This is a genomic window from Neorhizobium sp. NPDC001467, assembly GCF_050275975.1.
Lineage (GTDB): Bacteria > Pseudomonadota > Alphaproteobacteria > Rhizobiales > Rhizobiaceae > Neorhizobium.
Map to the genome: position 1 here is coordinate 170,608 of NZ_JBNNPS010000006.1, position 101,387 is coordinate 271,994.

General features: G+C 60.9%; 93 protein-coding genes, 2 tRNA genes, 1 other RNA gene and 3 pseudogenes (1 of these 99 running past the window's edge). 49 read left to right on the forward strand and 50 right to left on the reverse strand.

What is annotated here, in order from left to right:
- From pncB to ACQKKX_RS14300, 6 genes are all read right to left on the reverse strand, one after another.
- Positions 1-722 carry the 5' portion of a nicotinate phosphoribosyltransferase gene (gene pncB / locus ACQKKX_RS14275; RefSeq protein WP_427571446.1) on the reverse strand. The gene continues 583 nt to the left of window position 1, outside the view, so 722 of the gene's 1,305 nt are visible here — the first part of the coding sequence; its start codon is at positions 720-722; the stop codon falls past the left edge of the window.
- A gap of 162 nt (positions 723-884) precedes the next feature.
- Positions 885-1,187, reverse strand: a complete 303-nt coding sequence (locus tag ACQKKX_RS14280; protein WP_427571448.1) for a hypothetical protein — start codon at positions 1,185-1,187, stop codon at positions 885-887.
- Positions 1,188-1,248: 61 nt separating this feature from the next.
- Positions 1,249-2,907 (reverse strand): ABC transporter ATP-binding protein, encoded by a 1,659-nt coding sequence (locus ACQKKX_RS14285; RefSeq protein ID WP_427571450.1) that lies wholly within the window; start codon positions 2,905-2,907, stop codon positions 1,249-1,251.
- Complete coding sequence (locus tag ACQKKX_RS14290) at positions 2,907-4,052, reverse strand: ABC transporter permease (protein ID WP_427571452.1); 1,146 nt, start codon at positions 4,050-4,052, stop codon at positions 2,907-2,909. The genes ACQKKX_RS14285 and ACQKKX_RS14290 overlap by 1 nt, the downstream gene beginning before the upstream one ends.
- Complete coding sequence (locus ACQKKX_RS14295) at positions 4,052-5,131, reverse strand: microcin C ABC transporter permease YejB (RefSeq protein WP_427571454.1); 1,080 nt, start codon at positions 5,129-5,131, stop codon at positions 4,052-4,054. Before ACQKKX_RS14295 ends, ACQKKX_RS14290 begins: the two co-directional genes overlap by 1 nt.
- Before the next feature lie 131 nt (positions 5,132-5,262).
- Complete coding sequence (locus tag ACQKKX_RS14300; RefSeq protein ID WP_427571455.1) at positions 5,263-7,092, reverse strand: extracellular solute-binding protein; 1,830 nt, start codon at positions 7,090-7,092, stop codon at positions 5,263-5,265.
- A gap of 201 nt (positions 7,093-7,293) precedes the next feature.
- On the opposite strand from ACQKKX_RS14300, the gene mepA reads away from it, so the two are divergent.
- The 9 genes from mepA (at position 7,294) to ACQKKX_RS14345 (ending at position 15,931) form a co-directional block, all read left to right on the forward strand.
- Positions 7,294-8,334, forward strand: coding sequence for a penicillin-insensitive murein endopeptidase (gene mepA, locus ACQKKX_RS14305; RefSeq protein WP_427571610.1), 1,041 nt, complete (start codon positions 7,294-7,296; stop codon positions 8,332-8,334).
- Between the two features lie 128 nt (positions 8,335-8,462).
- Complete coding sequence (locus tag ACQKKX_RS14310) at positions 8,463-8,843, forward strand: methylglyoxal synthase (protein WP_427571456.1); 381 nt, start codon at positions 8,463-8,465, stop codon at positions 8,841-8,843.
- Positions 8,844-8,851: 8 nt separating this feature from the next.
- Positions 8,852-9,871: a glucokinase gene (locus ACQKKX_RS14315; protein ID WP_427571458.1), complete on the forward strand. Its 1,020-nt coding sequence runs from the start codon at positions 8,852-8,854 to the stop codon at positions 9,869-9,871.
- A 161-nt stretch (positions 9,872-10,032) separates the two neighbouring features.
- Positions 10,033-11,832: an ABC transporter ATP-binding protein gene (locus ACQKKX_RS14320; protein ID WP_427571460.1), complete on the forward strand. Its 1,800-nt coding sequence runs from the start codon at positions 10,033-10,035 to the stop codon at positions 11,830-11,832.
- A 27-nt stretch (positions 11,833-11,859) separates the two neighbouring features.
- Complete coding sequence (gene dapB, locus ACQKKX_RS14325) at positions 11,860-12,696, forward strand: 4-hydroxy-tetrahydrodipicolinate reductase (protein ID WP_427571462.1); 837 nt, start codon at positions 11,860-11,862, stop codon at positions 12,694-12,696.
- A 24-nt stretch (positions 12,697-12,720) separates the two neighbouring features.
- Positions 12,721-13,356 carry a 2,3-bisphosphoglycerate-dependent phosphoglycerate mutase gene (locus ACQKKX_RS14330; RefSeq protein WP_427571463.1) on the forward strand — a complete coding sequence of 212 codons (636 nt, stop codon included), beginning with the start codon at positions 12,721-12,723 and terminating at the stop codon, positions 13,354-13,356.
- Between the two features lie 335 nt (positions 13,357-13,691).
- On the forward strand, positions 13,692-14,402 hold the full coding sequence (locus ACQKKX_RS14335) for a DUF1045 domain-containing protein (protein ID WP_427571465.1): 711 nt from the start codon (positions 13,692-13,694) through the stop codon (positions 14,400-14,402).
- Entirely contained in the window at positions 14,402-15,535 is a 1,134-nt protein-coding gene (locus ACQKKX_RS14340; RefSeq protein ID WP_427571467.1) for an alpha-D-ribose 1-methylphosphonate 5-triphosphate diphosphatase, read from the forward strand. Before ACQKKX_RS14335 ends, ACQKKX_RS14340 begins: the two co-directional genes overlap by 1 nt.
- A gap of 105 nt (positions 15,536-15,640) precedes the next feature.
- Positions 15,641-15,931, forward strand: coding sequence for a hypothetical protein (locus ACQKKX_RS14345; RefSeq protein WP_427571469.1), 291 nt, complete (start codon positions 15,641-15,643; stop codon positions 15,929-15,931).
- A 28-nt stretch (positions 15,932-15,959) separates the two neighbouring features.
- On the opposite strand, the gene polA is transcribed toward ACQKKX_RS14345, so the two are convergent.
- Complete coding sequence (polA, locus tag ACQKKX_RS14350; protein ID WP_427571611.1) at positions 15,960-18,950, reverse strand: DNA polymerase I; 2,991 nt, start codon at positions 18,948-18,950, stop codon at positions 15,960-15,962.
- Positions 18,951-19,406: 456 nt separating this feature from the next.
- Here polA and ACQKKX_RS14355 point away from each other — a divergent pair, with 456 nt between their 5' ends.
- Positions 19,407-20,798 (forward strand): dipeptidase, encoded by a 1,392-nt coding sequence (locus tag ACQKKX_RS14355; RefSeq protein ID WP_427571471.1) that lies wholly within the window; start codon positions 19,407-19,409, stop codon positions 20,796-20,798.
- Between the two features lie 330 nt (positions 20,799-21,128).
- Here ACQKKX_RS14355 and ACQKKX_RS14360 read toward each other — a convergent pair whose 3' ends face one another.
- The 5 genes from ACQKKX_RS14360 to ACQKKX_RS14380 form a co-directional block, all read right to left on the reverse strand.
- Positions 21,129-21,338, reverse strand: coding sequence for a cold-shock protein (locus tag ACQKKX_RS14360; RefSeq protein ID WP_427571473.1), 210 nt, complete (start codon positions 21,336-21,338; stop codon positions 21,129-21,131).
- A 561-nt stretch (positions 21,339-21,899) separates the two neighbouring features.
- Entirely contained in the window at positions 21,900-22,247 is a 348-nt protein-coding gene (locus tag ACQKKX_RS14365) for a hypothetical protein (RefSeq protein ID WP_427571475.1), read from the reverse strand.
- Positions 22,248-22,464: 217 nt separating this feature from the next.
- Entirely contained in the window at positions 22,465-22,674 is a 210-nt protein-coding gene (locus tag ACQKKX_RS14370; protein WP_427571476.1) for a hypothetical protein, read from the reverse strand.
- 298 nt (positions 22,675-22,972) lie between these two features.
- Positions 22,973-23,224, reverse strand: a complete 252-nt coding sequence (locus ACQKKX_RS14375; RefSeq protein ID WP_427571478.1) for a DUF982 domain-containing protein — start codon at positions 23,222-23,224, stop codon at positions 22,973-22,975.
- A gap of 107 nt (positions 23,225-23,331) precedes the next feature.
- A complete protein-coding gene (locus ACQKKX_RS14380; protein ID WP_427571480.1) occupies positions 23,332-23,574 on the reverse strand; it encodes a hypothetical protein in 243 nt (80 codons plus the stop codon).
- A gap of 168 nt (positions 23,575-23,742) precedes the next feature.
- On the opposite strand from ACQKKX_RS14380, the gene ACQKKX_RS14385 reads away from it, so the two are divergent.
- From ACQKKX_RS14385 to ACQKKX_RS14405, 5 genes and pseudogenes are all read left to right on the forward strand, one after another.
- On the forward strand, positions 23,743-24,150 hold the full coding sequence (locus ACQKKX_RS14385) for a DoxX family protein (RefSeq protein ID WP_427571612.1): 408 nt from the start codon (positions 23,743-23,745) through the stop codon (positions 24,148-24,150).
- A 194-nt stretch (positions 24,151-24,344) separates the two neighbouring features.
- A pseudogene (locus tag ACQKKX_RS14390) lies at positions 24,345-26,561 on the forward strand (transglycosylase domain-containing protein); the annotation flags it as partial.
- 648 nt (positions 26,562-27,209) lie between these two features.
- Complete coding sequence (gene dnaK / locus ACQKKX_RS14395; RefSeq protein ID WP_427571481.1) at positions 27,210-29,111, forward strand: molecular chaperone DnaK; 1,902 nt, start codon at positions 27,210-27,212, stop codon at positions 29,109-29,111.
- Between the two features lie 98 nt (positions 29,112-29,209).
- Positions 29,210-30,337 (forward strand): molecular chaperone DnaJ, encoded by a 1,128-nt coding sequence (gene dnaJ, locus ACQKKX_RS14400; protein WP_427571483.1) that lies wholly within the window; start codon positions 29,210-29,212, stop codon positions 30,335-30,337.
- 280 nt (positions 30,338-30,617) lie between these two features.
- Complete coding sequence (locus tag ACQKKX_RS14405) at positions 30,618-31,796, forward strand: low temperature requirement protein A (protein ID WP_427571485.1); 1,179 nt, start codon at positions 30,618-30,620, stop codon at positions 31,794-31,796.
- Positions 31,797-31,805: 9 nt separating this feature from the next.
- Here the strand turns inward: ACQKKX_RS14405 and ACQKKX_RS14410 are convergent, their stop codons facing one another.
- The 3 genes from ACQKKX_RS14410 to ACQKKX_RS14420 all read right to left on the reverse strand — a co-directional run bounded on the left by ACQKKX_RS14410 (position 31,806) and on the right by ACQKKX_RS14420 (position 33,759).
- Positions 31,806-32,012, reverse strand: a complete 207-nt coding sequence (locus ACQKKX_RS14410) for a SlyX family protein (protein WP_427571487.1) — start codon at positions 32,010-32,012, stop codon at positions 31,806-31,808.
- Between the two features lie 113 nt (positions 32,013-32,125).
- Positions 32,126-32,989: a prephenate dehydratase gene (locus ACQKKX_RS14415; RefSeq protein ID WP_427571489.1), complete on the reverse strand. Its 864-nt coding sequence runs from the start codon at positions 32,987-32,989 to the stop codon at positions 32,126-32,128.
- Positions 32,990-33,003: 14 nt separating this feature from the next.
- Positions 33,004-33,759 carry a 3-deoxy-manno-octulosonate cytidylyltransferase gene (locus ACQKKX_RS14420; RefSeq protein WP_427571491.1) on the reverse strand — a complete coding sequence of 252 codons (756 nt, stop codon included), beginning with the start codon at positions 33,757-33,759 and terminating at the stop codon, positions 33,004-33,006.
- 149 nt (positions 33,760-33,908) lie between these two features.
- Here ACQKKX_RS14420 and ACQKKX_RS14425 point away from each other — a divergent pair, with 149 nt between their 5' ends.
- On the forward strand, positions 33,909-34,484 hold the full coding sequence (locus ACQKKX_RS14425) for a c-type cytochrome (RefSeq protein WP_427571493.1): 576 nt from the start codon (positions 33,909-33,911) through the stop codon (positions 34,482-34,484).
- Positions 34,485-34,547: 63 nt separating this feature from the next.
- On the opposite strand, the gene ACQKKX_RS14430 is transcribed toward ACQKKX_RS14425, so the two are convergent.
- Positions 34,548-35,492, reverse strand: coding sequence for an AEC family transporter (locus ACQKKX_RS14430; RefSeq protein ID WP_427571495.1), 945 nt, complete (start codon positions 35,490-35,492; stop codon positions 34,548-34,550).
- Between the two features lie 330 nt (positions 35,493-35,822).
- On the opposite strand from ACQKKX_RS14430, the gene ACQKKX_RS14435 reads away from it, so the two are divergent.
- A complete protein-coding gene (locus ACQKKX_RS14435) occupies positions 35,823-36,815 on the forward strand; it encodes an adenosine kinase (protein WP_427571497.1) in 993 nt (330 codons plus the stop codon).
- A 3-nt stretch (positions 36,816-36,818) separates the two neighbouring features.
- Here the strand turns inward: ACQKKX_RS14435 and ACQKKX_RS14440 are convergent, their stop codons facing one another.
- Positions 36,819-37,364, reverse strand: coding sequence for an SH3 domain-containing protein (locus ACQKKX_RS14440; protein ID WP_427571499.1), 546 nt, complete (start codon positions 37,362-37,364; stop codon positions 36,819-36,821).
- Between the two features lie 157 nt (positions 37,365-37,521).
- Here ACQKKX_RS14440 and ACQKKX_RS14445 point away from each other — a divergent pair, with 157 nt between their 5' ends.
- Positions 37,522-38,526, forward strand: a complete 1,005-nt coding sequence (locus ACQKKX_RS14445; RefSeq protein ID WP_427571500.1) for a 2-hydroxyacid dehydrogenase — start codon at positions 37,522-37,524, stop codon at positions 38,524-38,526.
- On the opposite strand, the gene ACQKKX_RS14450 is transcribed toward ACQKKX_RS14445, so the two are convergent.
- The 5 genes from ACQKKX_RS14450 to ACQKKX_RS14470 all read right to left on the reverse strand — a co-directional run bounded on the left by ACQKKX_RS14450 (position 38,523) and on the right by ACQKKX_RS14470 (position 42,554).
- On the reverse strand, positions 38,523-38,996 hold the full coding sequence (locus ACQKKX_RS14450; RefSeq protein WP_427571502.1) for a GNAT family N-acetyltransferase: 474 nt from the start codon (positions 38,994-38,996) through the stop codon (positions 38,523-38,525). The two genes, ACQKKX_RS14445 and ACQKKX_RS14450, sit on opposite strands and share 4 nt — an antisense overlap.
- Positions 38,993-39,760 carry a molybdopterin-synthase adenylyltransferase MoeB gene (locus ACQKKX_RS14455; RefSeq protein WP_427571504.1) on the reverse strand — a complete coding sequence of 256 codons (768 nt, stop codon included), beginning with the start codon at positions 39,758-39,760 and terminating at the stop codon, positions 38,993-38,995. Before ACQKKX_RS14455 ends, ACQKKX_RS14450 begins: the two co-directional genes overlap by 4 nt.
- Positions 39,761-39,799: 39 nt before the next feature.
- Positions 39,800-40,921 carry a DNA replication/repair protein RecF gene (gene recF, locus ACQKKX_RS14460; RefSeq protein WP_427571506.1) on the reverse strand — a complete coding sequence of 374 codons (1,122 nt, stop codon included), beginning with the start codon at positions 40,919-40,921 and terminating at the stop codon, positions 39,800-39,802.
- A 222-nt stretch (positions 40,922-41,143) separates the two neighbouring features.
- The gene (gene nudC, locus ACQKKX_RS14465) at positions 41,144-42,121 is read right to left on the reverse strand and encodes an NAD(+) diphosphatase (RefSeq protein WP_427571508.1); all 978 of its coding nucleotides are present in this window, start codon (positions 42,119-42,121) and stop codon (positions 41,144-41,146) included.
- Between the two features lie 28 nt (positions 42,122-42,149).
- On the reverse strand, positions 42,150-42,554 hold the full coding sequence (locus ACQKKX_RS14470) for an HIT family protein (protein WP_427571510.1): 405 nt from the start codon (positions 42,552-42,554) through the stop codon (positions 42,150-42,152).
- Between the two features lie 108 nt (positions 42,555-42,662).
- On the opposite strand from ACQKKX_RS14470, the gene ffs reads away from it, so the two are divergent.
- From ffs to ACQKKX_RS14490, 4 genes are all read left to right on the forward strand, one after another.
- Positions 42,663-42,759: signal recognition particle sRNA small type (gene ffs, locus ACQKKX_RS14475), an RNA gene on the forward strand.
- Between the two features lie 70 nt (positions 42,760-42,829).
- Positions 42,830-44,731 (forward strand): DNA polymerase III subunit gamma/tau, encoded by a 1,902-nt coding sequence (locus tag ACQKKX_RS14480; protein ID WP_427571512.1) that lies wholly within the window; start codon positions 42,830-42,832, stop codon positions 44,729-44,731.
- A 12-nt stretch (positions 44,732-44,743) separates the two neighbouring features.
- Entirely contained in the window at positions 44,744-45,067 is a 324-nt protein-coding gene (locus ACQKKX_RS14485; RefSeq protein ID WP_112729496.1) for a YbaB/EbfC family nucleoid-associated protein, read from the forward strand.
- Positions 45,068-45,196: 129 nt separating this feature from the next.
- A complete protein-coding gene (locus tag ACQKKX_RS14490) occupies positions 45,197-45,808 on the forward strand; it encodes a LysE family translocator (protein WP_427571514.1) in 612 nt (203 codons plus the stop codon).
- Between the two features lie 10 nt (positions 45,809-45,818).
- Here the strand turns inward: ACQKKX_RS14490 and ACQKKX_RS14495 are convergent, their stop codons facing one another.
- A complete protein-coding gene (locus ACQKKX_RS14495; RefSeq protein WP_427571516.1) occupies positions 45,819-46,451 on the reverse strand; it encodes an MOSC domain-containing protein in 633 nt (210 codons plus the stop codon).
- 56 nt (positions 46,452-46,507) lie between these two features.
- Here ACQKKX_RS14495 and recR point away from each other — a divergent pair, with 56 nt between their 5' ends.
- Both recR and ACQKKX_RS14505 read left to right on the forward strand, forming a co-directional pair.
- Positions 46,508-47,113: a recombination mediator RecR gene (gene recR, locus ACQKKX_RS14500; RefSeq protein WP_427571518.1), complete on the forward strand. Its 606-nt coding sequence runs from the start codon at positions 46,508-46,510 to the stop codon at positions 47,111-47,113.
- Positions 47,114-47,123: 10 nt separating this feature from the next.
- Positions 47,124-48,365: a lytic murein transglycosylase gene (locus ACQKKX_RS14505; protein WP_427571519.1), complete on the forward strand. Its 1,242-nt coding sequence runs from the start codon at positions 47,124-47,126 to the stop codon at positions 48,363-48,365.
- Here ACQKKX_RS14505 and ACQKKX_RS14510 read toward each other — a convergent pair.
- Complete coding sequence (locus ACQKKX_RS14510) at positions 48,357-48,827, reverse strand: GNAT family N-acetyltransferase (protein WP_427571521.1); 471 nt, start codon at positions 48,825-48,827, stop codon at positions 48,357-48,359. The two genes, ACQKKX_RS14505 and ACQKKX_RS14510, sit on opposite strands and share 9 nt — an antisense overlap.
- A gap of 9 nt (positions 48,828-48,836) precedes the next feature.
- On the reverse strand, positions 48,837-50,468 hold the full coding sequence (locus ACQKKX_RS14515; RefSeq protein ID WP_427571523.1) for an MFS transporter: 1,632 nt from the start codon (positions 50,466-50,468) through the stop codon (positions 48,837-48,839).
- 265 nt (positions 50,469-50,733) lie between these two features.
- On the opposite strand from ACQKKX_RS14515, the gene rimP reads away from it, so the two are divergent.
- From rimP to ACQKKX_RS14560, 9 genes and pseudogenes are all read left to right on the forward strand, one after another.
- Positions 50,734-51,330: a ribosome maturation factor RimP gene (rimP, locus tag ACQKKX_RS14520; RefSeq protein ID WP_427571525.1), complete on the forward strand. Its 597-nt coding sequence runs from the start codon at positions 50,734-50,736 to the stop codon at positions 51,328-51,330.
- Between the two features lie 58 nt (positions 51,331-51,388).
- Complete coding sequence (nusA, locus tag ACQKKX_RS14525) at positions 51,389-52,999, forward strand: transcription termination factor NusA (RefSeq protein ID WP_427571526.1); 1,611 nt, start codon at positions 51,389-51,391, stop codon at positions 52,997-52,999.
- A complete protein-coding gene (locus ACQKKX_RS14530; protein ID WP_427571528.1) occupies positions 52,996-53,685 on the forward strand; it encodes an RNA-binding protein in 690 nt (229 codons plus the stop codon). The genes nusA and ACQKKX_RS14530 overlap by 4 nt, the downstream gene beginning before the upstream one ends.
- Before the next feature lie 101 nt (positions 53,686-53,786).
- A pseudogene (locus ACQKKX_RS14535) lies at positions 53,787-53,967 on the forward strand (translation initiation factor IF-2 associated domain-containing protein); the annotation flags it as partial.
- A 155-nt stretch (positions 53,968-54,122) separates the two neighbouring features.
- Positions 54,123-56,483 (forward strand): annotated as a pseudogene (infB, locus tag ACQKKX_RS14540) (translation initiation factor IF-2); the annotation flags it as partial.
- A 337-nt stretch (positions 56,484-56,820) separates the two neighbouring features.
- A complete protein-coding gene (exbB, locus tag ACQKKX_RS14545; protein WP_427571530.1) occupies positions 56,821-58,092 on the forward strand; it encodes a tonB-system energizer ExbB in 1,272 nt (423 codons plus the stop codon).
- 4 nt (positions 58,093-58,096) lie between these two features.
- Positions 58,097-58,603 (forward strand): TonB system transport protein ExbD, encoded by a 507-nt coding sequence (gene exbD, locus ACQKKX_RS14550; protein WP_427571532.1) that lies wholly within the window; start codon positions 58,097-58,099, stop codon positions 58,601-58,603.
- Entirely contained in the window at positions 58,600-59,568 is a 969-nt protein-coding gene (locus ACQKKX_RS14555; RefSeq protein ID WP_427571534.1) for an energy transducer TonB, read from the forward strand. Before exbD ends, ACQKKX_RS14555 begins: the two co-directional genes overlap by 4 nt.
- 94 nt (positions 59,569-59,662) lie before the next feature.
- A complete protein-coding gene (locus ACQKKX_RS14560) occupies positions 59,663-60,655 on the forward strand; it encodes an Ldh family oxidoreductase (RefSeq protein WP_427571536.1) in 993 nt (330 codons plus the stop codon).
- A gap of 21 nt (positions 60,656-60,676) precedes the next feature.
- On the opposite strand, the gene ACQKKX_RS14565 is transcribed toward ACQKKX_RS14560, so the two are convergent.
- From ACQKKX_RS14565 to ACQKKX_RS14580, 4 genes are all read right to left on the reverse strand, one after another.
- Entirely contained in the window at positions 60,677-62,026 is a 1,350-nt protein-coding gene (locus tag ACQKKX_RS14565; RefSeq protein WP_427571538.1) for an FtsX-like permease family protein, read from the reverse strand.
- Positions 62,023-62,712, reverse strand: a complete 690-nt coding sequence (locus tag ACQKKX_RS14570; protein ID WP_427571540.1) for an ABC transporter ATP-binding protein — start codon at positions 62,710-62,712, stop codon at positions 62,023-62,025. Before ACQKKX_RS14570 ends, ACQKKX_RS14565 begins: the two co-directional genes overlap by 4 nt.
- A gap of 3 nt (positions 62,713-62,715) precedes the next feature.
- On the reverse strand, positions 62,716-63,147 hold the full coding sequence (locus ACQKKX_RS14575) for a hypothetical protein (protein WP_427571613.1): 432 nt from the start codon (positions 63,145-63,147) through the stop codon (positions 62,716-62,718).
- A 165-nt stretch (positions 63,148-63,312) separates the two neighbouring features.
- Positions 63,313-65,067 carry an alkaline phosphatase gene (locus ACQKKX_RS14580; protein WP_427571541.1) on the reverse strand — a complete coding sequence of 585 codons (1,755 nt, stop codon included), beginning with the start codon at positions 65,065-65,067 and terminating at the stop codon, positions 63,313-63,315.
- Between the two features lie 436 nt (positions 65,068-65,503).
- On the opposite strand from ACQKKX_RS14580, the gene ACQKKX_RS14585 reads away from it, so the two are divergent.
- Positions 65,504-66,127 (forward strand): ribonuclease D, encoded by a 624-nt coding sequence (locus ACQKKX_RS14585; RefSeq protein ID WP_427571543.1) that lies wholly within the window; start codon positions 65,504-65,506, stop codon positions 66,125-66,127.
- A 208-nt stretch (positions 66,128-66,335) separates the two neighbouring features.
- Positions 66,336-68,144 (forward strand): hypothetical protein, encoded by a 1,809-nt coding sequence (locus ACQKKX_RS14590; protein WP_427571545.1) that lies wholly within the window; start codon positions 66,336-66,338, stop codon positions 68,142-68,144.
- A gap of 87 nt (positions 68,145-68,231) precedes the next feature.
- Here ACQKKX_RS14590 and rpsA read toward each other — a convergent pair whose 3' ends face one another.
- Both rpsA and cmk read right to left on the reverse strand, forming a co-directional pair.
- Positions 68,232-69,935, reverse strand: a complete 1,704-nt coding sequence (gene rpsA, locus ACQKKX_RS14595; protein ID WP_427571547.1) for a 30S ribosomal protein S1 — start codon at positions 69,933-69,935, stop codon at positions 68,232-68,234.
- A gap of 158 nt (positions 69,936-70,093) precedes the next feature.
- Entirely contained in the window at positions 70,094-70,726 is a 633-nt protein-coding gene (gene cmk / locus ACQKKX_RS14600) for a (d)CMP kinase (protein ID WP_427571549.1), read from the reverse strand.
- Between the two features lie 234 nt (positions 70,727-70,960).
- On the opposite strand from cmk, the gene ACQKKX_RS14605 reads away from it, so the two are divergent.
- On the forward strand, positions 70,961-71,347 hold the full coding sequence (locus tag ACQKKX_RS14605; protein ID WP_427571615.1) for a TIGR02300 family protein: 387 nt from the start codon (positions 70,961-70,963) through the stop codon (positions 71,345-71,347).
- A gap of 151 nt (positions 71,348-71,498) precedes the next feature.
- A tRNA-Ala gene (locus ACQKKX_RS14610) sits at positions 71,499-71,574 on the forward strand.
- Between the two features lie 51 nt (positions 71,575-71,625).
- Here ACQKKX_RS14610 and ACQKKX_RS14615 read toward each other — a convergent pair.
- Genes ACQKKX_RS14615 through ACQKKX_RS14635 form a run of 5 tightly spaced genes read right to left on the reverse strand, consistent with a single transcriptional unit; the run spans position 71,626 to position 75,913 of the window.
- Positions 71,626-72,030 (reverse strand): hypothetical protein, encoded by a 405-nt coding sequence (locus tag ACQKKX_RS14615; RefSeq protein ID WP_427571550.1) that lies wholly within the window; start codon positions 72,028-72,030, stop codon positions 71,626-71,628.
- A gap of 40 nt (positions 72,031-72,070) precedes the next feature.
- Positions 72,071-73,225 carry an N-acetylglucosamine-6-phosphate deacetylase gene (gene nagA / locus ACQKKX_RS14620; protein WP_427571552.1) on the reverse strand — a complete coding sequence of 385 codons (1,155 nt, stop codon included), beginning with the start codon at positions 73,223-73,225 and terminating at the stop codon, positions 72,071-72,073.
- Complete coding sequence (locus tag ACQKKX_RS14625) at positions 73,222-74,250, reverse strand: SIS domain-containing protein (protein WP_427571553.1); 1,029 nt, start codon at positions 74,248-74,250, stop codon at positions 73,222-73,224. Before ACQKKX_RS14625 ends, nagA begins: the two co-directional genes overlap by 4 nt.
- Positions 74,251-74,264: 14 nt before the next feature.
- Positions 74,265-75,029: a GntR family transcriptional regulator gene (locus ACQKKX_RS14630; RefSeq protein WP_427571555.1), complete on the reverse strand. Its 765-nt coding sequence runs from the start codon at positions 75,027-75,029 to the stop codon at positions 74,265-74,267.
- Positions 75,026-75,913 carry a BadF/BadG/BcrA/BcrD ATPase family protein gene (locus ACQKKX_RS14635; protein ID WP_427571557.1) on the reverse strand — a complete coding sequence of 296 codons (888 nt, stop codon included), beginning with the start codon at positions 75,911-75,913 and terminating at the stop codon, positions 75,026-75,028. The genes ACQKKX_RS14630 and ACQKKX_RS14635 overlap by 4 nt, the downstream gene beginning before the upstream one ends.
- Before the next feature lie 207 nt (positions 75,914-76,120).
- On the opposite strand from ACQKKX_RS14635, the gene ACQKKX_RS14640 reads away from it, so the two are divergent.
- The 8 genes from ACQKKX_RS14640 to ACQKKX_RS14675 all read left to right on the forward strand — a co-directional run bounded on the left by ACQKKX_RS14640 (position 76,121) and on the right by ACQKKX_RS14675 (position 83,773).
- On the forward strand, positions 76,121-77,011 hold the full coding sequence (locus ACQKKX_RS14640; protein WP_427571559.1) for an N-acetylmuramic acid 6-phosphate etherase: 891 nt from the start codon (positions 76,121-76,123) through the stop codon (positions 77,009-77,011).
- 51 nt (positions 77,012-77,062) lie between these two features.
- The gene (locus ACQKKX_RS14645; protein WP_427571561.1) at positions 77,063-78,328 is read left to right on the forward strand and encodes an ABC transporter substrate-binding protein; all 1,266 of its coding nucleotides are present in this window, start codon (positions 77,063-77,065) and stop codon (positions 78,326-78,328) included.
- A 203-nt stretch (positions 78,329-78,531) separates the two neighbouring features.
- Positions 78,532-79,482 carry a carbohydrate ABC transporter permease gene (locus tag ACQKKX_RS14650; RefSeq protein ID WP_427571562.1) on the forward strand — a complete coding sequence of 317 codons (951 nt, stop codon included), beginning with the start codon at positions 78,532-78,534 and terminating at the stop codon, positions 79,480-79,482.
- Between the two features lie 12 nt (positions 79,483-79,494).
- Positions 79,495-80,334 carry a carbohydrate ABC transporter permease gene (locus ACQKKX_RS14655; RefSeq protein ID WP_427571563.1) on the forward strand — a complete coding sequence of 280 codons (840 nt, stop codon included), beginning with the start codon at positions 79,495-79,497 and terminating at the stop codon, positions 80,332-80,334.
- Entirely contained in the window at positions 80,331-81,392 is a 1,062-nt protein-coding gene (locus tag ACQKKX_RS14660) for a Gfo/Idh/MocA family protein (protein WP_427571564.1), read from the forward strand. The genes ACQKKX_RS14655 and ACQKKX_RS14660 overlap by 4 nt, the downstream gene beginning before the upstream one ends.
- Before the next feature lie 22 nt (positions 81,393-81,414).
- Entirely contained in the window at positions 81,415-82,422 is a 1,008-nt protein-coding gene (locus ACQKKX_RS14665) for an ABC transporter ATP-binding protein (RefSeq protein ID WP_427571566.1), read from the forward strand.
- Positions 82,423-82,487: 65 nt separating this feature from the next.
- Positions 82,488-83,036 (forward strand): DNA-3-methyladenine glycosylase, encoded by a 549-nt coding sequence (locus ACQKKX_RS14670; RefSeq protein ID WP_427571567.1) that lies wholly within the window; start codon positions 82,488-82,490, stop codon positions 83,034-83,036.
- Between the two features lie 182 nt (positions 83,037-83,218).
- On the forward strand, positions 83,219-83,773 hold the full coding sequence (locus tag ACQKKX_RS14675) for a winged helix DNA-binding protein (RefSeq protein ID WP_427571568.1): 555 nt from the start codon (positions 83,219-83,221) through the stop codon (positions 83,771-83,773).
- Between the two features lie 125 nt (positions 83,774-83,898).
- On the opposite strand, the gene ACQKKX_RS14680 is transcribed toward ACQKKX_RS14675, so the two are convergent.
- The gene (locus ACQKKX_RS14680) at positions 83,899-84,366 is read right to left on the reverse strand and encodes a hypothetical protein (protein ID WP_427571570.1); all 468 of its coding nucleotides are present in this window, start codon (positions 84,364-84,366) and stop codon (positions 83,899-83,901) included.
- Positions 84,367-84,487: 121 nt separating this feature from the next.
- Positions 84,488-84,904, reverse strand: a complete 417-nt coding sequence (irrA, locus tag ACQKKX_RS14685; RefSeq protein WP_427571616.1) for an iron response transcriptional regulator IrrA — start codon at positions 84,902-84,904, stop codon at positions 84,488-84,490.
- Between the two features lie 311 nt (positions 84,905-85,215).
- Between irrA and fabA the strand changes: the two genes are divergently transcribed.
- From fabA to fabI, 3 genes are read left to right on the forward strand one after another with little or no spacing between them, the layout of a single operon-like run.
- Entirely contained in the window at positions 85,216-85,731 is a 516-nt protein-coding gene (gene fabA, locus ACQKKX_RS14690; protein ID WP_427571571.1) for a 3-hydroxyacyl-[acyl-carrier-protein] dehydratase FabA, read from the forward strand.
- A gap of 45 nt (positions 85,732-85,776) precedes the next feature.
- Positions 85,777-87,000, forward strand: coding sequence for a beta-ketoacyl-ACP synthase I (fabB, locus tag ACQKKX_RS14695; protein WP_427571572.1), 1,224 nt, complete (start codon positions 85,777-85,779; stop codon positions 86,998-87,000).
- 4 nt (positions 87,001-87,004) lie between these two features.
- Positions 87,005-87,811: an enoyl-ACP reductase FabI gene (gene fabI / locus ACQKKX_RS14700; RefSeq protein WP_427571574.1), complete on the forward strand. Its 807-nt coding sequence runs from the start codon at positions 87,005-87,007 to the stop codon at positions 87,809-87,811.
- Between the two features lie 180 nt (positions 87,812-87,991).
- Here the strand turns inward: fabI and ACQKKX_RS14705 are convergent, their stop codons facing one another.
- The 6 genes from ACQKKX_RS14705 to rbfA form a co-directional block, all read right to left on the reverse strand.
- Entirely contained in the window at positions 87,992-88,633 is a 642-nt protein-coding gene (locus ACQKKX_RS14705) for a tetratricopeptide repeat protein (protein WP_427571576.1), read from the reverse strand.
- A gap of 73 nt (positions 88,634-88,706) precedes the next feature.
- A complete protein-coding gene (locus ACQKKX_RS14710) occupies positions 88,707-89,714 on the reverse strand; it encodes a class I SAM-dependent methyltransferase (protein WP_427571577.1) in 1,008 nt (335 codons plus the stop codon).
- Between the two features lie 105 nt (positions 89,715-89,819).
- Positions 89,820-91,952 (reverse strand): polyribonucleotide nucleotidyltransferase, encoded by a 2,133-nt coding sequence (gene pnp, locus ACQKKX_RS14715; protein WP_427571578.1) that lies wholly within the window; start codon positions 91,950-91,952, stop codon positions 89,820-89,822.
- Between the two features lie 319 nt (positions 91,953-92,271).
- Positions 92,272-92,541, reverse strand: a complete 270-nt coding sequence (gene rpsO / locus ACQKKX_RS14720; RefSeq protein ID WP_427571579.1) for a 30S ribosomal protein S15 — start codon at positions 92,539-92,541, stop codon at positions 92,272-92,274.
- A 170-nt stretch (positions 92,542-92,711) separates the two neighbouring features.
- Positions 92,712-93,641: a tRNA pseudouridine(55) synthase TruB gene (gene truB / locus ACQKKX_RS14725; RefSeq protein WP_427571580.1), complete on the reverse strand. Its 930-nt coding sequence runs from the start codon at positions 93,639-93,641 to the stop codon at positions 92,712-92,714.
- A gap of 6 nt (positions 93,642-93,647) precedes the next feature.
- Complete coding sequence (rbfA, locus tag ACQKKX_RS14730) at positions 93,648-94,070, reverse strand: 30S ribosome-binding factor RbfA (protein WP_427571581.1); 423 nt, start codon at positions 94,068-94,070, stop codon at positions 93,648-93,650.
- Positions 94,071-94,516: 446 nt separating this feature from the next.
- Here rbfA and ACQKKX_RS14735 point away from each other — a divergent pair, with 446 nt between their 5' ends.
- On the forward strand, positions 94,517-95,626 hold the full coding sequence (locus ACQKKX_RS14735; RefSeq protein WP_427571582.1) for a DUF475 domain-containing protein: 1,110 nt from the start codon (positions 94,517-94,519) through the stop codon (positions 95,624-95,626).
- 78 nt (positions 95,627-95,704) lie between these two features.
- Here ACQKKX_RS14735 and ACQKKX_RS14740 read toward each other — a convergent pair whose 3' ends face one another.
- The 6 genes from ACQKKX_RS14740 to ACQKKX_RS14765 all read right to left on the reverse strand — a co-directional run bounded on the left by ACQKKX_RS14740 (position 95,705) and on the right by ACQKKX_RS14765 (position 101,374).
- Positions 95,705-96,457 (reverse strand): ABC transporter permease, encoded by a 753-nt coding sequence (locus ACQKKX_RS14740; RefSeq protein WP_427571584.1) that lies wholly within the window; start codon positions 96,455-96,457, stop codon positions 95,705-95,707.
- Positions 96,454-97,392, reverse strand: a complete 939-nt coding sequence (locus tag ACQKKX_RS14745; RefSeq protein WP_427571586.1) for an ABC transporter ATP-binding protein — start codon at positions 97,390-97,392, stop codon at positions 96,454-96,456. The genes ACQKKX_RS14740 and ACQKKX_RS14745 overlap by 4 nt, the downstream gene beginning before the upstream one ends.
- The gene (locus ACQKKX_RS14750) at positions 97,389-98,600 is read right to left on the reverse strand and encodes an ABC transporter permease (RefSeq protein WP_427571588.1); all 1,212 of its coding nucleotides are present in this window, start codon (positions 98,598-98,600) and stop codon (positions 97,389-97,391) included. The genes ACQKKX_RS14745 and ACQKKX_RS14750 overlap by 4 nt, the downstream gene beginning before the upstream one ends.
- A gap of 37 nt (positions 98,601-98,637) precedes the next feature.
- The gene (gene osmF / locus ACQKKX_RS14755; protein ID WP_427571590.1) at positions 98,638-99,549 is read right to left on the reverse strand and encodes a glycine betaine ABC transporter substrate-binding protein OsmF; all 912 of its coding nucleotides are present in this window, start codon (positions 99,547-99,549) and stop codon (positions 98,638-98,640) included.
- Positions 99,550-100,170: 621 nt separating this feature from the next.
- A complete protein-coding gene (locus tag ACQKKX_RS14760) occupies positions 100,171-100,833 on the reverse strand; it encodes an HAD-IA family hydrolase (protein ID WP_427571591.1) in 663 nt (220 codons plus the stop codon).
- Between the two features lie 464 nt (positions 100,834-101,297).
- Positions 101,298-101,374: transfer RNA gene (locus tag ACQKKX_RS14765), tRNA-Met, on the reverse strand.
- Positions 101,375-101,387 lie beyond the last annotated feature (13 nt).

Sequence of the window (101,387 nt, forward strand, 5' to 3'; positions counted from 1 at the left end):
GCATTGGTGCCGACCGCTTCCAGATCTGAATCCATGGCGAGAAGGACGTTGCTTGTGCCCGTAAAACCTGGACCAATGCCTTCCTTCAGAGCTTCGACGCACCACCGTTGCCACAGGAAACTGTGCCGGCGACGGGTACCGAAATCGGAGATGCGCAGGCCCGGAAGTTCCCGCAGCCGCTGCACCTTTTCCCACATCTTGGCCTTCGCACGTGCATAGATGACGTCGAGCGTGAAATAGCCGAGGGACCTGAGGGCTGCGCGCGAGCGCAACTCGTTGATGATGGCAAGCGCCGGAATTTCCCACATCGTGGTATCGACCCAGCGCCCGTGAAAGGTCAGTTCATACTGGCCGTCGCGCTTGTGCAGTTCGTATTCTGGCAATTGGTAGGCGGCAAGCCAGGTCAGGAATTCCGGTTCGAAAATCTGCTTGCGACCGTAGAACGTGTTGCCCGCAAGCCAGATCATCTCCTTCTTGGACAGACGAAGGGACCGCGCGTAATCCAGTTGATCGCGCAGTTCGGCCTCGTCTATCTCGTCGGCGAGACGAACTCGGGTTGTGCGGTTGATGAGGGAAAAGGTCGCATCGGTCTGCGGGTAGAGCTTCCAGATCATCTGGAGCATCAGCAATTTATAGAAATCGGTGTCGATGAGGCTGCGGATGATCGGATCGAGCTTGAAGGCGTGGTTATAGACCCGGGTTGCGATATCGGTCTTTGTCATGCCTGCCCCTGCAGCGCCCACCCGCGCGGGTGATCGCTCTTGCCTGCCTCAAAATACGGCGCGTTTTGCGCCCGCGAGGAATTTATCGGCAAAAGCTTCGGCAAAGTCCAGATGCGGGACCATCAAATCGCTTGATGCATCCCGCATCCACCGCCCCAAGGGTCAGGGTGCGCTGGAAGGCTGCTGGTTCGGATTGGTGGGTTCAGTCGGGCCGGCTGGCGGCGTTGCGGTCTGCTCGGCCGGCGGCGCGGTTTCGGCACCCCACCATTCGGCCCCACCCCAGGCCACGAGCGCCAGCAAGAGGCCCGCGACCAAAACCATCAGAACCGGCGTGCCCTTTGCACCCTGGCGCGCCTTGGTGGGCGGCAGGGGCTCTTCGATCTCGCGCACGCTGTCGCGGGTGCCGAAACGGGGCGGCAGTGTATCGATCGGTCTTGCATCCTTGGGATCGAAACGGCTGTTCATCGTCTCCTCCTTCTCGATCTGCCGTCATGAGCGACGGCATTCCTGAGGAAAAAACCGCCATTCATCCAGAATGTTCCGACCCGGCCGTGGGCGTGCTTTCGGTATCCGCCGCCTCTATCCTGAACGCGGCCGCCATCAGCGCCCGGGTATAGTCATTTTGCGGAGCGCGAAAGATCTGCTCGGCCGGTCCTGCTTCAACCACCTGGCCCATCCGCATCACGATCATTTCGTTGGCAAGCGCCTTTACCACCTTCAGGTCATGGCTGATGAACAGATAGGCCAGTTCATGCTTCTGCTGCAGGTCCCGCAGGAGATCGACCACCTGGGCCTGTACGGTCATGTCGAGTGCCGAGGTCGGCTCGTCGAGCATGACGAAACGCGGTTTCAGCACCATCGCCCGGGCAATCGCGATGCGCTGGCGCTGCCCACCGGAAAACTCGTGCGGATATCGCCAGCGCGTGGCGGGGTCGAGCCCGACTTCATCAAGGGCTGCCGCGACCCTCCGATCGCGTTCCGCTGACGACAGCGCCCTTTCGTGAACCTTCAATCCTTCCGCAATGATGTCGCCGACCGACATGCGTGGGCTCAGCGATCCGTAGGGATCCTGGAAAACCACCTGCAGACGATCGCGGTAGGGAAGCATGTGTCTGAAGGACAGGCCGTCGATATCGTTGCCGATGAAACTGATACGGCCCGTTGACGAGATCAACCGCGCCAGCGCCAGGCCCAGCGTCGTCTTTCCCGATCCCGATTCGCCGACCACGCCGAGCGTCTCGCCGGCCCGCAGGGTCAGGTCGATGCCATCCACTGCCTTCACGTGATCGACCACCTTGCGAAAGAAGCCGGCCTTGACCGGAAACCACACCTTGATGCCTTTGGCGTCCATCACCACCGGCCGCGACGGATCCGTTACCGGCGGCTCGCCGCGCGGTTCCGATGCCAGGAGATGGCGGGTATAGTCATGCTGCGGATTTTCGAAAACGTCCTCGACCGTCCCCGTCTCGACGATCCTGCCCTTCGTCATCACGCAGACCCGGTCGGCGAATTTGCGCACGATGCCGAGATCATGGGTGATGAACAGGATTGACATCCCGTAATCGATCTTCAGCCGGCTCAACAGTTCCAGGATCTGCGCCTGTACGGTGACATCGAGTGCAGTGGTCGGTTCGTCGGCGATCAGGAGCTTGGGCCGGTTGGCGAGCGCCATGGCGATCATCACCCGCTGGCGCTGGCCACCGGACAGTTCGTGCGGATAGGCCTTGAGCCGCTTTTCCGGCTCGCGAATGCCGACTTCGTACAGAAGTTCCAGTGTGCGGGCCCGCGCGCTCGTGGCATTCATGCCCTGATGCAGTACCAGGATTTCGCCGATCTGCCGCTCTATCGTGTGAAGCGGGTTGAGGGAGGTCATCGGCTCCTGGAAGATCATGGTGATGTCGCCACCGCGCACATGGCGCAGTTCGGCATCGCTGACCTTGAGCAAATCCTTGCCGCCAAAGCGGATTTCCCCGGATGGGTGGCTCGCCGCCGGATAGGGAAGAAGACGCAGGACCGAATTTGCCGAGACCGATTTTCCGGACCCGGATTCACCAACCAGCGCCATCACCTCACCGGGGGCAATATCGAAGGATATGCGATCGACGGCGAGCGCGGTCTTCCCCCCCTGATGGAAGGCAACCGAAAGATCCTTGACGGAGAGAAGCGGTTCGATCCGGTTTTGCATCAAAACGCCTTTCTGGGATCAAATGCATCGCGCACCGCCTCGCCGATGAAAATCAGCAGCGACATCATGACCGACATGGCCATGAAGGCGGTGATACCGAGCCACGGCGCCTGCAAATTGTTCTTGCCCTGCGCGATCATTTCACCCAGCGACGGCGAGCCCGGCGGCATGCCGACACCGAGGAAATCGAGCGAGGTCAGGGTCGCGATCGAACCCGACAGGATGAACGGCAGGAAGGTCAAGGTCGCCACCATGGCATTGGGCAGGAGATGGCGCATCATGATCGTCCAGTTGCCGACACCAAGTGCACGCGCAGCTCTTACATATTCGAAATTGCGCGCGCGCAGGAATTCGGCGCGCACGACGCCGACAAAACCGACCCAGGAAAACAGCAGCATGATGCCGAGCAGGATGAAGAAGCCGGGCGGCAGAATGGCTGCGATGATCAGCAGGATGTAGAACACCGGCATGGCCGACCAGATCTCGATGAAACGCTGCATCAGGAGATCGGTCCAGCCACCGAAATAACCCTGTACCGCGCCGGCGAGGACGCCAATCACCGCGGAGGCGGCGGTCAGCGCCAGCCCGAACAGAACGGAAATACGAAACCCGTAGATCAGACGGGCTGCGACATCGCGGGCCTGATCGTCGGTACCCAGCCAGTTGAGATTGCCGAAACGACAATTGGGGTCGGCATCCTTTTGCGCATAGGCGCTGCATCGATCTGCCTTGTCCATCAGCCAGAAAGGCTCTGTCGGCGCCGAATGCGGGATCTGGGAATTGACCGTCTGGTAGGAATAGCGAATGGGCGGCCAGATCATCCAGCCATGGGCTTCGATCTCCTGGCTGATGAATTCGGAGCGATAATCGGTGGTTGCCAGAAAGCCCCCGAATTTTTCCTCGGGGTACTCCACCAGGACCGGATAGAGGATCTCTCCCTTGTAGGACGCGATGATCGGCCGGTCATTGGCGATGAACTCGGCCATCAGGCTGAGGAAGAACAGCAGGAGAAAGATCCAGAAGGACCAGAAGCCGCGGCCATTGGCACGAAATTTCTGCCAGCGGCGCAGGCTGGTCGGCGACCAGAAACCTCTCGGCGGGGCTGAAACCTGTGCGGCGGCAGTCGTTGCGGAAGCCTCGGCCATCAGACATCCCTCCGCTCGAAATCGATGCGAGGATCGATCCATGTATAGATCATGTCCGAGATAAGGCTGATGACGAGACCCATCAGCGAGAAGATGTAGAGCGTGCCGAACACGATCGGATAATCGCGGTTGATGATGGCGATATAGCCGAGACGCCCCAGCCCATCGAGCGAGAATATGTTTTCGATCAGAAGCGAACCGGTAAAGAAGGCGGAGATGAACGCACCGGGGAACCCGGCAATGACGATCAGCATGGCATTGCGGAATACGTGACGATAGAGAACCTGCCGCTCGTCCAGACCCTTGGCGCGGGCCGTCGTGACATACTGCTTCTTGATCTCGTCTATGAACGAGTTCTTGGTCAGAAGCGTCGTCGTGGCGAAGGCAGAAAGCGATAGCGCAATCAGCGGCAGCGTCAGGTGCCAGAAATAATCGACGATCTTCTCCCACCAGGACAGTTCGGCGAAATTGTCCGAAACGATGCCGCGCAGTGGAAACCAGTCGAAAAACGACCCGCCGGCAAACAGCACGATCAGCAAAATGCCGAACAGAAAGCTCGGCACGGCATAGCCGACGATGATGATGCCGGATGTCCAGATATCAAAAGCCGACCCGTCCGTCACGGCCTTGCGGATGCCGAGCGGGATGGAAATGAGATAGGAAAACAGCAGTATCCAGACGCCAAGCGACAGCGAGACCGGCAGCTTGTCGAGGATCAGATCGATGACCGGCGTGTTGCGGAAAAAGCTCTCTCCGAAATCGAAGCGGGCGTAATTCCACATCATGTCGAAAAACCGGGTCAGTGGCGGCTTGTCGAAGCCGAATTGCTGCTCAAGTTTCTTGATGAATGCGGGATCGAGGCCCTGAGCACCACGATAGCGGCTCTCGTCGCCGCCCGCGGCGGAAAACTCGCCGCCTCCGCCGGATAGCCGGTCGCCGGCATCGGAGCCCTGCAACTGCGCGATCACCTGCTCGACCGGTCCGCCGGGTGCAAACTGGATGACGATGAAGGAGACTGCCATGATGCCGATCAGTGTCGGGATCATCAGCAGCAGGCGACGAAGAATATAGGCGCCCATCAGCGCTCCCTGATCATCATTGGCTGGGTTTCGTCATGTGCGGACGGAAACGGTATTGCCGGGTGCAGTCGAATCATCGCGTCACTTGGACCAGTTGGGCCCTCCCGGCGCAAGCCCCGTGCCGTGGCCATTCATCTGGCAGCCTTTTCATACCAGATTTCGGGAAAGCCGATTTCATAGCCTGGAAGCGTCGCCGGATGAGCAATGCGGTTCCAATAGGCGATTTTCTCCTCGCTCGAATAGAACATCGGCACGACATAGTGATTGGCAAGCAGAACCCGATCCATCGCCTTGATGGCGGCAACCTGCTCGTCTCGGGTGGGTGCGAACACGATCTTGCGGATAAGCGCGTCAACCGCCGGATCGGCGATACCAGCGTAGTTCTGTGAGCCCTGGCGGTTGACCGACTCCGATCCCCAGTATTCCGACTGTTCGTTGCCGGGATTCATGCTCTGCGGCCATACGCTGTAGAGCATGTCATAGTCGAAGCTGCGCACACGGTTGATATATTGCGATGCGTCGACGGTGCGGATGCGGGCGTCAATCCCGATCCGTTTCAGGCTGTTCACGTAGGGGATGACCGTCCGCTCCTGCGCGGCATTGCCGAGCAGGATTTCCAGGCTGAACGGCTTGCCCGTATCCCTATTGACCATGCGGTTGTTCTGTAGTTCCCAGCCCGCCTCCTTCAACAGGCCGACCGCCTTGCGCAGGTTGTCGCGAACCTTGGCGGGATCGCCGCCGACGGGGTTCTTGTAGGGCTCCGAAAAGACACGGGGCGGCACCTGGTCCTTCAATTCTTCCAGGAGTTCGCGTTCACGCCCCTGCGGCAGGCCGGACGATGCCAGTTCCGTGCCCCAGAAGAAACTGTCGACCCGCTTCAGGCCGCCGAAGGCAAGGGTTCTGTTGAGGTCCTCGAAATCATAGGCGTAGTTAAGCGCTTCGCGCACCCGCGCATCCTTGAAGACGTCACGTCGCAGGTTGGGTACGAAAGCCTGCATGATGCCGCGGGCCTTGAACGGGTTGCTCAGCGCCTCGCGGGTGACACGACCATCCTTCACCGCATCGAAATCGTAACGGGTTGCCCAGCGGCTGGAACTGTTTTCGCGGCGGTAATCGATCGTTCCGGCGCGAAACGCTTCGAAGGCCACATCGCTATCGGCAAAATAGGTGTAGCTGATGCTGCGGAAATTGTACTGGCCCAGATTGATCGGCAGGTCCTTGCCCCAATAGTCGTCGCGCAGTTCATAGCGGATGGACGAGCCGGGCTGTACCGCAGCGACCTTGTATGGACCGGATCCCATGACAGCATCGAGCGTCGTCTTGGAAATATCGCGCGGCTGTCCCTTGTCGTCCTTCGCCTCCCACCAGTGTTTCGGCAGGATCGCGAAGTCGCCGACGATCGATGGCAGTTCCTTGTTGTTCTTCTCGTCGAAACGGAACGTCACGTCCCGCTCGCCGGTTTTCTCCGCGGCGGTCACATGGCGATAGTAGCCGGAATACATTGCACTCAGTTCCTTCAGCTTTTCGAGGCTGAAGATCACGTCTTCCGGGGTTACGGGCCGGCCGTCCGCCCATTTCGCATTGGCGCGGATCCGGAATGTCGCCGACGCCATGTCGTCCGGATAGGATACGGATTCGGCAAGAAGGCCATAGGCGCCAAAAACCTCGTCCTGCGAACGCTTCATCAACGTGTCATAGACCATGTCGAGACCAAGGGCGGGCGCGCCGCGGTCGATCACCAGATTGAGGTTGTCGAACGTGCCCTCGGCAGCGAGCCTCAACTGCCCTGCCTTCGGCGCATTCACGTCGACATAGGGCAACTGCTTGAAATCCGGTGGCAATGCGGGTTCGCCGACGACCGCCATTCCGTGGCGCCATTTCGGTTGCTGCGCGGCATCCTGCGCCTGCGCCGCCGCCATGCCTGCGGTCGCTATCGACGCCACGATCACCAAGCCTGCCATAAGCCGGGTCCAAGCCATGCAAAACCTCTTCCTGCCTTCATCCGATGCGGCAAGCATAGGGCAAAACAGGGCGAAAAACAGGAGCGGCCGCCTCACAAGCGTATTATCCCACCGCGGACGCCGGTTTCGACGATCTCCATTTCACCAAAATCGGGTTTCACGATAAAACCTTGTGGACGAAGTGATTTGCGGCGGATGAAGATGATTGCCATTTCCCGGATAGTTTCAGGCCTGACGGTTGCGGCCGTGCTGTGTGGTGCCCTGGCGACGCCAGGTCTTGCGCAGGATGGCGCCCCGGCCAAACAGCTGTTCGGCTCCGTTGCCCTGCCGGCCGAGGGTATGTCGACGTCGATCGGCTCCTACGCCAAGGGTTGCCAGGCGGGCGCTATTGCCATGCCGGAGGATGGACCGACCTGGCAAGCCATGCGCCTGTCGCGCAACCGGCGGTGGGGCCAGCCGCAACTGATCGCGCTTTTGCAGCGCTTCTCGATGGATGCGGCAAGGCTCGGCTGGGGTTCGGGCATCCTGATTGGCGACATTTCGCAGCCCCGTGGCGGCCCGATGCTGTCCGGCCACGCCTCGCATCAGGTCGGCCTTGACGCCGACATCTGGTTCACGCCCATGCCGGAGCGTCACATGACGGCGGCAGAGCGCGAGAAGCTTCCCTTCACCTCCATGCTCGACAAGAGCAAATTCCTGACCGTCGATCAGCGCCGCTGGACCTTCACGCATGCCAAGCTCGTCATGCAGGCAGCCAGCTACCCGGACGTTGAGCGGATCTTCGTCAATCCGGCGATCAAGAAGAAACTCTGCGACACGTGGACGGGCAATCGTTCGCTGCTGGGCAAGGTGAGACCGATTTACGGTCACGACGAACATTTCCATATCCGCATGCGCTGCCCGGCAGGCGATGCCAATTGCCGACCGCAGACTGCAGTGCCGGCAGGCGACGGCTGCGACAAGTCGCTGGCGTGGTGGTTCACGCCGGAACCCTGGGCCAAACCGAAGCGGGATCCGAGCGAAAAGCCCGTCAAGCCGCGTCAGGTCATGCTCTCCGATCTGCCGAAGGCCTGTGCTGCCGTTCTTAACGCACCGGAGGACAGGACGATTTCCGAGGTGGTTTCCGGCAATGCCCGCATGGCACCTCGGAAATCGGCGGTTCTGCCAGAAGGCGGCGCCGCCGCGATCACCAACGCGCCGCCGGCCGATGTGCCGCTGCCGCGCGCCCGTCCCGCAAACTGACGCTGAACGGACACCGGACAGCATCCTGATCTCCGCCTTGGAAATTCACAGCGCCTTTCGCCACCCGGCAGAGACGCTATGGAAATCCCGGGCGAAAGCCCTATAAGTTGCACGGGCGAGGAGAGATCATGTCGGACAAATGTTGTATTGCGCTGATCGCGCATGACCAGAAGAAGGACGACATGGCGGATTTCGCCCGCGCCAGAAAGACGGCGCTCGCGCGGTTCAGGATCGTCGCCACGGGAACGACCGGCGGGCGTGTGCTGGAGGCAGCCCCCGAACTGAATGTGATGCGGCTGAAAAGCGGCCCATTGGGCGGCGACCAGCAGATCGGTGCGATGATCGCCACCGGCGAGGTCGACATGCTGATATTCTTCATCGACCCATTGTCCGCCCTGCCCCATGATGTCGATGTCAAGGCATTGACCCGGCTTGCGACCGTCTACGACATACCGATGGCGCTCAACCGCGCGACTGCAGAAAAATTCATCGATTTCCAGAAGGACTGACGTTTCTAATGGCCGACAGCATAACCGATGCGCTTCCCTTTCCCATTCTTCTGGGTGATATCGGCGGCACCAATGCCCGCTTCTCCATTCTTGCGGAAGCAACCGGGGAGGCCACCCCCTTCGTTAGCGTCAAGACCGCCGATTACGCCACGATCGACGACGCAATCCGCCATGTCGTACTCGACGGTGCTGCCGTGCGGCCGAGATCAGCCATTCTGGCGGTCGCCGGTCCGATCGACGGCGACGAGATCGACCTGACCAATTGCGACTGGGTTGTTCGACCGACGAAGATGATCGCCGAACTCGGCTTCGACGACGTGCTTGTCGTCAACGATTTCGAGGCGCAGGCGCTGGCGGCTTCAGAACTCGGTGCCGAGCATCGCCACGCGCTCGGACCGGAGGCCGAACCGCAAATCGCGTCGCGTGTGGTCCTGGGCCCCGGCACCGGCCTGGGCGTTGCCGGTCTCGTGCATGCCCGCGACATGTGGTTTCCGGTACCCGGAGAAGGCGGCCATGTGGATGTCGGTCCGCGCTCGGAGCGGGATTTTCAGATCTTTCCGCATCTCAGGCGTATCGAGGGCCGGGTATCGGCCGAGGAGGTCCTCAGCGGCCGCGGTATCGTCAACATCTACCAGGCGATCTGCATGGCCAACGGTATTGCCCCGACATTGGAGGAACCGGCGGATGTGACGGCAGCGGGCCTCGATGGTTCCAACGCGCAGGCGGCCGAAACCCTGTCGCTGTTTTCCACCTATCTCGGACGCGTGGCCGGTGACATGGCGCTGATTTTCATGGCGCGCGGCGGCGTTTATCTCGCCGGCGGCATCTCCCAGAAGATTCTGGCGGCATTGCAGAAACCGCAGTTCCGGGCTGCCTTCGAAGACAAGGCGCCGCATAGTGAACTCCTGGCCACCATTCCCACTTTCGTGGTGACGCATCCACAGGCCGCGCTTGCCGGGCTCGCAAGCTTCGCGCGCAAGCCGGAGGCCTACGGCGTATCGATGAACGAACGGCGATGGCGGCGTTAAAGCGGGTCGGTTGGTGCGCTTTTCCGGCCCGCCGTTTCCCCGCACAAATGCAACAAACCGTCCGAATCGCATGGCTTCACTAGCCAAAACGCTACCAACTGGTTAAGACGCGCGTCCAATGAGGCGCTTTTGCGCTGCGGTTTCGGTGATTGGAAGGCTTGTTGAAAGCGCACAAAAACAGAAAGTCCGAGGTCAGTTCGAGCACGGTGGCCGGCACGTTGAAGCGCGTCATCGCGGAAAACGGTCGCGACCATATCGGCGGCTATGCCTTTGCCATTACCTGTCTGATCCTGGTCGCCGCCAGCACCGCGTTCACGGCATGGATCATGGAGGCGGTGGTCAACGAGGCATTTGCCAACAAGCGCGCCGATCTGGTCGTGCTGATCTGCGGCGCCATCTTCGCGGTCTTCGTTCTGCGCGGTTTCGCCAGCTATTTCGAGGCCGTGACACTGGCCAAGATCGGCAACAATATCGTTGCCCGCTATCAGCGCCGTCTTTTCAGCCACTTGATGAGCCTTTCGGTCGGGTATTTCAGCGAAGCGCGCTCGGCGCACCTTGCCGCCCAGATCAGCCAGAACGTCACGGGCATTCGCGATGTCCTCAATTTGACCGTAACGTCCACGGCTCGCGATTTCCTGACCCTGATCGCCTTGATCGGCGTGATGGTCAGCAAGGACTGGGTCCTGTCGCTGATCGTCTTTGCGGTTGCGCCGCCGCTCCTTTATGCTCTGCGTTATGTGTCGCGCCGGCTGCGCACCGCCACAAAGGAATCCATCGAGGTGAACAGCCATGTGCTGGGCGCCATGCAGGAAACCATCCAGGGCATTGCCATCGTCAAGGCCTTCACGATGGAACAGCAGCTCGACAACAAGGTGCAGACGATTATCGAGACGGCGGAAAAGCGCGCCAACCGCATTGCCCGCCTGTCGGAACGCACCTCGCCGCTGACAGAATCCTTCGCCGGGCTGGCGATCGCCAGCGTTCTCGCCTATGCCGCCTTCCGCTCGATCTACGACAACGTGCCGCCTGGAGCCTTCTTCTCCTTCGTCACCGCGCTGCTGATGGCCTATGACCCGGCCCGCCGGCTTGCCAAACTGCAGGTGCAGATCGAACGCGCCGTCGTCAATGCGCGCATGATCTACGCGCTTCTCGATCTTCAGCCGCAGCAGCGAGAAGTGCACGAGGCGCGCGATCTGACGGTCAGCGAAGCACGAATCGAACTGAAGGGTGTCGGCTTTGCCTATGGCGAGGGCGCGGAAATCCTCAAACGTGTCGATATCGTCGCCGAGGGCGGCAAGACGACCGCGCTGGTGGGACCGTCCGGTGCCGGCAAATCAACGATCATTGCGCTTATTCCTCGCTTCTACGATCCGAGCGAAGGCGCGATCCTGATCGACGGGCAGGATATTGCCAAGGTCACCAAATCCTCCCTGCGTCGCCAGATCGCCTATGTTTCGCAGCAGCCCTATCTGTTCGAGGGCTCTATCCGCGACAATATCCGCTATGGACGTCCCGAGGCGACGGACGCCGAGATCGAAGAGGCCGCCCGGCTGGCCCATGCGCATGATTTCATCACCCTTCAGCCCAAGGGTTACGACACGCCAGTCGGTGAAAATGGCATAACGCTTTCCGGCGGCCAGCGGCAGCGCCTGTCGATTGCCCGCGCGCTGGTGCGCAATGCACCGATCCTGCTTCTCGACGAAGCCACCTCCGCGCTCGACAACGAATCGGAAGCGGCCGTGCAGAAGGCGCTCGACTTCGCCATGAAGGGCCGCACGGTCGTCGTCGTCGCCCATCGCCTTTCCACCGTCGTCAAGGCGGACAGGATCATCGTCATGAACGATGGCAATGTCGTGGAACAGGGGACGCATGAGGAGCTTGCTAAGCTGCCGGACGGGCTCTACGCTCGTCTCAACAATCTGCAGGCATCTCCTCTCGAGACCCCTGTCGTCGACATCTGAAAGACCGCCTGAACGGAGCCTGCCTGCATGCTTTCTGCGCCCAAGACCGAAACCGACATGAAGCTCGTGGTGGTGGGAGCGGCAGGACGGATGGGCCAGACCCTGATCCGCGTCATCGGGGAAACGGACGGCGTGCGGCTGCATGCCGCCGTGGAGCGTGAAGGCTCGCCCTTCCTCGGAAAGGATGCCGGCGAGCTTGCGGGTGCAGGTTTTCTTGGTGTGCCCGTGACCTGTGATCCGTTGCAAGCGTTCCTGCATGCAGACGGCGTGGTCGATTTCACCTCCCCTGCCGGGTCCGTGGAATTTGCCGGTCTGGCGGCACAGGCAAGGATCGTGCACGTGGTCGGCACGACCGGCTGCGCGCAGGCCGACGACGAGAAGATCGCCGCAGCCGGGCGTCATGCGCGTGTGGTAAAGTCCGGCAATATGAGCCTCGGCGTCAACCTTCTGGGCGTTCTCGTCGAACAGGCCGCCCGCGCGCTTCCGCCGACGGGGTGGGATATCGAAATCGTCGAAATGCACCACAAGCACAAGGTCGATGCGCCCTCGGGCACCGCTCTGCTGCTGGGCGAATTCGCTGCGAAGGGCCGCGACGTGGCATTGTCCGCGCAATCGGTACGGGTGCGCGATGGCCATACCGGTGCACGCGAAGCCGGCACGATCGGTTTCGCTACGCTGCGCGGCGGCTCGGTGGTGGGCGACCATTCGGTCGTCCTTGCCGGGGAAGGCGAAATGATCACGCTGTCGCACAGCGCCCGTGACCGCACCATCTTTGCGCGCGGCGGCGTTGCGGCAGCACTTTGGGCCCGCGACAGGAAACCGGGTTTTTATTCAATGCTCGACGTGCTCGGGCTTTCGAACTGAAGACACACTGGAGGTATTGATAGCATGACCGGCACACTCGTCCTCGTTCGCCATGGGCAGAGCGAATGGAACCTGAAGAACCTTTTCACCGGTTGGCGCGATCCCGACCTCACCCCGCTCGGTGTCGAGGAGGCAGAGACCGGGGGCAAGGCGCTTGCTGAAACCGGCATCAAGTTCGACATCGCCTTCACGTCAGACTTGAAGCGCGCCCAGAATACGCTGAAGATCGTGCTCGACAAGCTCGGCCAGCCCGATCTCGAAACCATCCGCGACCAGGCTCTCAACGAGCGCGACTACGGCGACCTCTCAGGCCTTAACAAGGACGATGCCCGTGCCAAATGGGGCGAGGAGCAGGTTCACATCTGGCGCCGCTCCTACGATGTGCCGCCACCGGGCGGCGAAAGCCTGCGCGACACCGGGGCCCGCGTCTGGCCGTATTACCTGACCGAAATCCTTCCGCGCGTCCTGCGGGGCGAAAAGGTGCTCGTGGCCGCTCACGGCAACTCGCTGCGGTCGCTCATCATGGTTCTAGACCGCATGACGAAGGAACAGATCCTTGCTCTCAATCTCGCGACCGGAGTGCCGATCGTCTACGCGATCAATGCGGACTCGACCGTTGCAAGCAAAAAAGTTCTGGGCGACATGTCTGGCGCCCATTGAGCCGGTCGACGCATGAATTGAAATAGGCCGCGCTCAGCACGCGGCCTATTTTCTTGAAGGCGGCGCTAAGGGCGTGCCATCAATCCTCGTGACGGGAATACCAGTAGGCGGACAAGACGCCGCTGGCTGCAAAGACTGCCATGACGGTGCCGATCATGATGCTCGCTTCTTCCATTGACCTGTCTCCTTATTGTGCCGGGGAAACGTGCCAAACGCCCAATAGGTTTCATTGCTTTCGAAACGGGGACGTCACGAGCCCGTGAAATGGCGCAGAGACAACGGGTGCCGGACCGGCTATAGGCTTGACGCGATATCGGTATCGAGGACATCTCATCATGCGTTACGCGGTCTATTTCACGCCCGGCAGAAACGATGCGCTGACCGATGCGGCAGCGACGTGGTTGGGACGGGATGCCTACGACAACTGCGACGTTCCATGGCCGGCCGATAGCGGTCTTGACGAAGACGAATGGCGGTCACTCACAGCTGAACCCCGCCGTTATGCGTTCCATGCGACACTGAAGGCACCTTTCGCTCTTGCGGATGGCAGAACTGAGACCGAGCTTGTTGAGGCTGTGAATGCCTTTGCCGCCAAGACCGCTGCCTTCGACATACCCGCCTTGACGGTTGCTGGCCTCGGGCCGTTTTTCGCGCTGGTGCCGGTTGACGAAGACGCCGGTTTGGAGGCGTTTGCCTCGACCGTTGTCGAGGCTTTCGAACCGTTTCGTGCACCGCTCTCTGCGGCCGATATCGCCCGACGTAACCCGGACAACCTGACCGAACGGCAGCGCATCTACCTGGACCGTTATGGCTATCCCTATGTCATGGAGGAATTCAGATTCCACATGACGCTGACGGGTCCCGTCGCGCCGGAACGGCGCGAGGCCGTTCACACCCTGCTGTCGCATCGCTTTGCCGCCTTCCTCGGCAAACCCCGCAGGATCGATGCTCTCACCATATTCGTCGAAACGGCCCGCGGAGAACCTTTTCGCGTGCACCAGCGCATTCCGCTCGCAACCGATCTGGAAAACAGGGTTGTCAACTGATGGAAAACGTTCTGACCAATGCCCGTCTCGTACTCGAAAACGAGGTTCTTCAAGGCTCCGTACAGATCCGTGATGGCGCGATTGCTGACATTGCCGAAGGGCCGTCGCGCAGCGGCGAGGACATGGCGGGCGACTATCTTCTACCCGGCCTGGTGGAGCTGCATACGGATCATCTGGAAACCCATTTTTCACCGCGGGCCGGATTGAAGTGGAACGCCATTGCCGCGATCCAGGCGCATGATACACAGGTGGCCGGTTCGGGCATAACCACCGTGCTTGATTGTCTTCGCATGGGTTCGGGTGAAGAAGGTGGTTTTGCGCGCGGCGAAATGCGCGAGCTGGCGGATGCGATCGAGACGGCCGGCCGTGCGGGTCGCCTGCGCGCCGAACACCTGTTGCACCTTCGCTGCGAGGTTTCGACGGCCGATGTCGTCGATCAGTTTTCCGACTTCGAGCATGACCCGGCCGTGCGGCTGGTCTCGTTGATGGATCACGCCCCCGGGCAGCGCCAGTTCCAGACGATGGATCAATACATCTTCTACTACAAGACAAAGCGCGGGCTGAGCGACGACGCCTTCAAGGCTTTCGTGGCGCGGCGGCTGGAATCGTCCGAACGCTATGCAGCGCCGCACCGAACCATGCTAGCCGCCCAATGCGCTGCAAGGGGCATCACCCTTGCCAGCCATGACGACGCCACCCCCGAACATGTCGAGGAGTCGGTGGGGCATGGGGTGCGGCTGGCGGAATTTCCCACCAGCATCGCGGCTGCCGAAGCGTCCCACAAGGCGGGGCTTAGCGTCTTGATGGGCGCGCCGAACGTGGTGCGGGGCCGGTCGCATTCCGGCAATATTGCGGCCAGCGATCTCGCGCGGCTCGGCGTGCTCGATGTCCTGTCGTCCGACTACGTTCCTTTCAGCCTTCTGCATGCCCCCTTCATTCTCGCGGAAGAGATCGACGGCATGAGCCTGCCTGCTGCCATTGCCATGGTCAGTGCCACGCCGGCGCGCGCGATCGGGCTTCATGACCGGGGACGCATCGCGTGCGGCCTTCGCGCCGATCTGGTGCGGGTTCAGCATGATAGTGGCGTGCCGGTCTGTCGTTCGGTCTGGCGGCAGGGTGACCGCGTCGCCTGATGGCCACGGCGATTAACGGGTGGGCGGGACGAAATTTCTTTTAGGTTTTCGCTTTAAAGTTTCGGAGCTTACGCTACCTTGCCCCTTATATTAGGGAAATACGATATGAAGCAAACCGCAAGACATATGCGCAGCGCGGAAGAGGCCGCCGTCGATCTCGAAGCCCGCATGGTGGTTCTCGAGATCGTGTCGATGACCAGCCTGGCGCTGGTGCTTGATACATCTGAGAACGGCAATAGCGAGCAGGCGCGCGGCATCATGAACCTGATCGTCGAGACCGTGCAGCAGCGTTGTTCCGAGATGGGGCTGCCACGGGATGCCGCGCAATCCGCCGAGCGCTATGCCCAGCAACTTCTGTCGACGGCCCTGCTTTCGCTCTATCCTGACCGTCACTGAACCATGCGCGATGCCTGGGCCGCATGCATCAATGCGCTTCGTCCCAATTGGCGGCAGCCCTAGCGTCAACCTTTAAGGGAACACGCATGGCGAGCGCCGGCATTGTCGCGTTTTCCATGACCGAGGTAATGACCGGGATCGCCCGATCGACGTCGGCATCCTCGACCTCGAAAATCAGTTCGTCATGCACCTGCAAAAGCATGCGAACACGCTCACCGAGACCCGCCCTGGCCAGAGCCGGCTCCATTTGCACCATGGCACGGCGAATGACGTCGGCAGCGGATCCCTGGATTGGCGCGTTAATGGCCGCGCGCTCGTTGAACGCCCGCACCGAAGGGTTCGACGATTTGATATCCGGATAGTTGATGCGACGGCCGAAAATGGTTTCGACATAGCCTTTGTCGCGGGCCTTCGCCTTGGTGGCGTCCATATAGTCCCGGATGCCCGGGAAGCGTTCGAAATATTTCTTGATATAGTCGCCAGCTTCCGCGCGCTCGATGGACAACTGGTTGGCTAGGCCGAAAGCGGAAATCCCGTAGATGATGCCGAAATTGATCGCCTTGGCGCGACGGCGCACCTCCGCGGGCATGCCTTCGACCGGTACGCCGAACATCTCCGAAGCCGTCATTGCATGAATATCGACGCCGTCTTCGAACGCCCTGGTCAGTTGCGGAATGTCGGCGACATGGGCGAGCACGCGCAGCTCGATCTGGCTGTAATCGGCCGAGACCAGCTTGTGTCCCTGCGTCGAGATGAAGGCAGTGCGGATCTTGCGCCCTTCGACATTGCGCACCGGAATGTTCTGCAGGTTGGGTTCGGACGAAGACAGCCGGCCGGTGGTGGTGGATGCCAGCGAATAGGACGTGTGCACCCGCCGGGTTTCGGGATGAACATAACCGGGCAATGCATCTGTATAGGTGGATTTGAGCTTGGTCAGCTGTCGCCAGTCCACGATCTTGCGGGGAAGAGCAGCTCCTTCGGCGGCAAGATCTTCCAGCACGCTTGCCGAGGTCGACCATTGTCCCGTCTTGGTCTTCGAACCGCCGGGAAGACCCATCTTCCCGAACAGGATGTCGCCGAGCTGCTTAGGCGAGCCGATATTGAAGCGCTCGCCGGCAAGCTCGTATATCTCGTCCTCGAATGCCGCGGCCTTCTGGGCAAGCTCTCCCGACAGCCGCGACAGGATCTGGCGGTCAATGGTAATGCCGCGGGCCTCCATATCGGCCAATACCGCGACCAGCGGCCGCTCAAGCCGTTCATAGACGCGGGTCAGACCGGCGGCAGCCAGCTGCGGTTTCAAAACCATCCACAAACGCAGCGTCACGTCCGCATCTTCCGCAGCGTAAACCGTTGCCTTTTCGATATCGACGAAATCGAACGTCACGCCGCTCTTGCCCGAACCGGCAACATCCTTGAAGGCGATCGGCTTATGGTTCAGCCAGCGTTCGGACAGGCCGTCCATGCCATGGTTCGCCTTGCCGGCTTCCAGAACGTAGGACATCAGCATCGTGTCGTCATAGTTCCTGACGGTGATTCCATGCCGCTTCATGACAAGGTAATCGAATTTCAGGTTCTGTGCGACCTTCAGCACCGACGCGTCTTCGAGCAGGGCTTTCAGCCGATCCAGCGCCTGGCGCTGGTCGATCTGGTTTTCGGCAAGACCACCACCCAGAAGATCGCCAACTCCGGTCTTGTGCGTGAGCGGAACATAAGCGGCGCGGATAGGAAGACCCGAGGGGTTTTCCGTATTGTCGGCAATCGCCAGCGAAAAGCCCACCAGCTCGGCGCGCATCGGATCAAGCGTGTTTGTTTCCGTATCGAAACCGACGAGGCCGGTTTCGCATGCCGCCCTGATCCAGTCGTCCAGCACTTCTATATCGGTGATCGTCACGTAGTTGCCGGTATCGATCGCGGCATTGGAAAACGCCGCGATTCGGGCCTCGGCAAGCGCGGCGGGTGTCGCGCCGCCGGCGCCTCTGCCAACGGCCGTCGCGGCCGGATGGGCCGGCGCGTCTGCCGCGGCTTCCCCTGTATCGGCTTTGGACGCGCCCGCCTGATCGAGATCCGGCCCACGAGCCGCATCGCCCCATTCGACCGTTACCTCGACCGGCTCGATCTCGTCGGCATTGCAATCGCAGGCGGCCGCGACGCGACGGGTGAGCGTGCCGAACTGCATGGCCTTCAGGAAACCGATCAGCTTCGGACCGTTCTGTGGTTCCAGAACCAGCGCCCCGAGATCCAGATCCAGTGGCACATCCGTGCGCAGTTCGACCAGTTGCCGGGAAAGACGCGCTTGTTCGGCAAAGGTGATGATGCTTTCGCGGCGCTTGACCTGCTTGATTTCGCCGGCGCGCGCCAGCAGGGAATCGAGATCGCCGAATTCCTCCAGAAGCTGCGCCGCCGTCTTTGGTCCGATCCCCGGGATACCCGGCACGTTATCAACGGAATCACCGACCAGCGCCTGCAGGTCGACCATCTTTTCCGGCGGCACGCCCCATTTCTCGATGACGTCCGGAATGCTGATCTGTTTGTCCTTCATGCTGTCATACATGTGGACATTGGCCGTGACCAACTGCATCAGATCCTTGTCAGAGGAGACGATGGTCACATCGGCGCCGGTGGCTTCCGCCTGCCTTGCATAGGTGGCGATGATATCGTCAGCTTCGAAACCCTCGGTCTCGATGCAGGGCAGATTGAAAGCCCGTGTCGCCTGTCGGATCAGCCCGAATTGCGGAACGAGCTCTTCCGGCGGCGCCGACCGATTGGCCTTGTAGGCGTCGTAGATTTCCTTGCGGAACGTCTTTGACGAATAATCGAAGATGACCGCGAAATGCGTAGGCGTCACCCCCACCGAAGTGTCGCGCGCATCCGTCAGAAGCTTCCACAGCATATTGCAGAAACCCGACACCGCGCCGACGGGCAGGCCGTCCGATTTGCGGGTCAGGGGGGGAAGCGCATGGAAGGCCCGGAAAATGAAGCCCGAGCCGTCGATGAGAAATAGATGATCGCCTTTTTTCATAGGCATGAGATACCGCGCAGCTCGGCTTGCGTCCAATGAAACTTGGCAGACTTGGGCAACCGACGCAGCCGAGGGTTCGGCGAATGAATGTTACCGAATTGTAATTTATGTATCCTTGAAAAGACGCATTTGCCCTCTCATCTCAATAGCAACGGCGCCTGATCACGCCGTCGTCTGAAAGCCGGCCTGTCCCCCGCCGCGTCAGACCAGGCAAGGGCCTTTCCCCCTCTCCGGGCCTTTGCCACCGATACGAGCCGCCATGACCGCTTCCCCCTCCCGGTCATGGCGGTCTCAATGCCGGGAGCCTTCCTTTGGAAAGATCCCGCAGCCGGTCCGTTGAACAAGCCTTTGCGGCAAGAGTAACGCCTATCGTATCCACGCGAGCGCAAGAGTGTTTCCAATTGACCTGCAAGGGATTAGGGTCCGGCCGACATTGAGAACGCAGGACCCTTCATCATGACCGACCTATCCGCCGTCCTTTCCCGTGCCGACGAGAATTTGCCCGCCAGCCTTGATCGGCTTTTCGAGCTTGTGCGAATCAAATCCATTTCCACGGATCCGGCCTATAAGGCCGATTGCGCCAAGGCCGCCGATTGGTTGGCAAGCGAACTCAGCGCGCTCGGATTTGACGCTACGGTGCGCCAAACGCCCGGTCATCCGATGGTGGTCGGCCACCACGCGGCCGCGACACCCGATGCGCCGCATGTTCTGTTTTATGGTCATTACGATGTACAGCCGGTCGATCCGATCGAGCTGTGGGAAAACGATCCTTTCGAGCCCGCCATCAAGGATCTCGGCAATGGCCGCAAGGTTCTGACGGGTCGCGGCACGGCCGACGACAAGGGCCAGTTGATGACCTTCGTCGAGGCCTGCCGTGCCTACAAGGACGTACACGGCGCCCTGCCCATTCGCGTTACGATTCTGTTCGAGGGCGAAGAGGAGTCAGGATCGCCTTCGCTCAAGCCATTCCTGGAAGCCAATGCCGAGGAACTGAAGGCTGAATACGCCCTCGTTTGCGACACCGGCATGTGGGATACTGACACGCCGGCGATTGCTGCGGCGTTGCGCGGCCTGGTCGGAGAAGAAATCACCATCACCGGCGCCGACCGCGACCTGCATTCCGGTCTTTACGGAGGGGCTGCGGCAAACCCCATTCATGTTCTGACGACAATTCTCGCCGGCCTGCGCGACGACCAGGGGCGCGTTACCCTTCCCGGCTTCTACGATGGCGTCGAGGAAACGCCGCAAAACATCAAGTCAAGCTGGGAGACGCTGGGCCGCTCGGCCGCTCACTTCCTTGGCGAAATCGGATTGTCCGAACCCGCCGGTGAGAAGGGGCGTTCGGTTTTGGAACTGGTTTGGGCGCGGCCGACCTGCGAGGTGAACGGCATCTGGGGCGGGTACACCGGCGACGGCTTCAAGACCGTCATCGCCGCTAAGGCATCGGCGAAGATCTCCTTCCGTCTTGTCGGCACGCAGGATCCGCAGAGCATCCGCGAAAGCTTCCGTGCCTATGTGGGCTCACAACTCCCTGCCGACTGCACTGTCGAGTTCAAGGAGCACGGTGCATCTCCGGCCATCCAGCTGTCTTACGAATCGCCGGCACTGACCAAAGCGAAGAACGCTCTGTCCGACGAATGGGCAAAGCCCGCAGTTGTCATCGGCATGGGCGGCTCGATCCCGATCGTCGGCGATTTTCAGAAAATGCTGGGCATGGACTCGCTGCTGATCGGCTTCGGTCTCAATGACGACCGGATCCACTCGCCGAACGAGAAATACGAAATGAAATCCTTCCACAAGGGGATCCGTTCGTGGGCACGGATCATCGAAGCGCTCGCCAAGCGCTGACCGCTGGGGCTCGGCACGCGCGCCGGACCTCTTTCTCCAAGGCCCAAAGCAAAAAAGGTCGGGCAAGCCCGACCTTTCGTATCCTGTTTCTGCTTGCCATTACATCCGTGGTCAAGCGAACAGGATCAGCACTTTCATCCGGCAAACAAGTGGCTTGCCGCTATGGATCGACTTTAGGAAAGAATGGTTAACATTTCGTTAACGACTAAAAAAGCAGATCCGTTTTGAACGGGTTGGCTCCGGAGCTTGACCCTAAAACGCAAAACGCGCCTGGTCAGGCGCGTTTTCAAGATATTTGCATCCGCGCCGCGGCGCGGACATGGGCGCCGATCAGGCTGCCTGAAGGTTGTCCGCCGAAACGCGGCCCGAACGCTTGTCGGTGACCAGTTCGTAGGCGATCTTCTGACCGTCCTTGAGGCCATTCATGCCGGCGCGTTCGACAGCCGAGATATGCACGAAAACGTCCTGTGCGCCGTCGTCAGGCTGGATGAAGCCGAAACCCTTGGTCGCGTTGAACCACTTTACAGTACCGCTTGCCATTACGATGTCCTTTCACTCGCAAATATAAGCATGCCGACCGGCATGCAGCCGATCGATCTTGAGTCTCGTATTTGAAGAAAAGGTCTTGTAGCGCCGGGACGCCTTAGTGCCGCTTGCAAACAAATATCGATGCGAAGGCAGGTATCTTTGAGGCTCCGGGATGTCAAGATACCGGAAGCGTTCGCCGCAATCCCCAATTGCGCGAAGCGACCCATACATCCGGCCAAAAGGGCTCGCTCCAAATAAGAAACCCGGCGCGGGAGGAGGTGCGCCGGGTTCTTAAAACTGACCAGCAACCGGGAGGAGGAGGTGTTGCCAGTCCAATCGAACGACGCTGGGAGGAGGAGTGCGTCGTTTCGATATTCGTAAGATACGCGAATTCAGCTCAAAAAACAGACAAAGTTTCGCAGCGCAGCCATGCGCTCGACGCATATCTTTACGGACAGCGTTGGTTGCGAGATCAGGACAGGAGCTCTGGAGCTGGCTCAAAACCAGAGCACAGTCATTTGCGTCGATGGCGGCATGCAGCCGCCATCCAAGCCACGAATGGCGATCGATCCGTCAGTAATACCGGCGATACCAGGCCTGCTTCTGCTCCGCCGCAGAGGTCGCGACGAGGTAGCCAAGGCCAAAGCCGATCGCACCGATCAGCGTGAACAGCGTGGTTGCGGCGGCGGGATGTTCACGAATTGCACCGGCAGCGGAAACGGCCTCGTCCTGAACATAGCTCGCGGCATCGCTCGCGCGGCGAGACACGTTCTCGTAGGCCTCGCCGCCTTTTTCGGCCAGCTTTTCACGAATGGATGCGATCTCGGCGCGCAAGGTTGCGACTTCGCTCTTGAACGCATCATTGACATCCTGCGACGTCGATAGTTCGGTCGATGCGTCGGTCGTCCGGACAGATTTCATTCCGATAGCCTCGGGCATAGGTGCCTCCACTGATGTTGGGATGTCATACGGGAGCACATTCAACTGGCGAACGACCGATAGGTTCCAAGATCGTGATCCCCAGGCACACAGCTGACCACACGGAAGTGCCGAAAATCGGCACAGCTTCACGAGCTTTAACCTGACCGGCAGCATTCAGCGTTAGGGTACAACGACCTATCCGCCGCCCGAGTCGTGTCTATCGACTCAGTGCCATCGTTTCAGCAAGATGCGAGAGCGCTTCCTTCTCGCTCATGCCTTTTTGGAGCGAGTTGACGAGGATGAGCGCCAGCGCTTCGCCGTCCGGACTATCTTTATTGATGCGGTATTCGGTGCAGGCATCATCAAATACCTGCTGCAGGAGACTAAGCTGATCCGGATTGACCGGCTGGCGAACGTGCGTGCGCATGAAAACCTCCATCGCTCCCGGCTTCCCCGGCCGGGCGTTGGTTACCGGGCATACGTGTCTACGTCTGCGAGGCGTTGGCACCTTCCCTCGAAATATGGGCGCCAATTGGACCAAGCTCCGTTCCACTTACCGGAGATGGTCATTGCAAAAAATACAGCCTCCACGAGAAACACCTAGACGCTAAAACCGATTGCCGCGCAACTACAACTAATCATGGGTGATTTAGTATATTATTTAACTCTCAATTGAATAGAGCGCTCAATCGGACATGCCCTAGTCCTATCGTCAGACGCGTTTCTCAGTTGGGTTGCGGCGCTTCTCTGGTGGCTTGTTCAAACTGTATGCGCGCCTCCTCGACGCTGCGGCGCCCATCGAGCGCCGCCCGGCAATAGCTTCGGGCCCGCACGAATTCCATCCCCCTCGGAAATGGCCAGTGCTCCATCATGAGCGCCAAGGCGTCATGCGGCCCTCTGACAATCTGCTCGTCGGAATTCCCGACAGCGATACAAACAGGCTTATTCCACTGCGATTTCGTCTGAACGTTAAGCATCGGATCCTCCCCTGAAACAGCCAGTCAAAACGCTCCTGAACGGTAATCGGTTCCATACAAAAGCACCAGCGGGGCAATGCACCTTTCGCAGCGGCGGACCAGAGCAATCAGAACCCCCATCCGGACTGTCTCGGACGCGACGTGGCACCCAGCATATAACCGACAGCCAGGCCAAGGAGCCCGACGGTGAGAAGGGCTGAACCGGTGGCGGCAGGATGGTCTGCCGCATGGGCAGCGACCATGCCGGCTTCGTCCCTGACGTAGTCATACGCGTCACGTGCCTTGGCGAACGCTTTAGGGTCCTGCGCGACGTCACCGGTGAAACCGGCATTCAAAACGTTGTGTGTCACGGCGTGCTCCTTCTAACATTTTAAGCCGAACGCCACGGGCGCCGGTCTGTTCCTTCTCCCCTTAGTTGCCGCAACTTCACGAAGACGTGCTGGCGCCTGATCTTGCTTTTGGCAGATCCAGCAAACACAGGGGACAGCGATCTTTTCACACGGAGTTTTCAGAGTTTTATGCAAAATACTTTCAACAGCGCTCAGCCCACCCTGCTCAGCGCGCTGCGCATCGTCCTCGGACTGATCATCTTCTCCTTCGGCACCGCCAAGATTTTCCATTTCTATCCCGGAAACTTCACGCCGCCGACAGGCTCCCTGCCATGGATCGCAGGTCTTATCGAGCTGACGCTCGGCTTTTTGTTTCTGGTTGGCTTCCAGACTCGCATCGCAGCCTTCATTCTCTCGGGCCTGATGGCCGCGGCCTATTTCGTTGCCCATTTTCCAAAGAGCATCTTTCCAACAGAGAATGGCGGTGGCGCGGCCGCGGTCTATTGCTTCGTCTTTCTCTATTTTGTCGCCGCAGGCGCAGGGCCCTGGAGCCTTGATGCGATGCTGTCGCGCGGCCGTACGCTCAAGACTGTTTGAGCGAACATGTCGGGGGAACGCGTTTAGCGGCGCGTTACTCCGTTCCTGAGGCAGACCCACCGGTGCAACCTTAATGCCTCGTTAAATCGCCGCATTTACACTTCATTGAAGCATCGGGGCGAGGCAGGGCGTGCGCCGCCGCAGGACATGATCCGCGGCTGGCCTCTGCGATAATTGGGGTACAACCGGTCCGCATGGCATCCAGATCAAAGTCAAATGAACGCGTCGAGCCTTCCTTCGAGGACGAGGCAGAGCAGGATTCCGACTTTCGTCTGGACGCCGACGACCGCATTTCCGGCAAAGGCAAGGCCGCCAAGGGCAAAGCCAGGGCCGCAACACCTGCCAGGAAATCACCCGGCAAGACGAAGGAACCACGCCAGTCCGGCGGCTTCTTCGGCTTCATCCGCTCTCTCGTCTACTGGTGCGTCGTCCTCGGCATCTGGGCCGGCATCGGCGTCGGCGGCCTTGTCATCTATTACGGCTCGAAAATGCCGAGTGCCAGTTCCTGGACGATCCCCGATCGTCCGCCGAACATCAAGATCACCGCGCTCGATGGACAGGTGATTGCCAATCGCGGCACCACAGGCGGCGAGGCCCTGGCGCTGGAAGAGATGTCGCCCTACCTGCCGCAGGCGGTCATTTCCATCGAAGACCGGCGCTTCTATTCGCATTTCGGCATCGATCCCGCGGGCCTTGCCCGCGCATTCGTCAACAACCTGACAGGCCAACCGATCCAGGGCGGCTCGACCATTACCCAGCAGCTGGCCAAGAATCTGTTTCTGTCGCCGGACCGCACATTCGAGCGAAAAATTCAGGAAGTACTGCTTGCCTTTTGGCTTGAGCAGAAATTCACCAAGGACCAGATCCTTGCCATGTATCTGAACCGGGTATTCTTCGGTTCGGGTGCCTATGGCGTGGAAGCGGCTTCGCGACGCTATTTCAACAAGTCGGCGCGCGACGTGAATCTCGGTGAAGCGGCGACCATTGCCGGCTTGTTGAAAGCGCCGTCCCGTCTGTCGCCGGCGCGCGATCCGCAGGCCGCCGAAGCCCGGGCTCAGGTCGTGCTCGGCACCATGCAGCAGGAGGGCTATATCAGCGAAAGCGACGTCAAGACGGCGATGTCGCAACCGCCGGCCAAGGCGAAACGCTACTGGTCGGGCGCCCAGCACTACGCGGCCGACATGGTGGTTGACGAGGTGAAGCGCCTGATTGGCGACATCAAGACCGACGTCAATGTCGAGACCACAATCGATATGGCGCTCGAAGAAAAGGCCGAAAAGGCTCTGACGGATGTGCTGACGAAGGAGGGCCGCAAGGTCAATGCCGCTCAGGCTGCCCTCGTTTCCGTCGACGCCACCGGTGCCATCCGCGCTCTGGTCGGTGGCAGGGATTATACCGAAAGCCAGTTCAATCGCGCGGTGACCGCCAAGCGTCAGCCCGGTTCCGCGTTCAAGCCTTTCGTTTATGCCGCAGCCCTCGAAGCCGGCGCCCGGCCGGACACCGTCTACAACGACGGGCCGGTTAAGATCGGCAACTGGACGCCGGAAAACTTTGACCAGAAATATCGTGGTCCGGTGACGCTTTCGACGGCGCTGACACATTCGCTCAACACGATCGCCGCCCAACTCGTCAACCAGGTCGGCCCTGCCAGCGTCATTCAGCTTGCCCACCGTGTCGGCATCGATTCCGAACTGCAGTCGAATGCGTCGATCGCGCTTGGCACGTCCGAAGTTTCGTTGCTGGAACTGACCTCGTCCTATGCGCCGTTCATGAACGGCGGTTTCAAGGCGGCGCCGCATATCCTCACCCGCATTACCGATCCGGATGGCAAGGTCCTGTATCAGTCGGATTTCCAGAACCCGCCACGGGTCCTGAGCGAAACCATTGCTGCCACCATGAACAATATGATGAGCCGTGTTGTCCTTGAAGGCACGGGCAAGAACGCGCGGTTGAAGAACTGGCAGGTCGCCGGCAAGTCCGGCACCACGCAGTCGTTCCGCGACGCGCTTTTCGTTGGCTATACGAGCATCCTGACGACCGGCATCTGGTTCGGCAATGACGACGGCGGGCCGATGAAGAAAGTGACCGGCGGCGGACTGCCCGCGAAGGCCTGGCAGGAATACATGACCGCGGCAATGAGCGGTTATACGCCGACCCCGCTCTATGGCAGCGGTGCCGGCTTTGTCTTGCCGCCTGCCGCCGAGCAGCCTCCACAGCAGACGACGCTGGGCGATCTGATTTCCGGCGTTCTGCCAGGCGTTGGCAGCAATCCGGCCCCGGTCGAGGACACCGGCGAGTTTCCGCCCGCGCCGCTGCCTGCTCAGGCCGATCAAGGCCAGCAAGCCCAAAATCCCTACCCACAGGTCCAGCCGGGCGCCGACCCTTCGATGCCGGCGCCGCCGCTACAGACCGATCGCGCCCAACCGCCCGTCCAGCAGGCCCAGCCGCGCCCGCAGCAGCAGCCCAGGCAGCAGCAAACCCGCCAGCAGCAGACCGGACAACAGCAAGGTGCGCCCTTGCCTGCCAACGTGCGGCCAGCCCCGCGGGATGATGGCCCGCCCGGCAGTATGCCAGCCGACCGCTACGACCGCCGCGAATACCGTCCCGAATACAAGCCGGAATACCGCTCGCGGGACCGAGAGGTGCGTGATTACCGCGACTATCGCGGAGGCTATGGCGATCACGGCGGGGCGCCAGTGCCTCCGGGGGATATCGGCGGCGATTACGGCGACTACATTCCGCCTGGCGATATCGACGGCGGCTATATCCCCCCCGACAATCGGGGCTATGAGCAGCCCCATCCGATGCCGCGGCGGACCACGCTTTTCGACCTTCTGACAGGGCAGTAGGAACCGCGTCCCGCTCCGTCAAAGACCGGTTCCGCAAACTCCTCTTTTTGCTGACATTCGCGTGAATTCGCGCCTTGCAGTCGGAAAAACCCGTCCTTATATACGCCGCATGTCCGCAGCGCAGACTGCGGAAAACCATCCCAGTCGAGGAACTGTCAGTGGAATGCCTGATCGGGGTTCCGATGGTTCGCTTAAAGGAGAGAAGAAGACATGGCTAAAGTTATTGGCATCGACCTTGGTACCACAAACTCCTGCGTCGCCATCATGGACGGCAAGGACGCGAAGGTGATCGAGAACGCCGAAGGCGCGCGCACAACCCCTTCCATGGTCGCATTTTCGGACGACGGCGAACGCCTCGTCGGCCAGCCGGCCAAGCGCCAGGCGGTCACCAATCCGACCAACACGCTGTTTGCCGTCAAGCGCCTGATCGGCCGCCGCAACGACGACCCGACCGTCGAAAAGGACAAGGCACTCGTGCCGTTCGAAATCGTCAAGGGCGATAACGGCGACGCATGGGTGAAGGCTCAGGACAAGAATTATTCCCCGGCCCAGATTTCCGCGATGATCCTTCAGAAGATGAAGGAAACGGCCGAATCCTATCTCGGCGAGAAGGTCGAGAAGGCCGTCATCACCGTTCCGGCCTACTTCAACGACGCGCAGCGCCAGGCAACCAAGGATGCCGGCCGCATTGCCGGTCTTGAAGTTCTGCGCATCATCAACGAGCCGACTGCTGCTGCTCTGGCCTACGGCCTCGACAAGAAGGACGGCAAGACCATCGCCGTTTACGACTTGGGCGGCGGTACGTTCGATATCTCGGTTCTGGAAATCGGTGACGGTGTCTTCGAAGTGAAGTCGACCAATGGCGATACCTTCCTCGGCGGTGAAGATTTCGACATGCGTCTGGTCGAATATCTTGCAGGCGAGTTCAAGAAGGATCAGGGCATCGACCTGAAGAACGACAAGCTTGCTCTGCAGCGCCTCAAGGAAGCTGCCGAAAAGGCCAAGATCGAACTGTCGTCCTCGCAGCAGACCGAAATCAACCTGCCGTTCATCACGGCTGACGCTTCGGGTCCGAAGCACCTGACGCTGAAGCTGACGCGCGCAAAATTCGAAACACTGGTCGACGATCTCGTCCAGCGCACGATCGCACCGTGCAAGGCAGCCCTCAAGGATGCCGGCGTGACCGCAGCCGAAATCGACGAAGTCGTTCTGGTCGGTGGCATGAGCCGCATGCCGAAGGTGCAGGAAGTCGTCAAGCAGCTGTTCGGCAAGGAGCCGCACAAGGGCGTCAACCCGGATGAGGTCGTCGCTCTCGGCGCCGCCATCCAGGCCGGCGTTCTGCAGGGCGATGTCAAGGACGTTCTGCTTCTCGACGTGACCCCGCTGTCGCTCGGCATCGAAACGCTCGGTGGCGTCTTCACCCGTCTGATCGATCGCAACACGACGATCCCGACCAAGAAGAGCCAGACCTTCTCGACCGCCGACGACAACCAGTCCGCCGTTACCATCCGCGTCTCGCAGGGCGAGCGCGAAATGGCCGCCGACAACAAGCTGCTCGGTCAGTTCGACCTCGTCGGCCTGCCGCCGGCACCGCGCGGCGTACCGCAGATCGAAGTCACCTTCGACATCGACGCCAACGGTATCGTGCAGGTTTCGGCCAAGGACAAGGGCACCGGCAAGGAACAGCAGATCCGCATCCAGGCATCTGGTGGTCTCTCCGACGCCGACATCGAGAAGATGGTCAAGGACGCCGAAGCCAATGCCGAAGCCGACAAGAAGCGTCGCGAAGGCGTGGAAGCCAAGAACCAGGCCGAAAGCCTGATCCACTCCAGCGAGAAGTCGCTTGCCGAATACGGCGACAAGGTTGGCGAAAGCGATCGCGCTGCCATTCAGGATGCCATCACGGCGCTGAAGGGTGCGGTCGAAGCTTCCGAGCCGAACGCCGAAGACATCCAGGCCAAGACCCAGACCCTCATGGAAGTCTCCATGAAGCTCGGTCAGGCCATCTATGAGGCCCAGCAGGCCGAAGGTGGCGCTTCCGAAGGCGGCAAGGACGACGATATCGTCGATGCCGACTACGAAGAGGTCAAGGACGACAAGAAGTCGGCTTGATCGTGTGTTTGCCCTTTGGCAGACAGACAAGCATAGTTGACAGGAAATCCGGCTGCCATCGTGCAGCCGGAATACTTTCGGGAGCCGGTTAAATCTCCATGGCAAAAACAGACTTTTACGAAACGCTGGGTGTGGCGAGAACCGCCGACGAGAAGGAGCTGAAAAGCGCCTTCCGCAAGCTCGCGATGAAATATCATCCCGACAAGAACCCGGGTGACGCGGAAGCCGAAAAGAAGTTCAAGGAGATCGGCGAAGCCTACGAGACCTTGAAGGATCCTCAGAAGCGGGCAGCTTACGACCGTTTCGGCCACGCAGCCTTCGAACAGGGCGGCATGGGCGGCGGTGGCTTCTCCGGCGGCGGCGCCGGTGGCTTTTCCGACATCTTCGAAGACATTTTTGGCGAGATGATGGGCGGCGGCCGCGCCCGCCGTTCGTCGGGTGGCCGCGAACGCGGCGCCGACCTGCGCTACAATATGGAAATCCCCCTTGAGGAAGCCTATGCGGGCAAGACCGCGCAGATCCGGGTTCCGACCTCGATCACCTGCGATGTCTGTTCCGGCTCGGGTGCAAAGCCCGGCACGCAGCCAAAGACCTGCGGCACCTGTCAGGGGTCCGGTCGCGTGCGCGCGAGCCAGGGTTTCTTCTCGGTCGAACGCACCTGCCCGACCTGTCACGGTCGCGGCCAGACGATCTCCGATCCTTGCGGCAAGTGCCACGGCCAAGGCCGCGTGACGGAAGAGCGTTCGCTGTCGGTCAATATTCCGGCCGGTATCGAAGACGGCACGCGCATTCGCCTGCAGGGCGAAGGCGAAGCCGGTGCGCGCGGTGGCCCCGCGGGTGATCTCTACATCTTCCTGTCGGTGACCCCGCACCAGTTCTTCCAGCGCGACGGCGCTGATCTCTATTGCGCCGTGCCGATCTCGATGACGACGGCGGCACTCGGCGGTACGTTCGACGTCACCACGCTCGACGGAACCAAGTCGCGCGTGACCGTGCCGGAAGGAACGCAGGCCGGCAAACAGTTCCGCCTCAAGGGCAAGGGCATGCCGGTGTTGCGGTCTTCGCAGACAGGTGACCTTTACATCCAGATCGGCATCGAAACCCCGCAGAAGCTGACCAAGCGCCAGCGCGAACTGCTGCAGGAATTCGAGGAACTGTCGTCGAAGGAAAACAATCCGGAATCGACGGGCTTCTTTGCCCGAATGAAGGAATTTTTCGACAACTGAATGATCGAAACGGATCGACCAAAGCCGCCTGTCACGGGGCGGCTTTTTTTGTGCCGGCGATCGAAAAATGAGCCCGAGCTGTTGATAGGCGATCATCACCAAATTGACCCGTTAGCGCATCTCCAACCCCATGCAGAATGGAAGAGGAATTCAGGTCCCCGGCCGGGTCTGTGCGCCGTCTACAGGTGAGCGAGACACGATATCGCCTTCATGCCCCTACTCATTTTGCATACCGCGCTAGATTGGCTCTACCGCCCCGCACAAAAGCCGGAACACATCGATGGCCGACAACACGCATCACTGGCTCCGCAAGGACGACGAGGATTCGACAAAGGCCAGCTTTCCGGAGCTCTTCTTCGATCTCGTTTTCGTGTTCGCGCTGATCCAGCTTTCAGAGACGCTGGCTGCAGACTTCTCGTTCGGACTTGCCGCCGAGACCCTGCTCTTCATCCTCGCGCTCTGGTGGGTCTGGATCCACACGACGTGGGTGACGAACCTTCTGGACGCCGAAATCGAACCGGTGCGAATTCTGCTGTTCGTGATGATGTTCTTCGGCATCGTGCTGGCGATTGCGCTGCCGAAAGCCTTCTCCGATCTCGGACTGGTGTTTGCGTTTGCCTATGCAGGCATGCAGCTTTCTCGAACGCTGTTTGCGCTTTACGCCTTTCGAGGCACGGACGATCAATCCTACCGCACGTTTCTGCGTATCACGGTGTGGCTCGTCACGTCCTGTACGTTCTGGATTGCCGGAGGTCTGATGGAACGGGAGGCGCGGGTGATCATGTGGATCATCGCGCTTGCGATCGAGTATATCGCACCGATCCTGCGCTATTCGCTGCCGGGGCTCGGATCGGCACCGCCCGAAACGCTCGACATCAACGGCGAACACCTCGCGGAACGCTGCGCCTTGTTCGTCATCATAGCGCTTGGCGAAACCATTCTGACCACAGGCAAGACGGCCTCCAGCCATTTCGACGGCAGCATGACACCGCTCGTGCTTTTTTGCGCCTTCCTGTCGACGGTGTTGATGTGGTGGATCTATTTCCATGACGGCCAGGAGCGTGCTGCCGACAAGGCCGAGGGCGATGCCGAGCCGCAGGCGACCGGCCACCAATTGTTCACATACGGTCACCTGCCGATCGTCGCCGGCATCATACTGACCGCCGTGGGCGAGGATTTCTCGCTGTCGCATCCGCTGGACAAGGCCGGTTACAATCAGGCGGTCGCCCTGCTCGGAGGACCGGTTCTCTATCTCGGGGGGACGCTGTGGATGAAAAAGATGTCATCCCACATGATGCCGTGGTCGCATTGCACCGGCATCGTCATTCTTCTGGCCGGCTTCATCGCCGTGCCCCACATGTCCAACTTCCAGCTTCAGATTATAGCAGTCCTGACATTGCTGCTGGTGGCGGTATGGGAATATGTAGCGCTCAAACGTTTTCGCCGGGATGCGGCCTGAATGGAAACATCAATAATGCGGTGGCCGGGTGATGGCGGGCGCTTCCAGCGAGGTTTCTTCCAGCGATAGAAAACGCTCGGTCAGCCGGTCGAGCTTGGCGCGCGTCTGTTCAACGACCTTCCACTGCTCGGCCAACTGGTCCGACAGCTCCTCGATCACCTTGGCCTGATGGGCCGCCAATTCCTCCAGCCTGACCAGGCGTTCCTCGTTGCTCACTGGGATGTCCTCGATTTCGTGTTGCGGCGAACCCGGCACAACCGGGCCACTTCTGGCTGCCTGCAAAGGGTGCATAAAGGCCGCTATCGACCGGTCGTGCTGGCGCGGAGCATCTACAACGTGCCGCGCATGGCGTGGCCCTTGTAGACGCCGAGAATGCGTACCTTCTCGGAAAAGAACCGCAACTCCTCCAGCGCCCGCTGCAGGCCCGGATCATCGGGATGGCCCTGCACATCCGCATAAAACTGCGTGGCGATGAACTTGCCGCCGATCTGGTAGCTTTCTAGCTTCGTCATGTTGATGCCATTGGTGGCAAAACCGCCGAGCGCCTTGTAGAGGGCAGCCGGGATGTTGCGGACGTTGAAGACGAAGGTCGTGACGATCACTTCCTCGGATGGCGAACCAGTATCGGCGCGGCTCGCCCACGCCTCGTCGCGTGACAGGATGACGAAACGGGTGACGTTGTCTTCCGAATCCTCGACGTTTTCGGCAAGGATTTCCAGCCCGTAAAGGTCAGCGGCAAGCCGGGGCGCGAGAGCTGCCATCGAGCGGTCGCCAAGTTCGGAAACCAGCTTGGCGGCGCCCGCCGTATCGCCGGCGACGACAGGCTTCCAGCCGTTGCTGCGCATGATTTTCCGGCATTGGCCCAAGGCGTGGATATGACTGTGCACGGTGCGGATTTCGTCGCGCTGCACGCCCGGCATGACCATCAGCTGAAACCGGATCGGCATGAAATATTCGCCGACGATATTCAGGCGCGATTCCGGCAGGAGATGATGAATGTCGGCGACCCGTCCGGCCAGGGTATTTTCGATCGGGATCATCGCCAGGTCCGCATCGCCATTTTCAAGAGCGTTGAAGGCGTCCTCGAAAGTCGGGCAAGGCATGGGCTCCATTGTCGGAAACATATCCCGGCAGGCCATGTCGGAATTGGCGCCATACTCGCCCTGGAAGGAAATGCGATTGGTCGATGTCATCCGGTCGTTTTCCTTCATCTGTGGCGAGCGGCCATGATCGTCCGGGCCTTTTCGAGATCTGCAGGCGTATCGACGCCTAGGGGAATGGAATGGACGATCTCGGCATCGATACGCATCCCGGCCTCGAGTGCCCTCAACTGTTCAAGTTTTTCGCGCATTTCGAGCACGGAGGGCTTCAGCGAGACGAATTTCTCCAGCGCCATGCGGCGGTAGGTATAAAGGCCGATATGATGGTAAAGCGGTCCCTCGCCGTAAGGCGCCGTCGCGCGGGTGAAATAAAGCGCCTTCAGCCGCGTCTCGGAAACAGGCGATCCGACGATCTTCACCACATGAGGGCTGGTCTTCTCATGCGCATCGCTGATCTCGACCGTCAGGGTGGCGATATCCACCTGCGGGTTTTCCAACGGACGCAGCGAGGCGCGCACCACTTCTGGCTCGATGGTCGGCAGGTCCCCCTGAACGTTGATGATGAACTGCGCCCGCCCCTGAGGATCGACCGCCTGCACGGCCTCGAATATACGGTCGGATCCGGACTGGTGGTCGCCCCGCGTCATCACCACTTCGAAACCGGCAGCCGCGACCGTATCGAACACACGCTGATCGTCGACCGCCACGACGACGCGGCCAACATCGGCTTCACGAGCTCGTCTGGCAACCTGGACGATCATCGGCAGGCCGTTGATGTCTGCGAGCGGCTTTTCGGGCAGGCGCGTCGATGCCATGCGGGCGGGGATCAAGACCAGCGCCGTGTCGGAAGCCTTAGTGTTCATGGAATGACTTTCTTTTTCCGGCCGAATAGTGGCAAAACGTCTCAGTTGCGCGTGTTACATTCGGATTGCACGCGTGGTGCAAAAGACATAGCTTTTGCACGAATTCAAGTCACCGTCGGGATTTGGCGGTCAAGTGGGAGGATGTGATCGTGAATCCCTATGTGAATATGGGCGTGGGTGCCTTTCTGGCCTCGGTCTTCGTACTGATGTCGGTGTCCATCGCCTCGGAAGGCCTTTTTCATTCACCGGCACCCGAAAAGGCCGGTTTCGAGATCGTTGCGGAGGAAGCGGCAGCGGGAGGCGGCGGGGAGGCCGCAGCGCCGGCAGCCGTGCCGATCGCACAGTTGCTGGCCAGTGCCGATGCCAAAGCCGGCGAAACGTCGTTCAAGAAGTGTCAAAGCTGTCATGACGGGGCGAAGGGAGGCCCGAACAAGGTTGGTCCCAATCTCTTCGGTATCGTCAATCGCCCCATCGCCACCCATGAAGGCTTCAGCTATTCGGCCGCGATGAAGGATTTCTCCAAGGGCGGCGAAGAAAAGTGGACCTATGACCATCTCAACCACTTCCTGGCCGCCCCAAAGGCTTACATTCCCGGGACGGCGATGGGTTTTGCGGGCGTGAAGAAAGACGACGAACGCGCCAACCTGATCGCCTACCTGCGCACGTTTGCAGATGCGCCGGAGCCGTTGCCGGATGCGGCCTCGCCGCCGCCGGCAACGAACTGATTGTTGGATTGGAAGAGGAAAAGCCCGGCTCAGCCCGGGCTTTTTGATGTCCGTCGTAGAAAGTCAGCCCAGAAGCCACATCCAGAAGCTGACGGTCAGCACGCCGAACAACGTGGTGATGCTGATGGTCGAGGCTGCCATGCCCTGACCGGCACGAAACCGCACGGCAATCAGCCAGGCATTGATGCCGGTCGGAACGGAAGAGGTGATGACGATCGCCATCGTCCAGGCGGGCGAAAGGTTGAGGAGATGGGCAACGACATAGACGCAGGCCGGCATCAGCATCAGCTTCAGCGAAGCGGTGACCGCAGCAAGACCAAGATTGCCGCGGATGGGATATTGCGTAAGCGTCATGCCGAGCGAGATCAGCGCCAGCGCCGCCGTGGTTGAGGCGATCTGATCTACAAGATTCCTGATGAGCGACGGCAATGTCAGATTAAGACCATTCAGCACAAGGCCGGCAAACAGCGCGATGACGAGCGGGTTGCGGATCAGGTTGGAACCCACCTGTTTCAGCACGGCGGCCAGGCTGCGGCGCCCGCCGCCGTCCACCTTGGCAGCCGCGCTTTCCATCAGCACGGTTCCCACGATCATCATCAACGGCAGATGGATGGCAATCAGGATGGAAAGCGCCACGATACCATCATTGCCGACGGATAGGCCGACCAGGGGCAGACCGATGAAGACATTGTTGGCGAATGCGGAAGACATGCCGGCGATGACGCCGATCTTGGCGTCGCGTCCAAAGACATACCGTGCAGCCAGATGCCCCGCCGTCCAAGTGATGGCGACGCCGGTGAAATAGGCGATCCACAGCCGAAATGGTGAAGCGCCATGAAAATCCGCCTCGGACAGCGTGCGAAAGATCAGAAGGGGCAGCGGCAGCTTGAAGACAAATTCGCCCAGCGCATCTCCAACTTTGGCGCTGACGAATTTGGTCCGCGCCAGTATCCAGCCAAGCAGAATGAGAAGAAATACCGGAGCGACATTCAGGAAGACAGCGGACACGAACATGCTTTCGCAGACGGGGATATGATTGCGTTTAACGCATATCCGTCATCGCGACAAATGCAATGCCACCGAATGCGCTTGACGGCCGAACATCTCTTTGCGGTCTCCATCAGCTCCTTCTTCCAGCTTGCATGGCCGCTGTAACCAACAAAAAGAAGGGCCCGTTCCACCTCAGCCACCATCGCGATAAAAGCGGGTCCCGTTGCGCGACAAGCGCATGTCCTTGCGGAGCCCTGCCGATGTAGGCACGAGGATGGGGTTTTCGCTTCCTTTAGAATGAGAAACGGCTATGACGGGTGAAACCCAATTGCGGAGAAGCATCGGCATATGAGCAGGTTCGACGTCCTCACCATCGGTAACGCCATCGTGGATATCATCGCGCGCTGCGACGATGCGTTCCTGACCGACAACGGCATCACCAAGGCGGCCATGAACCTGATCGACGCGGAACGTGCGGAACGCCTCTATGCGCTGATGGGGCCCGCGCATGAGGCCTCTGGCGGCAGCGCCGCCAACACGGCGGCCGGCATTGCCAATCTTGGAGGCAAAGCTGCTTATTTCGGCAAGGTCGCCGCCGACCAGCTCGGTGAAATTTTCCGGCATGATATCCGGGCGCAGGGCGTGCACTACGAAACCAGACCGGACGGCACCTTCCCGCCGACCGCCCGTTCCATGATTTTCGTCACGCCCGACAGCGAGCGGTCGATGAACACCTATCTCGGTGCATGCGTCGATCTTGGTCCCGAACATGTCGAGGAAGACGTGGTCCGGGAGAGCAAGGTCACCTATTTCGAAGGCTATCTTTGGGACCCGCCGCGCGCCAAGGAAGCCATTCTGGAATGCAGCCGCATCGCCCATGAGGCCGGACGCGAAGTCTCGATGACGCTGTCCGACACGTTCTGCGTCGGTCGCTACCGCGACGAGTTTCTCGACCTGATGCGTTCCGGCAAGGTCGATATCGTGTTCGCCAACGAACAGGAAGTGATGTCGCTGTACGAAACCGACGACTTTGAGCAGGCGCTCGACCGGATCAGCGCAGACTGCAAGCTGGCGGCCGTCACGATGTCGGAAAAAGGTGCTGTCATTGTGCGTGGTGGCGAGCGCATCAAGGTACCGGCCATGCTGATCGACACGCTGGTTGATACGACCGGTGCCGGCGATCTTTTCGCCGCCGGTTTCCTACTCGCCTACACACGCGGCCGTTCACTGGAAGAATGCGGCAAGCTGGGCTGTCTGGCAGCCGGCATCGTGATCCAGCAATTGGGGCCACGCCCCCTGCAATCCATGCAGCCGCTGGCAAAGGCCGAAGGCCTCATCTAGGTTTTATTTGAAGGCTTCTCCGGGATAGGCACCCCAGATTTCAGCCTGGTTGACCCAGCCTTCCGCTGCGCCGACTTCGGCGTGGCACCAGTCGCCATTGCATTCGCCGATGGTCAGAACCGCGCCCGGCTCGACCTTGGCGACGATGGCGCTCGAGCTTTCCGGCCCGCGCCGCATGTTGACGAAAACGTCGTCGCCCTTGCCCCGCATCCACGGGGCGGCCACGGCGGTGCGGGTGCCCGACAGCAGCGCCTGGTTGACCCAGCCCTCGGTGCCATCGGCATCGCGCACGCGGCGCCAGTTCTCGTATTCCTGGATGATTTCCATCGGCGTTCCCGCCTTCATATACATCCAGGACACGGCGTAATCGGTGCTCGGACCGATTCGGATATTGACCTTTCGCGATTTCAGGCTGGCGAAGCGCGGCAGCGGCAGGCCGCTGGCGCCCTTTGCCGCTCCCTGCGCGAAAGCCGGGGGAACAAGGCCCGGCGCAGCCGCCGTGCAGCTAAGCGTGATGGCAAGGATGAGATTGCGGATTACGCGAGGCATATGTTTAGTCCTAGAGGTTCCGGCCGTGGTCAGCCGTGCCCGTCCCTCCGCGCAACCCGCGCCACCATACAGGTTTCGTTTGTCTTCGCCGAAGGGTCTGGTAGAAAACGCTAACCCAGTCAGGATCGCAAAACTTGGTTAAGGACCTCTGAACAGCATGACCGCCAAGAAGAAGCCAAGGGTCTATCTGACGCGAAAGTTGCCGGACGCCGTGGAAACCCGCATGCGCGAGCTCTTCGACGCGGAACTCAACATCGATGACGCGCCGCGCAGCCCCGCCGAACTGGCTGACGCGATGGCGAAGGTTGACGTTCTCGTCCCTTCCGTTACCGACCGGATCGATGCCGCACTGATCGGAAAGGCCGGACCGCAACTGAAACTGATCGCGAGCTTTTCGAACGGCACGGATCATATCGACGTCGATGCCGCCGCGAAAAAAGGCATTACTGTTACAAACACGCCCAATGTTTTGACGGAGGATACGGCCGACATGACGATGGCACTGATCTTTGCCGTCATGCGCCGTCTGGTCGAGGGGTCTCAGGTACTGATGGAGCGACCCGGCCAATGGGAAGGCTGGTCACCCACCTGGATGCTTGGCCGGCGCATTGGCGGCAAGCGCATCGGCATTGTCGGCATGGGCCGGATCGGCACGGCCGTCGCGCGCCGGGCCAAGGCCTTTGGCCTCGCCGTGCACTACCACAACCGAAGTCGCATCAACCCCGCCACCGAAGAGGAACTCGAGGCAACCTATTGGGAAAGCCTCGACCAGATGCTGGCACGCGTCGATATCGTGTCCATCAACTGCCCCTCGACGCCCGCCACGTTTCATCTTCTCTCGGCTCGACGCCTGGCCTTGATGCAGCCGTCGTCGATCATCGTCAACACCGCGCGCGGCGACGTGATCGACGAAGCAGCCCTGATCCAGTTGCTGCGCGACGGCAAGATCGCCGGAGCCGGTCTGGACGTCTTCCAGAACGAACCGGCCGTCAATCCGAAACTGCTGAAGCTTGCCAGGGATGGCCGGGCAGTGCTGTTTCCGCATATGGGATCGGCCACGCTGGAGGGCCGGGTCGACATGGGAGACAAGGTCATCATCAACATCCGCGCCTATTTCGATGGCCACCGCCCCCCGAACCGCGTCCTGCCCGGCCGGGACTAGGCGATCCGCTTCTGCATCTCGATGGAGGTCGTGCGGTCAAAGCCCGCATGGCGGTTTTCGGCGGTCTTCTTGAAACCCCAGCGCCCGAACGTGGCGTGGTTGCCGACAAGCTCGATGCGGGTCTCCAGCCTGAGCGCCGGTAGTCCCCTTTGATGCGCCACCCGCTCCGCCTTTGCCAGCAATTTTCGGCCCAGGCCCTTGCCTTGGAAAGCGGGCGAAACGGCCAGCTTGCCAATATAGAGGAAGCGATCCTCGGGTTTGCAAAAGACGCAGCCCACAAGTTTGCCATCCTCGACCGCCGTGAAGGCGACTTCCGTCTGTGCCTTGAAGGCGAGCGCCGCCAGCGTCAGCCGGTTGGCGGAAGAAGGCGGATCGATGACGCCGTCCATATAGGCGAAGGAAGACAGGATGAGCGCGAAAAGCTCGTCCCAGCGTTGGAAATCAGGCCCGATACGGATGATCTCGGTCATTCGGCGGCTTTCGGTTGACGGCGTTTGTATCTGATCGTGTCGAACCGCGCCGACAGGGCATCGTAAAGCAGCAGGCGCCCGACCAGCGGTTCGCCGATGCCGGTAATGAGCTTGATTGCCTCCATGGCCATCAGCGTGCCGATCACGCCGGTCAGCGCGCCGATGACGCCGGTCTCGGCACAGGCGGGGACCAGCCCTTCCGGCGGTTTTTGCGGGAACAGGTCGCGATAGGTAGGCCCCGGAACGCCGTCGGCACCGCTTTCATAGGGTTTCAGCACGGTTACCGATCCGTCGAACCGGCCCACAGCGCCGGTGACCAGCGGAATGCGCGCGCGTTCCGCGGCATCCGCGGCCATGTAGCGGGTATCGAAATTGTCGGATCCATCGATCAGCAGATCGAATGTGTTGAGATGATCGTGCGCCCAGGTGCTTGAAAACCGCTCTTCGAAGGTGACGACCCGCACATGCGGATTGAGCCGCGCGATGGTCTTCTTCGCGCTGGCCGTCTTTTCCTCGCCGATCGTGCCGGTGTTGTGGATCACCTGCCTTTGCAGATTGGACAGCGATACCCGATCGTCATCGGCAAAACCGAGCGTCCCGATGCCGGCAGCGGCAAGGTAGAGCAGAACCGGCGCACCCAGTCCGCCGGCACCGATCACCATCACCCGCGCATTTTTCAACGCCTGCTGTCCCGCGCCGCCAATTTCAGGCAGGAGAATATGGCGTCGATAGCGTTCGATCTCTTCAGGCGTCAAGGCTTCCATCGGTCCAATCTAGCATCGGCCTGTCTTTTGCGTAACCGCTCACCCGGCAATACCACCCTGGGCTACGGTCAGGAACTGGGCTCGATCGCCAAGCGCCGAAAACATATCTCGGTCGGTGCCGGTCATGAAGGCCTGCCCGCCAAGATCATGTACGAGATCGAACAGAGCCGCGCGGCGCCCCTCGTCGAGATGCGCCGCAATCTCGTCGAGCAGAAGAACGGGTGCAAATCCGGTCATGTTCGCCGTCAGCCGCGCATGCGCCAGAACAAGGCCGACCAGAAGCGCCTTTTGCTCACCGGTGGAGCAGCGCGCTGCATCCATGTCCTTGTCGCGATGCCTGACCAGAAGATCAACACGGTGTGGCCCAGCGAGCGTTCGACCGGCTGCGGCGTCGCGGCGGCGCCCCTCGTCCAGCATGAACAGGAAATCCTCTTCCATGTCGGCAAACGGGCGGTCGCCGGCATCGTCCAGGAACCCGCTCAGTTGCAATTCGGGCGAAGGGAAGGGCGAGGCGTCGCTTCCGGCAATGAGACCGGTCAGCAGGCCCAGCATTTCGCGCCGCGCCGCGGCCATGGAAATGCCGAGTTCGGCCATCTGCATCTCAATGGCGGAAAGCCACGCCGGATCGAACCGCCCCTCCGACAAGAGCCGGTTGCGGCTGCGCATGGCCCGCTCATAGTCCGCAGCGCGTCTTCCATGGGCGGGATCGAGCGACAGCACCAGCCGATCGAGAAACCGTCGGCGATCGGCGGAAGGCCCCGTGAACAATCCATCCATGGCCGGCGTCAGCCACAGGACGTTGAGATGGTCGGTGAGTTCCTCGACAGAGCGGACCGGCGTGCCATTGAGGCGCAACCGCCGGGCCTGGCCTTCGCCATCGCCTTCGATCCCCGTACCGATCGCGACCTCCCCTTCCCGACCATCGACATCTGCGAAAATGGTGAAACCGTTGGATGCACCCACGCGGGTCACGTCGGACAAAACGGCGCGGCGCAGGCCCCTGCCCGGAGAGAGGAAGGAGATGGCTTCCAGAAGATTGGTCTTGCCGGCGCCGTTATCGCCCGTCAGCACCACATGCCGTCCGTCGAGGGAAAGCGACGCCTGAGCGTAATTGCGGAAGTCGGTCAGTTTCAGGCGGGACAGGGAGGTCTTTTCGGCCATCGCGATTCGTGCTTGTCGTTCAGGAGGAGCTAAGGATTCGCGGGTGCAATGGCAAGCACCGTGATGTGGCGCGTTTTCCTCTTTGGAGATGAAAGACCGTTCTTTGGATCGAAGCGCGGCAGCTTCAACGTCCTTCGGTCCCGGCAAAGGGCAAATGGCTCACCCTTGCCGGGTGCACGCATCAGGCACTCATCGATGCAGTCGGTCCAGCGGACAGATCGCTCAGACCGTGCCCGACCGTTCGCCACTCCACTCGATCCAGTCTCGCATCAGCCGGTAGGCAATGGCACCCGTATGCGGCGCAACATATTGGCTGCCCGGCGCGGCATCCAGCATTGCGGCCACCTCGGCGCGGGTGAACCAGCGTACGTCCGACATTTCCTGAGGATCGATCCTGATCTCGGATGAAGTCGCCTCGGCATAACAGCCGATCATCAGCGAATGCGGCATCGGCCACGGCTGCGATGCATGATAGCGCACGCGGCCGGTCTCGATCCCGGCCTCCTCGAACGTCTCGCGGCGCACGGCGTGCTCGATCGTCTCGCCGGGTTCGACGAAGCCGGCAAGGCAGGAATACATGCCCTCCTGAAAATGATGGCTGCGGCCGAGCAGGCAGAGATCGTTTTCGACATCCACCGTCAGCATGATCACCACCGGATCGGTGCGCGGGAACATGGTGTGATCGCAGGCCGTGCAGACGCGCTTGTAACCGCCGAGCCGTGTTTCCGTCGGCGCACCGCATTTGCCGCAGAACCGGTTGGCGGCATTCCAGGTCAGAACGCTGACGGCTTGCGCGACTTCACCGAGGATTTCACCCTCCAGCAACGCGTCTCGATAAAGCGCGCGGGCATCGGCAGGCTTGAAATGGCTGGCGAGATCATCCGCGGCGATACTGACCGGAACGGCAATGCGCGGCTCACCGTTTTCGCGGTAACCGAGCAGCACGGCATTGTCGAAATCCGGCTGCATGTCGGCCAGTTCATAGGCTGCAAACAATGGGTCGAGAACGCGATCCTCATGCTTGAGGATAAGTTTGGCGCCGGAAAAGGCAAGAATATGCGTTCCTTCGACCGCAAGCGCCTTCTCGATACAATCCTCGTTCCTGTATTCAGCCTGCCGGTCCAGCATATTGCCCGCAAAAGCCGTGAGGCTGCCGGGTTCGGGATGGGGCGCGTCGGTATCGAAAAGTGCCTTCGTCATGGGGAATTCACCGCATCGTGGGAATGGATCAGAGCGCCTGCGTCAGCGTCTCGACAAACTGCTGCATCTCGGTCTCGCCGCGCGGCTCGGCCGAACCATGGCCCCAGATCGGGCCGGGCCAGTTCGGGTCTCCTTCGAAGCGCGCGACGATATGGACATGGAGTTGACTGACGATGTTTCCAATTGCGGCGACGTTTATCTTTTTCGCCCCCGTCACGTTCTTCAGCGCCGCGGCAACCATGTTGGTCTCGAATGTCAGCAGTGCCTGATCGAGCGGCGTCAGCTCGAATATCTCGGAAATGCCGTTTCGCTGCGGCACCAGCATGACCCATGGCCAGCGACCATCCTTCATGACGCGCAATTGGCACAGGCCGGTGACAGTCGCGAGCACCGTGTCGCGCGCCAGACGCTCATCCAGTTCAAACGCCGCCATGGGAAATCCTCCGTTCACCTAGTCTTTTTATGAGGCGCGGAAACACCGCCCGCAGATTTTTACAGGCTTGGCTTGCATTTGCCAGCGTTATTGACGATATGAGCGGTGGGAGGTTGGTGGTGGACGAGCCACTCGCCAACCGGGTCAGGTCCGGAAGGAAGCAGCCCTAACGAGCCAGGCACGGGTCGCCGTGCCAGCCTCCCACCCTTCTCACTTTGGTCGCATTCCGGCGCGGTCACGATCGGCCGGTTCGGCCCGTACGCACTGGCGGTGACATGAGCGATACCGGGCCGACCTCGATCCAGACCTTTGCCGCCTCGCAGAACCCGACGGCCGGCAGCGGTTACCGGGTTCTGGCGCGTAAATATCGCCCAAAGGATTTTTCGGACCTGATGGTCGGCCAGGAGCCGATGGTCCGTACGCTGACCAATGCCTTCGAGACCGGCCGTATCGCCCAAGCATACATGCTGACCGGCGTGCGTGGTGTCGGCAAGACGACGACGGCGCGCATTCTCGCCCGCGGCCTCAATTACAAGACCTCGGAAATCGACCGTCCGACCATCGACCTGCGTGAACCCGGCGAACATTGCCAGGCGATCATGGAAGGCCGCCATGTCGACGTGATCGAGATGGACGCCGCTTCGCATACCGGTATCGACGATATCCGCGAAATCATCGAGCAGGTCCGCTACCGACCGGTTTCGGCGCGCTACAAGGTTTACATCATCGACGAAGTGCACATGCTGTCGACGCAAGCCTTCAACGGTCTGCTGAAAACGCTCGAAGAGCCACCGGAACATGTGAAATTCATTTTTGCGACCACGGAAATCCGCAAGGTTCCGATCACCGTCCTGTCGCGCTGCCAGCGGTTTGACCTGCGCCGCATCAGTGCCGCCGATCTGGTCGGTCTGTTCGGCACGATCGCGCAGAAGGAGGGCATTGCGGCCGAGCCGGAAGCGCTCGCCATGATCGCGCGTGCGGCCGAAGGCTCAGCGCGTGACGGCCTGTCTCTACTTGATCAGGCGATCGCGCATGGCGGCGGTCACGTGCAGGCCGACACTGTGCGCGGCATGCTGGGCCTTGCCGACCGCGCCCGCATCGTCGACCTTTTTGGCCATGTGGTGGCCGGCGACGTGACAGCGGCGCTAGCCGAGTTCACTGCCCAATACGAGGCCGGCGCGAACCCGGTCGTGGTGCTGACGGATCTCGCCGACTTCACCCATCTCGTTACCCGTTTCAAATATATACCCGATGCTGCCAACGATCCTTCGTTGAGCGAAGTCGAGCGCACGCGGGGTGCCGAATACGGACAGTCCGTTGCGGTAAGCACCCTGTCGCGCATCTGGCAGATGCTGCTGAAGGGCATTCCGGAAGCGGAAAATTCTTCACGCCCGGCCGGGGCGGCCGAAATGGTGCTGATCCGGCTCACGCATGCCGCCCACCTTCCCTCCCCGGAGGAAGCGGCGCGACGGATGCTGGATATCGCCAATGGCGGCGGCGAAGGTGTCGCTCCGCGTGGTGCACTGAGCGGCAATGGCGGTGGGTCGCATTCTATGCAATCTGCACCGATGACGCGTGCGCGCGCCATCGGCATGCCTCCGGGCGTCGGCACCAGTGGTGCGACAGCGCGCCTGCATGCCGTGCCGATGCCGGAACGGCAGGAAATGCCGGTAGGGCGCATCGAGCAGCAGCCAGCGGAAAAGGCCGCGCCGCAGGTATCGGTCAGTTCACTCAACGACATCGTCGATCTGTGTGCGAAGAACCGTGACGCCAAGCTGAAGGCGCTGGTGCGCAACTTCGTGCGACTGGTCAAAATCGAACCCGGCCGGTTGGACATGCGGTTGACCGATGGCGGCCCGGCTTCGCTGCCTGGTGAACTCGGCGTCAAGCTGAAGGAATGGACCGGTATTCACTGGGTCATATCGCTCAGCAAGGAAGAGGGATCGGCCACGCTGGTCGAGATCGACAATACGGCGCGTGAGACGCGTCTGGTCGACGCCCGTTCAGACCCGGATGTCATGGCCATTCTCGGCCAGTTTCCCGGCGCCAAGGTCATCGATGTGCGCATTCGCGCCGACGATACCTCCGACGAGGACGAGATTGCGGCCCCTCCGGCCGTGATCGAAACCGCCGAGGGCGATATTCTGCCCGGCGACGATATCGACACCGATCAATAAGGAAGATTGCTGATGCGCGACATCATGGGCATGATGGGCAAGGTCAAGGAAATGCAGGCCAAGATGGAGAAGATGCAGGCGGATATCGCCCTTCTCGAAGTCGAGGGCAAGTCGGGCGGCGGCCTGGTGACCGTGCGCCTGAACGGCAAGGGTGAAATGCTGGGCGTGAAGATCGATCCGTCGCTATTCAAGGAAGACGAGGTCGAGATTCTGGAAGATCTCGTCATCGCCGCTCACAAGGATGCCAAGGACAAGGCGGATGCTACAACGGCAGAAAAGACCCGCGAGCTGACGGCCGGCCTGCCGATCCCGCCGGGCATGAAGTTCCCGTTCTGATTTGACTTTCAGGCTATCGGCCCAGCTGGCCGGTTGCCTTGGACATCTCCCCGCCCGTGCGGGGAGACTTGCCGGCGGATGAATGAATACAGTCGCGGTTTGCGCCGCCCGAGTGTTTGAGAGGCTTTCATGACGCTGCCATCCATTCTGGTTTTTGCAACTGCCCTGTTCGTGGCGGCTGGTTCGCCTGGTCCGAGCATTGCGGCCCTGGTCGCGCGGGTCCTTTCCAAGGGCTGGCGCGACGTGCTGCCATTCGTTGTCGCGATGTGGGTCGGTGAGGCCATCTGGCTGTCCTTCGCCGTGGCCGGTCTTGCCGCAGTGGCCGAAAGTTTTCAGGCCGTTTTCGTCGCCATCAAATGGATCGGCGTTGCCTATCTCCTCTATCTCGCCTGGAAAATGTGGTTTGCTCCGGCGACCGTCGGGGGCGAGGACTTGCCGGAGAGCCGGTCGGCGACAAGGATGTTCTTTGCCGGTCTCGCGGTGACGCTCGGCAATCCCAAGATCATGATTTTCTACGTGGCGCTGCTGCCTTCCATCATCGACCTTGCCGGCGTGACGCTGACCGGATGGCTGGAACTGGTTGCCGCGATGCTGGTCGTGCTGGCCGCCGTCGATCTCGCCTGGATGACGCTGGCTGCTAAGGCGCGACAATTGTTGAAAAGCCCGCGTGCGGTCAGGATTTCCAACCGCATTTCGGCCGGGACCATGGCCGGCGCCGCTGCCGCAATCGCGTCGCGTTGAACGGCCGATCTCAGAACTTTGCCGGCTTTCCGGCCATGATGGCGGCGCGCATATCCGCGTGAATGGGTGCTGCGAGAAAGCGTTCAGCATCTTCTTCCCGCAACCGTTTGCCGAATTTTTCCAGCATTTCCGGGATCGGCACCTTGACGCCCTGGTGGCGGGCATGTTCGACAGCTTCGCCGGCCCTAGCCGTGCCGGCGCTGATAACGCGGCAATAGATGCCCGGCCGCATGGCTTGGCGATAGAGCTTCACGATCGAGGGCATTTCAAGGCGGGCAGCGAGCGTGGCGCAGGGCGTGCGCGCTGACGTGGCCTGCAGTTCAAGCCCGTTGGCGAAGACGAAGCGATCGCCGGCGCTGACCGTGCCATTTTCGAGACCTTGGATGACGAGATTTTCGCCGAACGTACCGGGCGAAAGGGTACGTCGCAACTGCTGTGACCACCAATCCATCGTCAGCGATCCTTCCAGCAGCACCGCCTGCTCCGGCCCGCCATGATATTTGCCGTTACAGACGGCATCGCCGACCACACCTTCGCTGTCGATCATCACGGAGGCGTTGGTGGCGACCTTGTTGATGCCGGTCTTGTAGGATTTCCCCGGCAGCTTTTCCGGGTGGCCGATGCAGACGGCGAGAAGTTTCATGCGATCCGGCCCGTTCCGTGATTCCGTTTGGCTGACATATGGGCTACAAGCGGCGCATGGCAAAACGCGTCACTGGTCCCGAAATCGAAAAACTCATCCAGCTTCTGGCCAAAGTGCCAGGACTGGGCCCCCGCTCCGCAAGGCGGGCAGCACTGCACCTCATCAAGAAGAAGGATCAGTTGCTTGGCCCGCTCGGGTCAGCGATGGGCGAGGCCTATGACAGGGTAAAGGTCTGCTCGCGCTGCGGCAATGTCGATACGATCGATCCCTGCACGGTGTGCACCGACGACCGGCGCGACCAATCGGTCATCATCGTCGTGGAAGACGTCTCCGACCTTTGGGCGCTGGAACGGGCGGGCGTGATGAATGCCGCCTATCATGTTCTGGGCGGCACGCTGTCGCCGCTCGATGGCGTCGGGCCAGACGATCTCAATATCAAGGCACTGATCGACCGGGTGAACGAAGGCGGCATCAAGGAAATCATCATCGCCGTCAACGCCACGGTCGAAGGGCAGACGACGGCCCATTATATCACCGACCGGCTGGCCGATCTCGGCGTTGCCATCACCCGGCTGGCGCATGGCGTGCCGGTGGGGGGCGAGCTCGATTATCTCGACGAAGGCACATTGAGTGCCGCACTTCGGGCACGCACGGCGATCTGAGGAGGTGCTTATGAAGACGAAACTGGCTGTAGCCCTGACCGGTGTTCTTGCTTTTCTTCCCCTCCCCGCGGCTGCGCAAAACAAGCCAGATGTCGAAAAGCAGTTCCAGCGATGGATCGTCGGCGATCTTTCCCCAGCTGCCAAAAAGGCCGGTGTCTCCGAGCGTACGATCAAGGCTGCATTCGATGGCGTATCGCTGAACTGGGATCTACCGGATCTGGTGCCGCCGGGCACGGCGCCGCCAAAGAAACAGGACCAAAGCCAGGCGGAGTTCTCCTCGCCCGGCGCTTACTTCAATGAGAAACGCCTGCAGGGACTGGCGGCGACCGGTCGGGGCCTCGCAAGCACCTATGGTTCAACGCTGAAAAAGATCGAAGCCGCTTATGGCGTGCCGGGCGAGGTGATCGTTGCCATCTGGGGCCGGGAATCCGGTTTCGGCAAGGCCCGTCTGCCCTATACGGCCGTTGAGGTTCTGGCCACAAAAGCCTTCATGTCCACCCGCAAGGACATGTTCCGCGAGGAACTTATCGCGGCCCTGCAGATGATTCAGCGTGGCGATGCCAGCGCTTCGACCATGAAGGGATCATGGGCCGGCGCGTTGGGCCAGCCGCAGTTCATGCCGACCAGCTACCTGAAATATGCCGTCGATTTCGATGGCGATGGCCGCGCCGATATCTGGAATTCGGTGCCGGATGCGCTCGCCTCGATCGGCCATTACCTGCAACAGGAAGGCTGGCAGCGCAATCGCGACTGGGGTTTCGAGGTTTCCATTCCGCAGAACGTCTCCTGCGCGCAGGAAGGACCGGATCTCGCCAAGCCGGTGTCCGCCTGGGCGGGCATGGGAATCGAACGGATCAGCGGCAAGGCGTTTCCGTCTGCCGATCTGAAGGCGGATGGCATGATGCTGGTGCCCGCGGGGCGTGGCGGACCGGAATTTCTGGTGACGCCGAATTTCTATGTCATCAAGGAATACAACAATTCCGACCTCTATGCGCTGTTCATCGGCAATCTGGCCGATCGCATCGCCTATGGTGCGGGACCGTTCCAGGCGAAATGGGGCGATGTCCGGAAAATGCTGCGCTCCGACGTTCTGGCCATGCAGAAGGCACTGGTCGCCAAGGGCTATGATGTCGGCAATGTCGATGGATTGCCCGGCTTCAAGACCCGCCGCTCGCTGGGCGACTGGCAGGCGAAAAGCGGGCTTGCTCAGACCTGCTATCCAGATGCTTCGTTGAAGGGGAAGTTACGATAGGCTGAGTTTCAGCCCTTCGTGGCCGGCGACAAAACCCAGCTTTTCATAAAAGCGGATCGCATCCGGCCGTGTTTTATCCGATGTAAGCTGGACGAGGCCACAGCCGCGTTCCTTTGCCTGTTCCATGGCCCATTCGATGAAACGAGAGCCCAGTCCACTGCCGCGATGATCGGCAGAAATGCGCACGCCTTCGATCTGAGCCCGCCACATGCCGGTGCGCGACAGACCGGGAATGAAGGAGAGTTGCAGGCATCCGGCCAAGCCGCCGTCGGGACTGACGGCAACGGCCATCAACTGGTTGGGATCGGCATCGATGGCTGCAAAGGCCGCCGTGTAACGCGCATCCACCGGATCGGACAGGATCTCGCGCGTCTGGCCGAGCTTGTCGTCAGCCAACATGTGGATGATGCCCAGCAGATCGACTTCGGTCGCCTTTCGAAAAGAAACGCTCGTCTGAGCCATCGCTAATCCTCAATGCTGCAAGTCGATCGGTGCCTTGTGAAAAATATCGTCGCGCGGCGGGATGGCCTGACGTTCGATCATGCGGTGGACGCGCGGGCCGACTTCGCCGGCATGCAGTTCGCGGATACGCTTCCAGACATCGGCATCCGCCTGGGTGCGGCGCTGGTTGTGGCGCACGTAATCGGCCCAGGTTGCGGTGTGATAGGTTTCCGTCCAGATGTCCGGATTTTCCAGATCGCGCATCAGCGTCCACTGGCGCGCACCGTCACGGATGCGGATGCGTCGGCGCTGTGACATCAATTCGAGAAACTCGGCCACGTCCTTTTCGCCGATAGTATAATCGATGAGTAGCACGATCGGGCCGCTTCGGGCCTTGAGGTCGAGGCGCAGAGAGGGTTCGCTGAAGGTATTGAGCGGATCGAGATTAAGGCTTTCGAACTGCGGCAGGCGCATGCGCAGGCCTATTGCCACGCCCACAAGCATGACCGCCGCGGAACAGAGAAACGCGATCGGTGCGCCATGCTCCTCGGCAACCAGACCCCACATCCAGCTGCCGCCGGCCATGCCGCCGAACACCGCGGTCTGATAGAGCGAGAGCGCGCGGCCGACGACCCAGCGCGGCGTCGACATCTGCACCGTCACGTTGAACAGCGACAGCGCCATCACCCAGCAGGCGCCGGGAATGAGCATGACGGCGGTGGTGACCCATGCGTTGGTGCTGAACGCGGTGACGACCGCGCTGACGGCAAAACCGCAAAACGACATGCGGACGATGGCTTCCGACGTGAACTTTTCGCGCAAGCTGGCATTGGCAAAGGCGCCGCCGATGGCGCCGATGCCGAAAGCGCCGAGCATGATGCCATAGGTAAGCGGGCCGCCGGAGACGAGGTCACGGGCAACGATCGGCAGAAGCGCCAGGATGATGCTGGTGGAAATGCCAAAGATGAAGGAGCGGAACATCACATTGAGGATGTTCGGCGACATCGCCACATACCCGATGCCGGCGGAGATGGCGCGCAGCATGGTTTCACGGGGCAGTTTTGTCTTGATATATTGTGGCCGCCAGCGTGCAAGCGCGTAGATCAGCGCCAGATAGCTGACCGTATTTGCGGCAAAAGCCGCCGCGGCGCCTGCGCCCGCGACAATGGCGCCGCCAATAGCCGGGCCGACGCTGCGGGTAATGTTGAAACCGACGCTGTTGAGCGTGACGGCAGCCGGCAGAATGTCGCGCGGCACCATATCTCCCACGGAAGCCTGCCAGGAAGGGTTGTTGAGCGCCACGCCGCAACCGATCAGGAAGGTGAAGGCGAGCAGCGACCACGGCGTCAGCACGCCGAGATAGGCACAGAGCGTCAGCAGCGACGAGACGACCAGCATGAAGATCTGCGCCGTCAGCATGATGCCGCGACGATTGTAGTTATCGGCCAATGCGCCCGAGATCAGCGAGAACAGCATGATTGGCAGCGTCGTCGACGACTGCACCAGCGCCACCATGTCCTGCGACGTGCTGATCGAGGTCATCATCCAGGCAGCGCCCACCGCCTGGATCAATCCGCCGAGATTGGAGGAGATGCTGGCGAACCAGACCGTGCGAAATGTCTGGTGGCTGAAAGGCGCGAGAGGCGACACCCGATCGGGCACTGTGCTGTTCCTGAATGATTCTTGTTATACGCTAACCTAGAGACATGGTGCATCAGGGCAAGCCGAAACACAGGCCCTCGGTCAGATGGTTTAGGCGCGGCTAAAGCGTTGATCGTACAACCCTTGCAATCTGGCGGATCGAGGCGTATATAGCATTTAAATTCTTGATCGTCTGATGAAGGGTGGGCCCGCAAGGACCCGCTCTTTTTTATTAGCCGGTCGCGGGAGAAGCATCGCACGCAAGCGATAACACGCCGGATAAAACATGCAGCCAACCGAACGCGAGCCGCGTCTCATCGTCGAGACGGGCCTTGACCTCAGGATCGCAGAAATCATCGAACCCACGCTTGTTGGCATGGGTTTCCGTCTGGTGCGCGTGCGCATGATGAATCAGAACGGCATGACGCTGCAGATCATGGCCGAGCGCGAAGACGGCACGATGGATGTCGAAGGCTGCGAAGCCGTGTCCACCGCGATTTCGCCGGTTCTCGATGTGGAAGATCCGATCGATCGGGAGTATCATCTGGAAGTGTCGTCGCCGGGCATCGACCGCCCCATGGTGCGCAAGTCCGATTTCGCCCGCTGGACCGGTCATCTCGTCAAGGTTGAAACCTCGATCCTGGTCGACGGCAAGAAGCGTTTCCGCGGCAAGATCGGCGAGACCGATGAAGACGGTTTCGTGCTCGAGCGCGATCAGGTGGCCTACGGCGAAGAGCCGCGCGTGACCATTCCGTTCTCGGCGCTGGCCGAAGGCAAGCTGATCCTGACGGACGACCTGATCCGCGACGCGCTGAAGGCCGACAAGCTTGCAAAGCAGGCGGCCAACCAGAACGACGACGAAGACGAACAAGACGCCGAATAACGAACGAAACCCTGCCCTTTTAGGCAGACAGCATTTCGACCTACGGAGACCAACGACTATGGCAGTGAGTGCGAACCGGCTTGAACTTCTGCAGATCGCAGATGCAGTTGCGCGCGAAAAGGTCATCGACCGCGAAATCGTTCTGGCCGCCATGGCCGACGCGATCCAGAAGGCCGCACGTTCGCGCTACGGCTCTGAGACCAACATTCGCGCCGACATCAACTCGAAGACCGGCGAAATCCGCCTGCAGCGTCTTCTCGAAGTGGTCGAGGTTGCCGAAGACTACGGCACGCAGATCCCGCTGGAACTGGCACGCGACCGCAATGTCGACGCCAAGCTCGGTGACTTCATCGCCGACCCGCTGCCGCCGATGGACTTTGGCCGCATCGCCGCACAGTCGGCCAAGCAGGTCATCGTGCAGAAGGTGCGCGAAGCCGAGCGTGACCGCCAGTTCGACGAGTTCAAGGACCGTATGGGCGAAATCGTCAACGGCACCGTCAAGCGCGTCGAATACGGCAATGTCATCGTCGATCTCGGCCGCGGCGAAGGCATCATCCGTCGCGACGAGATGATCCCACGCGAAAACATGCGTTACGGCGACCGCGTTCGCGCCTACGTTTACGACGTGCGTCGCGAACAGCGCGGCCCCCAGATCTTCCTGTCGCGTACGCATCCGCAGTTCATGGTCAAGCTTTTCACCATGGAAGTGCCGGAAATCTACGACGGCATCATCCAGATCAAGTCGGTTGCCCGTGATCCGGGTTCCCGCGCCAAGATTGCCGTTATCTCGAACGATAGCTCGATCGATCCGGTCGGCGCCTGCGTCGGTATGCGTGGTTCGCGCGTTCAGGCCGTCGTCGGCGAACTTCAGGGCGAAAAGATCGACATCATTCCGTGGTCTCAGGATCCGGCCTCCTTCATCGTCAACGCCCTGCAGCCGGCTGAAGTCGCCAAGGTCGTTCTCGACGAAGATGCGGAACGCATCGAAGTGGTGGTTCCGGACGAGCAGCTGTCGCTGGCCATCGGCCGCCGCGGCCAGAACGTCCGCCTCGCATCGCAGCTGACCGGCTGGGATATCGACATCATGACGGAAGCCGAAGAGTCGGAACGCCGTCAGAAGGAATTCAACGAACGCACCAACCTGTTCATGGAAGCCTTGGACGTCGACGAAATGGTCGGCCAAGTGCTGGCTTCGGAAGGTTTTGCCGCCGTCGAGGAACTGGCTTACGTCGAACTCGACGAAATCGCCTCGATCGACGGTTTCGACGAAGACACCGCCAACGAAATCCAGACGCGCGCCAAGGAATTCCTGGAGCGTATCGAAGCCGAAAACGACGCAAAGCGCGTGGCGCTCGGCGTTGCCGACGAGCTGAAGCAGATTGATGGCCTCAACGCCCAGATGCTGGTGGCACTCGGCGAAGAAGGCATCAAGACGGTCGAGGATTTTGCCGGCTGCGCAGCCGATGATCTCGTCGGCTGGTCGGAGCGCAAGGACGGTGAAACCAAAAAGTTCGAAGGCACGTTCTCCAAGTTCGACGTGTCGCGCGTCGAGGCGGAAAACATGATCGTGCAGGCCCGTTTGCTGGCCGGCTGGATCACCGAAGCGGATCTGGCTGCCGAGCAGGAAGCCGAGGTTTCGGAGGAGGCGGAAGCCGCTGGACAGGAATGATTGCCGAGGCTTCTGCCAACGGTGATCACGAGGATCAGGGCGCGGACGAGGTTTTCAACGACCGCACCTGTATCGTGACACGCGAGGCCGGATCGCCGGAAACGCTGATCCGCTTCGTGGCCGGCCCCGACGGGACGGTGGTTCCCGACCTGAAACGCCAGTTGCCCGGTCGCGGCTGCTGGGTGAAGGCGGAACGGGCTCTGGTCGAAAAGGCCGTGGCCCGCAAGATCTTTGCACGCGCCCTCAGAACAGAGGTGCGTGCGGAGCCGGAACTGCCGGCACTGGTCGATCAGCTTCTGGTCGCCCAGGTGGCCGGGATGATGAACATGGCCCGCAAGGCAGGCCAGTTCGTGACCGGCGCGACGAAAGTGGATGCCGCCGTTCGTTCGGGCGAGGCTCTGGCCGTGTTTCACGCGACCGATGCCGCCGCGGATGGCGTGCGCAAGATCGACCAGGCCCGCAAGGCCTGGCGGCTCGGTAACGACCTGGAAGAGGAGATCCCTTCCTTCGCGTTGTTTACCGCGGCCGAAATGGACGACCTGATGGGCCAGAATGCTTTTATCCATGCCGTGGCGCTTGCAGGCCAGGCGGGTGAAGGTGTAGTGAAACGCGCAACCATGCTCGAAACGTACCGTCGTGGCGGTCCTTCCGGAGCAAATGGCGGCGCTGGCCGGTCAGAAACATGACACGGTTACCGGCAAAGGCCGGCTGCCGCATTGAACGACGTGTATTGAAACACAGGCTCTGATGTTCCTCATCCGGTCCTGTGCGAAGGAACAGGAACGGAATGACCGACAACAAAGACGACAAGACAATCGGCATGAAGAAGACCCTCACCTTGAAGCCTTCAGGGATGAGCCAGGGAACCGTGCGCCAGGACATGGGGCGCGGCCGTACGAAGTCGGTCGTCGTCGAAACGGTGAAACGCCGCCCGACCCGCCCGCAGGACGAAAAGCCGATCACCCCGATCACGACGCCGGCGGCACCGCGTGCGGAAACCCATGCGACGACGCCTGCTGCCAATGCGGCGGCAGCGCCGCGCCCGGCAGCCCCTGCCCCGCAGCAAAACCAGACGCGCGTGCACCAGCAGACGCAGGCGCATCGCCCGGCCCCCACGCCGGTTCGCCAGCCCGAGCGCCCGCGTGGCGCCGTGCTGCACGACCTGTCGGCCAGCGAAATGGATGCCCGTCGTCGCGCCCTTGTCGAGGCGCAGGCGCGTGAAGTCATCGAAGCGCAAAAGCGCGCCGAGGACGAGGCTCGTCGCAAGGTCGAGGAAGAACAGCGCCGCATCGAGGCCGAGGCTGAAGCCGCGCGCATTGCCGCCATGCCGAAGCCCGAGCCGGTGGAAGAGCCGGTCGTGGAAGCTGCCGCTGAACCGGCGACCGCGCCGGCCGCTACGCGCTCCCAGGAAAACCGCCCGCAGGTTTCGCGTCCCGCAGCACCCGGCAGCGCTCCGGCAATGCCGGGCCGCCGCAATGCCGGCGAAGACGACGATCATCGCGGCCCGGCCCGTGGCGGTCCGAACCGCGGCAAGGCGCCGGTTGCCATTCCGGCAAAGGCGCCAGCACGTCCGAAGGCAGATGAAGGTCGCCGCCAGGGCAAGCTGACGATCACCGCAGCCAGCACGGACGACGACGGCAACGCTCGTGGCCGTTCGATGGCCGCCATGCGCCGCCGTCAGGAGAAGTTCCGCCGCAGCCAGGTTCAGGAAACCCGCGAAAAGGTCATCCGCGAAGTCATCCTGCCGGAAACGATCACCATTCAGGAACTGTCGCAGCGCATGTCCGAACGCGCCGTCGACGTCATCAAGTACCTGATGAAGGAAGGTCAGATGATGAAGCCGGGCGACGTCATCGACGCCGACCTGGCAGAACTCATCGCAAGCGAGTTCGGCCACACCGTCAAGCGCGTCTCGGAATCTGACGTTGAAGAGGGCATTTTCGACAAGGCCGATGTTGCCGGCGAAATGGTCTCGCGTCCTCCGGTGGTCACCATCATGGGTCACGTCGACCACGGCAAGACCTCGCTGCTCGACGCCATCCGTCAGGCAAACGTAGTCTCCGGCGAAGCCGGTGGTATTACCCAGCATATCGGTGCCTATCAGGTCGAACAGAACGGCCAGAAGATCACCTTCATCGACACCCCCGGCCACGCCGCCTTCACGGCCATGCGTGCCCGCGGTGCGCAGGCGACGGACATCGCGATCCTGGTGGTTGCAGCCGACGACAGCGTGATGCCGCAGACGATCGAGTCCATCAACCATGCCAAGGCAGCCGGTGTTCCGATCATTGTGGCAATCAACAAGATCGACAAGCACGAAGCCAAGCCGGACAAGGTCCGCCAGCAGCTTCTGCAGCACGAAGTCTTCGTTGAATCGCTGGGCGGTGAAGTGCTCGATGTCGAAGTGTCGGCCAAGAACCGCACCAACCTCGACAAGCTGCTCGAAGCCGTGCTTCTGCAGGCCGAAATTCTCGACCTCAAGGCGGATCCGAGCCGTACTGCCGAAGGTACGGTCATCGAAGCCCAGCTCGACCGTGGCCGCGGTGCGGTTGCCACCGTGCTCGTCCAGAAGGGTACGCTGAAGCCGGGCCAGATCATCGTCGCCGGCGACCAGTGGGGCCGCGTCCGCGCCCTCGTCACCGACAAGGGTGATCACGTCAAGGAAGCAGGGCCTGCCATGCCGGTCGAGATCCTCGGCCTTTCGGGTACGCCCGCTGCCGGTGACCGCTTCGCCGTCGTCGAAAACGAAAGCCGTGCTCGCGAGATTTCCGAATATCGCCAGCGTCTGGCACGCGACAAGGCGGTCGCCCGCCAGTCCGGTCAGCGCGGTTCGCTCGAACAGATGATGAGCAAGCTGCAAAACACCGGCTTCAAGGAATTCCCGCTGGTCATCAAGGGTGACGTGCAGGGTTCGGTCGAAGCGATCATCGCATCGCTCGACAAGCTTGGCACCGACGAAGTACGTGCGCGCATCGTCCACTCGGGCGCCGGCGCCATCACGGAATCGGACATTTCGTTGGCCGAAGCATCGGACGCCGCCATCATCGGCTTCAACGTCCGCGCCAATGCCCAGGCCCGCTCCGTTGCCGACCGCAACGGCATCGACATCCGCTACTACAACATCATCTACGATCTGGTGGATGACGTGAAGGCTGCGATGTCTGGCCTGCTTTCGCCGGAACGCCGCGAAACCTTCCTCGGCAATGCCGAGATCCTGGAAGTCTTCAACATCACCAAGGTCGGCAAGGTTGCCGGTTGCCGTGTCGTCGAAGGCAAGGTCGAGCGTGGTGCAGGCGTCCGTCTGGTTCGCGATAACGTCGTCATCCACGAAGGCAAGCTCAAGACGCTCAAGCGCTTCAAGGACGAAGTGTCGGAAGTGCCGATGGGTCAGGAATGCGGTATGGCCTTCGAGAACTACGAAGACATTCGCGCCGGAGACACGATCGAGTGCTTCCGCGTGGAACACATTACCCGCACGCTCTGAGCGTGGCGGAAACACGATGAGAAAGCCGTCCGTGATTTTTCACGGGCGGCTTTTTGGTGTCTGTCGTAGGCGCGCGGGCATCCAGCCGGCACTGCCATCCGTCGCATGGCCCCGTTCTAACGGGCTTCGGACACCGCTGGCGAACAAGCGCATTTTACCGTAGCGCAACAATTTATTGTTGCCAAATGTAGTCAAGTTTACTATCGGGTAACCGAACGGTACGAGCGTCGCCTGCGGCATGTTCGCTGACGGATCGAATGCGACGACGCATTCTCCCGGGCATGGCACACGATGGGATGCATCGTGCAAGCCTGTTTCGAGTCCGGAGTGTTTCTGAATGTCCATCGCCGAAAACCGATTTTCGACCAGCCGTGGCCGCGGCGTGCACCTAATGTCCTGCACGGCGCTGATCGCCATGACGCTGATGACGGCATCGGCCAATGCGCAAACACCCCAGACCGATACGTCAACGACGTCGGCTCCGCAGCAGGGCACAGCTTCCGGCACGGCGGCACCGGCCACGCCCCCGCCTACTGACGCCGCCCAGCCAACCCCGGCCACGCCGAGTGCTCCGACCGGTCGCCTGCCGCAGGCAGTCACGCAGCCGTCAGAAGCCGCGCAGGGACAGTCCCCGGCCCCCGCAAACCCAACGCCACAGGCGCCGGCAGCACCGACGGATCAGGCCGCCCCGACCCAGCCGCAGACATCTGCGCCAGCACAGGCCGGGAACGACGCCGTCCCGGCGGCAACGCCTGCGCCCGCAGCCAGCCAGCAGCCAGCGCAGGACCTGAATGCCCAGCCAAGTGCAAATGCGCAGCCAGCACAACCTGGGGCCGAACCGCCGGTTACCGAACTGGCGCCAACCGATGATGCACCGCGCGCTGACCTGCCGCACGATCTTTCCCCCTGGGGCATGTTCATGCAGGCCGACTGGGTGGTCAAAGGCGTCATGATCGGGCTCGCCATTGCTTCGCTCCTGACCTGGACGGTATGGTTTGCAAAGACGCTTGAACTGGCAGGTGCGCGGGCGCGCGCCGGGCGAACGATCAAGGCGATCCGCAACGCCCGTACGCTCGCCGAAGCCGTAAACGCGACCGAAGGTCGTGGTGGTCCAGCCGCTGCCATGCTGCGCGCCGCCGCCGAGGAAATGGAAGTGTCCGAAGCTGCGATCGAACATGCCGATGGCGACGGCGTGAAGGAGCGCGTCTCGTCCGTCCTCAGCCGGATCGAGGCTTTTGCCGGACGCCGCATGGCCCGCGGCACCGGCATCCTGGCGACAATCGGTTCCGTCGGTCCGTTCGTCGGACTATTCGGCACCGTTTGGGGCATCATGAATTCCTTCATCGGCATTTCCGAATCCAACACCACCAATCTTGCCGTCGTGGCTCCCGGTATCGCCGAAGCGCTGTTGGCGACTGCAATCGGTCTCGTGGCGGCCATTCCGGCCGTGGTGATCTACAACCTGTTCGCGCGCTCCGTTACCGGTTACCGCCAGCTTTTGGCCGATGCCGCTGCCGGCGTCGAGCGCCTTGTCAGCCGTGACCTCGATTTCCGCAAGATCCCGCCAGGCGGTCGCGCCAAGCCGGTTTCGCTGGTGGCCGGGGAGTAAGATCATGGCTGGCGGCATCCGCGAACACCACGGCGAGGAAATGGCCGAGAACCACGAGATCAACGTGACGCCGTTCATCGACGTGATGCTGGTCCTGCTGATCATTTTCATGGTGGCCGCGCCTCTTGCCACCGTCGACGTTAATGTTGATCTGCCCGCCTCCACGGCCAAGCCGGCCGAGCGTCCTGACGAACCGATGTATCTGACGGTCAAGGAAGATCTGAGCCTTAACCTCGGCAACGACGTCGTCTCCCGCGAGGAACTGGGCAACACGCTGGACCGTCTGACCGGCAACAAGCGCGATACGCGGATTTTCCTGCGAGCCGACAAGATGGTCGATTACGGTCATTTCATGGAAGTGATGAACCTGCTGCGCGATGCGGGCTACCTCAAGATCGCGCTTGTCGGTCTCGAAAGCCTGCCCGCCCCGATCCCTTCGCAGGGCAGTGCGGCTTCCAACCCGGTTCCCGCGGCGTCCGGACCCGCCCCCGCCGGAGGTGCCGCCCCGTGAATTCGGCAATCTTCAATCCGACGCCGTCCGGGCGGCTGGGAGAGGCGGCCCTGTGGGGAACGGCTGGCCTGGTTGTGCTCGCCCTGCATATCGGGGCCGGCTTCTATCTGATGCGCTCGCCGGATGTTGCCGCGGGCGAGAACGCGCCGCCGCCGGCCATCATGATCGAACTGGCACCGGAGCCCGAAGCAGCCATTCCGGAAGAAACGCAGATCTCCGAACAGGTGGAGGATGCACCGGAAGTCGAAAGCGAGGTCGCGGAACCTGAGGAACCGCTCCCGGAGCCGCCGCAGGAGGTGACGCCGCCTGAACCGACGCCACCGGAGCCGGTGATCGAGGAACCGCCACCTGAGCCGGAACCCGCACCCGAACCGGTGCAGGAGGTAACCGAGAGCGTGCCCGAGCCCCTACCGGAACTGCCGCCGGAACCCCAAGTCGACCCGGTCGTGCAGGAACAGATGGCGGCGCTCGACAATGTCGAAGTACCGCTGCCGGTCATGCGTCCTCCCGAACCCGTTGTGAAGAAGCCGGAAGAGCCGGTGAAGAAGAAGGTGGCCGAAAAGCCGCGCCCGAAAAAGCAGGTACAGGCTTCCAAGGCGAGCGAGAAGGCCAAGATCGAAGCCAGCCCATCTGACCGCACGGCAGCGCAGCAGACCTCGAACAGCACCGCAAGTGCGCCGTCGATCTCGCCGCAACGCTGGCAAGGCCGGCTCGCCGCTCATCTGGAGCGCAGAAAGAAATATCCTGCGGCCGCCCGTGCGCGCCGCGAGGAGGGCACGGCCTCCGTGCGGTTCCAGATCGACAACAGCGGCAATGTCCTGTCCGTCTCCTTGTCGCGCTCGTCCGGTTCGCAGGCGCTTGACCAGGAAGTCCTGGCCTTGCTCAAGCGGGCCTCGCCGGTGCCCGCCCCCCCCGTCGGCGTTAACAAGACGATCACGGTGCCGATCCGCTTCACCATGCGCTGAAATTGCCGCCGCTGCCCCTCGACGGTGTCAGGGCGGCGGTAGCGTTTCCCACCGCTCCTTGATAGGTCTTGCTGCATCGCGAAAGGTGCAGGTCATGAACATATCACTGGCGCAAGCCGAACAGCTCGTTTCTTCCGTCTTCGTTCAAAACGGCATGGAAGCCTCCAGCGGGCTTTCGGTCGCCCGCGCGCTTGTTCAGGCCGAAGCGGCCGGACAAGGCGGCCATGGCCTGCGGCGTGTTCCGGCTTACGTGAAACAGGTCCGCAGCGGCAAGGTGGACGGTCGCGCCCGACCGCTGACAGACCGTCCCAGGCCGGCAGTCCTGACCATCGATGCAGCGCATGGCTTTGCCTATCCGGCCCTCGACCTCGCCGTGCAAATGTTGCCGGAAATTGTGCGCGAACAGGGGATCGCCCTTGCTGCGGTCCATCGTTCTCATCATGCCGGCGTAATGGCGCTGACGGTGGAGCGGTTCGCCGAACAGGGCCTGGTGGCGATGATGTTTGCCAATGCGCCAGCGGCCATGGCACCTTGGGGCGGCCGGACACCGCTCTACGGCACCAACCCGATCGCCTTCGCGGTGCCCGTGGCGGGAAGCGAACCACTGGTCATCGACCTTGCACTTTCCAAAGTGGCGCGTGGCAAGGTGATGGCGGCGCACCAGAAGAACGCGCGTATTCCCGAGGACTGGGCCTTCGATACGGACGGCCGCCCGACCACAGATGCGGCAGCGGCCTTGAAGGGCACGATGGCGCCAAGCGGCGGCGCAAAAGGTGCGGCTTTAGCCCTGATGGTCGAAGTTCTGGCCGCCGGACTGACAGGAGCCAATTTTTCCTATCAGGCAAGTTCACTCTTCGACGAACACGGCCCCTCCCCGGCGCTCGGTCAGATGATCATCGCCATCGATCCGAATGCTGCCAGCGGTGGCGGCACGACCGAACGGATGGCGGCGCTTGCCGCGGAGATGGCGCGTGACGAGGGTGTGCGGCTTCCGGGCCGCCGTGGGCGCGGCTTGCGGCAGGCAGCGCTGGAAACCGGCCTGACGATCGAGGATGACGTGATGGCATCGATTGCGGCTCTCGGTTGACCCAAAAGAAAGGTGGTCGGCTCAGGCCCTGAGCGCCTGCGCCGGCGACTGGCGATAGGCGAGCAGGGCCGGTACGGCCGCTAACACGGCAGAAAGCGCGAAAAGAATTGCCGCAAGCCGCCCATCTTCCCGGGAAAAACCCACTGGCAGGATGACACCGCTTTTCGCAGTAAACATCTGCGCGCCGATATGGGCTGCACCCAATCCCAGCAGAAAGCCGAGGCCGATACCGATGGCGACCAGCAGGAAAAGCTCGAGCCAGACAATCAGGAAGACGGCGCTGCGCGGTGCGCCGAAGGCACGCAGGGCGCCGATCTGGCGGCGGCGCTGACCCACGTGAATGACGGTAACCAGGACGAGGGCCGCGGCGACCAGACCCTGCGACCCGGCGGCAACAGCGCTGAGGACGGTCTTGGCATCACCGAGCGTGGCATAGAGACTGGTGAGAACTTCGCCCGGAAACACGCCGATCGTCGATCCCGAGCGATATTCCTGACGCAGCCGATAGGCATCGGCGATCGTCCTGGGCTTGACCAGTATGGCCGGCAGGCCTGGCGTGGCCGGACCGAAAATCTCGACGATGGGCGCATCGGCTTCGATGCTGCCGTGACGGTCTTCCTCAACATGTTTCGAGGAGGCCGCACCTAGCGCGAAAGCGTATTTGTGGTCCTGTTGCTGCGCAGCCGGCCGAGCGGCAGGCTGGGCTGACTCCTCTGCATTATTTGCGTCACGATCCGCCTGTGCGTGACCTTCATCGCCGTGGCCGTGGCCAAGGTTGTGAACATGCCAGACGGCCTGGATCGGCACCAGAATAGCGCGATCCCAAGGCGTGCCGGTCGGTCTTAGCTTGCCGACTACCTTGTAGGCAGCGCCCGCATGGGTATGCCCCCCGGTTTCGGCCGTGCCGTGCATGGGCTTGATTTGCGCACCGACGGTGAGATCAACCGCTGCACCAAGCACGGCCTCGCCTTCCAGCGCAAAGATCTTGCCTTCGGAAAAACCCGCCGTCGTTCCACTGATCAGGCTCGTGGTCGTGCCAATGATCGGATAGCCGCCAAAGGAATCACCGAAACCGACCGGTGCCGCCCAGGATACGCGCGGATCGGCTGCCAGCTTCGTCAATACGGACCCCTCTACCAGCGGCAGCGGGGCGGCCTGCAGGAAGATGGAAGAGAGCACCAATTGGGTCTCGCTGCCGGCCGCGCCGACCACCAGATCGAACTTGTCTGCCGCGCGCGCACTGCCCAGACGAAGCGAGCGCTCCTGCAGGGTAACCGCAACGCCCAGAGCCGTCGCAAGCGCAACCAGAAGGACGACGACGGCGCCCCCCAGCCAGAGACGCCGCAGGTCGGCAAGAATGAAGCGGATCATGCCGCAATCCCCGTGGTGGATACGTCCCCGACGATCCGACCGCTGTTTAATGAGAGACGGCGTCCGAGACGGTCGACGAGCCGCTGGTCATGGCTGGCGACGATGAGCGTTGAACCGGCATCGGCGGCGACGGAAAGAAGCAGGTCGCCGACAGCTTCGCCGCTTTCAAGATCAAGACTGGCTGTCGGTTCATCGGCAACGATGACGCCGGGCTTGCGCAAAAGCGCGCGGGCAATGGCCACGCGCTGCATTTCACCACGCGACATGGTCTCGATATGTTGCTCGTGGCGCTTCAGGCCGACCGTTTCGAACAGCGTGCGGGCGCGCGCGACGAGGGTGGCATCGGCGACGCGCGCCAGGCGCGCCGGGAGGAGGATGTTCTCCAGCGCCGAGAGGCCGGGAAAGAGATGAAAATCCTGCATGACGAGGCCGATATTTGCCGCCCGCCAGCGATCCCGCTTCCCTTCGGACAGATCTGCAAGATTCTGATCGCCCCACTGAACGCGCCCTTTGAGGATGCGTTCAAGGCCGGAAATGATGTTGATCAGCGTGCTCTTGCCCGAGCCGGAACCGCCTGTCAGCGCAACGTGGCTGCCCGCGGCGATTTCCAGGTCTTTGATCTCAAGAACCGGTGCTGCCAGACCCGGAAAGGTGACGGCGAGATTTTCGATTTTCAGCGGCAACATGTTTCAAACCGTGGCGTATTCGGCCTGGCGGATGCGCAGGAGGCTGACGAACCCCGTCTCCGGGTCCGTCCACGAGCCCATCTCCAGCTTGCCGCGCACTTCGATCGTCTGGCTGGGCTGGGTGAAGGTCTGCTTTTCGCCGAGATAGACGACGACGATATTGTCCGGCCAGTCGCTGTCGGTGGAGCAGAAGGGGCAGATTGACATCGGGATTTCGGTGAGCACGAAAAACTGAGCCTCAGCCTTTAGCGGAGGCGCCATGAAGCCGCGCATGGCGATTTGCCTGCCGTTCAGCTGTCTGACCTTTTCGGAAAACTCCAGTCCCAGCACGCTGATCTTCCCATAGAGCTCGTCAAACGTGATGTCACTGTCGGCGGCCTGCGTGCGGGTGCCGGTGGCCAACAGAGGCAGACCGGCGATGAGGCCCAAAGTCATGGTCTGAAGGGCCTGGCGGCGATTGAAACGCGCCTGATCCGGCTTGCTCATGACCATTCTCCTTTCTGGAACTGTCTCCGGCATCGTGATCCCAACGCATGGACGATGCAAGAGCGGCAAGAACAAGGGCACGCCACGAAAGCGTGCCCTTGCTCATGTCAGGTCCTAGTTGGTCTGCTTTGCGCCGAGAGCGAAAGCTTCTGCCAGACCCTTGTAGACGTCGCTCTGCTCCATGTAGCCACGGAAGCCTTCGGCGCCGGGGCCCTCTGCCTGCAGAACGATGTCGTCAACAGCATGAACGCCGCTGTCCGCGCTCTTCGGGATGATGCCGGTGACGAGAACTGCACCGGGAACGTCCTTGTACTGCTCGTTGGCGACGTATTCCTTCCTTTCGTTCTGGATAGCCGGCGCGAACGGGCCGTCCAACTTCGGGCGGAAGGTTTCGTAATGGTCCGGGCCGTTATTGGCGTTGAGGAACAGGCGACGCGAAACGTCGACCTTGTCCGGGTAGCCGTCGCCGTTCTTGTCCTCGTAATTTGGGAAGCCGGCCTCGGCGTAGGTGCCGACCTTTTCGCGCATGTCGGTGCCCGGCTTATCGTCATCGACGGTGCCGATAATGGAAACGCCATGGGTATGGTCGCCGGTCACGACGATCAGCGTATCGGGGTTCTTGGCCGCAAATTCCTGGGCGACACCGACTGCCTTGTCGAATTCGATCGTGTCGACGACGGCGCGATCCCAGTCGAGCGGGTGGGACATCTTGTCGACGTTCGCCGCTTCAACCATGAGGAAGAAACCCTCCGGGTTCTTCGACAGGGTGTCGAGAGCAGCCTGGGTCATTTCGACGAGACCCGGCTGTTCCGGGAATTTTCCGACGGTGCCCTTCTTGAGGAACTCGCGGTCGAGCGTGGTGTCCATGTTGCCGGTGTGGAACAGACCTAGGATCTTGCCGTCGTTTGCGCCGGCGGCCGTTGCCAGTTCGTCCTTGCTGGTTGCCAGTGTGTAACCGGCTTCCTTGAACATGGCGATATAGTCCTTGTCGTCCTTGCGCTTCGAGCCGGCAGTGGCCTGCGGCAGGAAGTAGGCCGAACCGCCGCCCAGCACGACTTCCGGCTTGACGTCGAACAGCATGCCATTGATCTCGGCCTTGTCGCCACGCTTGCGGGTGTGGGCGACGATGGCTGCCGGGGTGGCGTCCTGCAGTTCGGCCGTCGAGATGATGCCGATCGACTTCTTCGTCTGGCGACGCAGGGCTTCGGCGATGTTTTCGACCTTCGGGTCGTCCATCGAGGACGGGGTACGGTCGGCATAGACGCCGATGGCGTTCACGGCGGTCTTGTGACCGGTCATGTAGGCCGACATGGTATTGGCGCTATCGGTTGCGACGGCGTCGGTGGCCGAGGTGCCGATGAAGGCGACCGGCGGCACATCATCCATGTGGAGGCGGCCATTGGCCTTGCCCTCGGTCATGCCCTTGGACATGATGCGGGCAGCGGTGCGGTGGGCGACAGAAAGACCGTCGGCGATCAGGAAGATGACGTTTTTGGCCTTGGCCTGGGCAGGCGTACCATAGACGTTCCAGGTGACGTTCTTGGTTTCCGAACCGGCAGAAACCTCGACCTTGTAGTCACCGGCATTGGCGATGGTAACGCCGCGCAGGATGACGGCCGAACCGAGGACCTTGTCCTTGTTCTTTTCTTCGGCCACGAACTCGACTTCCTTGCCGAGAGCGGCCTTGTAGTCCTGGCCGTTGACGGTGATTTTCACGTCTTCCGGCTTCACGACGGCATCAAACTCGACTTTGAAGTCGAAAGGCGAGCCGGACAGGATCGTAGCACGATCAAGCGGGAAGATTTCGGCGGCCTGGGCGGCGCCGGCAAGAACGGTCGTAGCGACCAGGGCGGCAAGAATTTTGCGCATGGTGGAACCTCGCTGAGGAGTTGCAAATGTGAAGGCGAGGTGCGGTATATCGGCGCGGGATGACACTTACGTGACGTCGCAAGACCGGGAGATGAGAAGCGGAATAGATTCGGGCTCGTTACCCATCAGTACGGTGGGCAAAAACGAAAAAGCCTGCCGCGGGAGGAGGTGCGGCAGGCTTTAAACTTGACCGACAACTGGGAGGAGGAGGATGTTGTCGATCCGTATCGGGCGGCACTGGGAGGAGGAGTGTGCCGCTTCGATGTGATCCTTATAGCTATGCTTCTCACGAAAGGGAAACGTGTTTGTTGCAACGCAGCAATGCGTCTGGTGCAAGCCTGCTTGTTTTTATGTCACGAAACAGGGCAAAGGGCGTTATGAATGGATCACAACGAGATCCCCCAGCAAGTACGCAGACCCGAGACAAGGATAAGTCATGACCACGATCCGTCAACATGAGGGCGACATTTCCGCCGCGGATGCGGCGCGTTACACAGGCGCGATCGCCATCGATACAGAAACGCTGGGATTGGTGCCGCATCGCGATCGTCTATGCGTCGTGCAGCTTTCACCTGGAGACGGCACGGCCGATATCGTCCGCATTGCCGCCGGACAGAAGGAGGCGCCCAATCTCGTTACCCTTCTGGCTGATCCGACCCACGAAAAGATCTTTCATTACGGCCGGTTTGATATCGCCGTGCTGTTTCATACCTTCGCCGTGACGACGACACCGGTCTTCTGCACGAAGATCGCTTCCCGCCTGGCGCGGACCTATACGGACCGCCATGGCCTGAAGGACAATCTGCGCGAATTGCTTGAGGTGGATATCTCCAAGGCGCAACAACAGACCGACTGGGCTGCAGAGGTTCTTTCCCAGGCGCAGCTAGAATATGCGGCATCGGACGTACTGCACCTGCATGCGTTGCGCGACAAGCTGGTCACACGCCTCATCCGCGACAAGCGGATGGAACTGGCCGAAGCCTGTTTCGCCTTCCTGCCGTCACGGTCCAAACTCGACCTTCTGGGTTGGGGAGAGACCGATATCTTTGCCCATAGCTGACCCGGGATGACCGGTGCAGGGCGCCGCCTGACCGCCTTGCCGATGGCGTTAGCGAAACGTTAGGGATGTTCGGGCCATCATTCGCGACCGGCATGAATGTGCCATGAGGCGCCACGGCCACAACCCTTAGGGTTGCGGATCACCCTATCCGATGCGGCCGGCCTGTCCCATCCACACGAGGACCAGCCTCCTTGCCGCGGAGCCGGCCATGCTGCCCCCACTTCCTGCCCTAGCTGTTCCTGCCCTTCCCGCCCAGGCCACGCCCTCTGCGCCGCAGGCGAACGCACGGCAGACGTCGCCCTTGCCGCAAATCACGGATGGGGAAGCCCAGGCCAGCGCACCGCCCGCCGCGCCCCCGACGACCCGCAGCGCGGATCTGCTCGATCTTTCCGGCCAGCTGCGGCTGGGGCAGAGCCTTTCCGTTTTCGCAGAGACGCTCGGCAGCCTTCTCGACCTGCCGCGCCATGAGGGCGAGACACTGGCCGACTACAGCAGACGGCTGGCTGCGGCGATCCAGGCGCTCGGCAGCGCCGAGCGGGCCAGGTTGCAGGCATTGCTGGACCAGACCATGCAGGGCATCACGGTCAAGCTGCTGAGCGAGCTTTTGAAGGACCCGACCGGTCCGGCGGCCGCGCGACTGGCCGTACGCATCGAGGTCGCCCGTGCCGGCGGCGTGGATATTGCCGCCGGTCATGCGGTTCAATCCTACCGGCAGAACAATGGCGTCGACATCGCCAGCACTGCTGGCGCGCTGCTAGCGACCAACAATTCTGGCAAGGACACGAGCCCAGGCAAGCCGGACGGGATGGGGACGCTCGATCCCCGCACCGTTTTGCGCGCGACGACGACTACCGATCGGCAAAGCGAAGCGGCGTCGACGCTCCTTGCAACAACACGGGCTGTTGCGGCGACGGCGCCAGATAGTGCTGAGGGCAGCATGACGGACGCGGCCGACGCGGCCCCTGGAACTGGCGGCGACCAAGATGGCGGCTCCGGCGATGATGCGGTTGACGGGAGAACGCCCAGGCCCGGCCAGCCCGCCGGCAAACCGGTTTTTGTCGGGACCGGTCCCGGTCCCTCTCGGGTTCCGCTATCCGCGCCGCCCACCATGCCGGATGCGCAAGCGCTGGTATCGACGGAGCCCGATGGCAAGATGGCTGCGCGGCCGCAAATGCCACCCATGACGGGCGGCACGCAGGACGATGCAGCGGCGCCAACCGCCGGTCCTCCTATCGCGCCGGCCTCGGCCTTGCGAAACGACGGCGCCAGCAGAGTGGGCGCAATCTATGACGCGGCGGCCCTTGCCCGAAGTGCCCATGCTCGGGCTGGCTTACTGACGCCGTACACTTTGCCGACGGCAATGGATTTGCCTGACGATGGACAGAGGTTCGATATCCCTGCGGAAAAGCCGGAAGGCCGAGCTTTGCGCCCGACGTCTGCTGCCCTCCCCAACGCTCAAACAGGCGTAAGCGAGGTTATGCCGGGCAAAGACCGTGTTGAAGACGGTGGTGTGGTCGCGCCGCGAAAGCGGCCCATCGATGCTGTCGACCGAAACCCGCTACAACCGGTCGTCTCGCCGATGCCGACGACGACGCTCAACGCCGCCGGCCTGGCGCGTCAGGCCGACACCGCCTTCGAAAAAGCCCTGCTCGGAATGATGCTGCCGGCTCGCGAACCGCCGGCCCATCCGCTCGTGCCCCGGGCCGCCGGTCAGGATTTCGACGATGAGCGGGACCATGCGGTGAGGCGCAAGCCGGCGGTCGGTGACGATGGCCAGCCATCGCGGCAGGGTTCTGGCGGCGAACATTCTTCGCGACAGGAGAAGCAGCCCGCCAGGGACGCTGCCGCGGTGGAAACGGTGCTCGATCAGATCGTTATCGACGACATTGACGAAATGACGGAACATGAGCCGGTAACGGCCACGGCGGGTCTGCGGCAGGCGCCGCAACAGCACCTGTCGAGCCGCGCGGCGCCGACCGCCGAGGATTTCTACCGGCGGCTGGCGATCCTCGAATAGCATTCGCGATTGCCGACAGCCGAAACGGAAAAGGCCGCCGGGTTTCCCCGACGGCCTGTCTTCATTTCGAAAGATCGAAGCTAGCGATTATTCGCCGCCACGGTTCTTCAGGGCTGCGCCCAGGATGTCGCCAAGCGAAGCGCCCGAGTCGGACGAACCGAACTGAGCAACGGCTTCCTTCTCTTCAGCGATCTCGAGAGCCTTGATCGACAGCATGACCTTGCGGTCCTTCTTGGAGAAGTTGGTGACGCGAGCGTCAAAAACCTGACCAACCGAGAAACGCTCCGGACGCTGGTCGTCGCGGTCGCGAGCGAGGTCAGCGCGGCGGATGAAGGACGTGATGTCTTCGTGGTCGACGAGCTTCACTTCGACGCCACCGTCGTTAACGGCGATGACTTCGCACGAAACGACAGCGTTCTTGCGCAGGTCGCCGGAAGCGGCGGCTTCACCCACCGAGTCCTTGCCGAGCTGCTTGATGCCGAGCGAGATACGCTCCTTCTCGACGTCAACGTCGAGAACAACGGCCTTGACGATGTCGCCCTTGTTGAACTCTTCGATGACCTGCTCGCCCGGACGGTTCCAGTCCAGATCGGACAGGTGAACCATGCCGTCGACGTCGCCTTCGAGGCCGATGAACAGGCCGAATTCGGTCTTGTTCTTGACTTCGCCTTCGACTTCAGTGCCGGCCGGGTGGCTGAAGGCAAATGCCTGCCAGGGGTTCTCGAGGGTCTGCTTGAGACCGAGCGAGATACGGCGCTTGGACGGATCGACTTCGAGAACGACGACGTCGACGTCCTGCGTGGTCGAAAGGATCTTGCCGGGATGAACGTTCTTCTTCGTCCAGGACATTTCGGAAATGTGGATCAGGCCTTCGATGCCCGGCTCCAGCTCAACGAAAGCACCGTAATCGGTGATGTTCGTGACGGTACCGGAGATCTTCTTGCCGACCGGGTACTTGGCCGAGATGCCATCCCACGGATCCGACTCGAGCTGCTTCATGCCGAGCGAGATGCGGTGGGTTTCCTGGTTGATGCGGATGATCTGAACCTTGACCTGCTGGCCGATGGACAGGATTTCCGACGGATGGTTCACACGGCGCCATGCCATGTCGGTGACGTGCAGCAGGCCGTCGATGCCGCCGAGGTCAACGAACGCACCGTAATCGGTGATGTTCTTGACGACGCCGTCAACAACCTGACCTTCTTCGAGATTCTGAACGATTTCAGAACGCTGTTCGGCGCGGGACTCTTCGAGAACCGTACGGCGCGAAACAACGATGTTGCCGCGACGCTTGTCCATCTTGAGGATTTCGAAGGGCTGCGGGTTGTGCATGAGCGGGGTGACGTCGCGGATCGGACGGATGTCCACCTGCGAACGCGGCAGGAAGGCAACGGCGCCGTCGAGATCGACGGTGAAGCCACCCTTGACCTGGTTGAAGATAACGCCTTCGACGCGCTCGCCGGCTTCGAACTTGGCTTCGAGCTTGACCCAGCTTTCTTCGCGGCGAGCCTTTTCGCGCGACAGAACAGCTTCGCCGAGAGCGTTTTCGATGCGCTCGACGTAAACTTCAACTTCGTCGCCAACCTTCAGCGAGCCGTCCTTGCCCTTTGCACCGAATTCCTTCAGCGCGATACGGCCTTCGACCTTGAGGCCGACATCAATGACGGCAACGTCTTTTTCAATCGCCGTGACGATACCCTTGGCAACGTAGCCTTCGGCGAGATCGGTCTTGGCAAAGGATTCTTCCAGCAGAGCTGCGAAATCTTCGCGCGACGGGGTAGATACTGACATGAAATCTCCTGGGCGTATCCATTTCGGACACTGGGCGCCGGGGGTTCGCGTTAAAAATACCCAAAGTTCAAGTCCGCTTTCTTGAAGGAAAGCAATCCGGCGCGGGGACTGGAACTGCGGGGCATGCCGGCTGCCGGAAAACCAGCGGCCATCAAGTCTCAATTCAGGGCAGCATCGACGATGCGTTTAGCCGCCTGAAACGCGGCCTCTATACTCATTTCCGAGGTATCTAGCAAGACCGCATCCTCCGCAGGCCTCAGAGGGCTGTCGGCGCGGTTCATGTCGCGATCGTCGCGCTTCTTCACATCCTCGACGATAGCATCGTAATCGGCCACCTGTCCGTTGGCGACGATCTCGTCGTAGCGGCGACGCGCGCGCACTTGCGGCGAGGCGGTGACATATAGTTTGACTGCCGCATCGGGACAGACCACCGTGCCGATATCGCGCCCGTCGAGCACCGTCCCCGGTCCCCTTCGTGCAAAAGTCCGCTGTGCCTCGACCAGCGCCCGGCGAACCGCAGGCATCACGGCGATCTTCGAGGCGGCTTCCCCGACCTCATGCCTTGCCAGCACGGAGCGATCGAGGCCGGCAAGGTCGATTTTAAGCGCAATCTGTTCGGCAATCGTTTCGTCGTCGAGCGGCAGGCCGGCATCGATCAGCGCCTTGGCCGTAGCGCGATAGGTCAGTCCCGTATCGAGGTGGTGAAAGCCGTAGGTTTCGGCCAGGCGGCGTGAGAGCGTGCCTTTGCCGGCAGCCGCCGGTCCATCGATGGCGATCGTGATCTGTTTCAAGCGACGACGTCCTCCTGATCTTGCCGAAGCGGGATTTCCGCCGCCTTAGCACGCGCTGTCATGGGGGTCACCGTTCAATGTGGCGCCTGGCCGGGATTTGCCGATCAAGTTTGCCTTTGACATGCCCATGGACAACGATTATGGGGACCGGCTAAGCATTTTCACCTGAATATGACGACCGCACCAAGCGGCATTGCCGATACCATTCGGCCCATTCTCACGAGGCTTTCGACAGTGGCAAAAGCGGAACTTGGCACCAAACGTGTAGACCCGGATACGGGCAAGAAATTCTACGACCTCAATCGCGACCCGGTCGTCTCGCCCTATAGCGGCAAGTCCTGGCCGCTGTCCTTCTTCGAAGAGAACTCGGCTGCCGCCATCATGGAACAGGCCGAGGAAGAGGACGTTCAGGAAGTCGACACCGAAAACAACGAGGCCGAACTGGTTTCGCATGACGACAACGACGACGGCGCCGGCAATGACGACATCCCGGATGACCTCGGCGATGACGACGTCGAGATCGAAGGCGACGACGACGACACCTTCCTGGAAACCGAGGAAGACGATGACGACGACATGTCCGACATCATTGGCGTCGGCGGCGACGACGACGAAGGCTGACCTTCACTAAAACGCGGCCCGGCCAAGATTTTTTTGCCGGGCCGCATTTTTCGGCTTGCGCTTCCCGGAAACAGGAAGTACTTAGCCGCCACTCCCGAAGCGAACGCGCCGAGGGAGTTTCCCAGGACCGGAAACACCGGACCACCCTGATGGGGCTATAGCTCAGCTGGGAGAGCGCTTGCATGGCATGCAAGAGGTCAGCGGTTCGATCCCGCTTAGCTCCACCAATTTTCCCAGACACTTTTCAGCTGATACGAGATTTCCGACATTCTTTTGTGTCAGATCTTGTACACCTCTTCCCCGCAGAACACGATCACGTAGCCGCCCGATGGCTCGGCTTTCGCCGCCCATGATTCGAGCTGGCTGCGATAGGGCTCGCTGCGCCACAAGTCCGGATGATCGGGATCGGCAAGAACAGTGATCTGCGGTCCCTGCTGGTAAATCATCATTTTCGAGAGTGCCGGGTCCCATTCGGCGGGCAGCGAATCATCCGTGCGCCAGAGACATAGAAAGTCGCGGCAGAGTGCCGGACGGTTCTCATAGATCGAACAGCCCTGCCCTTCGATACAGTGCGTGCACCACGCATTCGCCGACTTGTCGAAATACGAGATATCGGGCAGCCGGCAGCAGAGCGTGCAGGTGCCGCAGGTTCGGCTTTCCGTATTCTCCGGGATGGCGCACATGCGCCTGCCAATAACACTGGTGCGGCCCGGACAAAAGCGGCTATTGTCGATGCACACAGGTGCCGCCGATGAAGGTGGCGTTCATCGAAAGGTCGTCATTCAGAAGCACGAAATCCGCATCCATGCCGGCCAGCAAGGTGCCCTTGTGCGAAATGCCGACGGCTTCCGCCGGATAGACTGTCGCCATGCGGACGGCTTCCTCGAGCGGCAAGCCGAGCGTCTCGTGCACGAAACGAACCGACGACAACATGTCGATATCGGCGCCGGCAAGCGTGCCGTCCGCCAATGTCAGCTGGCCATCCTTGCGCAGGATCTCGCGGCCATTGAGGGTAAAGCGAGTGATATCGGTGCCGATCGGCGACATGGCGTCGGTGACGATAAAAACATGTCCCGCGCCCCGTTTTGCGCGCAGCGCGATGGCCATGGACGATGGAACGACGTGGATGCCGTCCGCGATCAGGCCGCAATGGAGGACCGTGCTGTCCAGTGCCGCACCGACTAGTCCAGGTTCGCGATGGCCAAGCGGGCTCATGGCATTGAAGAGATGCGTCACCATGCGCGCACCGGCCTCCTCATAACGCCTAGCCGTCTCGAAGCCTGCTTCGGTATGGCCGAGGCTGACGGCGATGCCAGCGCCCGCCAGCTTTGCGACCTGCGCCGTGGTGACATTTTCCGGTGCGATCGTTGTCAGCAGAACATCGAGATCCTGTGCCGAGGACAGGAGAAGATCGAGGTCGGCCTCGTCCATCGAGCGGATCAGCGAAGGGTCATGTGCTCCCTTGCGGGCAACGGAAATGTGTGGACCTTCCAAATGAAGACCGAGGAAACCAGGGACGCCATCACGCTTCGCCTGTTTGCCGGCCTCAACGGTGGCGCGGGTGATTTCCGGCCTATCGGTAATCAGCGTAGGTAACAGTGCCGTCGTGCCGAAACGCGCATGGGCCGCGCAGATACGCGACAGGCCCGCGACGGTCGGCTCATCGTTGAGCATGACACCGCCACCGCCATTGACCTGAAGGTCGATGAAACCAGGCAGAAGCAGGCCGCCGTCGACAAAAACTTTCTCCGCATCCTCCGGCAGTAGCGTCACCGCCATGATGGCTTCGATCTTGCCGCCGGCGACGATGAGGGCTGAATCATCATGCCACGTCTCGCCATCGAAAATACGCGTGCCCAGATACGCCTTCTTGGTCATCGTGTTTCCGTTACCTTCTTCAGGGCCGCCGGCGCGTCCGGATTGAAACCGCGGCTGCGCGACCAGGATTCGACAAACCCGTAGAAGGGCACGATCAAGGCGAGTGCGTCGGTCAGGGGATGGCCCGTTGCCACGAAAGGCAGCTTGCACGCGGCCCTGATATTGTCCGATGTCGCGAAGGCGAGCGCCCGTTTGCCGGCCAGGCTGTCGACGATCTCGACGACGGAGCTTTCCGCCGCATCGCGTGCGGCAAAGGCAAGGAGCGGAAACCTGTCTTCCACCAGCGCTACCGGACCATGCAGGACTTCGGCTGCCGAATAGGCTTCGGCATGCATGTTGGAGGTTTCCTTGAACTTGAGCGCCGCTTCGCTGGCGATTGCAAGAGCTGGTCCGCGACCGAGCATGTAGAGCGATTCGGCATCGCCTAGCCCGGCAGCGAAGTCGTCCCATCGCAGGGCGACGGCCTTGCCGAACACATCCGGCAGGTCTTGGAGCGCGCTGCGCAGGCTGGCATCATTGGTCCATTCGGCGAGGAGCACCAGGCCGGCAACGATGGAATTGACAAAGGATTTGGTGGCGGCAACAGCAAGCTCCGGTCCGGCCTGAATATCGATCGCGTGGGTGGCGGCGGATGCGATGGGCGACGGCAGGCTATTGGACAGCGCCACCGTGACCGCACCGGCAGCGGTGGCCGCTTCTGCCATGGCGACAATGTCCGGGCTTTTGCCGGATTGGGAAATGGCAATCGCGGCGCCACCGGCCAATTTCAGCCTGGCGCCGTAAATGGAGGCAAGCGAGGGACCGAGCGAGGCGACGGGGCATCCGGCCGTCAGTTCGATTGCATATTTGAGGAAGGTGGCGGCGTGATCGGAGGAACCACGGGCGATGGTAACCAGGAAAGCCGGATCCTTTTCGCGCAGAGCAAGGCCTGCGACTTTCAGGTCCCGTGCAGAGCGATCAAGAAGGCGGGCGACAGCATCAGGGATCTCATCGATCTCACGGCGCATATGGGTCTGGGTAGGCATCGTGCTCTCCGTCTTCAGCGGTCCCCGAGCGTCAGCTCGGCCACGAAATCATAGGCATCGCCCCGATAGAGGGAGCGCGTGAACTCGACCACCCGGCCGGAACCCAGATAGGATATCCTTTCGATCGACAGACCGGCGGCGCCGACCGACATCTGCAGGAGCCCGGCATCGGGGTTCTTTACATTGCAGGCAGAGATGCGCTGGATGGCACGGATCGGGCGCGTACGCGTCTTTTCCAGCTCGGCATAGAGCGAGGTAGTGACGCGCGCGGGGTCGGGCAGGAATTCGGCGGACAGGCTGGCGCGTTCAATGGCAAGCGGCATGTCGTTGGCGATACGCAGTCGGCCGATGCGGGCCACCAAAGTGCCGGGGGCAAGGCCGAGCATGACGCTTTCTTCGGGCGACGGATGATAAAGGCCGCGCTCCAGCCACTCGGACCGGGTAGCAAAACCGCGCCGCGCCATGTCCTCGGTGAAGGAGGTCAGATGGGAAAGCGGCTGCTCCACCCGCGAGACCGGCTTGACCACAAACGTGCCGGAACCGTGGCGGCGCAGCAGCAGGCCGTCTTTGACCAGATCGTCCACTGCCCTGCGCACGGTCACTCGGCTGACGCTGGCGTAATCCGCAAGATCCCGTTCGGCCGGCAGAGCGGCACCGTGCGCGAGCCGGCCGGAACGGATGGCATCTTCCAGCGTCTGGCGCAGTTTCAGATAAAGCGGGCCGGCACTTGCCACCTGAAAGCCGTCGAGCGGCAGTATGACGGACAGCGCTTCGCTCACCGGGCCGCCCCTTGCAAGGTCAGTTCGGAGACGGCAAGCGAGACGGCGCCAGTCAAGGCATCGGCCAAGGGCTCGGTGAGGTGGACCCGATGACGTGGCGCCAGGTAGGCTGGATAAAGCGCGGCGAGCCCACCGAGCAGACACAGTCGGCCTTTCCCCTGCATGACGACGGCCACGGCATCGAGCGCGGCATCGATTTCGCCAGCGGCTGCGTGAAGAATGCGCAATGCCGTTTCATCCCCGCGTTCGGCGGCAAAGAAGACGCGCGGCGCATAACGGCCGAACTCGCCCGGGCTGGCCTTGCGGGCAAAGCCGACCACCTGCTCGGGATCATTGCCGAATTCCGCGAGCAGTTCGGCAGAAATCGGCGTCACCGGGCGAACGCCGTCATGGGCCAGCAGGCATTCCTGCAAGGCGGCATGGCCAAGCCGCGCACCGCTGCCAAGATCGCTGACCTGAAACCCCCAGCCACCGATAGAGGTGAGTTTATCACCGCGACGTGCCAGGCAGATCGTGCCCGTACCGAGAATGGCAATGGCGCCATCTTCATTACCGACAGCCCCCTGCAGCGCTATCAGCCCGTCATTGACGATTTTGGAGCGCTGAAACGGCAGGCGAGCGAGAACATAATTGACGGCATCGCCGACATTGTTGCCGGCAAGCCCGAGAAGAGCGGAAGAGGATCCGACGAGATCCTCCGACAGACCGGCATCGCGAAACGCCAGACGTGCAGCCTCCTCAATATGGCGCAGTGCATTGTCGGGATCGGACAGGATGTTGGAGGCGCCGCTCTTGCCGCGACCGAGAATGCGGCCGTCGGCATCCGCCACCGCCGCGCGGCAGCTGGTTCCCCCGCCATCGATCCCGATGATATAGTCCGGCATAAGCACCTCCGATCAAAACCATACCAAAAAAGTACCAATAGCCAAGCGGGATTTGGGATGAGCATTTTCGATAGAGTTTAATTCATTGAAATTGTGAACGATTTTCGCATAGTCTCAACACCGTCCTCACTCAACTTTGGCGTTCGTTAATTTGCGTCTGGACAATTGGTATTTTTTTGGCATCATTTCTTCCGAGGGAGAAATCGGATGAGCAAAAACGCCACCGAAGCCAGTCATGACAGTGCGATCGGGCTCGATCAGCTTGAGCCGGCTACGGTGTTGCGGCTGCTTGCGGAAGGCCAGCAGGCTGCGGCGCAGGCAGTAACGGATGCCATTCCGGCAATTGCTGAGGCGGCCGCCCTAGCGGCCAATGCTCTGCGCAATGGTGGACGGCTGATCTATGTCGGCGCAGGCAGTTCCGGCCTGATGGCCATGGCAGATGCGCTCGAACTGCCCGGCACCTACGGCATTGCCCGCGACCGGATCGTCGTACTGATGGCCGGTGGGCTTGCCAGCATGACCGATCTTGCCGGCGGGCCGGAAGACGACGTCGCCCTGGCCGAGCGAGACGCCGCTTCCATTGCCGCCAATGACTGCGTGATATGTGTCACCGCCAGCGGTTCGACACCCTATTCGCTCACTATCGCAAAAATCGCGGTCTCCCGTGGCGCAAAGGTAATCGGCTTGGCCAATAATGCCGGTGCTCCGCTGTTTGACGTGGCCGATGTGGCCGTTTTACTGGCAACGCCGCCGGAAGTGGTGGCCGGCTCGACCCGCATGGGCGCCGGCACCGCGCAGAAAATCGCGTTCAACATGCTGTCGACACTGACCGCCATCAAGCTCGGTCACGTGCATGATGGACATATGGTGGATGTGCGGGCCGACAATGAAAAGCTGCGCATCCGCGCCACGCGTATCGTTTCCGAAATCGCCGGCATCGATATGGATGCCGCGGTCGCACGGATGCAAAGTGCCGACGGCTCGGTGAAGATAGCCGTGCTGTTGGCAGCCGGCGCAGAAAATACCGAGGCGGCGCAGGAAGCGCTTGCCCGCTCGGGGCAGGTGCTGCGGCAGGCGCTGACCGAGTTCGAGAGATAATAACTGGGAACTGAAAAACGCGCCCGCGGGCGCAATAACCGGGAGAACGTCATGACCCGCATGCTTAAAGGTTTGATGCTTGCCACGACCGTGCTGGTGCCTGCGGCACTGGCCGGCACCGTACAGGCTGCCGATACCGCGCTGACCATCGAAAGCTGGCGCAACGACGACCTGTCGATCTGGCAGGAAAAGCTGATCCCCGCCTTCGAGGCCAAGAACCCAGGCATCAAGGTGACGTTCGCGCCGATGGCGCCGACCGAATACAATTCGGCCGTCAATGCCAAGCTGGAAGCCGGCACGGCGGGTGATCTCATCACCTGCCGCCCGTTCGATCTCTCGCTCGCCATGTTCGAAAAGGGCCAGCTCGTCGCGTTGAACGACCTCGACGGGATCAAGAATTTCTCCGACACGGCGAAATCCGCCTGGACCACCGATGACGGCAAGACCACGTTCTGCGTGCCGATGGCATCGGTCATTCACGGCTTTATCTACAACAAGAAGGCATTTGAAGAGCTGAAGGTCGAGGTGCCGAAGACCGAGGACGAATTCTTCGCCCTGCTCGAAAAGATCAAGACCGACGGCAACTATATCCCGATGGCCATGGGCACCAAGGACCAGTGGGAAGCCGCCACCATGGGCTATTACAATATCGGCCCGAACAGCTGGAAGGGCGAGGAAGGCCGCAAGGCGTTGATCGCCGGCACCCAGAAACTCACCGATGCAGACTGGGTCGAGCCCTATAAGACGCTTGCCAAGTGGAAGCCGTATCTCGGCGATGGTTTCGAGGCCCAGACCTATCCGGACAGCCAGAACCTGTTCACGCTCGGCCGTGCCGCCATCTATCCGGCCGGTTCGTGGGAAATCGCGCCGTTCAAGGCACAGGCCGATTTCGAAATGGGCGCCTTCCCGCCGCCGGTAAAGAAGGCCGGCGATACCTGCTACATTTCCGACCATAACGACATCGGCATCGGTCTCAACGCCAAGGGCAAGAACCCGGAAGCTGCCAAGAAATTCCTCGCCTGGGTCGCCTCTCCGGAATTCGCGACGCTTTACGCCAATGCCTTGCCCGGCTTCTTCAGCTTGAACTCGACGGCGGTGAAGATGGAAGACCCGCTGGCGCAGGAATTCGTCTCATGGCGCCAGAATTGCAAGCCGACCATCCGCCCGAGTGCGGCCATCGTCGGCCGCGGCAAGCCGAACCTCGATCTGGAAATGTGGCGTGTGTCGGCCAATGTCATCAATGGCACGCAGACACCGGACCAGGCTGCCGAAGAGACCCAGAAGGGTCTCGACAGCTGGTACAAGCCGGCGAAGTGAGAATGAGCGAAGGTTACGGAGGCTGATCACCAGCCTCCGTTCGCCCTTCGACAAGGCTCATCAACCTCTCACTCGTCTTCCTCGTCCTCGGGTTTAACCCCAAGGATGTCCTGAAGATCTGCAACGGCCTTAGATCATGAACGTGGTCAGATCCTCGGGACAAGCCGAGGATGACGGCTCACATGCAACGCAGAGTTCACATCATGAGCGACACCAACACCGCCGATCCTGCGATCGCGCCAATCAAGCGCCCCGTCCGCTGGCATATCGCCGTGTTTCTTGCGCCCGCCGTGCTTGTTTATACGGCGATCATGATCCTGCCGCTGATTGAGACATTGCGGCTGTCGCTCTACAATCTCGTCGACGGACAGACGGCGTTTGTCGGCCTTTCCAACTTTACCACGCTGTTTTCCGATCCGCGGCTTTCAGCCAGCTTCTGGAATGCGCTCGGCAACAACTTGATATTTTTCGTCATCCATATGTTGGTGCAGAACCCGGTCGGCATCGCGCTCGCCGCCATGCTGTCGGTGCCGAAACTCAGATTCGCCACCTTCTATCGCACCGCCATCTTCGTGCCGACGCTCTTGTCCTTCGTCATCGTCGGCTTCATCTGGAAACTGATTCTCTCGCCGATCTGGGGCATCGCGCCGGGAATGATGGACCTTGTCGGGCTGAAATGGGCGTTCGCGCCTTGGCTCGGCCGGCCCGATAGCGCGCTGATCGCCGTGTCGCTTATTTCCGTCTGGCAATATGTCGGCATTCCGATGATGCTGATCTATGCGGCGCTGCTCAATATTCCCGAGGAGGTGGTGGAAGCCGCCGAATGTGACGGCATTACCGGCTGGAGCCAGTTCTGGAAGATCAAGCTGCCGCTGATCCTGCCATCGATCGCCATCATCTCGATCCTCACCTTCGTCGGCAATTTCAATGCCTTCGACCTGATCTACACCGTGCAGGGGGCACTGGCTGGTCCCGACGGGTCGACCGATATTCTCGGCACCCTGCTCTACCGCACCTTCTTCGGGTTCCAGAACCAGATGGGCGACCGCTCCATGGGCGCGACCATCGCCACCGTGATGTTCCTGATCATCCTCGCCGGCGTCTCGCTTTATCTTTTCGTCATCCAGCGGCGCATGCGCCGTTACCAGTTCTAAAAGGAGGCGATCATGACCAAGGCGCGTACTTCGCTTGTCCGCAGCGCACTGATCCACCTCGCTCTGATCAGCTACACGTTGATTGCGCTGTTTCCGGTGTTTCTGACGCTGGTGAATTCGTTCAAGAGCCGCAATGCCATCTTTCGCGATCCGATGGCGATCCCGACGCCCTCTACCTTCGATCTCGTCGGTTACCAGACGGTGCTCGCACAGGGGGATTTCTTCGGTTATTTCCAGAACAGCCTGATCGTCACCGTGCTGTCGATCGCACTCGTTCTGCTGTTCGGCGCCATGGCGGCGTTTGCGCTCTCCGAATATCGCTTTCGCGGCAATCTGCTGATGGGCCTTTATCTGGCGCTCGGCATCATGATCCCTATCCGTCTTGGCACCGTCGCAATCCTCCAGGGCATGGTGGCCGCAGGCCTCGTCAACACGCTGACGGCGCTGGTTCTGGTGTATACCGCGCAAGGACTGCCGCTTGCCATCTTCATCCTGTCGGAATTCATGCGGACCGTTTCCGATGATCTCAAGAATGCCGGGCGGATCGACGGACTGTCCGAATATGCGATCTTCTTCCGCCTCGTCCTGCCGCTGGTGCGCCCCGCCATGGCGACGGTCGCCGTATTTACCATGATCCCGATCTGGAACGACCTGTGGTTCCCTCTCATTCTCGCCCCGGGTGAGGAAACCAAGACGGTGACACTGGGCGCGCAGATGTTTATCGGCCAGTTCGTGACCAACTGGAATGCGGTGCTTTCCGCACTCTCGCTCGCCATCCTGCCGGTTCTTGTTCTTTACGTCATTTTCTCACGCCAGCTGATCCGCGGCATTACCTCGGGAGCCGTCAAATGACTTCAAACATTCCACTTCGCGTTCTGGTCGCCGGGCTCGGCAATATGGGCCGCAGCCATGCGCTGGCCTATCACAACAATCCCGGCTTCGAGATTGTTGGCCTTGTGAACCGAAGCAAGCCTGATTTGCCGGCAGAACTCGGTGACTACCCTTTCTTCGACAATTTCGAAACGGCGCTTTCCGACCTGAAACCGGATGTCTGCTCGATCAACACCTATTCCGACAGCCACGCGGCCTATGCCATCCAGGCATTCGAGGCAGGCGCCCATGTGTTTCTGGAAAAACCGCTGGCAACGACGGTTGCCGATGCCGAGCGCGTTGTGGCTGCCGCCAAGGCAGCGGGCAGAAAGCTGGTTGTCGGTTACATCCTGCGTCACCATCCCTCGTGGATACGGCTCATCGCAGAGGCACGCAAACTCGGCCCACCTTATGTATTCCGCATGAATCTCAACCAGCAATCGTCGGGTGCGCACTGGGACGTACACAAGGCATTGATGAAGACAACCGCACCCATCGTCGATTGCGGCGTGCATTATCTCGACGTGATGTGCCAGATTACCGATGCGCGCGCCGTCGAAGTGCGCGGCATGGGTCTGCGCATGTCCGACGAGATTGCCGAGGACATGTACAATTACGGTCATCTGCAGGTCTTGTTCGAAGACGGTTCGGTCGGCTGGTATGAGGCCGGCTGGGGACCGATGATGTCGGAGACGGCGTTTTTCGTGAAGGACGTGATGTCACCGAAAGGGTCGGTATCGATCAGGGTCGATGAAAACGCCAGGTCAGCCGATATCGACACGCATACGAAAACATCCGTCATCCGCGTGCACCGCGCCGAAACCGGGCCGGATGGCGGATTTCTCAAGCCCGATGAAGATCTGAAGATGGACGGCGAACCCGGCCATCAGGAACTCTGCGATCTGGAACAGGCCTATATGCTGAAGGCGATCCGCGAAGATATTGACCTGACGCGGCATATGGGTGACGCGGTGCAATCGCTGCGTATCGCGCTGGCGGCCGATGAAAGCGTGCGTACCGGTCAACCGGTTCGCCTTTGAGATCACGTGAAGGAATAGGCTCTTGGGTTCTCTGAAACTGACCGCCATTAGAAAGGCCTTCGGCAATCACGAAGTCCTCAAGGGCATCGATCTCGTCGTCGAAGACGGCGAGTTCGTGATCTTTGTCGGCCCGTCCGGCTGCGGAAAATCAACGCTTCTCAGGGTCATCGCCGGCCTCGAGGATGCAACAAGCGGTAGCGTCCAGATCGATGGCGACGAGGTTGCGTCCGTGCCGCCGGCCAAACGCGGCATCGCCATGGTGTTCCAGTCTTACGCGCTTTATCCGCACCTGACGGTCAAGGACAATATGGGTCTTGGCCTGAAACAGGCCGGCACGCCGAAGCAGGAAATCCAGACCCGCGTCAGCGAGGCTTCCCGCATGCTGTCGCTCGGACCCTATCTGGAGCGACGCCCTGCCGAACTTTCGGGCGGCCAGCGCCAGCGCGTCGCCATCGGCCGCGCCATCGTGCGCGAGCCGAAACTGTTTCTCTTCGATGAACCGCTATCCAATCTCGATGCGGCGCTGCGCGTACAGACGCGGCTGGAGATCGCCCGCCTGCATCGGCAATTGAAGGCGACGATGATCTATGTAACCCACGACCAGGTGGAAGCGATGACGCTCGCCGACAAGATCGTGGTGCTGAACGCCGGGGCGATCGAGCAGGTCGGTTCGCCGATGGAACTCTACAACAGACCGGCCAATACCTTCGTTGCCGGCTTCATCGGGTCTCCGCAGATGAATTTCATCGAAGCCGAACGTTTGAATGAGCCACAGGCCAAGACCGTCGGCATCCGTCCCGAACATATTGCATTGTCGCGGGAAAGTGGCGACTGGCGGGGCAGGGTCATGCATGCCGAACATCTGGGTGCCGATACCATTCTCTACATCGAGACCGAAATCGCTGGCCTCGTTACGGTGCGACTGTTCGGCGAACACCGTTATCAGGCCGAGGATATCGTCTTTGCAACGCCGGACAGAAGCCGCCTGCACCGGTTCGACGGTGCCGGTAATGCAATTCCCGGCGCATGACGGGCAGGACCTTGCCGGGACCGCAGGGCGGGCCGGCATTCCTGCCGTGATCGAAACGGTGAGACATGACGGACGTGGAATTTTTTGACCGGTCATCGGTAGACGTGGCGCGGGATGTGATCGGCGCCGAACTGGCCTATGACGGATGCGGCGGCATCATCGTCGAAACAGAGGCCTACGAGCCGGACGATCCGGCCTCCCATAGCTTTCGGGGCATGACACCGCGCAACCGTATCATGTTCGGCCCGCCAGCCCATGTTTACGTGTACCGTTCCTACGGCATCCACTGGTGCCTCAATTTCGTGTGCCGGTCGGGCAGCGCGGTGCTGGTTCGGGCCCTGCAGCCCGTTTCCGGCCTTGCTGAAATGGAGGTCCGACGCGGCCGGACAGACCCGTTGCTTCTCTGTTCCGGGCCCGGACGCCTATGTCAGGCCCTTGGCATCGGCATCGAACAGAATGGGATGCCGTTGTTGCGGCCCCCTTTTTCAATCGATCTTCCAGCGACAGCGCCCATCATCGATGTCGGCAGGCGTATCGGCATTTCAAAGGCAATCGATCAGCCTTGGCGTTTTGGCCTAAAGGGCTGCGCCCATGTCAGCCGCAGGTTTCAGTGACGATGCACATCGCGTCCGGCGATGCTTCAATGTATTGCTCAAGCCGTCGACAGGTAGGTTTCCGACCCCGGGGCAGACCTGACGCTAGAAATTCAATAACGCCGAGTTTTTTCACTTCAAAACCGACTGTATTTTCTTAAAACTTGATGCAATATACCGCGCATGCTGCGTGGAGAATTCCGATGAACGACATACCGGGTGCCGAGGGCGCGGCCGAAGACCTGACGGTCATGACCGTTTCGGATGACGCCCTGACGGCGTTCGAATGGTCGCTCTGGCGCATCTCCGCAGCCTTTCTGCGCTGGCAGTCGGAATGCAGCAGCGATCTTGCCGGCACCAGCATCAGCGGTCTGGAAACCGCCGTTCTGCATACGATCCGCTACCGTCAAAGGCCCAAGGGCCTCAGCGAAATCTGTCGATTGCTGGGCCGCGAAGACACGGCAAACGTCCAGTATGCCATTAAGAAACTTCAGTCTCTAAGGATGATCGAACGCGTCAAGGGACGGTCGCGGAAGGATACGCTTTACGTGCCGACGCCTGCGGGCGAACAGTTGACCCAGGATTACCGCGCGGTGCGCGAAAACCTGCTCGTGTCGATGATCCAGCGGATCGAGAAATCCGACACGACCTTGCAGGCGACAACGGAAATGCTTGAGCTGCTGACGAGTTTTTACGAAGCGGCGACCCGTCGAGTGGCGAGCGCACCCTTACCGGCCGGCGCTTCCGCGCGCTCCTGATCTTCGAGCCGAAGCGTCTCAAACCGTGGTCTAACGCAGCGGCACCGCCTGAGCTTTGATGCGATGCATGGGTTGGGCTAGACAGGTAGTCCTGCTCAGGTCTATTCGCCGGCTTGTGCTCGAAATTATTTCCTGGAAATGGTCACGAATTTGGTGCCGCGCACCCGCACCGTCATTTCGCAGGGCGCACCACCGGCTCTATCGCAATATTTCGGCGCCATCTTGAAGACGAAGACCATATTTCCAAAACGTTTGATGAAGTCGTAGGAGAAGATGCGGGCCGTGGCGATCATGAAATAGCCGCCCTCCTTCACCTGCAGATAGAAATTATAGGGGCAGCCTTCTTCGTTGCAGGCCGGACCCTTTGTGCCGTCGCACGTATAGGCACCGTGATTGGAGACGGCATCTATCAACCCGTCATTGTTGATATCCAGACGAGTGATGAAATCGGGCGCGAATTCGACGGCAGCGCACTGCTTGCGGAAATGGTCCTTCTCGTAGATTTCCGGATCGCTCAGCAATTTCTGCTGGGCCGAGGCAGGTGCCGCCACCGTCAACAACGAAACGGCAAGGACGGCGAAAAGAAATTTCATGGAAACAACCCCGGATCAGCAGGCGTGAAGACGACCATGCACACCGATGATTCGGCCGGCAGGCTTTCTAAACAATGCCGATTGGTTCTTGCGCCACACTGACCACCATCAAGAGGCTGGATCAGTCTTTCTTTTCGCGCAGCCGGATGATGACGTCGACATGGGCGATCTCCATTCCCTCCGGCGCAGGCGGCAGGTTTTCGATCGCCAGATTGTTGATCGGAATGTCGAGAACCTCGTTGCGACCTTCGACGAAGAAGTGATGGTGGTCGGACGTATTGGTATCAAAATAGGTCCGGGCACTTTCAACAGCGAGGACGCGGATCATCCCGGCTTCGGTGAACTGGTGCAGGGTGTTGTAAACTGTCGCCAGCGAAACCGGCACGCCGGCAGCAGTCGCCTCGTCATGCAGTTCCTCGACAGTCAGGTGACGATCGCCCTTGGCAAACAGGAGATCGGCGAGTGCGATACGTTGCCGCGTCGGACGCAGCCCGCATACCCGCAATCTTGTCTCGACGTCCATGCTGGCTTCAGCCATCATGTAAGCAAACTCCCGCGAAATCCTGTAAAGTCCAACATTCGATATAACTTTAGCCAGCAGCGGTTTCAATAGCGCGTCTAATTGCGTCAGCCGCAGGCGTTCCAGACCCGCATTGCCTCCGTGAAAAAACGCATTTTTGGCCGAAACGCCTCTGGTTTGGCGGCTTCGCTTCCTATATGCCGACGTGATCGAATGGGGCATTTCCTATGGATCGGTGTTAAACCGGTTGAGGCGGCTCCGATATTTATGTGCCGATCCAGGTTTAGAGATTCGGACGGCCGCGACAGACGGAGTAATGGATAATCCTGATGGCAACCCGACAGTCCAGCTATAGCTACGAGGAAATCCTCGCCTGCGCACATGGTGAACTCTTCGGACCCGGCAATGCGCAATTGCCGCTGCCGCCCATGCTGATGGTCCACCGCATCACGGATATCTCCGAAACCGGCGGCGCCTTCGACAAAGGCTATATCCGCGCCGAATACGATGTGCGTCCGGATGACTGGTACTTCCCCTGCCATTTCGAAGGCAATCCGATCATGCCAGGTTGCCTTGGCCTTGACGGCATGTGGCAGCTGACTGGCTTTTTCCTCGGATGGCTGGGTGAAGAAGGCCGCGGCATGGCGCTTTCCACCGGCGAAGTGAAGTTCAAGGGCATGATCCGGCCGGATACCAAGCTTCTGGAATATGGCATCGATTTCAAGCGCGTCATGAAGGGCCGCCTCGTGCTTGGCACCGCCGATGGGTGGCTGAAGGCCGACGGCGAAACCATTTACCAGGCAACCGACCTGCGCGTCGGTCTGTCCAAAGACAAGACGGCCTGAACCGCCTTAACCGGCGGTCTGCGAACACAACAAGGGTTTGATCACATGAGACGGGTAGTAGTCACGGGCCTGGGGATCGTGTCCTCGATCGGTAACGACGCTGGCGAAGTCACCGAATCCCTGCGTCAGGCAAAATCCGGCATTTCCTTTTCCCCTGATTTTGCCGAGCACGGTTTCAAGTGCCAGGTTTGGGGCAAGCCGGATATCGATACGACGGATCTCGTCGATCGCCGCGCCATGCGCTTCCTGTCCCAGGGCGGTGCCTGGAACCACGTCGCGATGAAGCAGGCGCTTGCAGACAGTGGCCTTGAGGAGAAGGACTACGCTCAGAACGAGCGTGCCGGCATCATCATGGGTTCGGGCGGTCCTTCCACCCGCACGCTGATCGAAGCCGCCGACATCACGATCAAGAACAACAGCCCGAAGCGCATCGGCCCGTTTGCCGTGCCGAAGGCGATGTCGTCCACAGCGTCCGCCACACTTGCCACCTGGTTCAAGATCCACGGCGTCAACTATTCGATCTCCTCGGCCTGCTCGACTTCGGCCCATTGCATCGGCAATGCCGCTGAAATGATCCAGTGGGGCAAGCAGGACATCATGTTCGCCGGCGGCCACGAGGATCTCGACTGGACCATGTCGAACCTGTTCGACGCCATGGGCGCCATGTCCTCGAAATACAACGACAACGCACCGAGCGCCTCGCGCGCCTACGATGTCGACCGCGACGGCTTTGTCATCGCAGGCGGTGCCGGCGTTCTGGTTCTCGAAGAACTGGAACATGCCAAGGCCCGCGGCGCCAAAATCTATGCCGAAATCACCGGTTACGGCGCCACTTCGGACGGTTACGACATGGTGGCTCCGTCGGGCGAAGGTGCCATTCGCTGCATGCGTCAGGCTTTGTCGACGGTGAAGGGCGATGTCGATTACATCAACACCCACGGCACCTCGACGCCTGTCGGCGATTCAAAGGAAATCGGCGCTATCCGCGAAGTGTTTAAGGACAAGATCCCGCACATCCAGTCGACCAAGTCGCTGACCGGACATTCGCTGGGTGCCGCGGGCGTGCAGGAATCGATCTATGGCCTGCTGATGATGCAGGCCGGCTTTATCGGCGAGAGCGCACATATCCAGACCCTTGATCCTGAATTCGACGGCGTTCCGATCGTGCGTGAGCGTATCGACAATGCCAAGATCGACACCGTCCTTTCCAACTCGTTCGGGTTCGGCGGCACCAATGCCACGCTCGTCTTCCAGCGCTATAACGGATAATCCCATGACCGGTATCATGCAGGGCAAACGCGGCCTGATCATGGGCGTTGCTAACAACCATTCCATCGCCTGGGGCATTGCCAAGGCGCTCTCGGCGCAGGGCGCAGAACTGGCCTTCACCTATCAGGGCGATGCGCTGGGAAAGCGCGTAAAACCGCTGGCGACCGAAGTCGGCTCCGATTTCGTCATTCCGTGCGACGTCGAAGACATCGCGTCGGTCGACGCGACCTTTGATGCCATCAAGGAGCGCTGGGGCTCCCTCGATTTCATCGTTCATGCCATCGGTTTTTCCGACAAGAACGAGCTGAAGGGTCAGTACGCCGACACCACGCGCGAAAACTTCTCTCGCACGATGGTCATCTCGTGCTTCTCCTTCACGGAGATCGCCAAGCGTGCGGCGCCGCTGATGGTGAATGGCGGCTCAATGCTGACATTGACCTATAACGGCTCGCAGCGCGTCATTCCGAACTACAACGTCATGGGTGTTGCCAAGGCGGCTCTTGAGGCTTCCGTGCGCTACCTCGCCGCCGATTTCGGTCCGAAGGATATCCGCGTCAACACGATCTCCGCAGGCCCCGTGCGCACGCTTGCCGGCGCGGGCATTTCGGACGCCAGGGCGATCTACACCTGGAACAAGGAAAATGCGCCGCTGCGCCGTACCGCGACCATTGAGGATATCGGCGGCTCGGCGCTCTACCTGCTCTCCGACCTGTCGCGCGGCGTGACCGGCGAAGTGCATTACGTAGATGCGGGCTACAGCATCACCTCGCTGCCGACGCTGGACAAGCTGCGCAAGGCAGACGTCGAGTAAGGTCATAGCCTAGCTCTGGGAAGTGGCGTGTGCATCGGAATGCGCACGCCACTTGCGTTTCGGGCTCGAGAAATCGTCATCGCGCACTGGACGTAATCGACGCCGCCGCAGCCGATCGCGCGGCATGACACGTCCGTCCTTTCCGATCGGCGCTGCGCGCTCGGAATTGAAGCGGCCGGATTATGGGCTTTTCGTTATCTCCTCGGCCGCCTGGCGGTTTCCCGCGGCCGCTGCTTCCTTCATAAGAGCTTTTGCTCTCTTGGGATCTTCCTCGGCCAGAAGATGCGCCAGCTTCCACTTGGCCCAATGATCCTTTGTTTTCGGGAGGCTGCGCTCAAGATAACGCCGCGCCAGCGCCACATCCTTCTTTACGCCCTCACCGTCGGCGAGCATGAAGGCAAGCATATGGTAGGCCCATATATTGTCGTTATCGGCAGACACGCGGTACCAGATCGCCGCGATCGCGGGGTCGGCTTGCACGCCAATCCCCTTCTGATAGCACCACCCGACCTTGAGCTGGCCGTGCTTGTCGTTTCTGGCAGCCGATCTCATGTACCAGGTGAAGGCTTGGACAGGATCCTTGGAAACGCCTGTGCCATGCTCGTAAAGTTCGCCCAGTTTGAACGCAGCGACGGGATTGCCCTTTTCGGCCGCTATGCGGAAATAACGCGCGACCCTGCCAGGATCAGCGCCATGTCCTGGACCCGGTTCCTGATAGAATTCGGCGGCATTGAACCACTCCCAGGAATTTGTCGTCTGGTCCGAACGAGCGGGCATTGCTGCAACAAGCAGACCCACGAGACTGCAAACCGTCGTGCGCATGCTGTCCCCCCAACACCACCGAACACAACCCTAGAATGCGTTTGGTGATATTGGCAAGTCGGCGGACAAACCTTTATTTGCGTGCCCAAAGCACCTTGAAGCGCGCGTTGCGGCAGGTCTCGCCGCTTTCGCGGAAATTTTCCGTCAGAACCTGCTCGTAGGGCAGGCCACGATTGGCCACCATCAGCAGCTGGCCGCCGCTGCGCAGCGATCCGGCTGCCGTGCGGATCATCGCCTTGCCGAGCTCGGGATCTGCCGCCCGTGCCTCGTGGAAGGGCGGGTTCATGATGACCAGATCGTATTTTTCCTTCGGCGGCTCCGCGCCGAGATCCTGCCAGAAGAAACGGGCTGCGAGGTCCGGGCAATTGCCGGCGAGATTGCGCTTGGCGAATTCCAGCGCCTGCCAGTCGGCCTCGAACAGGTCGATACGGTTGGTGCGGCGAGACTTTTCGGCCAGCATGACGGAGAGGTAACCCCAGCCTGCGCCAAAGTCGGCGGCGTTGCCGTCGAAATCGCTCGGGAGGCGGCTTGCGAGCAGCTCAGAGCCCGGATCGACGTGATCATGGGAGAAGATGCCGGGAATGGTCTCGAAGCGCCCCTCGACCATGCCTGCGGTCTTGCGGAGCGCCTTGATGCTGGCGGATGCGTCTTCCGGGCGGCCGAACCAGATGGCGACGCCATGATATTTGGGCGCGTAGTCGAGAATGATGCCAAGTTTCAGCAGCGTGGTGCGAAGCGACTGGATGCCGTCTTCCTTGCCGCCAGCAATGACGATGATGCCGCCAACCTTCACGCGGGCCAGAGCTTCGGCGATGCGGTTCTCGTTTTCGCCGCGATGCTTGCCGCAGAGCACGAGACCGAAATCATAGTCCTCGCCATCCGCTTCCGGGAGGGCGTTGTCGCCCAATGCGCGGAAAAGCGGCCGGAAGGGCTGCACGGCGGTGATATCGCCCAGAAACTCAGACGGCTTCACATGTCCGGCCTCGGCACCGAGGAAGAGCACACGCTCGCCCTCGCCCGGCATTGGCACCGCATCGGTAGCAAAGGGATGGAAAAGCGTCTTGAGGGCGTCTCGGCTCATGATGTCGGACCTTGGGAATTTGGGGAGCGGTGTTGTTCTCGGGACAATAAAGAAAAGGCGCGGAAGACAATGCTCCCGCGCCTCGATCTTGCGATCAGCGAAAGCTTACTCGGCTGCTTCGCCTTCGGCCTTCTTGATTTCCTGGCCGGTTGCCTGGTCGACGACCTTCATGGACAGGCGAACCTTGCCGCGCTCATCGAAGCCCATCAGCTTGACCCAGACCTTCTGGCCTTCCTTGACCACGTCCGAGGTCTTGGCAACACGGTCAGAAGCAAGCTGCGAAATGTGCACGAGGCCATCGCGGGCGCCGAAGAAGTTGACGAAGGCGCCGAAATCGGCGGTCTTCACAACGGTACCTTCATAGATCACGCCAACTTCCGGCTCTGCAACGATCGAATGGATCCACTTGCGGGCCGCTTCGATTTCCTTGCCAGAGGACGAGGCGATCTTGACGGTGCCGTCGTCTTCGATGTTGATCTTGGCGCCGGTCTTTTCGACGATTTCGCGGATGACCTTGCCGCCCGAACCGATGACTTCACGGATCTTGTCGACCGGGATGTTCATCACTTCGATGCGCGGTGCGAATTCGCCGAGCTGCGAACGGCCTTCGGAGATGGCGTTGGCCATTTCGCCGAGGATGTGGGTACGACCGCCCTGTGCCTGGGCAAGCGCGACCTTCATGATCTCTTCGGTGATGCCGGCGATCTTGATGTCCATCTGCAGCGAGGTGATGCCGTCGGCAGTACCGGCTACCTTGAAGTCCATGTCGCCGAGGTGGTCTTCGTCGCCGAGGATATCGGAGAGAACCGCAAAACGGTCACCTTCGAGGATCAGGCCCATGGCGATACCGGCAACCGGCTTTGCCAGCGGAACGCCGGCATCCATCAGAGCAAGCGAAGTACCGCAGACGGTTGCCATCGAGGACGAGCCGTTCGATTCTGTGATCTCGGAGACGACGCGCAGCGTGTAGGGGAACTGTTCAGCCGACGGCAGCATCGGACGGATAGCGCGCCATGCGAGCTTGCCGTGACCGATTTCGCGGCGGCCCGGGGAACCCATGCGGCCGGTTTCACCAACAGAGTAGGGAGGGAAGTTGTAATGGAGCAGGAAGCGCTCCTTGTACATGCCGGTCAGGCTGTCGACATACTGTTCGTCTTCGCCGGTGCCGAGCGTGGCAACAACGATCGCCTGCGTTTCACCGCGGGTGAACAGCGACGAGCCGTGGGTGCGCGGCAGAATGCCGACTTCCGACGTGATCGCGCGAACGGTCGACAGGTCGCGGCCATCGATGCGGCTCTTGGTGTCGAGGATGTTCCAGCGAACGATCTTGGCCTGCAGGTGCTTGAAGATCGCACCGATGACTTCAGCGGTGTACTTCGGCTCTTCGCCTTCCGGGAAGTAGTGTGCCTTGACCTTGGCCTTTACGGCGTCGATGGCAGCGTAACGATCAGCCTTCTGGGTGATCTTGTAGCCTTCGCGAAGCTCAGCTTCGAAATGCTTCAGCATGTCGGCTTCGAGCTCTGAATGGTCTTCCGGCTGGAAATCGCGCGGTTCCTTGGCGGCGACTTCGGCGAGCTTGATGATCGCGTCGATGACCGGCTGGAAACCCTTGTGGCCGAACATGACGGCGCCAAGCATGACTTCTTCGTTGAGTTCCTTGGCTTCCGATTCAACCATCAGGACGGCGTCCTGGGTGCCGGCAACAACGAGGTCCAGAACCGACTCGTCCATCTCGTCGAGATGCGGGTTCAGGACGTATTCGCCGTTGATGTAACCAACGCGGGCGCCGCCGATCGGGCCCATGAAGGGAACGCCCGACAGCGTCAGCGCGGCCGAGGTCGCAACCATGGACAGGATGTCCGGGTTGTTTTCGAGGTCATGCTGGACGACGGTGACGACGACCTGCGTGTCATTCTTGTAGCCTTCCGGGAAGAGCGGGCGGATCGGACGGTCGATCAGACGCGAAACCAGCGTTTCGTTTTCCGAAGGACGGCCTTCGCGCTTGAAATAGCCGCCCGGGATCTTGCCGGCAGCGTAGGTCTTTTCCTGGTAGTTGACGGTCAGCGGGAAGAAGTCCTGGCCCGGCTTCGGCGCCTTGGCCGAAACGACGGTGGCGAGAACGACGGTTTCGCCATAGGTGGCGAGAACGGCGCCGTCAGCCTGGCGAGCGATCTTGCCCGTTTCCAGCTTCAGCGGGCGGCCGGCCCATTCGATTTCAACAGAGTGGGTATTGAACATGTTTTGTCCTTCAATGCGGGAATGGCGACACGCCATCAGGGCGCCGGCACAGTCGACCGCAGATGTGACACATCACGGGCAAGACAACGAGACGCTCCGATCCCTCTCAAGGGAAACATTGGCCAAAATCTCGAAAGAATCCTGGCCAATAAAGCATCCGGCAATCCTGCCCCATGACAGGTCGGGGTTAATCTGGCGAACCGGCCCATCCGGTTTCACCGACAGTTTTCGCACACATGATGCGCGCGACAGGCATTGGGCATGAAGCCCTTAAAAACGGCTCCGGCGGGCGCCCTTATCGAACGCCCGCCGGAAGATATTAGCGGCGGATACCCAGGCTGGTGATCAGCTTGGTGTAACGGCCTTCATCCTTCTTCTTGAGATAGTCAAGAAGCGAACGGCGGCTGGAAACCATGGTCAGGAGGCCACGACGTGAGTGGTTGTCCTTCTTGTGGCCCTTGAAGTGCTCGGTCAGATTGTTGATCCGCTCAGTGAGGATGGCAACCTGGACTTCCGGCGAACCGGTGTCGCCTTCGACGGTTGCGTATTCCTTGATGAGTTCGGCCTTGCGTTCTGCAGTGATCGACATCGTATGATCCTTATGTGAAGAGGAATATGGGTCGCCAGAGGCCGGGATGTCGTCCAGCCTAGGCCGTGAATGCTGGGGACTATGCCCTTCGGCATGCCTAGCTGGCGCTGCCTATAGACCATTCACACCGGAATGGGAAGAGGCGGCCACAGAGATGCATTTCGACCCGCTCAGCCGAACACCCGTTTGGGGCGGAATTCCCCCTGGGCAATCTCGCCGATCGCAACCAGACGACCCTTGGCGGTGGCATAGACTTCCGGCGCTTCAAGCGGAGCATCGCGGCCACGGACGATGACCGGATTGCCCATCCGGATCCGATAGGCCTGATCCTCGCTGAGCGGCAGATGCGGCAGGTCGGACAGCGCCTCGACGGTATCGACCAGCAATGCGTCGAGGGCAGCCAGCCGTTCTTCGCGATCCTCGATGCTTTCCAGCGCGACAAGGTTGGCCAGCGGCACCATCTTTTCTTCGGCAAACGGGGCGACGAAGGTGCGACGCAGGTTCGAGACATGGCCGAAACAGCCGAGGTCGAGACCGAAGTCGCGGGCCAGCGCCCGAACATAGGTGCCCTTGCCGCATTCGACCTCGAAATGTGCGCAATTGTCTTCTGCGCCAAGCAGTGTGAGGCGGAAGATTTCGACTTCACGTGAGGGAATTTCCACCACTTCGCCTTCGCGGGCCAGATCGTAAGCGCGTTCGCCCGCTATCTTGATGGCGGAAAACTGCGGCGGGACCTGGCTGATGACACCGGTATAGTTAGACAGGATATCGCGGATATCCTGCTCCGCCGGGCGCTTGTCGGAACTTTCGATCACTTCGCCTTCAAGATCGTCAGTCGAGCGCTGCTCGCCCCAGGTGACGGTGAACTCATAGATCTTGCGACCATCCATCACGTAGGGCACGGTCTTGGTCGCATCCCCCAAAGCGATCGGCAGCATGCCCGAAGCCAGCGGGTCAAGTGTGCCGGCATGGCCGGCTTTCTGAGCATTGAACAGCCATTTGATCTTGGAGACGGCCTCGGTCGAGCCGAAATCGACGGGCTTGTCGAGGATCACCCAGCCGGAGACCGGCCGGCCCTTGGGTTTACGCGGTTTGGACATTCTTCTCTATTCTTGTTCATCGCCCGAGGCGGTGCCGGAATTCGCACCGAGGTCACGCTGCACTTCCGGCGACTTCAAAAGCTCGTCGATCTTCTTGTAATTGTCGAAGCTGGTATCGTCGCGGAAACGCACTTCGGGCATATATTTCATCTGGCGCAGCTGACCGCCGAGGCGACCGCGAATGTATTTGGCATTGCGGTTGAGCGCATCGATGACGGCCTTGTGGTCGGGCAGGCCGAGCGGCGTGACATAGGCCGTGGCAATCTTCAAGTCCGGCGACATGCGCACTTCCGAAACGGAGATGACGGTCTTCTCGATGAGATCGTCGCGCACTTCCCCGCGCTGGAGAACCTGCGTGATGGCAGCGCGAACCTGTTCGCCCACCCGCAGCATCCGCTGCGAGGGCGCGGAAGACGTTGCTTTGCTCATGTGTTGTTTTTCTTTCTTTTCATGACCGCTTCGATACCGATCCTATCAGAAAAATCGTCGTTTGGCGCGGGCAGGCGTGCTCCATGCCTCTTTGATGGGAAAAGGTCAAGCTTGGTCTGTCCACCGGACACGCGAGCTGCAAGCCGGGACAGCGGCCATGAGCGGTCATCACACGTTAGGCATCGATGGCACGAGCTCTTGACGAAACACTAAAAACAGCCAAATCTCCTGATGTCTTCGCGGGCATAACCGAGCCCGCGAACGAAACCCTTGGTGCCGGGCCCCTCTGGCGAGAGTTTTTACGGCGCTCTCGCGATGTCGGTGCCGCCTGCAAAACAGCCGGCGGATTATAACGTCATGACAAAATCCCAATTCTTCGGGATGGATGCCGCATGCGGCACGCCCATCTTCTCCATGCCTGTTCTCTCGATCCGGGGGAATATCGCATGAACCAGTCATCATCATCTTCCACGCTCGGCTATTTTCGCTGGGCCTTCATTGTTACAGCGCTCGGCCTGATCCTCGGCGGTGTTCTTGGCTGGCAATCCACCGGCACTATCGGCGGTACGGCCACCATCTTCTTCATCTGCGTCGTGCTTGCGGTGCTGGAAATCTCGCTTTCCTTCGACAACGCCATCGTCAACGCCAACAAGCTGAAGGACATGACCCCGGAATGGCAGCATCGCTTCCTGACCTGGGGCATCATCATCGCCGTCTTCGGCATGCGGATCGTCTTCCCGCTTCTGATCGTGGTGATTGCCGCTCAGATCGGCCCGATCGACGCGATCGTTCTGGCGGCCAGCCAGCCGGAAGAATATTCTCGGATCATGAACGATGCGCATCTGCCGATCGCAGCCTTCGGCGGCACGTTCCTGATGATGGTGGGCCTGTCCTACTTCTTCAATCAGGAGAAGGACGTGCACTGGATCCCGTTCCTCGAAACGCCGATGGCGCGCTTTGCCGGAATCAAGGGCATCGAGATCGCAGTCGTTCTGCTGCTTATCCTGCTCTTCTCACGCCTTATCGGTGGCGAGGATGCAGTAACCTTCGTGCATTCGGCAATCTACGGTCTCGTCACCTTCCTGGTCGTGGAAGTGATCGGCGGTCTGCTCGATGCCCAGCAGAAAACCATGTCGGAAGCCGCAAAGGGTGGCCTTGGCGCCTTCATCTATCTGGAAGTGCTGGATGCCAGCTTCTCCTTCGACGGCGTCATCGGCGCGTTCGCGCTCACACACAACCTGTTCATCATCGCGATCGGTCTCGGCATCGGCGCCATGTATGTTCGCTCCATGACAATCATGCTGGTCGAAAAGGGCACGCTTACCCATTACCGCTATCTCGAGCATGGCGCCTTCTATGCCATCCTCATTTTGTCGGTGATCATGTATGTCCAGACGATGTTCCACATTCCGGAAGTCATTACCGGCCTTGGTGGCGCGACCCTGATCGGCATCTCGCTATGGTCATCGATCACCTATAACCGCCGCCATGTCGAGAGAGACCGACACGACGGCACGCTTGAGCGACCTGTGGAAGCGAAGCCCAGCGAAGCCTGATCCGGCCTGCATTCATGAAAACGAAGCCGCCTGTCTCGCAAGGGACAGGCGGTTCTCGTTCGAAGCAAGCGTGATTCCTCACTCTGTCCGGTTCAGCCCGGATCGCCGGGCTGCCGCGCGCTCGGCCAGGGCCAGCGCGTCCGAGATCAGCACCGCCAGTACCGCCACGACCATGCCGCCCTGAAGCACGAAGGCAAGGTTGTTGGATTGCAGCCCCGCAATGATAACTTCACCGAGCGTCCGGGCCGCAACGGTCGAACCGATGGTCGCCGTTGCCAGGCCGATGACCAGTGAAAGCTTGATCCCCCCCAAGATGAGCGGAAAGGCGAGCGGCAATTCCACCTTCAGCAGGCACTGACGGCCAGTCATCCCAGTCCCTCGTGCGGCCTCCATCACCGAGGCTGGCAATGTCGATAATCCGGTCAGTGTGTTTTCGAAGATTGGTAGCAGACCGTAAAGAAACAAGGCAATCAATGTCGGCCATTCACCGAAACCAAGCATGGGCACGGTCAGCGCCAGGACCGCGACCGGCGGAAAGGTTTGACCGATATTGACCAGGCTGCGCGATAGAGGAAGAAACTCCTGACCCTTCCCACGTGTCACAAGAATGGCGAGACCGACGGCAACCACGGTCGCCGCCATGGTCGCGCACAACACGACAATCAGGTGCGACACCGTCAGCGACATGAGGCTAGCCTGCGTATATATGGCCGGCGCGCCGCCCTCCGTCAAAGGCTGCAGAAGGGCTGAGAACCACTCGGGGCGAGAGAGAAACGCCACAAGCGCGATAAGCATAATGAGCCGACTAATCCATCCGATGCCCGACGTCATGCTGGTCTCTCGGCCTGTTTGGCAAGAGCGTCTCGCGTAACGCGCCCGATGACATGACCATCCTTGCCCATGACCGGCAGTGCCGGTCTGCCGGACCAGAGCATTTCCGCCAGTGCATCGCGCTGGCTGGCGTCGGCCCCGATCGTTTCTCCTTCAGCCGTGCCGGGCTCGATTGCCGACGCGACATTATTGAGCGAGAGGAGGCGAAACGGCCGCTCCGTTGTGCCGACCAGCGACGCAACAAAATCATTGGCCGGCTGAGCAAGGATCTCGGCGGGGCTAGCATATTGCAGAAGGCGGCCACCACCCATGACGGCGATGTTGTCAGCCAGCGCAAACGCCTCTTCCATGTCATGCGTCACCAGGACGATCGTGGTGCCAAAATGTTTCTGGATCGCAAGCAGATCGTCCTGCGCCTTGGCGCGAATGACCGGGTCGAGGGCGCCGAACGGCTCGTCCATCAAAAGCAGGTTCGGTTCCGCCGCCAGGGCGCGCGCAACACCCACTCTTTGGCTTTGCCCGCCAGAAAGTTCGTGCGGGAAACGCGGGCCGAAGGCGGCGGGCTCGAGCTGAAACAATCGCAGGAGTTCGTCGACACGTGCAGCTATACGGTCTTTGGGCCAGCCCAGCAGCTTTGGCACGGTTGCAATGTTGTCGGCAACGGTGCAATGCGGGAACAGGCCGTGGCCCTGGATGGCGTAACCGATCCGGCGGCGCAGTTCATGCGGCGCGATGACGCCATTGTCCTGGCCATGGATGCGAATCGTGCCGGCACTCGGTTCCACCAAACGGTTGATCATGCGCAGGAGCGTCGTCTTGCCGGAACCGGACGTGCCGACAACGACCGTGATCGAGCCTTCCTCAATCGTCATCGATACCGTATCGACCACAGTGGTCTGGCCGAAAACCTTGGTAATACCGTCGATTTCGATCATGGGATTGCCTCCTTGGATCCGGCCGTCGCGCCGGGCGCCGTCTTTGCCGGTGCTAGATTGGCCGGTGCTGTCAGTTCCACCATGGCGTCTAGAATAACCGCTGCAGCAAAGGCCAACACCACCGTGGGCACCGCGCCGAGAAGGACGAGATCCATAGCCGTCTGACCGAGGCCTTGGAACACGAAGACGCCGAAACCGCCGCCGCCGATCAGGGCTGCGATGGTAGCGAGACCGATATTCTGGACGAGCACGATGCGAATGCCGGTCAGGATGACCGGCAGCGCCAGCGGCAGCTCGACCTGTACCAGGCGTTGGCGATCCGTCATGCCGACGCCGCGAGCGGCATCGTTGGCTCCCCGTGGCACGCCGGCAAGACCGCCGACGGTGTTGGCGACCATCGGCAGCAACGAATAGAGAAAAAGGGCGACGAGAGCCGGCGCCGTGCCAATGCCACGGATGCCGGCCTCGGCGCTCCCGGGTATGTTGGCGGCTATCCAGGACAGCGGGCCGATGAGAATGCCGAACAGGGCGATCGAGGGAATGGTCTGGACGATATTGAGACTGTTGAGAATGGTCGCGCGCAGCGGCTCGACCCGGTGCGAGACGATACCGAGCGGAATGCCGATCAGGGCGGCGACCCCCAGTGAACCAAGTGCCAGCGTCACGTGCCGGCCCGCCTCCGTCCAAAACGTGTCAGCCCGGGCGGCATATTCCTTCATGATGGAAAGATCATTCCAAAGGTCCGACATCAGGACGAGGGTCGAGGCCGCAGCGATGGCCAAGAGGAATGCAATCCGTGTCCATGCGCCCGGCCGCATACGTGCTAGAGAATCCGTTGCCATCAGTGCGAAGGCGGCCCCCAACATCCAGAAACCCGACCCCGGCGACACACGGGCGTAGCTGTTGCCCTGCGGCGTCAAGAACGTCGCAGCCTTGCCGATGGCGATCACCAGCGTCGCGATGAGGACGAGGCTTGTCACCAGCCTGATCGGTACCGGCGTGCGCAGAAGCGCAATGCCGATGCCGATGACCACGATCGCCATGAGAGCAATGGCGAGCCAAGATGGCAGAGCGTCGAGCAGAGAGCGCCCTTCCCCCTGGACAATACGGTTGGCGCGAAAAATCGCGAAGGGCGCGACGAGACCGTAGGCGGCGATCGCTACGACCACCGCGCCAACCCGGTCGATCCGGTTCAGTCCCTGCCTCATTCAGGCTCCACCTGTGGCCCTGCCGGCCTCCATCGGCTTATTTCACGAAACCGTTGACCTTGAGAAAATCGTCCGCGACGGCCTTTGCAGGCTCCCCGCCCAACTGAACGCGCCCGTTCAACTCCTGCAAAGTAACGAGATCGAGCTTTTCGAAAACGGGCTTGAGCAGGCTTTCGATCTGCGGATTTTCCTTCAACACTGTCTCACGGATGATCGGTGATGGCTGATAGACAGGCTGCACCCCCTTGTCGTCCTCCAGGACGACAAGACCGGAGGGCGCGATGCCGCCGTCCGTGCCATAGACCATGGCCGCGTTGGCGCCGCTGGTCTGGTTGGCCGCAGCCGCGATTGTCGCCGCCGTGTCGCCACCCGAAAGCGTAATCAGCTGGTCGGCCTTGAGCGTGAACCCGTAGGTCTTCTGGAAGGCCGGAAGCGCTGCAGCCGAGTTCACAAATTCCGAAGAGGCAGCGAGCTTTACCGCGCCGCCCCCAGCGACATATTTGCCGAAATCGCTCAAGGTGACGAGTTTATTGGCTTCGACGACATCCTTGCGCAGCGCGATCGCCCAAGTGTTGTTGGCCGGCGAAGGCGTCAACCAGACAATCTTGTTGGCGGCGTAATCCAATGTCTTGGCTTGCTGGTAAGCCTTCGCGGCGTCGTTCCAGCCGGCATCACCGCTTTTTTCAAAAAAGAAAGCGGCATTGCCGGTATATTCGGGATAGATGTCGATTTCGCCTGCGGTGATTGCCTTGCGCACAACGGGTGTTGCACCGAGCTGAATGCGGTCGGTCGTTTTGATGCCGTTCGCAGTCAGCACCGACAGAATGATGTTGCCGAGAACACCGCCTTCTGTATCGATTTTCGACGATACGACGACCTGAGCCTGCGCCTGGCCGAATGTGAGGGAGGCCGCCAGAAACGCGCCGGCGAGTTTTGTCATCATGCGCATAAGGATTGTCCTTTTTCCTGAGGTCCGTTCGGCAGTCGCCCGTGGGAACGCACCAATCGACCATAAAAATCCGGATCGGTCCCGGCATGGTTTTGCAATTAGGACCCGGCGAGCGAAAAAACAGGGCGCGCGCGGGTGAGGCATCAAAAAAGCATCGCGTGGCGAACCGTCGGCTGTCGGATCGAATGATGATTTGCCCGGCACACGTGTCTAAGCCCGTTCCCCTCTTCAGCAGCTCCAGCAGGCTGCCGATAGGCGCCGAGCAGGCCTGAGCCTCTTCGCACGAGACGGTTCAAGACGGGGTACGGCGCTAAGAATCGAGTTCGAAACTGTCTCGACGACAAAACGGGCATGAGAATTTCCCGTTTCCCTTGCCGCTCGGAAGCTGCAGATTTGGCGCCGATACAAGAACATTTTTGCGCCGATCTGGGCATGGTCGGACGGTCATAGATCTCTGTTCGCGGGATAGATCGTGCCGGTTTGGCGGCCTGCATATTTCGCAAGTGCTTCAGCACGTGTCGAGGCGGACATTGTCAAAACTCCGGCAGCAGCGGCAGTCGCGGGCGTCAGACCGGGCGGCGAATGCAGAAGTTCCAAAGCCGCATCGGTAGACGGACAGTCCTATCGACGGACGATAGACAAGCGGCCCTCTTCGTTGAGACGGACGGCAAGATCGCGATAATCGGCAATGGTCGAATGGCGTGTCGCGAGCGGCTGGTCGTGTGTGTGGGTAATGACGGTCACATCGGCGCCGGCGGCCTCGCCTGCCCTCACACCGGCCATCACATCCTCGAACACCATGGTTTCGTCGGGGCTAACGCCGAGCTTTTCGGCGCCCGCGATATAACATTGCGGGTCGGGCTTGCCAATTGTCACGTCTTCCGCCGTCACCATGTATTGAGGTTCGGCGATCCCCGCCGCTGCAAGCCGTCTCTTGGCGAGCGCGATGGGAGACGATGTGACGATCGCCCATTTCTCCCGCGGCAGGGCAGCCAGAAAGTCGATAGCCCCGGGAATTGGGACCACACCTTCGACATCGTCGATCTCGCCTTGCAAGATGAACGCGGCCTCCGCAGCCGCATCCACGCCCGGCAGGTCCAGCTCACTGATAGTGTCGATGCCACGCTTGCCATGCATAGTGGGCAGGAATTTTTCGACATCCAAACCGTGACTTGCGGCCCAGCGTCCCCAGACACGTTCTGCGGACGCACGCGAATTCAGGATTGTACCATCCATGTCGAACAGGAAAGCGGCGTAGGACTTGGTCGGCAGGCTATGGGACATGCGAAGATTACCTCGTTGAGAAAGAAGGCGCGCTTTAAGGATAAGGAACTCAGATATGGATGCAAACCACGATGTGATTTAACGGGGATATCCGGGGTCGATCGGCTTCGTGCCGGGAGATAAAGGCTGCCAGGGCAATTGGTTTCAGCGTATCGCGCAAGCTGAATAGCCTTCCATTCGAGCAGCGATGGATGCAGCCGAACTCCGAAAAAGCCGGTCGCGCGACGAGCGCTGCCAGGCGCAAGCCTGCCCGCTCTGGCATTCGATACGATGCATAATGCAAACCGCTTCTTGCCGGCTACGGGACGCTCGTAACCAACGACCGTCTCCCCATGGAGATCGAACGCGGCAAAGTCACACGAGTTCAACTTTATGGCAGGACTTTTCCGTCTCAGGAACCGGCATTGTTTGGCCTTGCGGCTTTTTTGCTGCCGGGATGGGTTTGTTTATGTGTATGGAGTTTTTGGTTGCGGGGGCAGGATTTGAACCTGCGGCCTTCAGGTTATGAGCCTGACGAGCTACCGGGCTGCTCCACCCCGCGTCACCAAGAATAC

Bases quoted from the DNA above. Each gene is read 5' to 3' on its own strand.
- ACQKKX_RS14310 (WP_427571456.1), top strand. From the start codon at position 8,463: ATGTCGGACAAATGTTGTATTGCGCTGATCGCGCATGACCAGAAGAAG.
- ACQKKX_RS14635 (WP_427571557.1), bottom strand. From the start codon at position 75,913: ATGCCGGACTATATCATCGGGATCGATGGCGGGGGAACCAGCTGCCGC.
- ACQKKX_RS14280 (WP_427571448.1), bottom strand. From the start codon at position 1,187: ATGAACAGCCGTTTCGATCCCAAGGATGCAAGACCGATCGATACACTG.
- dnaJ (WP_427571483.1), top strand. From the start codon at position 29,210: ATGGCAAAAACAGACTTTTACGAAACGCTGGGTGTGGCGAGAACCGCC.
- rimP (WP_427571525.1), top strand. From the start codon at position 50,734: ATGCAGCCAACCGAACGCGAGCCGCGTCTCATCGTCGAGACGGGCCTT.
- ACQKKX_RS14340 (WP_427571467.1), top strand. From the start codon at position 14,402: ATGGAAAACGTTCTGACCAATGCCCGTCTCGTACTCGAAAACGAGGTT.
- ACQKKX_RS14375 (WP_427571478.1), bottom strand. From the start codon at position 23,224: ATGCTTAACGTTCAGACGAAATCGCAGTGGAATAAGCCTGTTTGTATC.
- osmF (WP_427571590.1), bottom strand. From the start codon at position 99,549: ATGCGCATGATGACAAAACTCGCCGGCGCGTTTCTGGCGGCCTCCCTC.
- ACQKKX_RS14590 (WP_427571545.1), top strand. From the start codon at position 66,336: ATGCTGCCCCCACTTCCTGCCCTAGCTGTTCCTGCCCTTCCCGCCCAG.
- ACQKKX_RS14505 (WP_427571519.1), top strand. From the start codon at position 47,124: ATGAAGACGAAACTGGCTGTAGCCCTGACCGGTGTTCTTGCTTTTCTT.
- ACQKKX_RS14735 (WP_427571582.1), top strand. From the start codon at position 94,517: ATGAACCAGTCATCATCATCTTCCACGCTCGGCTATTTTCGCTGGGCC.
- ACQKKX_RS14740 (WP_427571584.1), bottom strand. From the start codon at position 96,457: ATGACGTCGGGCATCGGATGGATTAGTCGGCTCATTATGCTTATCGCG.
- ACQKKX_RS14560 (WP_427571536.1), top strand. From the start codon at position 59,663: ATGAACATATCACTGGCGCAAGCCGAACAGCTCGTTTCTTCCGTCTTC.
- mepA (WP_427571610.1), top strand. From the start codon at position 7,294: ATGATTGCCATTTCCCGGATAGTTTCAGGCCTGACGGTTGCGGCCGTG.
- ACQKKX_RS14640 (WP_427571559.1), top strand. From the start codon at position 76,121: ATGAGCAAAAACGCCACCGAAGCCAGTCATGACAGTGCGATCGGGCTC.
- nusA (WP_427571526.1), top strand. From the start codon at position 51,389: ATGGCAGTGAGTGCGAACCGGCTTGAACTTCTGCAGATCGCAGATGCA.
- ACQKKX_RS14650 (WP_427571562.1), top strand. From the start codon at position 78,532: ATGAGCGACACCAACACCGCCGATCCTGCGATCGCGCCAATCAAGCGC.
- exbD (WP_427571532.1), top strand. From the start codon at position 58,097: ATGGCTGGCGGCATCCGCGAACACCACGGCGAGGAAATGGCCGAGAAC.
- ACQKKX_RS14655 (WP_427571563.1), top strand. From the start codon at position 79,495: ATGACCAAGGCGCGTACTTCGCTTGTCCGCAGCGCACTGATCCACCTC.
- ACQKKX_RS14445 (WP_427571500.1), top strand. From the start codon at position 37,522: ATGACCGCCAAGAAGAAGCCAAGGGTCTATCTGACGCGAAAGTTGCCG.
- ACQKKX_RS14370 (WP_427571476.1), bottom strand. From the start codon at position 22,674: ATGCGCACGCACGTTCGCCAGCCGGTCAATCCGGATCAGCTTAGTCTC.
- ACQKKX_RS14330 (WP_427571463.1), top strand. From the start codon at position 12,721: ATGACCGGCACACTCGTCCTCGTTCGCCATGGGCAGAGCGAATGGAAC.
- polA (WP_427571611.1), bottom strand. From the start codon at position 18,950: ATGAAAAAAGGCGATCATCTATTTCTCATCGACGGCTCGGGCTTCATT.
- ACQKKX_RS14405 (WP_427571485.1), top strand. From the start codon at position 30,618: ATGGCCGACAACACGCATCACTGGCTCCGCAAGGACGACGAGGATTCG.
- recR (WP_427571518.1), top strand. From the start codon at position 46,508: ATGGCAAAACGCGTCACTGGTCCCGAAATCGAAAAACTCATCCAGCTT.
- dnaK (WP_427571481.1), top strand. From the start codon at position 27,210: ATGGCTAAAGTTATTGGCATCGACCTTGGTACCACAAACTCCTGCGTC.
- ACQKKX_RS14335 (WP_427571465.1), top strand. From the start codon at position 13,692: ATGCGTTACGCGGTCTATTTCACGCCCGGCAGAAACGATGCGCTGACC.
- recF (WP_427571506.1), bottom strand. From the start codon at position 40,921: ATGGCCGAAAAGACCTCCCTGTCCCGCCTGAAACTGACCGACTTCCGC.
- exbB (WP_427571530.1), top strand. From the start codon at position 56,821: ATGTCCATCGCCGAAAACCGATTTTCGACCAGCCGTGGCCGCGGCGTG.
- ACQKKX_RS14415 (WP_427571489.1), bottom strand. From the start codon at position 32,989: ATGACATCGACCAATCGCATTTCCTTCCAGGGCGAGTATGGCGCCAAT.
- ACQKKX_RS14710 (WP_427571577.1), bottom strand. From the start codon at position 89,714: ATGAGCCGAGACGCCCTCAAGACGCTTTTCCATCCCTTTGCTACCGAT.
- ACQKKX_RS14285 (WP_427571450.1), bottom strand. From the start codon at position 2,907: ATGCAAAACCGGATCGAACCGCTTCTCTCCGTCAAGGATCTTTCGGTT.
- ACQKKX_RS14565 (WP_427571538.1), bottom strand. From the start codon at position 62,026: ATGATCCGCTTCATTCTTGCCGACCTGCGGCGTCTCTGGCTGGGGGGC.
- irrA (WP_427571616.1), bottom strand. From the start codon at position 84,904: ATGGCTGAAGCCAGCATGGACGTCGAGACAAGATTGCGGGTATGCGGG.
- fabA (WP_427571571.1), top strand. From the start codon at position 85,216: ATGGCAACCCGACAGTCCAGCTATAGCTACGAGGAAATCCTCGCCTGC.
- ACQKKX_RS14745 (WP_427571586.1), bottom strand. From the start codon at position 97,392: ATGATCGAAATCGACGGTATTACCAAGGTTTTCGGCCAGACCACTGTG.
- ACQKKX_RS14615 (WP_427571550.1), bottom strand. From the start codon at position 72,030: ATGTGCGCCATCCCGGAGAATACGGAAAGCCGAACCTGCGGCACCTGC.
- truB (WP_427571580.1), bottom strand. From the start codon at position 93,641: ATGTCCAAACCGCGTAAACCCAAGGGCCGGCCGGTCTCCGGCTGGGTG.
- ACQKKX_RS14315 (WP_427571458.1), top strand. From the start codon at position 8,852: ATGGCCGACAGCATAACCGATGCGCTTCCCTTTCCCATTCTTCTGGGT.
- ACQKKX_RS14570 (WP_427571540.1), bottom strand. From the start codon at position 62,712: ATGTTGCCGCTGAAAATCGAAAATCTCGCCGTCACCTTTCCGGGTCTG.
- ACQKKX_RS14290 (WP_427571452.1), bottom strand. From the start codon at position 4,052: ATGGCCGAGGCTTCCGCAACGACTGCCGCCGCACAGGTTTCAGCCCCG.
- dapB (WP_427571462.1), top strand. From the start codon at position 11,860: ATGCTTTCTGCGCCCAAGACCGAAACCGACATGAAGCTCGTGGTGGTG.
- ACQKKX_RS14750 (WP_427571588.1), bottom strand. From the start codon at position 98,600: ATGAGGCAGGGACTGAACCGGATCGACCGGGTTGGCGCGGTGGTCGTA.
- fabB (WP_427571572.1), top strand. From the start codon at position 85,777: ATGAGACGGGTAGTAGTCACGGGCCTGGGGATCGTGTCCTCGATCGGT.
- ACQKKX_RS14680 (WP_427571570.1), bottom strand. From the start codon at position 84,366: ATGAAATTTCTTTTCGCCGTCCTTGCCGTTTCGTTGTTGACGGTGGCG.
- ACQKKX_RS14675 (WP_427571568.1), top strand. From the start codon at position 83,219: ATGAACGACATACCGGGTGCCGAGGGCGCGGCCGAAGACCTGACGGTC.
- nudC (WP_427571508.1), bottom strand. From the start codon at position 42,121: ATGACGAAGGCACTTTTCGATACCGACGCGCCCCATCCCGAACCCGGC.
- ACQKKX_RS14660 (WP_427571564.1), top strand. From the start codon at position 80,331: ATGACTTCAAACATTCCACTTCGCGTTCTGGTCGCCGGGCTCGGCAAT.
- ACQKKX_RS14510 (WP_427571521.1), bottom strand. From the start codon at position 48,827: ATGGCTCAGACGAGCGTTTCTTTTCGAAAGGCGACCGAAGTCGATCTG.
- ACQKKX_RS14435 (WP_427571497.1), top strand. From the start codon at position 35,823: ATGAGCAGGTTCGACGTCCTCACCATCGGTAACGCCATCGTGGATATC.
- rpsO (WP_427571579.1), bottom strand. From the start codon at position 92,541: ATGTCGATCACTGCAGAACGCAAGGCCGAACTCATCAAGGAATACGCA.
- ACQKKX_RS14490 (WP_427571514.1), top strand. From the start codon at position 45,197: ATGACGCTGCCATCCATTCTGGTTTTTGCAACTGCCCTGTTCGTGGCG.
- rpsA (WP_427571547.1), bottom strand. From the start codon at position 69,935: ATGTCAGTATCTACCCCGTCGCGCGAAGATTTCGCAGCTCTGCTGGAA.
- ACQKKX_RS14365 (WP_427571475.1), bottom strand. From the start codon at position 22,247: ATGAAATCTGTCCGGACGACCGACGCATCGACCGAACTATCGACGTCG.
- ACQKKX_RS14455 (WP_427571504.1), bottom strand. From the start codon at position 39,760: ATGGAAGCCTTGACGCCTGAAGAGATCGAACGCTATCGACGCCATATT.
- ACQKKX_RS14760 (WP_427571591.1), bottom strand. From the start codon at position 100,833: ATGTCCCATAGCCTGCCGACCAAGTCCTACGCCGCTTTCCTGTTCGAC.
- ACQKKX_RS14420 (WP_427571491.1), bottom strand. From the start codon at position 33,759: ATGAACACTAAGGCTTCCGACACGGCGCTGGTCTTGATCCCCGCCCGC.
- ACQKKX_RS14575 (WP_427571613.1), bottom strand. From the start codon at position 63,147: ATGACTTTGGGCCTCATCGCCGGTCTGCCTCTGTTGGCCACCGGCACC.
- ACQKKX_RS14480 (WP_427571512.1), top strand. From the start codon at position 42,830: ATGAGCGATACCGGGCCGACCTCGATCCAGACCTTTGCCGCCTCGCAG.
- ACQKKX_RS14295 (WP_427571454.1), bottom strand. From the start codon at position 5,131: ATGGGCGCCTATATTCTTCGTCGCCTGCTGCTGATGATCCCGACACTG.
- nagA (WP_427571552.1), bottom strand. From the start codon at position 73,225: ATGACCAAGAAGGCGTATCTGGGCACGCGTATTTTCGATGGCGAGACG.
- ACQKKX_RS14470 (WP_427571510.1), bottom strand. From the start codon at position 42,554: ATGGCGGCGTTTGAACTGGATGAGCGTCTGGCGCGCGACACGGTGCTC.
- ACQKKX_RS14385 (WP_427571612.1), top strand. From the start codon at position 23,743: ATGCAAAATACTTTCAACAGCGCTCAGCCCACCCTGCTCAGCGCGCTG.
- ACQKKX_RS14485 (WP_112729496.1), top strand. From the start codon at position 44,744: ATGCGCGACATCATGGGCATGATGGGCAAGGTCAAGGAAATGCAGGCC.
- ACQKKX_RS14355 (WP_427571471.1), top strand. From the start codon at position 19,407: ATGACCGACCTATCCGCCGTCCTTTCCCGTGCCGACGAGAATTTGCCC.
- ACQKKX_RS14580 (WP_427571541.1), bottom strand. From the start codon at position 65,067: ATGCGCAAAATTCTTGCCGCCCTGGTCGCTACGACCGTTCTTGCCGGC.
- ACQKKX_RS14450 (WP_427571502.1), bottom strand. From the start codon at position 38,996: ATGACCGAGATCATCCGTATCGGGCCTGATTTCCAACGCTGGGACGAG.
- ACQKKX_RS14645 (WP_427571561.1), top strand. From the start codon at position 77,063: ATGACCCGCATGCTTAAAGGTTTGATGCTTGCCACGACCGTGCTGGTG.
- ACQKKX_RS14705 (WP_427571576.1), bottom strand. From the start codon at position 88,633: ATGCGCACGACGGTTTGCAGTCTCGTGGGTCTGCTTGTTGCAGCAATG.
- pnp (WP_427571578.1), bottom strand. From the start codon at position 91,952: ATGTTCAATACCCACTCTGTTGAAATCGAATGGGCCGGCCGCCCGCTG.
- ACQKKX_RS14360 (WP_427571473.1), bottom strand. From the start codon at position 21,338: ATGGCAAGCGGTACTGTAAAGTGGTTCAACGCGACCAAGGGTTTCGGC.
- ACQKKX_RS14495 (WP_427571516.1), bottom strand. From the start codon at position 46,451: ATGAAACTTCTCGCCGTCTGCATCGGCCACCCGGAAAAGCTGCCGGGG.
- ACQKKX_RS14670 (WP_427571567.1), top strand. From the start codon at position 82,488: ATGACGGACGTGGAATTTTTTGACCGGTCATCGGTAGACGTGGCGCGG.
- ACQKKX_RS14585 (WP_427571543.1), top strand. From the start codon at position 65,504: ATGACCACGATCCGTCAACATGAGGGCGACATTTCCGCCGCGGATGCG.
- ACQKKX_RS14345 (WP_427571469.1), top strand. From the start codon at position 15,641: ATGAAGCAAACCGCAAGACATATGCGCAGCGCGGAAGAGGCCGCCGTC.
- fabI (WP_427571574.1), top strand. From the start codon at position 87,005: ATGACCGGTATCATGCAGGGCAAACGCGGCCTGATCATGGGCGTTGCT.
- rbfA (WP_427571581.1), bottom strand. From the start codon at position 94,070: ATGAGCAAAGCAACGTCTTCCGCGCCCTCGCAGCGGATGCTGCGGGTG.
- ACQKKX_RS14625 (WP_427571553.1), bottom strand. From the start codon at position 74,250: ATGCCTACCCAGACCCATATGCGCCGTGAGATCGATGAGATCCCTGAT.
- ACQKKX_RS14530 (WP_427571528.1), top strand. From the start codon at position 52,996: ATGATTGCCGAGGCTTCTGCCAACGGTGATCACGAGGATCAGGGCGCG.
- ACQKKX_RS14440 (WP_427571499.1), bottom strand. From the start codon at position 37,364: ATGCCTCGCGTAATCCGCAATCTCATCCTTGCCATCACGCTTAGCTGC.
- ACQKKX_RS14300 (WP_427571455.1), bottom strand. From the start codon at position 7,092: ATGGCAGGCTTGGTGATCGTGGCGTCGATAGCGACCGCAGGCATGGCG.